This window comes from Acidomonas methanolica (genome assembly GCF_004346035.1).
Taxonomy (GTDB): Bacteria; Pseudomonadota; Alphaproteobacteria; order Acetobacterales; family Acetobacteraceae; genus Acidomonas; species Acidomonas methanolica.
Map to the genome: position 1 here is coordinate 1 of NZ_SLZN01000005.1, position 115343 is coordinate 115343.

At 65.7% G+C, this 115343-nt stretch carries 92 protein-coding genes, 1 pseudogene and 1 riboswitch (1 of these 94 running past the window's edge); of the genes and pseudogenes, 43 read left to right on the top strand and 50 right to left on the bottom strand.

All coding sequences use genetic code 11. The features are described 5' to 3' along the window. The first annotated feature begins 337 nt into the window (after nucleotides 1-337). Nucleotides 338-2818: a glycoside hydrolase family 31 protein gene (locus EDC31_RS05480; RefSeq protein ID WP_052512059.1), complete on the top strand. Its 2481-nt coding sequence runs from the start codon at nucleotides 338-340 to the stop codon at nucleotides 2816-2818. A 145-nt stretch (nucleotides 2819-2963) separates the two neighbouring features. Here EDC31_RS05480 and EDC31_RS05485 read toward each other — a convergent pair whose 3' ends face one another. Genes EDC31_RS05485 through EDC31_RS05495 form a run of 3 tightly spaced genes read right to left on the bottom strand, consistent with a single transcriptional unit; the run spans nucleotide 2964 to nucleotide 8803 of the window. After that, entirely contained in the window at nucleotides 2964-4433 is a 1470-nt protein-coding gene (locus EDC31_RS05485; RefSeq protein ID WP_042056864.1) for an efflux transporter outer membrane subunit, read from the bottom strand. Between the two features lie 13 nt (nucleotides 4434-4446). Continuing rightward, nucleotides 4447-5625 carry an efflux RND transporter periplasmic adaptor subunit gene (locus EDC31_RS05490; protein ID WP_042056863.1) on the bottom strand — a complete coding sequence of 393 codons (1179 nt, stop codon included), beginning with the start codon at nucleotides 5623-5625 and terminating at the stop codon, nucleotides 4447-4449. Then, nucleotides 5618-8803 carry an efflux RND transporter permease subunit gene (locus EDC31_RS05495; RefSeq protein ID WP_042056860.1) on the bottom strand — a complete coding sequence of 1062 codons (3186 nt, stop codon included), beginning with the start codon at nucleotides 8801-8803 and terminating at the stop codon, nucleotides 5618-5620. Before EDC31_RS05495 ends, EDC31_RS05490 begins: the two co-directional genes overlap by 8 nt. Before the next feature lie 579 nt (nucleotides 8804-9382). On the opposite strand from EDC31_RS05495, the gene EDC31_RS05500 reads away from it, so the two are divergent. Then, on the top strand, nucleotides 9383-10273 hold the full coding sequence (locus EDC31_RS05500; protein ID WP_042056857.1) for an AraC family transcriptional regulator: 891 nt from the start codon (nucleotides 9383-9385) through the stop codon (nucleotides 10271-10273). 172 nt (nucleotides 10274-10445) lie between these two features. On the opposite strand, the gene EDC31_RS05505 is transcribed toward EDC31_RS05500, so the two are convergent. From EDC31_RS05505 to EDC31_RS05530, 6 genes are all read right to left on the bottom strand, one after another. After that, on the bottom strand, nucleotides 10446-11387 hold the full coding sequence (locus EDC31_RS05505) for a LysR family transcriptional regulator (protein ID WP_042056854.1): 942 nt from the start codon (nucleotides 11385-11387) through the stop codon (nucleotides 10446-10448). A 120-nt stretch (nucleotides 11388-11507) separates the two neighbouring features. Further along, nucleotides 11508-13811, bottom strand: coding sequence for an FdhF/YdeP family oxidoreductase (locus EDC31_RS05510; RefSeq protein WP_042056853.1), 2304 nt, complete (start codon nucleotides 13809-13811; stop codon nucleotides 11508-11510). Between the two features lie 4 nt (nucleotides 13812-13815). After that, nucleotides 13816-14277 carry a nitrate reductase associated protein gene (locus EDC31_RS05515; RefSeq protein WP_186819992.1) on the bottom strand — a complete coding sequence of 154 codons (462 nt, stop codon included), beginning with the start codon at nucleotides 14275-14277 and terminating at the stop codon, nucleotides 13816-13818. A 53-nt stretch (nucleotides 14278-14330) separates the two neighbouring features. Continuing rightward, a complete protein-coding gene (locus EDC31_RS05520) occupies nucleotides 14331-14480 on the bottom strand; it encodes a DUF2474 domain-containing protein (RefSeq protein ID WP_081797453.1) in 150 nt (49 codons plus the stop codon). Next, on the bottom strand, nucleotides 14467-15486 hold the full coding sequence (cydB, locus tag EDC31_RS05525; RefSeq protein ID WP_042056847.1) for a cytochrome d ubiquinol oxidase subunit II: 1020 nt from the start codon (nucleotides 15484-15486) through the stop codon (nucleotides 14467-14469). The genes EDC31_RS05520 and cydB overlap by 14 nt, the downstream gene beginning before the upstream one ends. A 3-nt stretch (nucleotides 15487-15489) precedes the next feature. Further along, nucleotides 15490-16923 (bottom strand): cytochrome ubiquinol oxidase subunit I, encoded by a 1434-nt coding sequence (locus tag EDC31_RS05530; protein ID WP_042056845.1) that lies wholly within the window; start codon nucleotides 16921-16923, stop codon nucleotides 15490-15492. Nucleotides 16924-17202: 279 nt separating this feature from the next. On the opposite strand from EDC31_RS05530, the gene EDC31_RS05535 reads away from it, so the two are divergent. After that, a complete protein-coding gene (locus EDC31_RS05535; RefSeq protein WP_042056842.1) occupies nucleotides 17203-18240 on the top strand; it encodes a Dyp-type peroxidase in 1038 nt (345 codons plus the stop codon). Between the two features lies 1 nt (nucleotide 18241). Continuing rightward, a complete protein-coding gene (locus EDC31_RS05540) occupies nucleotides 18242-19066 on the top strand; it encodes a family 1 encapsulin nanocompartment shell protein (RefSeq protein WP_042056839.1) in 825 nt (274 codons plus the stop codon). A gap of 226 nt (nucleotides 19067-19292) precedes the next feature. Here the strand turns inward: EDC31_RS05540 and EDC31_RS05545 are convergent, their stop codons facing one another. After that, complete coding sequence (locus EDC31_RS05545) at nucleotides 19293-19952, bottom strand: DNA-3-methyladenine glycosylase family protein (protein WP_042056836.1); 660 nt, start codon at nucleotides 19950-19952, stop codon at nucleotides 19293-19295. Between the two features lie 236 nt (nucleotides 19953-20188). On the opposite strand from EDC31_RS05545, the gene EDC31_RS05550 reads away from it, so the two are divergent. Then, a complete protein-coding gene (locus tag EDC31_RS05550) occupies nucleotides 20189-21322 on the top strand; it encodes an energy transducer TonB (RefSeq protein WP_042056835.1) in 1134 nt (377 codons plus the stop codon). Between the two features lie 48 nt (nucleotides 21323-21370). Here the strand turns inward: EDC31_RS05550 and gcvP are convergent, their stop codons facing one another. The 3 genes from gcvP to gcvT all read right to left on the bottom strand — a co-directional run bounded on the left by gcvP (nucleotide 21371) and on the right by gcvT (nucleotide 25929). Then, entirely contained in the window at nucleotides 21371-24229 is a 2859-nt protein-coding gene (gene gcvP, locus EDC31_RS05555; protein ID WP_042056832.1) for an aminomethyl-transferring glycine dehydrogenase, read from the bottom strand. A gap of 158 nt (nucleotides 24230-24387) precedes the next feature. After that, the gene (gene gcvH / locus EDC31_RS05560) at nucleotides 24388-24750 is read right to left on the bottom strand and encodes a glycine cleavage system protein GcvH (protein ID WP_042056903.1); all 363 of its coding nucleotides are present in this window, start codon (nucleotides 24748-24750) and stop codon (nucleotides 24388-24390) included. A 39-nt stretch (nucleotides 24751-24789) separates the two neighbouring features. Beyond that, the gene (gene gcvT, locus EDC31_RS05565) at nucleotides 24790-25929 is read right to left on the bottom strand and encodes a glycine cleavage system aminomethyltransferase GcvT (protein ID WP_081797452.1); all 1140 of its coding nucleotides are present in this window, start codon (nucleotides 25927-25929) and stop codon (nucleotides 24790-24792) included. Between the two features lie 110 nt (nucleotides 25930-26039). Continuing rightward, a riboswitch (glycine riboswitch) is annotated at nucleotides 26040-26131 on the bottom strand. 119 nt (nucleotides 26132-26250) lie between these two features. On the opposite strand from gcvT, the gene EDC31_RS05570 reads away from it, so the two are divergent. Further along, nucleotides 26251-26784 carry a GNAT family N-acetyltransferase gene (locus tag EDC31_RS05570; RefSeq protein ID WP_042056830.1) on the top strand — a complete coding sequence of 178 codons (534 nt, stop codon included), beginning with the start codon at nucleotides 26251-26253 and terminating at the stop codon, nucleotides 26782-26784. A gap of 12 nt (nucleotides 26785-26796) precedes the next feature. Here the strand turns inward: EDC31_RS05570 and EDC31_RS05575 are convergent, their stop codons facing one another. Continuing rightward, the gene (locus EDC31_RS05575; protein ID WP_042056828.1) at nucleotides 26797-27393 is read right to left on the bottom strand and encodes a YceI family protein; all 597 of its coding nucleotides are present in this window, start codon (nucleotides 27391-27393) and stop codon (nucleotides 26797-26799) included. Between the two features lie 222 nt (nucleotides 27394-27615). Here EDC31_RS05575 and radA point away from each other — a divergent pair, with 222 nt between their 5' ends. The 4 genes from radA (at nucleotide 27616) to hpnE (ending at nucleotide 33488) form a co-directional block, all read left to right on the top strand. Continuing rightward, the gene (radA, locus tag EDC31_RS05580; RefSeq protein ID WP_042056827.1) at nucleotides 27616-29022 is read left to right on the top strand and encodes a DNA repair protein RadA; all 1407 of its coding nucleotides are present in this window, start codon (nucleotides 27616-27618) and stop codon (nucleotides 29020-29022) included. 95 nt (nucleotides 29023-29117) lie between these two features. Beyond that, nucleotides 29118-31103 (top strand): M1 family metallopeptidase, encoded by a 1986-nt coding sequence (locus EDC31_RS05585; RefSeq protein WP_042056898.1) that lies wholly within the window; start codon nucleotides 29118-29120, stop codon nucleotides 31101-31103. 222 nt (nucleotides 31104-31325) lie between these two features. Continuing rightward, complete coding sequence (hpnD, locus tag EDC31_RS05590) at nucleotides 31326-32198, top strand: presqualene diphosphate synthase HpnD (protein WP_052511721.1); 873 nt, start codon at nucleotides 31326-31328, stop codon at nucleotides 32196-32198. Nucleotides 32199-32204: 6 nt separating this feature from the next. Further along, nucleotides 32205-33488, top strand: coding sequence for a hydroxysqualene dehydroxylase HpnE (hpnE, locus tag EDC31_RS05595; protein ID WP_042056826.1), 1284 nt, complete (start codon nucleotides 32205-32207; stop codon nucleotides 33486-33488). 39 nt (nucleotides 33489-33527) lie between these two features. On the opposite strand, the gene EDC31_RS05600 is transcribed toward hpnE, so the two are convergent. From EDC31_RS05600 to EDC31_RS05610, 3 genes are all read right to left on the bottom strand, one after another. Then, complete coding sequence (locus EDC31_RS05600) at nucleotides 33528-35033, bottom strand: oligosaccharide flippase family protein (RefSeq protein ID WP_042056825.1); 1506 nt, start codon at nucleotides 35031-35033, stop codon at nucleotides 33528-33530. Between the two features lie 67 nt (nucleotides 35034-35100). Continuing rightward, a complete protein-coding gene (locus EDC31_RS05605; protein ID WP_042056823.1) occupies nucleotides 35101-36096 on the bottom strand; it encodes a glycoside hydrolase family 5 protein in 996 nt (331 codons plus the stop codon). After that, complete coding sequence (locus EDC31_RS05610) at nucleotides 36093-37388, bottom strand: polysaccharide polymerase (protein WP_132126944.1); 1296 nt, start codon at nucleotides 37386-37388, stop codon at nucleotides 36093-36095. Before EDC31_RS05610 ends, EDC31_RS05605 begins: the two co-directional genes overlap by 4 nt. A 361-nt stretch (nucleotides 37389-37749) precedes the next feature. Between EDC31_RS05610 and EDC31_RS05615 the strand changes: the two genes are divergently transcribed. From EDC31_RS05615 to EDC31_RS05630, 4 genes are all read left to right on the top strand, one after another. Further along, complete coding sequence (locus EDC31_RS05615) at nucleotides 37750-38874, top strand: GumK N-terminal domain-containing glycosyltransferase (protein WP_042056821.1); 1125 nt, start codon at nucleotides 37750-37752, stop codon at nucleotides 38872-38874. Nucleotides 38875-38879: 5 nt separating this feature from the next. Continuing rightward, on the top strand, nucleotides 38880-40031 hold the full coding sequence (locus EDC31_RS05620) for a glycosyltransferase (protein ID WP_239641573.1): 1152 nt from the start codon (nucleotides 38880-38882) through the stop codon (nucleotides 40029-40031). Then, nucleotides 40028-40987 carry a glycosyltransferase family 2 protein gene (locus EDC31_RS05625; RefSeq protein ID WP_042056818.1) on the top strand — a complete coding sequence of 320 codons (960 nt, stop codon included), beginning with the start codon at nucleotides 40028-40030 and terminating at the stop codon, nucleotides 40985-40987. Before EDC31_RS05620 ends, EDC31_RS05625 begins: the two co-directional genes overlap by 4 nt. A gap of 357 nt (nucleotides 40988-41344) precedes the next feature. Continuing rightward, nucleotides 41345-42670: a UDP-glucose dehydrogenase family protein gene (locus EDC31_RS05630; RefSeq protein ID WP_186819989.1), complete on the top strand. Its 1326-nt coding sequence runs from the start codon at nucleotides 41345-41347 to the stop codon at nucleotides 42668-42670. A gap of 22 nt (nucleotides 42671-42692) precedes the next feature. Here EDC31_RS05630 and EDC31_RS05635 read toward each other — a convergent pair whose 3' ends face one another. Next, nucleotides 42693-42932: a hypothetical protein gene (locus tag EDC31_RS05635; RefSeq protein WP_132126945.1), complete on the bottom strand. Its 240-nt coding sequence runs from the start codon at nucleotides 42930-42932 to the stop codon at nucleotides 42693-42695. Between EDC31_RS05635 and EDC31_RS05640 the strand changes: the two genes are divergently transcribed. The 7 genes from EDC31_RS05640 to EDC31_RS05670 all read left to right on the top strand — a co-directional run bounded on the left by EDC31_RS05640 (nucleotide 42931) and on the right by EDC31_RS05670 (nucleotide 51226). Further along, entirely contained in the window at nucleotides 42931-44457 is a 1527-nt protein-coding gene (locus tag EDC31_RS05640) for an exopolysaccharide biosynthesis polyprenyl glycosylphosphotransferase (RefSeq protein ID WP_158310308.1), read from the top strand. The two genes, EDC31_RS05635 and EDC31_RS05640, sit on opposite strands and share 2 nt — an antisense overlap. Continuing rightward, a complete protein-coding gene (locus tag EDC31_RS05645) occupies nucleotides 44447-45262 on the top strand; it encodes a WecB/TagA/CpsF family glycosyltransferase (protein ID WP_042056814.1) in 816 nt (271 codons plus the stop codon). Before EDC31_RS05640 ends, EDC31_RS05645 begins: the two co-directional genes overlap by 11 nt. A gap of 9 nt (nucleotides 45263-45271) precedes the next feature. Beyond that, the gene (locus tag EDC31_RS05650) at nucleotides 45272-47440 is read left to right on the top strand and encodes a GumC family protein (protein WP_052511711.1); all 2169 of its coding nucleotides are present in this window, start codon (nucleotides 45272-45274) and stop codon (nucleotides 47438-47440) included. Nucleotides 47441-47464: 24 nt separating this feature from the next. Beyond that, a complete protein-coding gene (locus tag EDC31_RS05655) occupies nucleotides 47465-48583 on the top strand; it encodes a glycosyltransferase family 4 protein (RefSeq protein ID WP_042056813.1) in 1119 nt (372 codons plus the stop codon). A 12-nt stretch (nucleotides 48584-48595) separates the two neighbouring features. Next, a complete protein-coding gene (locus tag EDC31_RS05660) occupies nucleotides 48596-49936 on the top strand; it encodes an outer membrane beta-barrel protein (protein ID WP_052511709.1) in 1341 nt (446 codons plus the stop codon). Nucleotides 49937-50020: 84 nt separating this feature from the next. Beyond that, on the top strand, nucleotides 50021-50593 hold the full coding sequence (locus tag EDC31_RS05665) for a polysaccharide biosynthesis/export family protein (RefSeq protein WP_042056812.1): 573 nt from the start codon (nucleotides 50021-50023) through the stop codon (nucleotides 50591-50593). Between the two features lie 48 nt (nucleotides 50594-50641). Beyond that, a complete protein-coding gene (locus EDC31_RS05670; protein WP_042056810.1) occupies nucleotides 50642-51226 on the top strand; it encodes an acyltransferase in 585 nt (194 codons plus the stop codon). A 26-nt stretch (nucleotides 51227-51252) separates the two neighbouring features. On the opposite strand, the gene EDC31_RS05675 is transcribed toward EDC31_RS05670, so the two are convergent. Next, a complete protein-coding gene (locus tag EDC31_RS05675; protein WP_042056808.1) occupies nucleotides 51253-52389 on the bottom strand; it encodes a glycosyltransferase family 2 protein in 1137 nt (378 codons plus the stop codon). 374 nt (nucleotides 52390-52763) lie between these two features. On the opposite strand from EDC31_RS05675, the gene EDC31_RS05680 reads away from it, so the two are divergent. Together EDC31_RS05680 and EDC31_RS05685 are read left to right on the top strand one after the other, a co-directional pair. Further along, nucleotides 52764-53099, top strand: a complete 336-nt coding sequence (locus EDC31_RS05680) for an HU family DNA-binding protein (RefSeq protein WP_081797450.1) — start codon at nucleotides 52764-52766, stop codon at nucleotides 53097-53099. Nucleotides 53100-53116: 17 nt separating this feature from the next. Beyond that, the gene (locus EDC31_RS05685) at nucleotides 53117-54256 is read left to right on the top strand and encodes an MFS transporter (protein ID WP_239641572.1); all 1140 of its coding nucleotides are present in this window, start codon (nucleotides 53117-53119) and stop codon (nucleotides 54254-54256) included. A 168-nt stretch (nucleotides 54257-54424) separates the two neighbouring features. Here EDC31_RS05685 and EDC31_RS05690 read toward each other — a convergent pair whose 3' ends face one another. After that, nucleotides 54425-55162, bottom strand: coding sequence for a tetratricopeptide repeat protein (locus EDC31_RS05690; protein WP_243697791.1), 738 nt, complete (start codon nucleotides 55160-55162; stop codon nucleotides 54425-54427). Nucleotides 55163-55229: 67 nt separating this feature from the next. Between EDC31_RS05690 and EDC31_RS05695 the strand changes: the two genes are divergently transcribed. Further along, nucleotides 55230-57581, top strand: a complete 2352-nt coding sequence (locus tag EDC31_RS05695) for a TonB-dependent receptor (protein WP_081797449.1) — start codon at nucleotides 55230-55232, stop codon at nucleotides 57579-57581. Nucleotides 57582-57583: 2 nt separating this feature from the next. Beyond that, nucleotides 57584-58273, top strand: a complete 690-nt coding sequence (locus EDC31_RS05700) for a Fe2+-dependent dioxygenase (protein WP_042056807.1) — start codon at nucleotides 57584-57586, stop codon at nucleotides 58271-58273. 97 nt (nucleotides 58274-58370) lie between these two features. Here the strand turns inward: EDC31_RS05700 and EDC31_RS05705 are convergent, their stop codons facing one another. Next, nucleotides 58371-58715, bottom strand: coding sequence for a RidA family protein (locus EDC31_RS05705; RefSeq protein ID WP_052511705.1), 345 nt, complete (start codon nucleotides 58713-58715; stop codon nucleotides 58371-58373). 52 nt (nucleotides 58716-58767) lie between these two features. Between EDC31_RS05705 and EDC31_RS05710 the strand changes: the two genes are divergently transcribed. The 5 genes from EDC31_RS05710 (at nucleotide 58768) to ptsP (ending at nucleotide 63129) form a co-directional block, all read left to right on the top strand. Further along, nucleotides 58768-59244, top strand: a complete 477-nt coding sequence (locus EDC31_RS05710) for an HPr kinase/phosphorylase (RefSeq protein WP_042056805.1) — start codon at nucleotides 58768-58770, stop codon at nucleotides 59242-59244. Nucleotides 59245-59366: 122 nt separating this feature from the next. Further along, on the top strand, nucleotides 59367-60377 hold the full coding sequence (gene rapZ, locus EDC31_RS05715) for an RNase adapter RapZ (protein ID WP_042056803.1): 1011 nt from the start codon (nucleotides 59367-59369) through the stop codon (nucleotides 60375-60377). A gap of 100 nt (nucleotides 60378-60477) precedes the next feature. Further along, a complete protein-coding gene (locus EDC31_RS05720; protein ID WP_081797448.1) occupies nucleotides 60478-60990 on the top strand; it encodes a PTS sugar transporter subunit IIA in 513 nt (170 codons plus the stop codon). Between the two features lie 26 nt (nucleotides 60991-61016). Continuing rightward, nucleotides 61017-61295 carry an HPr family phosphocarrier protein gene (locus tag EDC31_RS05725; protein ID WP_042056801.1) on the top strand — a complete coding sequence of 93 codons (279 nt, stop codon included), beginning with the start codon at nucleotides 61017-61019 and terminating at the stop codon, nucleotides 61293-61295. After that, nucleotides 61273-63129 carry a phosphoenolpyruvate--protein phosphotransferase gene (ptsP, locus tag EDC31_RS05730; RefSeq protein ID WP_042056799.1) on the top strand — a complete coding sequence of 619 codons (1857 nt, stop codon included), beginning with the start codon at nucleotides 61273-61275 and terminating at the stop codon, nucleotides 63127-63129. Before EDC31_RS05725 ends, ptsP begins: the two co-directional genes overlap by 23 nt. Here the strand turns inward: ptsP and EDC31_RS05735 are convergent. From EDC31_RS05735 to EDC31_RS05755, 5 genes are all read right to left on the bottom strand, one after another. Then, a complete protein-coding gene (locus EDC31_RS05735) occupies nucleotides 63039-63980 on the bottom strand; it encodes a diacylglycerol/lipid kinase family protein (protein ID WP_042056869.1) in 942 nt (313 codons plus the stop codon). The two genes, ptsP and EDC31_RS05735, sit on opposite strands and share 91 nt — an antisense overlap. 142 nt (nucleotides 63981-64122) lie before the next feature. Further along, entirely contained in the window at nucleotides 64123-64545 is a 423-nt protein-coding gene (locus EDC31_RS05740) for a DUF2501 domain-containing protein (protein ID WP_239641569.1), read from the bottom strand. 56 nt (nucleotides 64546-64601) lie between these two features. Continuing rightward, complete coding sequence (locus EDC31_RS05745; protein WP_204366642.1) at nucleotides 64602-65204, bottom strand: glutathione binding-like protein; 603 nt, start codon at nucleotides 65202-65204, stop codon at nucleotides 64602-64604. A 251-nt stretch (nucleotides 65205-65455) separates the two neighbouring features. Continuing rightward, nucleotides 65456-66397 (bottom strand): NAD(P)H-dependent flavin oxidoreductase, encoded by a 942-nt coding sequence (locus EDC31_RS05750; RefSeq protein ID WP_042055178.1) that lies wholly within the window; start codon nucleotides 66395-66397, stop codon nucleotides 65456-65458. Between the two features lie 20 nt (nucleotides 66398-66417). Beyond that, nucleotides 66418-67632, bottom strand: coding sequence for a thiolase family protein (locus EDC31_RS05755; RefSeq protein ID WP_042055176.1), 1215 nt, complete (start codon nucleotides 67630-67632; stop codon nucleotides 66418-66420). Between the two features lie 264 nt (nucleotides 67633-67896). On the opposite strand from EDC31_RS05755, the gene EDC31_RS05760 reads away from it, so the two are divergent. Continuing rightward, entirely contained in the window at nucleotides 67897-68667 is a 771-nt protein-coding gene (locus EDC31_RS05760; RefSeq protein WP_239641508.1) for a TetR/AcrR family transcriptional regulator, read from the top strand. Nucleotides 68668-68762: 95 nt separating this feature from the next. On the opposite strand, the pseudogene EDC31_RS05765 reads toward EDC31_RS05760, so the two are convergent. From EDC31_RS05765 to EDC31_RS05830, 14 genes and pseudogenes are all read right to left on the bottom strand, one after another. Beyond that, nucleotides 68763-69038 (bottom strand): annotated as a pseudogene (locus EDC31_RS05765) (transposase); the annotation flags it as partial. A 99-nt stretch (nucleotides 69039-69137) separates the two neighbouring features. After that, nucleotides 69138-70064: a 2-hydroxyacid dehydrogenase gene (locus EDC31_RS05770; RefSeq protein ID WP_042055173.1), complete on the bottom strand. Its 927-nt coding sequence runs from the start codon at nucleotides 70062-70064 to the stop codon at nucleotides 69138-69140. A gap of 8 nt (nucleotides 70065-70072) precedes the next feature. Further along, nucleotides 70073-70999, bottom strand: a complete 927-nt coding sequence (locus EDC31_RS05775) for a GNAT family N-acetyltransferase (RefSeq protein WP_239641507.1) — start codon at nucleotides 70997-70999, stop codon at nucleotides 70073-70075. Between the two features lie 6 nt (nucleotides 71000-71005). Then, nucleotides 71006-72472, bottom strand: coding sequence for an NAD-dependent succinate-semialdehyde dehydrogenase (locus EDC31_RS05780; RefSeq protein WP_042055171.1), 1467 nt, complete (start codon nucleotides 72470-72472; stop codon nucleotides 71006-71008). A 68-nt stretch (nucleotides 72473-72540) separates the two neighbouring features. Next, complete coding sequence (locus tag EDC31_RS05785; RefSeq protein WP_042055169.1) at nucleotides 72541-74391, bottom strand: ABC transporter ATP-binding protein; 1851 nt, start codon at nucleotides 74389-74391, stop codon at nucleotides 72541-72543. After that, complete coding sequence (locus EDC31_RS05790; protein ID WP_239641511.1) at nucleotides 74388-75221, bottom strand: ABC transporter permease; 834 nt, start codon at nucleotides 75219-75221, stop codon at nucleotides 74388-74390. Before EDC31_RS05790 ends, EDC31_RS05785 begins: the two co-directional genes overlap by 4 nt. Before the next feature lie 5 nt (nucleotides 75222-75226). Continuing rightward, nucleotides 75227-76183 carry an ABC transporter permease gene (locus tag EDC31_RS05795; RefSeq protein WP_042055167.1) on the bottom strand — a complete coding sequence of 319 codons (957 nt, stop codon included), beginning with the start codon at nucleotides 76181-76183 and terminating at the stop codon, nucleotides 75227-75229. After that, nucleotides 76180-77748 carry an ABC transporter substrate-binding protein gene (locus tag EDC31_RS05800; RefSeq protein ID WP_239641506.1) on the bottom strand — a complete coding sequence of 523 codons (1569 nt, stop codon included), beginning with the start codon at nucleotides 77746-77748 and terminating at the stop codon, nucleotides 76180-76182. The genes EDC31_RS05795 and EDC31_RS05800 overlap by 4 nt, the downstream gene beginning before the upstream one ends. 16 nt (nucleotides 77749-77764) lie before the next feature. Further along, a complete protein-coding gene (locus tag EDC31_RS05805) occupies nucleotides 77765-79057 on the bottom strand; it encodes an NAD(P)/FAD-dependent oxidoreductase (protein WP_042055162.1) in 1293 nt (430 codons plus the stop codon). 72 nt (nucleotides 79058-79129) lie between these two features. Continuing rightward, complete coding sequence (locus tag EDC31_RS05810) at nucleotides 79130-79798, bottom strand: haloacid dehalogenase type II (protein ID WP_042055161.1); 669 nt, start codon at nucleotides 79796-79798, stop codon at nucleotides 79130-79132. Between the two features lie 154 nt (nucleotides 79799-79952). After that, complete coding sequence (locus tag EDC31_RS05815) at nucleotides 79953-82370, bottom strand: TonB-dependent receptor plug domain-containing protein (RefSeq protein ID WP_042055159.1); 2418 nt, start codon at nucleotides 82368-82370, stop codon at nucleotides 79953-79955. Between the two features lie 228 nt (nucleotides 82371-82598). After that, nucleotides 82599-83675, bottom strand: a complete 1077-nt coding sequence (locus tag EDC31_RS05820) for a tartrate dehydrogenase (RefSeq protein ID WP_042055156.1) — start codon at nucleotides 83673-83675, stop codon at nucleotides 82599-82601. Continuing rightward, entirely contained in the window at nucleotides 83672-84850 is a 1179-nt protein-coding gene (locus tag EDC31_RS05825; protein WP_042055153.1) for an amidohydrolase, read from the bottom strand. Before EDC31_RS05825 ends, EDC31_RS05820 begins: the two co-directional genes overlap by 4 nt. Further along, nucleotides 84850-86334, bottom strand: a complete 1485-nt coding sequence (locus tag EDC31_RS05830; RefSeq protein WP_042055151.1) for an aldehyde dehydrogenase family protein — start codon at nucleotides 86332-86334, stop codon at nucleotides 84850-84852. The genes EDC31_RS05825 and EDC31_RS05830 overlap by 1 nt, the downstream gene beginning before the upstream one ends. A gap of 297 nt (nucleotides 86335-86631) precedes the next feature. Between EDC31_RS05830 and EDC31_RS05835 the strand changes: the two genes are divergently transcribed. The 5 genes from EDC31_RS05835 (at nucleotide 86632) to EDC31_RS05855 (ending at nucleotide 91504) form a co-directional block, all read left to right on the top strand. Further along, nucleotides 86632-86931, top strand: coding sequence for a (2Fe-2S)-binding protein (locus EDC31_RS05835; RefSeq protein WP_042055149.1), 300 nt, complete (start codon nucleotides 86632-86634; stop codon nucleotides 86929-86931). Continuing rightward, nucleotides 86916-88283 (top strand): FAD/NAD(P)-dependent oxidoreductase, encoded by a 1368-nt coding sequence (locus EDC31_RS05840; protein WP_042055146.1) that lies wholly within the window; start codon nucleotides 86916-86918, stop codon nucleotides 88281-88283. The genes EDC31_RS05835 and EDC31_RS05840 overlap by 16 nt, the downstream gene beginning before the upstream one ends. Continuing rightward, nucleotides 88280-89458, top strand: a complete 1179-nt coding sequence (locus EDC31_RS05845; RefSeq protein ID WP_042055144.1) for an NAD(P)/FAD-dependent oxidoreductase — start codon at nucleotides 88280-88282, stop codon at nucleotides 89456-89458. The genes EDC31_RS05840 and EDC31_RS05845 overlap by 4 nt, the downstream gene beginning before the upstream one ends. Before the next feature lie 50 nt (nucleotides 89459-89508). Next, nucleotides 89509-90006 (top strand): Lrp/AsnC family transcriptional regulator, encoded by a 498-nt coding sequence (locus EDC31_RS05850; protein WP_042055141.1) that lies wholly within the window; start codon nucleotides 89509-89511, stop codon nucleotides 90004-90006. 139 nt (nucleotides 90007-90145) lie between these two features. After that, the gene (locus EDC31_RS05855; RefSeq protein ID WP_042055183.1) at nucleotides 90146-91504 is read left to right on the top strand and encodes an aminotransferase class III-fold pyridoxal phosphate-dependent enzyme; all 1359 of its coding nucleotides are present in this window, start codon (nucleotides 90146-90148) and stop codon (nucleotides 91502-91504) included. 234 nt (nucleotides 91505-91738) lie between these two features. Here EDC31_RS05855 and EDC31_RS05860 read toward each other — a convergent pair whose 3' ends face one another. The 4 genes from EDC31_RS05860 to EDC31_RS05875 form a co-directional block, all read right to left on the bottom strand. Further along, nucleotides 91739-94165 carry a glucose/quinate/shikimate family membrane-bound PQQ-dependent dehydrogenase gene (locus tag EDC31_RS05860; protein ID WP_042055139.1) on the bottom strand — a complete coding sequence of 809 codons (2427 nt, stop codon included), beginning with the start codon at nucleotides 94163-94165 and terminating at the stop codon, nucleotides 91739-91741. Between the two features lie 87 nt (nucleotides 94166-94252). Continuing rightward, nucleotides 94253-95374 (bottom strand): aldose epimerase family protein, encoded by a 1122-nt coding sequence (locus EDC31_RS05865; RefSeq protein WP_239641510.1) that lies wholly within the window; start codon nucleotides 95372-95374, stop codon nucleotides 94253-94255. A 95-nt stretch (nucleotides 95375-95469) separates the two neighbouring features. Further along, nucleotides 95470-97005 carry a carbohydrate porin gene (locus EDC31_RS05870; protein ID WP_243697792.1) on the bottom strand — a complete coding sequence of 512 codons (1536 nt, stop codon included), beginning with the start codon at nucleotides 97003-97005 and terminating at the stop codon, nucleotides 95470-95472. Nucleotides 97006-97249: 244 nt separating this feature from the next. After that, nucleotides 97250-98536 (bottom strand): MFS transporter, encoded by a 1287-nt coding sequence (locus EDC31_RS05875; RefSeq protein ID WP_042055131.1) that lies wholly within the window; start codon nucleotides 98534-98536, stop codon nucleotides 97250-97252. 164 nt (nucleotides 98537-98700) lie between these two features. On the opposite strand from EDC31_RS05875, the gene gntR reads away from it, so the two are divergent. Continuing rightward, nucleotides 98701-99702, top strand: a complete 1002-nt coding sequence (gene gntR, locus EDC31_RS05880; protein WP_239641505.1) for an HTH-type transcriptional regulator GntR — start codon at nucleotides 98701-98703, stop codon at nucleotides 99700-99702. Here the strand turns inward: gntR and EDC31_RS05885 are convergent. Further along, on the bottom strand, nucleotides 99699-100673 hold the full coding sequence (locus tag EDC31_RS05885; RefSeq protein WP_132126947.1) for an IS630 family transposase: 975 nt from the start codon (nucleotides 100671-100673) through the stop codon (nucleotides 99699-99701). The two genes, gntR and EDC31_RS05885, sit on opposite strands and share 4 nt — an antisense overlap. Nucleotides 100674-100718: 45 nt before the next feature. Continuing rightward, the gene (locus EDC31_RS05890) at nucleotides 100719-101327 is read right to left on the bottom strand and encodes a chalcone isomerase family protein (RefSeq protein ID WP_052511673.1); all 609 of its coding nucleotides are present in this window, start codon (nucleotides 101325-101327) and stop codon (nucleotides 100719-100721) included. 289 nt (nucleotides 101328-101616) lie between these two features. Between EDC31_RS05890 and EDC31_RS05895 the strand changes: the two genes are divergently transcribed. Then, entirely contained in the window at nucleotides 101617-102036 is a 420-nt protein-coding gene (locus EDC31_RS05895; protein ID WP_042056593.1) for an acyl-CoA thioesterase, read from the top strand. 26 nt (nucleotides 102037-102062) lie between these two features. Here the strand turns inward: EDC31_RS05895 and EDC31_RS05900 are convergent, their stop codons facing one another. The 4 genes from EDC31_RS05900 to EDC31_RS05915 form a co-directional block, all read right to left on the bottom strand. Continuing rightward, nucleotides 102063-102578: a PaaI family thioesterase gene (locus EDC31_RS05900; protein ID WP_042056591.1), complete on the bottom strand. Its 516-nt coding sequence runs from the start codon at nucleotides 102576-102578 to the stop codon at nucleotides 102063-102065. A 96-nt stretch (nucleotides 102579-102674) separates the two neighbouring features. Continuing rightward, on the bottom strand, nucleotides 102675-104465 hold the full coding sequence (locus EDC31_RS05905; protein WP_042056589.1) for an acyl-CoA dehydrogenase C-terminal domain-containing protein: 1791 nt from the start codon (nucleotides 104463-104465) through the stop codon (nucleotides 102675-102677). Nucleotides 104466-104483: 18 nt separating this feature from the next. Next, nucleotides 104484-106835 carry a 3-hydroxyacyl-CoA dehydrogenase/enoyl-CoA hydratase family protein gene (locus EDC31_RS05910; protein ID WP_081797427.1) on the bottom strand — a complete coding sequence of 784 codons (2352 nt, stop codon included), beginning with the start codon at nucleotides 106833-106835 and terminating at the stop codon, nucleotides 104484-104486. Beyond that, a complete protein-coding gene (locus tag EDC31_RS05915; protein ID WP_042056588.1) occupies nucleotides 106835-107974 on the bottom strand; it encodes a thiolase family protein in 1140 nt (379 codons plus the stop codon). Before EDC31_RS05915 ends, EDC31_RS05910 begins: the two co-directional genes overlap by 1 nt. Before the next feature lie 605 nt (nucleotides 107975-108579). On the opposite strand from EDC31_RS05915, the gene EDC31_RS05920 reads away from it, so the two are divergent. The 5 genes from EDC31_RS05920 to EDC31_RS05940 form a co-directional block, all read left to right on the top strand. Next, complete coding sequence (locus tag EDC31_RS05920) at nucleotides 108580-110226, top strand: electron transfer flavoprotein-ubiquinone oxidoreductase (protein ID WP_261753828.1); 1647 nt, start codon at nucleotides 108580-108582, stop codon at nucleotides 110224-110226. A gap of 211 nt (nucleotides 110227-110437) precedes the next feature. Then, nucleotides 110438-111187, top strand: coding sequence for an electron transfer flavoprotein subunit beta/FixA family protein (locus tag EDC31_RS05925; protein ID WP_042056585.1), 750 nt, complete (start codon nucleotides 110438-110440; stop codon nucleotides 111185-111187). Between the two features lie 3 nt (nucleotides 111188-111190). Further along, nucleotides 111191-112126: an FAD-binding protein gene (locus EDC31_RS05930; RefSeq protein WP_042056582.1), complete on the top strand. Its 936-nt coding sequence runs from the start codon at nucleotides 111191-111193 to the stop codon at nucleotides 112124-112126. Nucleotides 112127-112437: 311 nt separating this feature from the next. After that, complete coding sequence (locus tag EDC31_RS05935) at nucleotides 112438-113745, top strand: OmpP1/FadL family transporter (RefSeq protein WP_042056580.1); 1308 nt, start codon at nucleotides 112438-112440, stop codon at nucleotides 113743-113745. A 78-nt stretch (nucleotides 113746-113823) separates the two neighbouring features. Then, nucleotides 113824-115343, top strand: the 5' portion of a protein-coding gene (locus EDC31_RS05940; protein WP_042056578.1) for a long-chain-fatty-acid--CoA ligase. Its footprint extends 142 nt past the window's final position; only the first 1520 of its 1662 coding nucleotides appear in the window; the start codon lies at nucleotides 113824-113826; the stop codon falls past the right edge of the window.

Genomic DNA, 115343 nt, shown 5'->3' on the forward strand with positions numbered 1-115343 from the left:
CCTTCCATTCTCTCTCAATCTTCAATTGTCAAAGAACAAAACCAACTTAAAGCCCCTGATTTCACTCAGAAAACCCAGAGAAACCTCAGCCCCCCCTCGTCGGTAGCGGGCTTTTAGCCCCCCCCGGCCCGATCCGTCAACATGAATTTTTCGGGTCCGCCATTCTGTCCGAAACCGAGGCGCCGCAAGGGATTTCAGACCATTTCACCCCGATTCCCGGCAGCCGGACCCAACATAAATCTTTTGAAATCTTTCTCTTTCCTTCCGCGAAAATAGGTCGCGCGCCTGCAGAACCGCCGATAGTCTCGACGGGTTGAGCCGTTGAAGGACGCCGCCAATGACCCGTTTCGCCCTCTCGCAGCGCTTCGCCAACGGCGTGCAGTGCGTTTCCGACACCATCATGATCGAGGCGCGCGCGCTGACGCCCTCTCTCTGGCGCATCCGTATCGGTGAGGACGCCACCCTCCCGGCGGACGAATCCTGGGCTGTTCCGGCCGAGCGCCGTCACGCCGGCACGACCGTCACGATCGGCGAATCGCCGCAGGGCCTGATCCTGCGGACCGCCGCCTCCCACCTGCATATCGCGACCGCCACCGGCGCGATCACGATCGAGGACACAGAGGGGCGACTGATCCTCGCCGACGCGCAGGATGCGCCGGTCCTCCCCGGCCGGACGGGCTTCGTGCTCGCCAAGCGGTTGAGCCCCGACACGCGACTCTTCGGCCTGGGCGACAAGCCCGGTCGCCTCGATCTGCGCCAGCGCTCCTTCGCCCAATGGACGACGGACAGCTACGCCTTCGAAGCGGGGCAAGACCCGCTCTACAAGGATATCCCTTTCTTCATCGGCTACGAGCGCGGACGCAGCTTCGGCGTCCTGCTCGACAATAGCTGGCGGAAATTCTTCGATTTCGGCGTGTCGGACCCGGAACTGATCCGATTCGGGGCGTTGGGCGGCCCGATCGACTATTACGTGATGACCGGACCGACCCCCGCCGAGGTGGTCAGCGCCTATGGGTGGCTGACCGGCCTGCCGCCCCTGCCGCCGAAATGGGCGCTGGGCTATCATCACTCCCGCTACTCCTATCAGACGCGCAAGGACGTGCGGAAACTCGCACGGCGCGCGCGTGAGAAGCGCGTTCCGTCGGATGTGATCTGGCTCGATCTGCATGTCCTGAACGAACGGCGCGCCTTCACCATCGACGAGACGGCCTTCCCGAAATTCCGCGCCCTTGTCGAGGAGCTGCATGCCGAGAAATTCCGCATCGTCATGATCGCCGACCTCCATATCGCCCATGTGCCGGACGGCACCTACCAGCCTTACGCCACGGGGCTGGCGCGGGACGCCTTCGTGCATACCGAACAGGGCGCGCTCTACATCGACGAGGTTTGGCCCGGCCCCTGCGTGTTTCCGGACTTCACCATGACGACAGCCCGCGTGTGGTGGGGCGATCAGGTGATCGGAAGCGTCACGGAAACGGGCGTGGACGGCATCTGGAACGACATGAACGAGCCTGCCGTATTCAACACGCTCGGCACCTTCCGCCCCGAAGTCCGGCATCGCATCGCGACGGAAGGATTCGCCCCGCGCGTCGCGCCTCATGCGGAGATCCACAATATTTACGGCATGTTGAATGCGAAGGCGACGCGCGAGGGGCTGCTCAGGATGGCTCCCGACCGACGCCCCTTCGTCATGATGCGCGCAAGCTACGCGGGCGGCCAGCGCTACGGTGTGACCTGGACGGGCGACAACGTCGCGACATGGGAGCATCTGCGGCTGAGCACGGCCATGCTCCTCAATCTCGGACTGAGCGGCTTCGCCTTCGCGGGGGTGAATCTCGGCGGATTCGTCGGCAACAGCAATCCAGATCTGCTGACGCGATGGTTGCAGGTGGGCATGTTCAACCCGATCGCCGACAACCATTCCGATCTCGGCACCGCCGCGCAGGAACCCTGGGTGGATGGAAAGGCCCATCTGCACATCCGCCGCGCCGCGATCGAGACGCGCTACCGGTTGCTCCCCTATCTCTACACGCTGGCGGAAGACGCCAGCCGCACCGGGCTGCCCTTCATGCGGCCGCTCTTTCTCGAATTTCCCGAGGCCGCCGGCGGCTTCGCGCTCGACCGGCAGGCGCCGACGCAGTTCATGGTCGGCGCCGCGCTGATGGTGGCCCCTCCGCCCTATGGCGAGATGCCGGGTGCGTTCGACGTGCTGCTCCCCCCCGGCGGATGGTATGATTTCTGGACCGGCGCGCGCATCGGGACGGACAGGATCGCCCGCATCACCGGCAATAGCGGCACCACGAAGGAACTCGACGCCGATCCGCGCCAGCAATGCCATGTGATCCGCCGCGAGCCGGAGGCCGGACGAATCGCCGTCTTCGCCCGCGCGGGCGCGATTCTCCCCTCCCATGACGTGATCCAGTCCACGGCGGAAACGCCCTCAGGCCCGCTGCGCCTCGCCATCTATGCCGACACGCACTGCTCGGGCACGCTGTACGACGATGACGGCGAGACCCACGCCTTCCGCGACGGGCAGTTCCTGCGCCTCCTCTTCAGCGCGCATTTCGCCGAGGACGACAGCTTCACCGTCACGATCTCGCGGCAGGAAGGGCAGTATGCGCCCTGGTGGTCGGAGATCGAAGTGACGATCCACGGGCTGGAAACATTCGGCACCCTCGCCGTCAAACCCGGCGGCAAGATCAAAGCCGGCTTCGACGCCGACGCGCGGAGCCTGCGCTTCACCCTCCCCGCGACTCCGGAAGGCGTGACGATCAGCGGCACGGGACGGCGGCAGAAAAGCGCTCCGCCGGAAGATTGAGGCCGGAAAGGCGGTCTTGTTCTTTTTTGGAAAAAAGAACCAAAAAACATCTTCGACCTGGCTGCGGAATTTCCCCGGGAAACGCCGCAGCCAAAGGATCAAAAGTCTTTTTGCTTCTTTTTCTTCAGAAAAAGATGGCCCCTCGTCACAGGATTCTCTCACCGATCGACGGCGCGGGCCGCGGCGCCGGCATGGCATCCCACCCCCCACCCAGCGCCTTGTAGAGCGTGACCATGTTGGTCATTTGCTGGAGATGGGTGGTAATGGCGCCGAGCTGCGCGGAATAGAACGTCCTCTGGGCGATGAGCGTCGAGAGATACGGATCGTATCCGGCCTTGAACCGGGTCAGCGCCAGCAGATATTCGCGCCCGCTGGAGGCGGCGAGCGCATCCTGCGCCTGGCGCTGGCCGACATAGGTTCCCCGCCCGGCCAGCGCGTCCGCTACCTCGCGGAAGGCGGTCTGGATCGTCTTTTCATATTGGGCGATTTCCTGCCTCTTCCGCGCCTTCGCCTGTTTCAGTTGCGCGGCGAGACGCCCCGCGTCGAAGAGCGGCAGGGTGATCTGCGGCGCGATGTTCCACGCGCCCATGCCGCTCTGGAACAGACGGGTGATGTTGTTGCTCGCCGTGCCGTTCGCCGCCGTGATCTGGATCTTCGGGAAGAATTCCGCCCGCGCCGCGCCGATATCGTCATTGGCCGCGCGCAGAGCGCCCTCGGCCGCCAGGATGTCCGGACGGCGGCCGATCATGTCGGACGGAAGACCGGCAGGCACGGCCGGAAAGGCGACGACATCGGCGAGACCGGCCTTCCCGTCCAGCGCCGTCCTCACCTCCGCCGGCAGCGGCGCGCCGACGAGGAGTTCGAGCTGGTTCACGGCCTGCGCGCGCTGGCGGGTATAGATCTCCAGATTCGTCTCGGCGTCATGCAGGGCGGTTTCCGCCTCCGCGACGTCGAGTTCCGTCCCCGTCCCGACGGTGCGCGTGCGCCGGACGAGATCATAGGTGCGCCGCCTGTTCTCCAGAATGCGCCGCGTCACCGCGAGCGCCTCGTTATTGGCCACACAGTCCAGCATCGCCGCCGAGACGCTCGCGATCACGCTCAGCCTCATGCTCTCGCGGTTCAGTTCGTCCGACATGTATCGGTCGAAGGCCGCCCGTGAGGCGCTGCGGATTCGCCCCCAGAGATCGACCTCATAGGCCGAGACTCCGAAGCCGACCGCGTATTCCCGCAGAAAAAACGCCCCGCCCCGGTTGCCCGAGAGGCTGTAGGTGCCGGCATAGAGCTTCTCGACATTCGCCAGCGCTCCGCCGTTCAGAGTGGGAAACAGCGCGGCGTTCTCGATATCGAACTGCGCGCTGGACGCCGCGACCTGATGCTGCGCGATCCGCAGATCCCGGTTGTTCTCCAGCGCCAGCGCGATGAGACGCTGCATGACGGGATCGCGATAGAATCGTTTCCAGTCGTCGAGCCCCTCCGACGCCGCATCGGCAGAGTCCGCGCCATAGGCCTGCCCCTGCGGCCAGGCGGCGGAGACCGGCGCGACCGGCCGCCGATAGGTCGGGATCATCGTGCAGCCGCCCAGAAACAGCGCGGCGGCAAGGAGGGAGCGGAACATGATCCGTCTCACGTCACGCCCCCTCGCCCGGTCCGCCGGCGAGCGGCGCGACGACGCTGCCCTCCCGCAGGGAGGACGGCGGATGGATGATCAGGCGGCTGCCGTCGGGCAGGCCGTCCTTCACCTCCAGCCGGTCGCCGAAATCGCGGCCGACCGCGACCTTGCGCAGCCGCACATGGTTTGCGGGGTCGACGGTGGCGACGGACAATCCGTCCGCCTCGTAGATCAGCGCCTCCGACGGGATCAGGATGGTCGGCGACGGACGCGGCATGGCGAAATGAATGGTCGCATAAAGCCCCGCCTTCAGCCGCCCGTCACGATTGTCGAGGTCGATCTCGACGGGCAGCATGCGGCTGCCTTCCTCCAGCGCGAAGCCGGTCCGCGCGACGACGCCGGAGAAACGCTCCCGCGGCCGGTCGGGCACGGAGATCTCGACCGGCATCCCGTCGGAGACGCCCGGAACCTCCCCCTGAGGCACATGGACGCGCACGCGCAGCGTGTCGGTGCGGGCGACGACGAAGAGGGGGGCGGCCTGCGGGTTGTCGGCGCTCACGAGATCGCCCGCCTCGACACGCCGCGCCGTCACCACGCCGTCGAAGGGCGCGGTGACGGTCGTATAGTCGCGGCGTTGCGCGATCTCCGCAAGGGCGGCGTCGGCCGCCGCCTGCTCCGCCGCGCGCTCCTGCTGCGTGAGGCGATCCACGTCGAAATTCTGCTCGCTGACCGCCCCGCCGCCGACGAGACCGCGCGAGCGCCGGGCCGTGATGCGCGCGAGTTGCAGATTGGCGCGGGCCTGCGCCAGAGCCGCCTCGGCGCGCGCGACCTGCCGGTCCAGCTCCGGCGCGCGGATGACCGCCAGAACCTGGCCGGCCTTGACCGGCGTCCCGATATCGACGAAGCGCCGCGCGACATAGCCCGAGGCCCGCGCGCCGATGGCGGCCGTCTCGAACGGCGCGGTCTCGCCCGGCAGGTCGAGGGAGACGGGCTCCGCATCGGCGCGCACGATCATCACCCGGACCTCGGGCACCTGCGCGAGCCTCTGCGCGGCGAGAGCGCGGACGGCGGCTCCCCGTTCGACATGGAGATAGGCGCCATATCCGAGCAGGAGGACCATGCCGATCCCGATGAACGGGGCCAAGGGACGGCCACCCCGCACTGCGGCATCAGGGGCGGGAGGAACGGTGTCAGACATTGGCATAATCCTCCAGGATACGACTCTCCTTCCGGCGGAGACGGCTGTAGAGCCAGGGCACGACGAACAGGGTGGCGCAGGTTCCGGCGAGCAGCCCGCCGATCACGGCGCGGCCCAGCGGCGCGTTCTGCTCGCCTCCCTCGCCGAGGCCGAGCGACATCGGCAACATGCCGATCACCATGGCGAGCGAGGTCATCAGGATCGGCCTCAGCCGCGCGCGTCCCGCCGCGACCGCGGCCTCGGCGGCGGTCATCCCGAGCGCCCGGCTTTCCTTGGCGAAGGTGACGAGCAGGATGGAGTTCGCGCTCGCCACGCCCACGCTCATGATCGCGCCCATGAGCGAGGGGACGGAAAACGTCGTCCCGGTGACGAAGAGCATGAAGACGATGCCGCACATCGCGCCCGGCAGGCCGAGAACCACGACGAACGGATCGGTGAAGGACTGGAAGTTGATGACCATGAGCAGGTAGACGGCGATCGCCGCCACCCCCAGCCCGATTTCCAGCCGCCCGAAAGCCGAGCGCATGCTCTCGATCTGCCCCTGGATGACGACCGTGTTGCCGGGCGACAGCTCGGCGCGGTGACGGTCCACCACCTTGTCGATGGCGCGGGCGATCGAACCCAGATCGCGCCCCTCCACGCTCGCGTCGAGATCGAGCGTCGGCTGGATGTTGCTGTGGGAGATGACGTTCTGGCCGACGCCGCGCCGGATCGCCGCGACATTGCCGAGCAGCGCCGGAGCGGCCGCCACGCCGGACGCATCCTTGATGACGGTGTCGCGCAGGTCGCCGAGGCCGTTGATCCGGTATTGCGGCGTCTGCACCGCCAGCGGATACTGGATGCCGGTATCGGGCGCGACCCAGAAATTCGGCGTCACCGTGTTCGACGACGCGAGCGAGACCATGACGTTCTGCGCGACGTCGTTCATCGTCAGGCCGAGATCGAGCGCGCGCTGGCGGTCGATGGCGAGCCGAAGCTCGGGCGCGGCGAGCTGCTGATGGAGATGCACGTCCACGAGGCCGGGAATGCGCGCGATCCCGTCGCGTATCTCCGCCATCACCTTGCGGTTCGTCATGACGTCATAGCCCGCGATACGGATATCGACCTGAGCCGGGATGCCGAAATTCAGAATCTGGGTCACGATGTCGGCGGGCTGGAAGTAGAACACGCTCTCCGGGAAGCGGCGCGCCAGCTCCGTGCGCAGCTTCCGGACATAGTCCGCCGTCGGCCGGTGGTTTTCCCTGAGCGCGACCATGATCTGCCCGTCATTGGGCCCGATCGTCGTGCCGTCGTCGAACGGCATCGAGTAGCGGAACGGAATGCCGATATTGTCGAGGATCAGCCTGCGCTCGCTGTCCGGGACCGTCCCGCGGATCACGTCCTCGACCTGGTCGAAGAGCCGCTCCGTCGTTTCGATGCGCGTCCCCGCCGGAGCGCGGACATGCAGCTTGAACTCCCCCGCATCGATGGAGGGGAAGAAATCCTGCCCCACCTGCGTCGCCAGACCGAGCGCGACGAGACCGACCGCCAGACCCAGCGCCGGAATCTTCCACGGGCTGGCGACGAGCGCACCCAGCCGACGGACATAGCCGTCCCTGAAACGCTCGAAGCGTGCGTCGAACCACTGCCCGAAACGCGCGAGGCGATCGGGGCCGAGCCCGGCGTCCCGCCGCCGCGCCACCTGACGTTCCTCCGCCTTCAGCAGCATGGCCGCGAAGATCGGCACCAGCGTGCGGCTGATCGCGTAGGAGGCGAGCATCGCATAGACCACCGCCAGCGCCATCGGCGTGAACAGGAACCGCGCCGGCCCGACGAGAAACTCGACCGAGACGAAGACGCAGGAGATCGCCAGCGTCGAGACCAGCGTCGGCAGCGCGATGCCCGCCGCCCCGTCGAGCACCGCGAGGCGCAGATCCGCGCCGTCATGGCGGAGGCGATGGATGTTCTCGATCGTCACCGTCGCATCGTCCACCAGAATGCCGACGGATAGCGCGAGCCCGCCGAGCGTCATGAGGTTCAGGGTCTGTCCCGTGGCGGCGAGGATGGCGATGGAAGACAGGATGGCGAGCGGGATGGAGACGGCGACGATCAGCGTCGAGCGCCAGCTCGCCAGGAAGGCGAGAATCATCGCCGCCGTGAGCAGCCCCGCGATCACGGCCTCGGACGCGACGCCCGAGATCGCGGCCTTGACGAAGACGGACTGGTCGAACAGCTCCTCGATCTTCATGCCCGGCGGGGCGGCCGCCCGCGTGACGGGCAGCACGGTGTTGCGAATGGCGTTCACCACGTCGAGCGTGGAGGCGTTGCCCGCCTTCATGATCGACAGCAGGACCGAGCGCCGCCCCTCGCGCCGCACGACGTTCTGCTGCACCGCCGTGCCGTCCCGGACGGTCGCGACATCGGCCACGCGGATGATCGCGCCGGTCTTCGGGTCGCGCTTGAGCGGCACCTCGTTGAGCTGCCGGGCGATGTCCGGCATGCCGTTCATGCGCACATCATATTGCGTGGGGCCGAACTTCACCGTTCCGGCGGGCAGCGTGAGGTTCTGGACGTTCATGGCGTTGGAGACGTCCAGCGGCGTCAGCCCGACGCCCGCGAGCTTGCGCGCGTCGATATCGACCATGACCTGACGGATCTTCCCGCCATAGGGCGGCGGGAGCATCGTGCCCGGAATGGGCGCGAGTTGCTGGCGGACGCGATAGACGCCGTAGTCGTACAACTCGCTTTCCGTCAGCTTCTCCGAGGACAGGGAAAGCTGGAGCACGGGCACGCTGGAGGCGCTGTACTGCATGATGATCGGCGGCTGAACGCCGGGCGGCAGGAAGGCGCGGATCGAGTTGGTCGCCGAGACCGTCTGGGCCACGGCGAGATCGACGTTCACGCCGGGCTGGAAATAGAGTTTTTGCAGCACCAGCCCGGGCGTGGTCTGGCTCTCGATGTCGCGCAGATTATTGACGAAGAAACTCTCGGAGAACTCCGTGTAGGTGCTGATGCGCTTCTCGGTCTCCGCGGCGTCGAGCCCGTCATAATACCAGACGACGGTCACGACCGGGATGTCGATCGTGGGGAAGATGTCCGTCGGCGTGCGGAGGACCGCCGTGACGCCGAGGAGCAGGATCAGGACGCCCGCGACCAGAAAAGTATACGGCCGCCGAAGCGCGAATGCGACGATACCCATTGGAAGTCTCTATCCGGAGGATGTTACGAATGGCACAGGCGACCGGAAGCGGCCGCCGAGGCGGTCTTCCTTCCTTTTCCGAAGAAAAGGCGCGAAAAGACGCCGATCGGTCAGCTGCGGCGTTTCACCGGGACGCCCCAAGGTGAAGCCGGACAGACTTTCCGGTTCTTTTTTTCAAAACGAAGAGCAGGACCGGATGCCGGCAAGGGCTCGATACCTGCTTCATGGTCATGACAGCCTCCGGCAGCTCGACAGCGCCGGCGACGCTTCGGGTCGGATCATGCAAGACGCACCCCGAAACGCGGTAGAGCGATCCACCCATATCCTTGCATGATCCGACCTGAACGTCACCCCGGCATGACGTCCGGGGCGAGACGAACGACGCCGATACCGCCTGAATACGCTGCATTTCCTCATCGCGTTGCTCATGCGGAGCGATCCCCCCGCCGCGCCGGATAGAACGATCCCGCCATATTATTGCACGATCCGACTTCCACCCGAGATTTCACCTGCTGGCTGGATCAGGCATGCCCTATGATGCGCGGAACGAACCCGCCATCATGAACTCCGGAGAACATCATGCAGGAGATGATCATCCGCCTGCGCGACATGGTCGCGCGCCATTGCGCCGGATCGGCCGTCCGCACCGTCGTGCCGGGCCTGATGTTCTTCCGCGAGGAGGCACCGACCATGCCGGCGGAGGTCCTCTACGATCCGCGCTTCTGCATCATCGTCCAGGGCGCCAAGCAGGTCGTCCTGTGCGACCGCGTCTTCAACTATGACGCCCGGAATTACCTGGTCACCGCCGTCGATCTTCCCGTCACCGGCCAGGTCACGCTCGCGACCCGCGACGAACCCTATCTGGCGCTGTGCCTCACGCTCGATCCCGGCCAGATCGCCGAGCTTCTCCTCGACGTGCAGGACGACGAACTGAAACACGGCCCGCTCTGCCCGTCCTGCATGAGCGTCAGCCCGCTGACGGCGGAGATTCTCGATCCCGTCACCAGACTCGTGACACTGGTCGAACGTCCGCAGGATATTCCGGTGCTGCTGCCCCTGTTCCAGCGCGAGCTGCTCTACCGACTCCTTCAGGGCCCCCAGGGCTACGTGCTGCGGCAGATCGCGACGAGCGGCAGCAACCTCTCGCAGATCAACCGCGCCATGCACTGGATTCGCGATCATTATCGCGAACCGTTCGACATCGGCTCGGTGGCGCGGATCGCCGGGATGAGTCCGTCCTCGTTCCACCGCCATTTCCGCTCGGCGACGATGATGAGCCCCCTGCAATACCGCACCCGCCTGCGCCTTCAGGACGCGCGGAGACGCCTCATGCAGGGACGCGCCGACGCAGCGGAGGTCGCGTTCGCCGTCGGCTACGAAAGCCCCTCCCAGTTCAGCCGCGACTACCGCCGCATGTTCGGCCATCCCCCCGTGCGGGACGTCTCCCGCATCCGCGCCCTGTCCGCCTGATCCCGGCCGTTCGCGGCTGACCCGTCATGATATCCTGGAGCATTGCATCGGAGCATTGCATCGTTTCGACGGGCGGACCGGCACGACGACTGAAACCGGGCCGCATTCGGTCATCCGGGCGGGCGGGGCGCGATCGGGCCATGGGCCGGGGCGTTCTGACGGAGGCGAAATGTCATCGCTTCCGCCTCGGCGCGGTCACGGGCTTGCACAGCAGGTCGAGGTCATCCTGAAGGCTCGTTTTCATCACGCTGTCCCACACGTCCGACGCAAATTCCGGAGCCGCATGTTCGCTGAGACGCACCACCCCGACGGCGCCGGGTGAAAAGCCCGGCAATCGCCGCAGCCGGAGCCGACCGGGCGGGGGCACCCGCAGCGGAAAGGACGAAATCGGCAGGATGGTGGCGACCTTCCCGGTCATGACCTGCGCGTGAATCAATTCCAGTGAATTCGTCTCCAGGCGGATCATCGGCTCGACGCCGGCGGTCTGGAATCCCACATCGACCAGTTGCCGGCAGCGCATTTCCCTGGTCAACAATGCAAGCGGCAACCGGGATGCGGCCTCCCAGCCGATATCGTCTCCTTCAGGAAGCTCGAAGGCGCCGGATGCGGCCAGAACCTGCTGCTCGGCATACAGGGTGCGAACCTGGAACGCCTTCGCCTGCGGGCACTGGTCATAATACATGATCCCGATATCGAGTTCCTTGCTGACCAGTTTCTCGATGATCGACCCGTTGGGCAGCGCATGCACCTCGCTGGCGAAATCGCCGCATCGCTCCTGCGCGGCGTCCAGCAGGAGAGGGACGATATGCACGGCGGTGGGGATGACGCCGATCCTGACGATCCCCGCGATCGCCCGCTTCGTTACCGAGACCTCGTTCCGCAGTTCGCTGACCCCTCTGAGGATGTCATGCGCCCATTTGAGAACGCGCGCCCCATCATCCGTGATCCCGAAGACTTTTTTCTTGCGGTCGATGATGACGATGCCCAGCTCGTCCTCCAGCTGGCGGACGGCGCGGGACAGGGCAGGCTGCGACACGCCGCAGGCCGCGGCCGCCTTGGAAAAACTTCTGTGGCGTTCGATTTCGCGCAGATACTGCAACTGCTTCAAAAACATCTCAAGCTCCGTGCGGTCGCCGCGGGTCCGGTCGGCGCGACGCCCCGCGCGACACAACGACCCGCAGACCAATGATCATGGCCCGCGAACGGCGTCCCGGAAATACGGCACGGAACCCGCTCAGCCCGCGATGCGGATCGGCGCCGCCGAAGCGACGCTCGGCACGATCTTGACCGGAATGGCCTTGGCCGCGGGCGTGCCGCTGATTTCGTCGTAAAAATCGAGCGGCAGCAGAGGGTTGAGTTCCGGATAATATCCGGCGATCGCGCCACGCGGCATCGGGTAATCAAGGATCGTCAGCCCGTCGACATAACGCCGGTATCCGTCGTCGCTGTACGTCTCCAGCCCGACGACCGCCCCATTCTCCAGTCCCCGGTCCTCACGATCCTCCTTGTTCATGAATATGACGAGACGGTTGTTGTAGACCCCGCGATACCGATCGCTGTTGCTGTAGATCGTCGTGTTGTACTGGTCATGCGAACGGATCGTCGCCAGCCGCAGCATCGCCGGGTCCTCGATCACGTCGTTCACCTCCAGACCCGGCATGACGAGGAAATTCGCCTTGCCGTTCGGTGTCTTCCAGACTCGCCGCCGGGGCGGAATATCCAGATGGAAACCGTGCGGGTTCTTCATCTTCTCCGAAAAATCAGCGTAGATCTCGGGATAGACGTCAGCGATCCTGTCCCGGATCAGCGTGTAATCCTCGATATAATCCGCCCAGGGCGTTTTCGAGTTCGGGAGCGTCGCCATCGCCACGCGGCAGATGATTTCCGTCTCCGGACGCACATCCTCGCTCACCGGCTCGAACACGCCGCGCGACGGCGTGACGTTCGCCATCGCGTCCTCGATGGTGACGAACTGCTCGCCCTTTGTCGTGCGAATGATTTCCGAACGCGCCACGACCGGCAGCATCAGCGCATCCCGGCCATGGACCAGATGCGCGCGATTGAGCTTGGTCGTGACGTTCACCGTCAGGTTCAGGCGCGCCATGGCCGCATAGGCGCGATCGGTATCGGGGATCGCCCGGGCGAAATTGCCGCCCATGCCGAAAAACACCTTCGCCGTACCCGCCTCCATCGCCGCCACGGCCTCGACGACATGATGGCCGTGCTCGCGCGGCGGCTCGAACCCGAAGACGTCGCGCACACGGTCGAGATAGGCCTGCGTCGGTTTCTCGTCGATGCCGACGGTGCGGTCGCCCTGCACGTTGGAGTGGCCGCGGATCGGCGCGATACCCGCGCCCGGCTTGCCGAAATTCCCCTTCAGCAGCAGGAGGTTTGCCAGTTGCTGGAGGAGATGCGAGCCTTCCTGATGCTGCGTCAGGCCCATGCCGTAGCAGATGATCGTCGCGTTCGATTTCGCGTAAATCCCGGCGATATGACGGATCTGCTCTTCCGGGATGCCGGAGACGCGCGTGATGTCGGCCCAGGACGTGCTCATCACATCCGCGCGCACCGCCTCCATGCCGACGGTGTGCTCGGCGATGAACGCCTTGTCCAGCACGTCCTCGCCGGCCTCGTCCGCCTCGAACAGCGCGCGCATCATCCCCTTGAAGATGGCCAGATCGCCGCCGATCCGGACATGCACGAAATCCGTGGAAATCGCCGTCGAGCCGAACGTCCCCATCTGAAGGATGTCCTGCGGCTCGGTGAAGCGGATCAGCGCACGCTCGGGCATCGGATTGATCAGCACGACCGGAACGCCGCGTTTGCGCGCCTCGACCAGATTGGTCATCATGCGCGGCGAGTTGGTGCCCGTATTCTGGCCGATGACGAAAATCGCCTCCGCCTGGTCGAAATCGGCCATGACGATGGTGCCCTTGCCGATTCCGATCGCGGGCGGCAGGCCCCGCGACGTCGGCTCGTGGCACATGTTCGAGCAGTCGGGGAAATTATTGGTCCCGAATTCGCGCACGAAGATGGAATACAGGAACGCCGTTTCGTTCGCCGTCCGGCCGGATGTGTAGAATTCCGCCTCATGCGGACTGTCGAGCGCCTGGAGATGCTGGCCGATCAACGCATAGGCGTCGTCCCACGCGATGGGCACATATCTGTCGGTCGCGGAATCGTAGCACATCGGCTCGGTCAGGCGGCCCTGCATCTCCAGCCAGTGATCGCTCCGCTCCATCAGCGACGTGACGGTGTGCTGCGCGAAGAACTCCCGCGTCACACGGGCCTTGGTGGCCTCGAACGCCAGCGCCTTCGCGCCGTTTTCGCAGAACTCCAGCGTCTTGCGATGATCCGGATCGGGAAAGGCGCAGCTCGGGCACTTGAATCCCCCGGGCTGGTTCATGGAGAGCAGCCCGCGCGATCCCTTGACCAGCACGCTCTGCTCCATGAGCACCCTGGCCGTCGCGTTCGCGGCGCCCCAGCCACCGGCCGGGTGGTGATAGGGCTTGAACTCGGATTTCTTCTCTTTGCTCATGGTCTCAACCCTCTTCCCGGAGGATGCCGAACTCTTTCAACGCCGGGACGAAATTCTCGTTCTCATGTTTCGACTGTGCGAGCTTGATCAATGCGAAACGCCTGAGCGGCGTCAGCCCGGCCCACTGCTCCGGCGTCGGGACCGGAACGCCATCCGCCTGCGCCTGGATCGACACGGCCTCCGGCATCCGGTTCCCTTCGCGCCAGTCCTCCAGCGCCTGGGGCGGCAGAAAGCGAACGGGCTCATCCGCCCGCGCCGCGATCAGATCCTGAACGAGCATGCGGTAAGCCGCCTGCTCCCGATCCGTCCCGCACGGCCCGTCCACCAGCACGCCACGTTCCTCGCGCGTCAGGCGGCTCCACTGCCGCAGCGTCATCTTGATTCCGACGATATCGAGCTTCTGCCGCGCGATCATGGGAATGCAGCGCAAAGACCCGGCGAAATCGCGTTCGAACTCGAAAATCACAGGGTTTTCGGACATGAGACCTGCCCTTTCGGCCGTCATGGGAGACGTTGTTCTCATCTGGGCACCAGAAGACGGAGCAGCGACGCCCCGACGAAGAAGGCGGCCGTGCTGGCCGCCCAGAGTCCCACAAGCCAGCCGAACCGGGCGCTCCAGCGGCGGGGCGCCTCCGATCCGTCGCCGCGTACGATTTCAATGATAGCCATCGGCGTCCGACACCTTCCCGCGAAAAACGTGATAGGAATAGACCGTGTAGGTCAGAATGATCGGCAGCAGGATGGCGGTGCCGACGAGTTGGAAGAACTGGCTCGACGGCGGGGACGACACGTCCCACAGGCTCAGCGTCGGCGGCACGGCATAGGGCCAGACGGTGATGCCCAGACCGGAGAGGCACAGGAAGAACCACCCCAACGCGCAGAGGAAGGGCACACGCGAATGTCCCTTCCGCAGGCTCGCCGCCAGCAGCAGGCCCAACACGACCACCAGAACCGGCACAGGAGCCACGAATGCGATGTTCGGCCACTCCGTCCAGCGGCGCAGATAAGGCGCATGCAACAGCGGCGTCCAGAAACTGACGGCGACGATGCCGACAAAGAGTCCAACGGCCAACCGACCGGCCGCGTGACGGCACGACGCCTCCAGCCCGCCCGTCGTGCGCCACACCAGCCATGTCGCGCCGAGCAGGGCGTACCCGCACATCACGGACAATCCGCACAGGATGGTGAACGGCGTCAGCCAGTCCAGTGAACCCCCCGAAAACGCGCCGTTGGTGACCTTGACCCCCTGGATCACGCCGCCGAGGATCGCGCCCTGACAGAATGCGGCGACCGCCGAGCCCGTCATGAAGCCGAAATCCCAGTGCCGCGCCCTTGGCGTGCCCTTGGTCATCACACGGAATTCAAACGCGACGCCGCGAAAGATCAGCGCGACCAGCATCAGCACGATCGGCAGATAGAAGGCGGGCAGCAGCGTGGCATAGGCGCCCGGAAAGACCCCGTAAAGGACGGCGCCCCCAAGCACCATCCACGTCTCGTTGCCATCCCAGACCGGCGCGATCGTGCTGATCATGACGTTGCGCCGCGTTTCGTCGCGTTCCGTCATGAACAGCATGCCGATGCCGAGATCGAACCCGTCGAGAACGACATAGATCGAGATCGCGGCAATCAGGATGACGGCCCAGACGATCGGCAGCCAATGTGCGAAATCCATCATCGCTCAGACGCCTTTCGCGGTGGATGCATCGACGACCGCGGGATGCATATGCGTCGCCAGGAGATCGGAGGCATGCGACGGATCGGCATTCCGTTCTCCCTCTTCGGGCGCGCGGCCGAGCATCCTGACGAGAATGCCGAGCCCGGACCCGAAGACGATGACGTAAACGACGACGAAAACCGTCATCGACACGACCATGCTCGACAGCACGATCGGCGATACGCTGTCGGCGGTCCGCAGCAGGCCGTAGACGGTCCAGGGCTGTCGCCCGACTTCGGTCGTCACCCAGCCGCAAAGCAGGGCGAGAAAACCGGCCGGCGCCATGCACAGGGCAACACGGTGAAAGCCCGGGCTGATGAAGAGCGTGCTGTTCCGCCGATGCCATAGCGACCAGAGGCCGACCAGCATCATCAGAACGCCCAGCCCCACCATGATGCGGAACGAGAAGAAGATGATCGGCGAGGGCGGCCTTTCGTCACGGGGGAAATCCTTCATCCCCGGCACCTTGCCATCGAGACTGTGCGTCAGGATCAGCGAGCCCAGAAGCGGAATGCCGATCGCATAATCCGTATGCTCGGTTTTCATGTTGGGGATGCCGAACAGCAGTTCCGGCGCGCGTGTCTCGCTGTCCCAGTCGCCTTCCATGGCCGCCAGCTTGGCGGGCTGGTATTTCAGCGTGTTCAGCCCATGAGCGTCGCCCGCGAGAATCTGCATGGGCGCCACGATCGTCGCCATCCACATCGCCATAGAGAACATGACGCGCACGGGTTCGGTGGACATCTTGCCCTGTCGTCGCGCCTTCAGCAGATGCCATGCGCCGGTCGCGCCGACCGCGAAGGCCACGGAGAGAAAGGCCGCGAGCCCCATATGCACGAGACGGAAGGGAAAGGACGGATTGAAGATGATGGCCAGCCAGTCATCGGGCAGGAACTGACCGCTGGACGGGTCGATCCGATAGCCGCGCGGCGTCTGCATCCAGGAATTGGAGGCCAGAATCCAGGTCATCGAAATCAGCGTGCCGACGGACACGCAGCAGGTCGCGGCAAAATGCAGCCCACGCCCCACCTTGTTCATGCCGAACAGCATGACGCCCAGGAATCCGGCTTCGAGAAAGAAGGCGGTCATGACCTCATAGGACAGCAGGACGCCGGTAATCGGACCGGCCTTCTTCGAAAAGACCGACCAGTTGGTGCCGAACTCATAGGCCATCACCAGGCCGGACACGACGCCCATGCCGAAAACGACGGAGAACGCCTTGATCCAGTATCGGTAGAGGTCGAGGAAGACCTGCCGCCCCGTCGCCAGCCAAAGTCCCTCCAGCACAGCCAGATACGCCGCCAGACCGATCGAAAAGGCCGGAAAGATGATGTGAACGCCCACGGTGAAGGCGAACTGAAACCGCGCCAGAAGGAACGCCATGTCATGAGCATTCTGCATCCATATCTTCCAAAATCTTTTTCGACATCGACACGGGATGCCCGTTACTTTGCAGATCGGGAACCCGCATCGAAGACCGGAGCCGGACCCCGATCAGCAACGAGCGGATATCGCGCGATTGTCCAGCCTTTATGGTAGGATCATTCCATCACGCCCGTCCAAGACATTCTGCTTATAACGATATGCGTACAGGTTATATCAATGTGGGATTTCCACCCGGTCTGATTATGGACTATATATGACGCCGTCACCCGATGATCGGCAAGGAGTTTTCGAGTATTGACCACGCTTCAGCCCGTCGACGCGAAATTGACCCGAGCCGCGATGTTCCTGATCCTGACGTTGAATGACGGCGCGGATGCCGCGATCGGCGCGCAGGTCCGGGACCTGCTGGGCGATATGTCCTCGCTGCTCCGGGGCATCGGTTTCCGCATTCCCGACGGCAAGCTGAGCTGTGTGACCGGACTCGGCTCGGAGGCATGGGACGTGCTCATCGGCGGGCCCCGCCCGAAGGATCTGCATCCGTTCGTGGAAATTCACGGCGTGCATCACGCGCCGTCCACGCCGGGGGATCTCCTGTTTCATATCCGCGCCACGCGGATGGATCTGTGTTTCGAGCTGGCCGCCACGATCGTCTCGCGCCTCGAAGGCGCCGCGACCGTGATCGACGAGGTGCACGGCTTCAAATATTTCGACGAGCGCGATCTGCTCGGCTTCGTGGACGGCACCGAGAACCCGTCCGGTCAGGCGGCCCTCGACGCAACCATTATCGGAGACGAGGACCCGGACTTTGCCGGCGGCAGCTATGTCATCGTCCAGAAATACCTGCATGACCTGAAAAAATGGAACGCGATGCCGGTCGAAACGCAGGAAGACGTCATCGGCCGGCACAAACTCTCCGATATCGAGCAGCGCGATTCCAACAAGAAGAGCTACGCGCACAACGTTCTGACGAACATCGAGGAAAACGGCGAGCAGCTTCAGATCCTCCGCGACAACATGCCGTTCGGCGAGGTCGGCAAGGGCGAGTTCGGTACGTATTTCATCGGTTACGCCCGCTCGCCCGCCCGCACGGAACGGATGCTGCAAAACATGTTCGTGGGCAAGCCGCCCGGCAATTACGACCGGATCCTGGATGTCAGCACCGCCGTCACCGGGGTGCTGTTCTTCATCCCGACCGCCGATTTCCTGGACGACGCGCCCGACCTGCCGTCCCCTCGACCGGCAAACCACGACATGCCCGGGACTCCGGCGTCCGAAAGCCACGAGTCCGGCCGCACGTCTCTGGGTATCGGCTCACTGAAAGACGAAGCGTAACATGAACAACCTCCATCGCCATCTCGCCCCCGTTTCCCGCGCCGCATGGGAGCAGATCGAAGACGAAGCGTCCCGCACGATCCGTCGACATCTGGCGGGTCGACGCATGGTCGACACCTCGGAACCGCACGGGCTTGCACTGGCTGGAATCGGCACGGGACGCGGCAGCAGGATCGACGCACCCGCCGGCGGCGTCCGCGCCGTCAAGCGGGAAATCCTCCCCCTCGTCGAACTGCGGGTCCCGTTCACCCTGTCCCGCGAAGAGATCGACGCCGTCGATCGCGGCTCCCAGGATTCGGACTGGCAGCCGGTCAAGGATGCCGCGAAGACCATCGCCTTCGCCGAGGATCGCGCCATATTCGACGGGTACGCCGCCGCGGGCATCCGGGGCATCCGGGAAGCGACCTCCAATCCCCGCCTCAAGCTCCCGGCCTCGGTCCAGGACTATCCGCGGGTCATTGCCGAAGCCCTCAACACCCTCCGACTGGCGGGGGTGAACGGTCCCTATTCGGTCGTGTTCGGCGCGCAGGCCTTTCTCGCCGTCAGCGCCGGAGACGATGACGGCTATCCCGTGCGCAAGCACATCGAAAGCATGATCGACGGCAAACTCATCTGGGCGCCCGCGATCGAAGGCGCCTTCGTCGTCACCATGCGCGGCGGCGATCTGGCGCTCGATATCGGGCAGGACATCTCGATCGGCTATCTCAGCCACACGGCCGATACGGTCGAATTGTATCTCCAGGAAAGCTTCGTCTTCCGCGTCCTGACCAGCGAGGCCACCGTGGCGATCAGTGCCGCGGACACAAAGGAAACATCAACGCCCTGAGCCGCGACATCCGCCGCCGGTTCCCTGCGGGACCTTGGACGCAAGGCAATGCATTCGCCGATGCGTCTGACCGGAGACGATGGGGCCGCAGTTCAGGGTTCCAGAATGCCGGAGCCGTCTGCGGTGATCCCGATGAACGCCGATCACGAGAAAGTGAGAGCCTGCCGGTTCGCCCGGCTCCAGCCGCGTGTTCAAAGGCGTTGGCGAAACGCGAGCGCCCACGCCGTCAGGACGCGCTCCCGGTCAGCGCCGTCGCAGCCGTGCGCCCTTCCTCCGCCGCGCGCCAGAGATACCATGCCAGCGCCGAGCGATGCGGTGCGAATCCCGTCGTCGCCTGCGCCAGCCTCTTCGGCGAGGGCGGCGCGTCCAGCCCCTTGAGCCGCCGCCATCCCGCACGCACGCCAAAATCATCCACCGGCATGACATCGCGCCGCGCCAGCGTGAAGATCAGCAGCATCTGCACCGTCCAGCGGCCGATTCCGCGCAGAGTCGTCAGCCGCACGATCAGGTCCTCGTCCGAAAGCGCCGCCGCCTCCGCCGGGTCCGGCACCACCCCGTCCAGCGCCGCCCGCGCGACACCGCGCATCGCCAGCAGCTTCGCCGCCGACACCCCGCAGCCGCGCAACGCTTCGTCCGGCAGGTCCAGCATCCTCTGGGGCGCGGGGACAGCCCCTCCGGCCAGGGCCTGCACCCGCGCGAGAATCGCCGCCGCCGCCTTGCCGTGAAGCTGCTGTCCGATGATCGCCCGCACCAGCGCCTGATAGGGCGTCATCCCGTTGCCGCCGCCCAGCCCGCACGGGCCGACGCGCGCCATCAGCGCATCCAGATCGGGGTCCAGCCCGGCCAGCCCCGTGCCGTCCGTCCGCTCCGCCACGCCGCTTCCCATGATTTTCCCCTCCCGGGCATGCCGCATGCCCCCCATGACGCATGCCCCGATGATACGATAGTATGATACATGATGTTGCGCGCGCCTTGCTTGGCAAGCGAAGCCATGCGATGCCATCATGATATACGCCACGTACCACGCCCTGTCCCGGACACCTGATATGCGCCCTACCGCGCCATTTTTCGCTTCCTGATCGCGCGGGTGCCCCCCTGAGACGCGCCGCGCGGGCCAGTGCCATGGCCCTTCCCTCCGCAGACCTTGTTTCCGCCGCCCGCCGCGAGCCCCGGCTCTTCGCCCCGAGAGCGCGCGACGAGACGCCCCGCCCCGCCCCCGGCGGACGGGAGCGGCTGACCGGCGTTCCCGTCCAGCGTTTCGACGGCTACCGCCGCCTCCGCCCCGTCACCTCCGGCCTGACGAAGCCGCTGGTGATCGAGGATTCCGGCATCACCGCCGTCCTGATCGCCTCCGTCGCCCTCCATGCGCTGTTGATCGCCGCCTTCGTCATCGAGGGCGCGCGCCACGCCCATGGCAGCCCGCAAGGGATGGAAGCCCCCCAGGTCCAGATGATGTTCGAGGCCCCGACGGCGCGCAGCGGCATGGAAGGACCGCAGACCCAGAATCCGGGCGGCGCGACCACGCCCGTCACGCCCCCCAAGCCCTCTTCCGAGGAACAGGCCAGCCAAAGCGAGGAAAAGCAGCAGCAGGACTCGCAAGAGTCCCGCCCCACCCCCGCCGTCCCGACGCCCGAAAACCCGGCCGCCCCGACAGCGCCCCAGAGCCCCTCCGCCGAACTCCCCCTCCCGGCCCCCGCGCCCGTGAACCCCGCCACCGCGCCTTCCGGCCGCACCAGTGTCGCCCATACCCATACGCGCCGCCCCTCGACCCATCGCGCGCCGACGCACAGCGTGAACCCCTTCGCCAATCCGATGGACCTGTCCTTCGGCGAGGCCCCGCCGATGCCCCGCGCGCGCCACGGCCGCCACGGCGGCTCCGGCGCGCCGATCGACATGTCGCTCGGCCCCCTCGTCACCAACGGGCAGATCAACGCCCCCTACATGACGCGCAACTCCATCCGCGGCGTCAGCGACGATTACGGCAACGAGGTGGACCGCTGGATTCGCTCGCACATGTATTACCCGGAAGACGCGATCCGGAACGGCGAGGAAGGCCCTTCGTCGGTCCATGTCGTGCTGGACCGCCAGGGACGGGTGAAGAGCGTGCGCCTCACCGGCCAGTCGGGCTCCTACGCCCTCGACGCCGCCACGACCGGCATGTTCCAGGGCGCCAAGCTTCCCCCCGTGCCTCCCGACATGAAGGGCGACCATTTCGACATCGACCTGACGATCAACTACATCCTGATCCGCCGCTGACGGTCCATGCCCATGCCGGGCGGAGCCCGGCGGAGCCGCGCCCGAGACCTACTCCGCCGCCTCGGCGTAGCTCGAAACCTCCGGGCAGGCGCAGACGAGGTTCCTGTCGCCCCAGGCATTGTCGATGCGGTTGACCGGCGGCCAGTATTTCGCCGCCGTCTCCCCGGCGGGGAAGCACCCCGCCGCGCGGCCATAGGCGCGATCCCACTCCCCGGCCAGATCCGCCGCCGTGTGCGGCGCATGACGAAGCGGGCTCGCCTCGATGCCGATCTCCCCCACCTCCACGGCGGCGACCTCGTGGCGGATGGCGATCATCGCATCGCAGAACCGATCCAGCTCCGCCTTGTTCTCGGATTCCGTCGGCTCGATCATGAACGTCCCCGCGACGGGAAAGCTCACCGTCGGCGCATGGAACCCATGGTCGATCAGCCGCTTGGCGACATCGTCCACCGTCACCCCCGCCGACTCCTTCAGCGGACGCAGATCGACGATGCATTCATGCGCCGTGCGCCCCTTCGCGCCGCGATACAGCACCGGATAATGCCCGCCCAGACGATGTGCGACGTAATTGGCGTTCAGGATCGCCACCTCCGTCGCCCGCCGCAGACCGGCATCGCCCATCATCATGATATAGGCGACGGAAATCGGCAGGATCGACGCGGAGCCGAACGGCGCGGCGGACACCGCATGCGCGTCCCCCCGCTCGGGCCGCCCCGGCAGATAGGGCGCGAGATGCGCCTTCACGCCGATCGGCCCCATGCCCGGCCCGCCGCCACCATGCGGAATGCAGAAGGTCTTGTGCAGGTTGAAATGCGAGACATCGGCGCCGTAATGACCCGGCCGCGCCAGCCCGACCTGCGCGTTCATGTTCGCGCCGTCGAGATAGACCTGCCCGCCCGCGTCATGCACCTTGCGGCAGAGTTCGGCGATCCCCTCCTCGAACACGCCGTGCGTCGAGGGATACGTCACCATGATCGCCGCCACCCGGCCCTCATGCTGCGCGAGCTTCGCGTCCAGATCGCCGAGATCGACATTGCCCTCCGCGTCACAGCCGACGACGACGACCCGCATCCCCGCCATCTGGGCCGAGGCGGGGTTCGTCCCGTGCGCGGAGGCCGGAATCAGACACACATCCCGCTCCACATCGCCCCGCGCGCGATGCCAGGCGCGGATCGCCAGCAGCCCCGCATACTCGCCCTGCGCCCCGGAATTGGGCTGAAGCGACACCGCGTCATAGCCCGAAACCGCACACAGCGCCCGCTCCAGCCAGGCGAACAACTCCGCATAGCCGCGCGTCTGATCCGCCGGAGCGAAAGGATGGATCGCCGCGAATTCCGGCCAGGTGATGGGGATCATCTCGGCGGTGGCGTTGAGCTTCATGGTGCAGGAGCCGAGCGGGATCATCGTCCGGTCCAGCGCCAGATCGCAATCCGACAGGCGGCGCATGTAGCGCAGCAGATCCGTCTCCGAGCGATGGGCATGGAACACCGGATACATTTCCAGCAGCGCGTCCCGCCGCAGCAGCCCCTCCGGTAGCGCCTCCCGCGCCGCCAGCCTGTCCTCCAGCGCCGCCAGCCGCGCCTCGTCCGGGCAGAAGCAGCGCCAGAGCGCACGGATCTCCGCCTGCGTGGTCGTCTCGTCACAGGCGATGCCGATGCGCCCGCCCCCCGCGTCGCGCAGGTTGATCCCCGCCGCCCGCGCGCGCTCCAGCACGATCGGCGCGGACTCCGCGGCCGCCACCGTGATCGTATCGAAGAACGCCGCCGTCTCGACCTTCACCCCCAGCGCGCGCAGCCCGTCTGCGAGGATCGTCGCGTAGCGATGCGCCCGCCGCGCGATGGCGCGCAGTCCCTCCGGCCCGTGCCACACCGCGTACATCGACGCGATCACCGCCAGCAGAACCTGCGCCGTGCAGATATTGGAGGTCGCCTTCTCGCGCCTTATATGCTGCTCGCGCGTCTGAAGCGCGAGGCGATACGCCGCCCGCCCCCGGCTGTCGCGCGAGACGCCGACGATGCGCCCCGGCATGTGCCGCTTATGCGCGTCCTTCGTCGCCATATACCCCGCATGCGGGCCGCCGAACCCCATCGGCACGCCGAAACGCTGCATCGAGCCGACCGCGATATCCGCTCCCAGCGCGCCCGGCGCTTCCAGCAGCACCAGCGCCAGCGGATCGCAGGTCATCGCCGCGATCGCCCCCGCCGCGTGCAGTTTCCCGATCTCCGCGCGGAAATCCCGCACCGCGCCCGAACTGCCCGGATAGGAGAACAGCGCGCCGAACACCGCCGAGGCGTCCAGATCGCGCGCCGGATCGCCCGTCACGATCTCCCAGCCCAGCGGCTCGGCCCGCGTGCGCAACACCGCCAGCGTCTGCGGATGCGTGTCCTCATCCACGAAGAACGCCGTCGCCTTCGACTTCGCCACGCGCTGCGCCAGCGCCATCGCCTCCGCGCAGGCCGTCGCCTCGTCGAGCAGCGAGGCGTTGGCGATGTCCATCCCCGTCAGATCGCGCACCAGCGTCTGGAAATTCAGCAGCGCCTCGAGACGCCCCTGGCTGATCTCCGGCTGATACGGCGTATAGGCCGTGTACCAGGCCGGATTTTCCAGAATATTGCGCTGGATCACCGGCGGCAGGATCGTATCGTGATAGCCCTGCCCGATCATCGAGCGCATCACGACATTCCCGCGTGCCATCTCCCGCAGCCGCGCCAGCGCCTCCGTCTCCGACAGGCCCGGCCCGATCCCGCTGTCCTTACGGTCGAGAATCGCCGCCGGAACCGTCTCGGCGATCAGCTCCTCGAGACTCCCCACCCCCAACGCCTCCAGCATGGCGGCGATTTCCCCCTCGCGCGGGCCGTTATGACGGCTGGCGAAAGACTCGGTGTCAGGGCTGGGCCAGAGAGTCACGGAGACGGTTCCTTATCAAGAAGGGATGTTCGCTTCCGAAAAAGAACAAAAAACCTCTTCGACCTGACCCGGACGTCTCCCGACGGGACTCCCGGGCCAAAGTATCGAACGTCCTTTTGCTTCTTTTTCTTCAGAAAAAAGAAGAAAGAAGCCCCGGCTTAAAGCCGGGCCTTGTACGCCGCCTCGTCCAGCAGGGATTCGAGCTGCGCGGTGTCGCCGATTTTCATGGTGAAGATCCAGCCTTCGCCTTCCGGATCGTCGCCCACCAGCGTCGGCCCGTCGGCGAGCTTCGTGTTGAATGCGGCGATGGTGCCCGCGATCGGCGCATAGATATCCGACGCCGCCTTCACGGATTCGACCACCGCCGCCGCATCGCCCTGACCGAGTTCGGTCCCGACATCCTTCGCCTCGACGAAGACGAGTTCGCCCAGTTCCCCGGCCGCATGGGCCGTGATCCCGACCGTGGCGACATCGCCGTCAAGGCGAATCCACTCATGCGACGTGGTGTAATAAGTCGTCATATCCGTCATCCGTCCTGAAAAATGATCTGAAAAGAACGCTCAGCGCTTGAAGCCCGGCGCCACGAACGGCATCGGAGCCACCTTCACCGGCACGAATTTCCCGCGCAGCTCCGCGAAGAGAACCGTGCCGTTGGCGGAATATTCCGCAGCGACATAGCCCATGGCAACCGGCGCGTTCACGCTCGGCCCGAACGCGCCCGACGTCACCTCGCCCACCGGCACGGTCCCGCCCTGGTCGGCGAAGAGCTTCGCATGGGCGCGCACCGGCGCCCGCCCTTCCGCCGCCAGCCCGACGCGCAGACGGGACACGCCCTCCGCCGCCTGCCGCAGCACGATCCCGGCGCCCGGATAGCCGCCTTCGCGCGCGCCCCCAGCCCGACGCGCCTTCTGGATCGCCCAGGCCAGATTCGCCTCGATCGGCGTCGTCGTCTCGTCGAGATCACTGCCGTAGAGACACAGCCCGGCTTCCAGACGCAGCGAATCGCGCGCCCCCAGCCCGACCGGCAGCACGCGTTCATCCGCCAGCAGCGCGCGGGCGAGCCGCTCCGCGTCCTCCGCCGCAACCCCGATCTCGAACCCGTCCTCGCCGGTATAGCCCGAGCGCGTCAGCGTGCAGGCGATCCCGGCGACCGTGGTCTCGATCGCATCCATGAAGCGCATCCCCGGCGCATCCGGACAAAGCGGCGCGATCACCTCCACGGCCAGCGGCCCCTGAAGCGCCAGCAGCGCCCGCCCTTCCAGCCGCTCGACCACGATCCTGCCCGCCAGAGCGCTCTCGATATGCGCCGTGTCCGCCTGCTTGCACGCCGCGTTGACGACCACGAACAGCCAGCCGCCCATATTGGCGGTCATGAGATCGTCCATGATCCCGCCGCGCGCATTGGTCAGCACGCCGTAGCGTTGCCGGTTCGCGCCCAGCCCCGCCAGATCGACCGGAATCAGCGTCTCCAGCGCCAGCGCCGCGTCCCGCACATCGCCGGACACGGCGGCAATCCGCAACTGCCCCATATGCGAGACGTCGAAGAGCCCCGCCGCCTTGCGGGTGTGCAGGTGCTCGGCCATCAGGCCGGCGGGATACTGGAGCGGCATCTCATACCCCGCGAACGGCACCATTCTGGCGCCCAGTTCGAGGTGGAGATCATGCAGCGGGGTGCGGAGAAGAGGCGCGGTCTCGGACAAGGACGAACTCCATCGCGGGAGAATGACGTACCATGCCCCTCCTGTCGGTTTGCCTGAGATCGTTATCCCGTCGGCGGACGTGCTCGCGGGCGCGCCTCTTTCCAGAAGTTCAGCCGATGTCGGTCCTTTGGCCTGAGAGATTCCAGGGGCGGTTGCTCCTTCGGCGCCAGCCTCGAAGGCCAGTCTCTCCCGTCATCGTGGGCCGACTTCTCGCAGGTTTCCGCCCCCGCCGTCAATTGCAAAAAACATCGGCGAAAACAGGCGCGTCCGCCGGGTGAATGGCGGCTTTGCTCACGCCCCGCCATCCGGTATGCTGAGTTGATGAACCCTGTGATCCGGACCGCGACGCCGGAGGATGTTCCTGTCCTGCGGGCAGTGATGGAGGCGGCGATCGCCGAATTGCAGCGCGGTTTTCTCGATGCCGGGACGATCGAGGCCTCACGCGCCGTCATGGGGCTGGACACGACGCTGATCGCGGACGGCACCTATTATATCGTCGAATGCGGCGGTGCGGTCGCGGGGTGCGGCGGCTGGAGCCGTCGGGCGACGCTGTTCGGCGGCAATCACACGACGGGACGAAGCGATGCGCTGCTTGACCCGCAGGTCGATCCCGCGCGGTTCCGCGCCATGTACACCCATCCCGATTTCGCGCGCCGGGGTGTCGGGAGCCGGATTCTGGCGCACTCCGAGGCCGCCGCGCGGGCGGAGGGGTTCACCTCCGGCGTGCTGATGGCCACGCTCGCGGGGATTCCTCTCTATGAGCGGTGCGGCTGGCAGAGGGGCGAGCCCTATGCCGCCGAAACGCCGGATGGTCGCCGCGTGCCGATGCTGAAGATGCGCAAGCGGCTGGCCTGACGCGGGGCAGCTTCAGCCCTGCTTTTCGAACGCGCCGGCGATGTGGAGTTCCACCGCGTCGCTGACATAGGGCACGTATTTGCTGACGCCGAAATCGCTCCGCTTGATGGTGCCGGTCGCCTCGAAACCGACGGTGAACTTCTTGTCCATCGGATTCACGCCCGCGCCGATGAAATGCACGGCCAGCGTCTCGGGCTTCGAAATGCCGCGGATCGTCAGCGTGCCGGTCACGATGGCGTCGTGCGGATCGGTCTGCCGGACGGAGGTCGAGACGAAAGTGGCGTCGGGATATTTCGCGGCGTCGAACCAGTCATCGGCCTTGAGTTCACCCGTCAGCACGTCACTGGTGGTTTGCACGGAGGAAACCGGAATGGTGACGTTCAAGCTGGACTCGGCGGGGGTGGCCGCATTCAGATGGAGCGTGCCCGAGACATTGGAAAAGAGACCCGTATAGGTGGTGAAGCCGAAATGCAGGACGGAGAAGACGACCTGCGTGTGGGTGGGCTCGATCGCGTAGACGCCGCTCTGGGGGGCCGGGGCGGCGAAGGCCGGGGCTCCGGCCACGAGGCCAAAGGACAGGGAGGCCGCGGCGAGGAAAAGGCGCTTCATGAAATTCTCCGTGCTGAACAGTCGGACAGGCTGACGGGACAGGCTAGCCGGTCGGCTGTCGCAAACGAATGAAAATGATGGAAAGAGATCGTTTCCGGAGGATGACGCTCCGTCCGGCTCCCGGGTTCCCGATCGAGACGCGACCCAAAATGTTCTTGTTTTGTTTTTGTTCTTTCGGCATGAAAGGAGCCCGACCCATCAGGATTGAGAGACCGCTTCCCCATGGCAAAACGATCTTCCATTCAGTTCGTCTGCGGGCATTGCGGCGCGGTCCACAGCAAATGGGCCGGGCGATGCGACGCGTGTGGCGAATGGAACACTCTGGTCGAAGAGAGCGCGGGCCCGTCATCCCGAGCGGGACAGGCGAAGGCGGTCAAGGGGCGGCTGAACCTCGTGCATCTCGACGGCGCGAGCGCCCCGCCGCCGCGTGTGATGACCGGGATCGCGGAGTTCGACCGTGTGCTGGGGGGCGGGCTGGTGCCGGGCTCGGCGGTGCTGGTGGGCGGCGATCCCGGAATCGGCAAATCCACGCTGATGTTGCAGGCGACCTGTGCCCTGGCGCGAAGCGGGCGGCAGGTGCTGTATGTCTCGGGCGAGGAGGCGGTGGACCAGTTGCGGCTGCGGGCGCGGCGGCTGGACCTGCAGGCGCCGACCCTGGATCTGGCCGCGAGCATCAACGTGTCGGAAATCGCGGGGACCCTGGAGCAGGAGCGTTCGCGCGAGGCGGCGCATGAGGTGGTCGTCATCGATTCGATCCAGACCATGTGGCTCGACAGCGTCGAGAGTGCGCCGGGCTCGGTGGCGCAGGTGCGGGCCTGCGCCTTCGAGCTGATCCGCCTGGCCAAGACGCAGGGTTTCGCCCTGATCCTGATCGGCCATGTCACGAAGGAGGGGGCGCTGGCGGGGCCGCGCGTGCTGGAGCACATGGTGGATGCGGTGATGTATTTCGAAGGGGATCGCGGGCATCAGTTCCGCATCCTGCGCGCCGCGAAGAACCGCTTCGGCGCGACGGACGAGATCGGCGTTTTCGCGATGACCGATACCGGGCTGGCGGAAGTGCCCAATCCGTCGGCGCTGTTTCTGGCGGAGCGACGCGGGAATATCGCCGGCTCGGCGGTGTTCGCGGGGCTGGAGGGGACGCGGCCGGTCCTGCTGGAAATTCAGGCGCTTCTCTCGCCCAAGGCCGGAGACGGCGCGGCGCGCCGGAGCGTGATCGGGTGGGATGCCGGGCGGCTGAACATGCTGCTGGCCGTTCTCGATACGCGATGCGGGCTGAAATTGAGCGGCATGGATGTGTTCCTCAACATCGCGGGCGGCTTGCGGGTGACGGAGCCCGCGGCCGATTTGGCCGTGGCGGCGGCGCTGACCTCGGCGGCGACGGGCGTGCCGACCTCGGGCGGGGCGGCCTATTTCGGGGAAATCGGCCTTTCCGGCGAGGTCCGGCAGGTGCCGCAGGCCGATCTGCGACTGCGCGAGGCGGGAAAGCTGGGCTTCGACAGCGCGGTCCTGCCGCGGCGGATCGCCGCTTCCGGCAAGAAGACGCGGCCGCCGGAAAACCTGGCCCTCAGGGAGATCGGCCATCTGGGCGATCTGGTGAGCGCGTTCGTGCCGCCCGGGGAGAAGGGGTGAGATCTTTCTGGCCGGGAAATGTTGCCTTCCTGAACGCAGGAGGCCGCTTGCCGGAGCTTCTTCGTTCCGATAAGGCAAGGGAAATCGATGTGAAGATGGGGGCTCAGATGCGATCTTACCTGCTCGTGCTGGCGGCGCTGTGGCCGGCGGCCGTTTCGGCGGGGGAGCCTCCGGCGCCGGACCAGACCTCACCCCCGGTCGCGCGGGAGGTGTTCGGCGCGCTCGCTCTGCCGGGACCGGTGAACGCGTACAGATCCGGCTCGGGCAAACCCGGCCCCAATTATTGGCAGAACCGGGCGGATTACGTGATTCATGCGCGGATCGACACCCGGGCGAAAACACTCCAGGGCGAGGAGACCATCACTTATACCAATAACAGCCCGGATACGCTGAACGAACTCTGGGTCCAGCTCGATCAGAACATCTATCGCGCCGATGCGCGGGGGGCGCTCAGCAATCCGGAACGCCATCCGCATTTCACGGACGGGATCGTGCTCGACGGCGTCGGCCTGACGGGCAAGGGGCCGGAAACCGTCGTTTCGCCGCTGGTGTCCGACACGCGCATGCGGATCGTGCTGCCTGCCCCTTTGCCGCATGGCGGCGTCGCCCGGCTGCATGTGCGGTGGCACTACGCCATCCCCGGCGCCTGGGGCGGCCGGACGGCGGTCACTCAAACGCGCGACGGCGAGATTTATGAGATCGCCCAATGGTATCCGCGCATGGCGGTTTATGACGATCTGCGCGGCTGGGACACCTTGCCCTATCTCGGGCAGGAATTTTATCTCGATTACGGCAATTTCGATTACGCGGTGACGGTGCCGTGGAATTTCACCGTCGTCGGGTCCGGCGCGCTGCTCAATCCGCAGGAAGTGCTGACGCCGGTCGAGCGGGAGCGTCTCGCGGCGGCGGCAAAGAGCGAGACGCGGGTGATGATCCGGACGGCGGCGGAGGCGCATGAGCCGTCGAGCCATCTGGCGCGCAGCGGCGAGAAAACATGGCATTTCCACATGACGAACACGCGCGACGTGGCGTTCGCCGCGTCGGATGCGTTCGTCTGGGACGCGGCGCGGCTGGATCTGCCGCCCCTCGCGCCCGCGCCGGGAATGAAGCCGCAGCCGCGTCTGGCGATGTCGGCCTATGCCGCGGAAGGAGCAGGGCCGAAGGGCTGGGATCGCTCCACCGAATATGTGAAGCACGCGATCGAGTATTTCTCGTCGCAATGGTACCCTTACCCGTGGCCGGACGCGGTCAATCTCGGCGGTCACGGCGCGGGGATGGAATATCCTGGCATCGTGTTCGACGGCTGGCAGGATCATGGGGCGGAACTGTTCTGGATCACGACGCATGAGCTGGGTCACGGCTGGTTTCCGATGATCGTCGGCAGCAACGAGCGGCGTCACGCCTTCATGGACGAAGGCTTCAACACCTTCATCGACGCCTACGCCTCGCAGCATTTCAATCATGGCGAATTCGCTCCCAAGCAGGATGCGGAATTCGCGCCCCAGACGGGTGATCCGGCGGCGGATATCCTGCCCGTGCTGACCGATCCGGCGGCGCCGACCTTGATGCTGCCCTCGGAACTCGTTCCGGAGAAATATCGTCACCCCGTGACCTATTTCAAATCCGCCTACGGGTTGATGCTGCTGCGCGAGCAGATTCTGGGGCCGGAACGTTTCGACGCGGCCTTTCGCGCCTATATCCGCGACTGGGCGTTCCACCATCCCGCGCCGTCGGATTTCTTCCGCTTCATGAGCAGCGCGGCGGGCGAGGATCTGACCTGGTTCTGGCGCGGCTGGTATCTCGAGAACTGGTGGCCGTCCTATGCGATCGACGGCGTTTCGGCGGCGGACGGCGCCGTGACGGTGCGCAACCGGGGCAAGCTGCCTCTGCCGGTGCTGCTGCGCGTCCGCTTCGCCGACGGCGCGACGGCCGAGCGGCGCGTGCCGACCGAGGCATGGTATCTGCATGACCGGGTGACGGTCTCCTTTCCCGGCCATGCGCCCCTCTCCGGGGCGGAACTCGACCCCGCCCACGTCCTGCCGATGCCGGATCGGTCCGGGGATGTCTGGTCGGGCAAGTAAGGGGTTCCATAACGCCGATGACGGCAAGGGAACGTCGCTCTTTTCTGAAAGGAAAATCAAACGCCTTGCTCCTTTCCTTCATTCAGAAAAAGGAGAACGGTCCCCGCACCCTCCAGGGCCGGAGCGGCCGATTTTGCCCCGACGCCGATTCCCGCTAGAAGCGGCGTCGGGGACAGCAAGGGAGACAGTGTCTTGAACGCAGCGTATCGCGCCGATGAGAGCGTGGGGCCGGTCGTGACGGCCGGACCGTCGCCGGTTTGCACCCAGGCGGACCACGATCTCGTGGCGGCGATCGTGGAGCGGGCGGGCACGTCCTTTGCAAAGGGGATGCGCGTTCTGCCGCCGGTCCGCCGGTTCGCGATGTATGCGATCTATGCCTTCTGCCGGGAGGTGGATGACATCGCCGACGGCGACGCGCCGGTCCCCGACGCGGCGGCGGCGCTGGAGGCGTGGCACGAGCGGGTGGCGCGGCTCCATGACGGCGAGACGCGCGACGGGCTCGACCGGGCGCTGGTGGCGGCGATCCGGCGTTTCGCGCTGCGTCAGGCGGATTTCGACGCGGTCATCGACGGCATGGCGATGGATGCGGCCGGACCGATCGTGGCGCCGGAGGAGGCGACGCTCGATCTCTATTGCGACCGCGTGGCCTCGGCGGTGGGCCGGCTCTCCGTGCGGGTGTTCGGGGACAGTTCCGACGCGGCGGACCAGGTGGCGCATCATCTCGGCCGCGCGCTGCAACTGACCAACATCCTGCGGGATCTGCAGGAGGACGCCGATCGCGGACGGCTCTACCTGCCGCGCGAGTTGCTGCGACGTTTCGACGTGCCGGACGATCCGCAGGAGGCGCTGTACGCGCTGGGACTGGACCCGCTCTGCCGCATCCTGGCGCGGCGGGCGCGGGATCATTTCCGTCGCGCGCGGGAGGCGATGGGCCAATGCGACCGTGTGGCCATGCGCCCCGCGCGCATGATGGCGGCGTCCTATCTCTGCGTGCTGGATGCGTTGGAGCGCAAGGGCTGGCGACATCCGGAAGTGCCGGTGAAGCTGTGGAAACCGGCGCGTGTGGCCCGGTCGCTGCTGGCCTATTTCGTCTGAGCGCCGATGACGCGGGTTCATGTGATCGGCGGCGGTCTGGCCGGGCTGTCGGCGGCGGTCGAGCTGGCGGGCCGGGCATTCGTCACCGTCCATGAAGCGGGGCCGGCCTGCGGCGGTCGGGCGCGCTCCTATTTCGACAGGGCACTCGGCGCGCGGGTGGATAACGGCAACCACCTGCTGCTTTCGGCCAATGCGGCGGCCTTCCGCTATCTCGGGCTGATCGGCGCGGAAAAGACGCTGAAAGGGCCGGGCGCGCCGGTCTTTCCCTGGTTCGATCTGGAGGCCGGGCTGGGTTGGACGCTGCGGCTCTCCAGAGGGCGCGTGCCGTTCTGGGCCTTGCCGGGCGGGGCGCGTGTGCCGGGCATGCGGGTGGCGGAGCTGGGCGCGCTGCTGACGCTGTTGCGGGCGACGGGAGACAGGACGGTGGCGGAGTGCCTGAAACCCGGGATGCTGGCGCACCGGCTGCTGGAGCCCTTCGCCGTGTCGGCGCTGAACACGAGTTGCGACATCGGCAGCGCGGTCCTGCTGGCGAACATCGTGCGCGAATCGCTGGCGAAAGGCGGCATGGCGTGCCGTCCCTGGTATCCGGCGGAGGGGTTGTCGGAAAGTTTCGTCGATCCGGCGGTGCGACATCTCGAACTTCTGGGCGGCGAGGTGCGGACCGGCGCGCGGCTGTCGTCGATCGAGGCGGCGGACGGTCGCGTGACGGCGCTGTCTTTCGGTGAGGAGAGGGTGGCGTTGGGGCCGGAGGATCACGTGGTCTTCGCCGCGCCCGCGCCCGTGGCGGCGAGCGTGCTCGGGCCGTTCTGGCCGGAGCTGACGGTGCCGGACGCCTTCGAGAGCATCGTCAATCTGCATTTCCGACTCGATGCGAAGCCGGTCCTGCGCGGGATGGTGGCACGGACGGGATTTGTCGGCGTCGTGGGCGGCGTGACGGAATGGGCCTTCGTCAAGGGGGATGTCATTTCCGTCACGGTGAGCGCCGCCAACCGCTACACGGCGCGGGAGAACGAAGAGCTGTGCGCCACGATCTGGGGCGAGGTCAGGCGTGCGCTCGGGCCGGTGGTGGCGGGCGGATTGCCGGAGACACCGCCGCCGTCACGGCTGATCCGGGAGAAGCGGGCGACTTTCACGGCGACCCCCGAACAGGATCGGCGGCGGCCGGGGGGAAGGACGCCGTTCGCGAATCTCGTGCTCGCAGGCGACTGGACGCAGACGGGCCTGCCCTCGACGATTGAAGGCGCGATTCGCTCCGGCGTGACGGCGGCCCGGACGAGCGGCCTCGTGTGAAATGGCGGCCCGGGCAGCCGAGTTGCTCCATCGTCCTGACTAAGCCGAGGCTTCCCGCCGACGGGCGAATCGCCCGAACAGATTGAGCATCCGATCGCGCAATTGCGCATGGATGTCCGGCCGAAACAGAACCAGTAACCCCCAATAGAACGGCAACCCCACGCATCCGATCAACATGACGCGGATCAGGTCGTACTCGCGAAGGTACGGCAGCAGGGAAACCAGATAACCCCCCAGCATCGCCGCTCCCGCCAGAAGGGACGGCATGAGATACATTTCCATGACGGTGGAGAGCCCTACGCCCAGACGACAGAAGACCAGAAGAGAGGTGACGGGGGGATATATGAAATAATAAAGCGCGACAGCCAGTGCCACGCCCAACGCGCCGCCCAGCTTTCCGCCAAGCAGAGCGACCCCGAAGAACAATGGCGTCGCGATGGCCGCGAAATAGAACGCGCGCCAGAACTCGCGGCGCGCGCTGAGGAGCGCCCCGGAGATCCAGCTCATGGCGTCGAAGGGCAACCCTATGCTCAGAATCTGAACATAGGGCACGGCCTTCATCCAGCGCTCGCCGAACAGCAGGTGCAGCCCCGGCGCCGCCATGGCGGCCTGCAGGAAGCAGAACGGCATCACCAGATAGGCGAGCAGGCGGCTGGCTTTCAGCGCGGCCTGCGCCTGCTTCAGCGGCTCGGACCGCAGCGTCGTCAGGGCCGGAAAAAGCACGTTATTGAAATTGCCGGCCAGCATGCGGACCGGCTGGACCGAAAAGCGGAACGCGAAGAAATACAGTCCGACCACATTCTTCGAGGCGATCAAACCAAGTACGATGTAATCGCCCTGGTTAAGGATCTCGACCAGCGTGCGCGACGCGAAAACGATCGAACTGCTGCCGAGAATGTAGTGTACCTGCACGCGGCGGAAACGGCGGAAGATTGTAGGCGGCGAGCGACGCCAGAAATAGATGGCCTTCACAAAACCCAGGAGCGGAAAAGGCAGCGCGAAACTATAGGCGCCGAAATTCATCCACGCGAAGATGATCGTCAGCGTCTGAAGCGCCACGATCTCGAACGTATTGTAGACGGCGAGAAACCGGAAATCCATTTCCGACCGGATGACCACGGACGGCACCGTCGCCAGCGTGCGCAGGGGCGTCGCGACGGCGATCATGCAGATCAACCCCACCAGATCGGCGGAATGATACCAGTGCGCCGCCAGAGGCGCGACCGCGAACATGGCCAGCATGCCGATCATGCCGAGGGAAAAGGAGATCCAGAAGGCCGGCGCCAGCCATGAGCCGATCGTCTTCTGGCGCTGGAGCAGCACGTCGTCCACACCGAAGCTGACCAGCGAATTCGCGATCTGCGTCACGGTCTGGGCCAGCGCGATCGTCCCCCAGTCGGCGGGCAGCAACAGCCGCGCCAGGACAAGCTGGGACAGGAAACCCGCGCCCCGCGCCGCGAAGCTCTGCACGAAAAGCCAGATGAATCCGCTGGTCGCGGCCCGGCTGATGGCGGAGGACCCATGCCTCCCTGGCGTTGCCGTCATGGAAAGAGCCACATCCGGGGGAGAAGAACAATCATCACGTCACCAATACGCCCCTTCGTCATAGGCATTACTTGAGAACGTCGCGCAAGGCGTCCATCTGGGGCCGGTCCTGCCCATCCCTGGTCGGATCGAGCGTGAACATGTAGTCGCCCCAGAGCGGGCCGCCGGCCCAATAGGTCCAGCCCAACCAGACGTCCCTGTTATCCTGCATGTATTTCACGACGAGCGACAGATCCTGCTCGCAGATGTCGGAACGCCCGACGCCGAATTCCCCGAGAAATCCTCGCGCCCGGCGGGCACGCAGCCAAGCCGTCACACCGGTCAGTTGCTGGACGGCCTGTGGCGGGGCAATACAGTCCGGCTTCGTCCCGGAATAATTGCTGTCGAAATATTGATGCACTTCATAAACCAGATTTTGCGCCGGGTCCCGCAGCGCGGCCAAGGCATCGCCATTCAACTGGGGAAAATTATGCGCGCCATCCCACCCGATGCCCGAGACGAGAATGTCATTGCGCGCGCCCGTCCCCCGAATGGCGTCGATCGCCTGCTGTTGCACCTGCGCCCAGGAGTCGGCGGAAGAGAGTTGCGGCTCATTCATCAGTCCGAACATCACGGCCGGCTTCTCCTTGAAAACATCCGCCAGCCGACGCCACAGATCCGCGAAGGACGCGGGAGTCACGTCATCCGAACCGATAACCTTCCCCCTGTACCGCCCGTAATTATGAATATCGACAATAATATGGGCGTGATATTTTTCTCCCATGTCCACGATCTGCTGAAGTCGCCCCAGTTCCGCGGGGTCCAGCGGTCCGTTCAGCGCAGGTTGCAGCCGTTCCCACAGGACGGGGATGCGGAAAACGTTCATGCCTTTACCGGCATAATACGCGAATTCGCTCTCCTTGGGGGAGATGTAATCCCAGCCGTAACGACCTGGAATCTTCCCTGAATTGAACTCCATCCCGGCGAGATTCACGCCGCGATAGGTCTGCGCGGACGTCGCGGCGGAGTGGCTCGCGAGCAAAAAGAGTGCCGCGAGACAGATCGGACGACTGGACAATTTCATGATCCTTCATCTCCGGCGGAGGGATGTCGCAGCCGCGCCCGCGACACATCCAGCGCCCCATAGGCGAGCCACAGAAGAGCGGCCGTCTTGATGCTGAAAGCGGCCGCCCCGATACAGAGCGACGCACTGAAATACGTCGAGATCATCGTCCGCATCAGACGGGCTTCAGGCGTGACGCAGCGATGGAACGCGAAAATCCCGAGCAGGAACAGCGCGAGCGGCAATCCCAGCGCATTGACGACATAGGCGTAGCCGGTATCGGCCGTATAGATTGGAGACGGCGCAAACGCGAACCATTGGCCGATATTCCAATAATCGAGCAACCGCGCCGAGAAGAGAAGACGCCCCTTGAGGTCGTCGGTCACGATGGCGGGCGGGATTCCGGGCCGTTCGTTCAGCGATCCGACCACGAGCAACGCCGTCGCGACGCAGATTGGCATCAGAAACGCGACCCAGGCGCTGCGCCGGAACGGCATGAAGCGCATCGCCGCCATGAGCAGACAACAGCCCGAAGCGAAGCGGGAATCGCCGAGCACCACGCAGAACAGCGCCGCCGCGGCCAGGCAGAGATGCCGCTGCCCCGCCTGGTTCCGCGCGACGCTGAGGACATAGGCGAAAATCACCGACGCATAATTCCCCAGGGAAACGGGCTCCAGAAAGATGGAGGAGACGCGGTGCGGCCCGAGCAGCCCGGGGAAAAAAGTGCGCGTCATCGACCCCCCGCGATCGCCGCTGCGAAAGAACGTCGAATTGCCGTAATTGATCGTGGTGGCGCTGATCACGCCCTTCTGGACATAATACTGCCATATGTTGAACATCTGGCCGAACAGATTCGTGGCCAGAAGTTCGAACATCCCGACCGCAAGCACCGCCCACATTGTCAGCCACATGGCGGAATCGGCCTGACGCAGGCCGCCCTGCCGCCCGAGATGATAGAAAATATAGGCGATCCCCAGATCATGGATGATCTTGAGGCTGGCGGCCGGATTGATCATCTTCACGCCGACCAGATCGGCGCAGACCACCCAGATGATCGCGATGGCCCGCCAGCTCAGACAGGTGCGGACGGCCCAGAATCCGATCGCGAGGATCGTCATTTCGACACCGGCCACGAAGGCGCTGCCGGCATGAATCCATCCGCGCGTGGACGCGAAGCACAACACGAGATTGAATGTCGCGCTCGCCATGACCAGCCATTTTCCGAGGCTTTTCACAGGCAGGGCGACTGAACCGACGGACGCCAGAGGCGGCGACGGGAACAGCTCGCTTTGTCTGATCGTGCTACCGGACACGCCTTCGCTCCCATCTGTCATCTGTCGGCCGGAGCCTTTCCACTGTACTTCAGTTCAGTGACAAGGCTCTCTGTTCAGTATTTTGACGAGCATCTTCACGCGTTCGAATGACCCCGTTCGAACGGGATCTGCTCCAGCCGACGTAACGCACGCAAAATCGGCGCCGTTCGCCGGAACGGCCCCGATTTTTCCGCCCGATCATCGCCGCCGCACAGCCGGGCCAAAAAAAAGACGCTTTCCGGAAATAATCCGGGATAGCAAATGACGAACGGCGCGTTATCATCCAACGCACATACGCTACCGTACTGATCGCCTCCGCGAAAACACCTTTTGTCGAACCATCAGGAACAAAAACGATCTCATGGTCAGGTCATTGGTGATATCGGTGCACGACTTCCGCTCCCGCCGCAAGGCGAGCGTCCATTTTCTCACGGGAGAATTGGCGAAGCGCGGCCCTGTCCGTTTTTTCTCGGTGGGCCTCAGCCGCCTCTCCGAACATCGCGGCGACACGCGTGCGGATCTCAAGGATCGCGCCAATCGCGCGGAGGTCGTGGACGGCGTCCAGTGCTATCTCTATCGCACGCTCTGGCACCCGTTCACGCTCCGCAAGCCCGCGCTCCTGCCGTTGGAACGGCTTCTCTTCCGCGCCTACCGCCTGACGATGCCGGCCGTCTTCCGCCACGGCATCCGCTGGGCGGAGGTGGTGTTCATCGAATCCGGCATGGCCGCGATTTTCATTCCCGATATCCGCCGCCTGAACCCCAAAGCCCGAATCGTTTATCTCGCGTCCGACGACCTGTCCGTCATCGGCGCCGCCGAGACGATCAAGCGCGATTTCGCAACGCATTTCGACGAAATCGACACCGTCCGCCTGCCGTCCCGCTTCCTGCTGGACAGTCTGCCGCACGGGCGCAGCGCCATCTTCGCCCCGCACGGCATCGACCGCACGCTGACGGAACGATCATACGATTCGCCCTACGGCGCCCGCCGGGGCTGCGTCTCGGTCGGCTCGATGCTGTTCGACGCGGATTTCTTCAACATCGCCGCGCGGCTCTTCCCCGAACTCGACTTCCACGTCATCGGCGCCGGAAAGGCTGCGTCGAAGCTCGACGCGCGCGCCAACATCGTCATTCACGAGGAAATGCCCTTCTCCGACACCTTGCCTTACGTCCGGCACGCGGCGCTCGGCGTGGCGCCCTATCTGGACGCGGGCACGCCGCGCTATCTCATCGACACGTCACTGAAGCTCAAGCAGTTCGGCCTGTTCGGGATTCCCGCCATCTGCCCGTATTTCGCGCTGGGTGACGCGCCCGGCCGGTTCGGCTATCGCCCCGGCGACGCCGCGACCATCGAATCGGCCATACGCGCCGCCCTCGCCCACGACACCCCCATCACGATCGACGCTCCGGGCTGGTCCGACATCCTGGACCGGCTGCTGACGCCGGAACGATTCCCGGAACATCGCCTCCATCCTGCCGCCGGATGACCGCCATGCCGACCGTCGCGATCTACCGCACCGAAATCCTCCCCCTCTCCGAGACCTTCGTGCGCGATCAGGCGCTCGCCCTCGAACGCTGGCGGCCCGTCCTGGTGGGTGAGCGCGAGATCGGCAAGCTGCCCCTCGACGGGCTCGAAATCCGCGCCCCTCGCCACGGACCGGCCAGCTTTCTCCAGAAAGCGCGCGGCGCGCTGATCCGACGCGCGAATACCGCCTCCCCCGAGATCATGGGCATCATGCGGCGCCTGAAACCCGCCCTGCTCCACGCCCATTTCGGCTTCGACGGCGTGGAGGCCTGGCCGATCGCACGGCGACTCGGCATTCCGCTCGTCGTCACCCTGCACGGGGCGGATATCACGACTCATATGCGCTGGTTCGCGGAGGGACGGACGGGCCGACGCTGGAAGAATTATCCCGGCAAGCTCGCCCGACTCGCACGTCGGGAGCATGTCTGGTTCGTCGCGGTGTCGGACCATATCCGGGCGGCGGCGATCGCGGCGGGCCTGCCGCCCGAGAGAATCGTGGTGCGCCATATCGGCATCGACCCGCGGCGATTCACGCCCTCCGCCCCGTCGCCCGGACAGCGCGCGCCGATCATCCTCTTTCTCGGCCGTCTGGTGGAAAAGAAGGGCGCATCCTACCTGCTCGACGCCTTCGAACGCATACAAGGCACCGTCGCCGGCGCGCGCCTGGTCATCGCGGGCGACGGCCCCGATGCGGCGGCCCTGAAGAAAAAAGCGGCAGGCAACCCGAATATCTCATTCCTCGGCGCCGTTCCGCGGGAAACCGTGCTCCGCCTGATGGCCGAGGCCCGCGTCTTCTGCCTCCCCAGCGTCACCGCCGAAAGCGGCGACGCGGAGGGCCTGCCGCTCGTCCTGCTGGAGGCGCAGGCCAGCGGCCTCCCGGTCGTCACCTCCGCGCGCGGGGGCGCGACCGAGGGGATCGTCGACGGCGTAACCGGCTTCGCCTTTCCCGAACGCGACGTTGCGGCCCTCGCCCGGCATCTCGAGGCGCTACTGACGGACGATTCGCTCGCGGACCGCATGGGGGAAGCCGGTCCCGGCTTCATCGCCTCGACCCACGACATCGCCGTCTGCACCCGCAAGCTGGAAGAGCTTTACGACCATGCGGTCGCCGCAGCATGACGTTTTCCGTCATCCTGCCCGTCTACAAGGCCGCTTCCTTCGCCGCGCGCGCCATCCGTTCGGTCCAGGAGCAGACCCTGTCCCCGCACGAAATCCTCATCGTGGACGACTGCTCCCCCGACGATACGCTCGCCACGGTCAGACGCCTCACGGAGGACGATCCGCGCGTTCGTGTCTTGCAGACCGTCAGAAACGGCGGCCCCTCCCTGGCGCGCAACACCGGAATCGACCACGCGACCGGGGACTGGATCGCGATCCTGGACGCGGATGACGCCTACGCCCCGACGCGGCTCGAAAATCTGGCGTCGCTGATCCGGAACAATCCGGCATTGGACGTGGTGGCCGACGGCCTCGCCTATTACGACGCCGGCGCGGCCGTCGTCACGGGCGCGGCCCTGGGCTCAGATGGCGTCCCGGCAGGCGACATTGCCCTGGCGGACTACCTCGCCCACACCACGGCGGACGGCAAGTCCCCGGACTGGGGGTTGCTCAAGCCGGTTTTCCGGCGGGATTTCCTGAACACGCGATCCATACGCTATCCGGTCGAGCAACGTCATGGCGAAGATTTCACGCTGATGCTGCGGCTGCTTTCGGCGGGCGCACGGTTTCGCGTCTCGCCGGAACCGCTCTATCTTTATACGCAACGCGAGGGCGCCGTGAGCCGCCGCCCCTCCGAGATCACCCGCACCAGCATCGCCTATGGCGCACTCATCGACGCCGCACGGGACGCGAGCGGCCTTCCCCCCATCGCCGGCGATCCGGCGCTCGAACGTCTGATCGCCAAACGAATCGAGGGTCTGGCCAGGCTGGACGACGCGCATTTTTTCTCCGTCGCGGTCAGAAGGGCAAATATCATGGGCCTGCTGCGCCGCGCCGTCAGACGTCCCGGATTCGTTCTCCTCGCCGGGCGGCAGAGTCTCGCCGCGCTGCGGCGGCGGCTCGCGCGGCGCGGCTGAGCGCGACGCACGGCTGCGCATCGAGGCACGCGCAAACGCCACTTAAACCGCCATGAGACGGCGTTCCGTTAAAAAAACGGGAAAGACGCCACAAAAATGCCTGGTTCTTCTCCCAGAAATTAATCATATTGGTGGGGTTCTCCGCTCCCGCCGATGCCGCAAGCAGAATCCCGTCTACGGACACGTCGCTTCGCCGGGTGCCGATCCATTCGGCAGGACATTGAAACAGAACGCCAAAATCGCCGCCGCGAAATTTGCCGCGGCAGCCGGTTCAGTCACCATCAGGCCCGGAATTTTTCCGGCAAGCCGATCCATTCTTTTCTGAGAAACGCATCTTTCCAGGGAAAGGACGCAGACATGCATATCGCAGTGATCGGCGGCGGTTACGTCGGCCTGGTGTCCGGCGCGTGCTTCGCCGAATTCGGCATCGAGGTCGCGGTCGTCGAAACGCATCCCGGCCGCCTCGCCGCCCTGCGCAGGGGCCATATCCCGATCTACGAGCCGGGACTCGACAAACTCGTGGCGGATAATTTCGCCGCCGGAAGACTGACATTCGGCGACGACATCGCCGCGGCGGTCAAGGGCGCGGAAGCGATCTTCATCGCCGTCGGCACCCCGGCCCGGCGCGGAGACGGTCACGCCGATCTCGAATATGTCTATGCCGCGGCGAAGCAGATCGCCGATGCCATGACGGAGTATGCCGTCGTGGTCACGAAATCCACAGTGCCCGTCGGCACGGGCCGCGAGGTCGCACGCATCATCAGGGCGGCCCGGCCGGACCTCGATTTCGATATCGCCTCCAATCCCGAGTTCCTGCGCGAAGGGAACGCCATCGACGACTTCATGAAGCCGGACCGGGTCATCATCGGCATCGAGTCCGGCGGCGCCGATGGCGGCGCGCGGGCGCGCGAGATCATGAAACGCCTGTATCGCCCGCTCTATCTCATCGAGACGCCCATCGTCTTCGCAAGCCTCGAATCGGCGGAACTCATCAAATACGCGTCCAACGCGTTCCTCGCCATGAAAGTCACCTTCGCCAACGAAATGGCGGATCTGTGCGAGAAAACCGGCGCCGACATCCACGACATCGCGCGCGGCATCGGCCTGGACGGCCGAATCGGCCGCAAGTTCCTGCATCCCGGACCGGGTTTCGGAGGCTCCTGTTTCCCCAAGGATACGCTCGCTCTGGTGGCCATCGCACGGGAGGCCGGCGCGCCGACGCACCTGATCGAAACGACTGTCGCCGTCAACGACGCCCGCAAGGTCAAGCTGGCCGAGCGCGTGATCGCGGCCTGCGACGGCGGCATACTGGGCAAGACGGTCGGCGTCCTCGGCCTGACCTTCAAGCCGGAGACGGATGACATGAGGGAGGCGCCCTCCGTCCCGATCCTGCATACGCTGGACAAGGCCGGCGCCGTCATCCGGGTGTTCGATCCGGCGGGGATGGAAAATGCCCGCTCGCTTCTGCCGGCGGGCGTTTTCTACTGCAAGGATGCGCTCGACGCGGCAAGCGACGCGGACGTGCTGCTCGTTCTCACGGAATGGAACGAGTTCCGCGCGCTCTCTCCCGTCAAACTCAGACAGATCATGCGCGGGGCCGCGATCGTCGACCTGCGAAATATTTACGACCCACCGGCAATGCGCGCTGCCGGATTCCATTATACCTCGATCGGCAGGGCGTAACGCGTTTCCGCAAGCCTGCCCGTCAGGCGCAAATTCGTTTTTCATGCCGAACCGCCGGATGCGGCGCGGTAATTTCCGAAACAGCGATTTTTTCACAAAATTGCCGAAAAGCCAGATTGAACCCTGCCTCGCGCGGAGGGATGCAATTTTCTTGCTTTTTTGGAAAATCCAGTATCAAAATTACGTTAATCTCCTTCGAATGAACGTCCCTGGCCTGCACAAATTCGCGCCTGTCGCGAGCAAGAATGAGGTCGACGCCCATGAATGAGCCACTGTCCTCGTCATTGACAAGTTCGGAGCGCTTTCGCGAGACGCTCTGGACGGGACTGCGCCCGCGCAAGGCAGCGTCCGCGCCGGAAGAGCGGCAGTTCATCGGCGATCCTTATCCGTATTTCAAACCCCTGTTGAGCAAGGTCACGTCTTTCTGCGATTTGCTGGCCGTGACCCTGGCGTCCATTGGATGGTGCCTGATCTGGACGGTCTGGCTTCACGATCTCGACCGCAATCTCGCCATCGTGGGGGGACTCGTCGCCGTCGTAACCTTCGTGCTGTTGCCACGCAAACAGGATCTCATGGCCTATCCGCGCATTCGCCGCATGACCGACCAGATCCGGTATCTGGCGCCCGCGTTATATTTCTCCGCCATTCTGCAATTCCTGATTCTCCGCATCCTCCATGCCCCGACCCCGAGAATGCTGGACGTGACGGCCAGTTGGTTCGGCCTGTGCGCCGGTGTCCTTGTGCTGACGCGCGGGGTGGAAACCGCACTCCTTCACACACGCGCCATCGAGCGCCGCCTCGTCCGGCAGATCGCGGTCATCGGCACCGGAGAAACGGCCGCCCTTCTCTCCGGGCGGATCGAGAATGATGCCGGCCATACCTACGGGCTTCTCGGACAATTCGACGACGCCGAAGGAAAAGGCGACGCCTCCGACCTGACCGGAACGATCGGCGATCTGGTCGAACTCAGCAGCCACCGGGTCATCCATACGATCATCATCGCCCTCGCACCCGACCCCGAACGGGACGAACGGGAAATCAGAAACATCCTGTGGCGGCTGCGACGGGTGGTGTCCGATATCTATATCGTGCCCTATCTGCTTGACGGGATCGACACGAACCTGCCGGTGGAGAAGCTCGGTCCCCATTCCCTGCTTGTGCTTCAGCGCCGCCCGCTCTCCGAACTCCAGACCGCGCAGAAACTCGCCTTCGACCTTCTCTTCGGCATGGTCATCCTCGCTCTTCTCTGGCCGGTCCTGCTCGGCGTCGCCCTGGCGATCAAACTCGATTCGAAAGGCCCGGTTTTCTTTCGCCAACCCAGGATCGGCTTCAATAATCGCTTCTTCACGGTCTACAAATTCCGTTCCATGTACACGTCCATGACGGATCTGGGCGCCGTGAAACAGACGAGCCGGGACGACCCGCGGATCACGCCGGTCGGCAAATGGCTCCGCAAGTTCAGCATCGACGAGCTCCCGCAGATATTCAACGTCCTGTCGGGCGAGATGTCCCTCGTCGGGCCGCGTCCGCACGCCCCGCACACGACGGCGGGCGGCCTGTTGTTGCACGATGCGCTCGCGGAATATGTGATGCGTCACCATGTCAGGCCCGGCATCACCGGCTGGGCGCAGGTCAACGGCTCACGCGGCGAGCTCGTGACCCTCGGTGACCTCAGGCGGCGCGTCGCGCTCGATCTGGAATATATCCAGAAATGGTCGCTGTGGCTGGATATCAAAATCATCATTCTCACCGCCCTGCGAGAGGTTTTCAGCCGCAATGCTTTCTGACGCTCTCACGGGCATCCCGCCATCCGACTCCCGCGGGTGGGACAGTCTGCATGTCATGGGGATGCGTCTGCTCGATATTCCGAGACCGGATCTGGTCGCACGCGTCGTCCGGGACGCGCGACGCGGCGCCAGGACCCTGATCGTCAACGCCAACGCCCATTGCATGGTTCTCGCCCAGAAGAATCCCTGGCTTCCCCAGCTTTTCGAACGCGCGGACATCGCTTTCTGCGACGGCGCGGGCGTCCAGCTCGCATCGCTTTTTCTGTGCGGCCGCATCCCTCACCGGACGACGCCGCCCGAATGGATCGGGGACGTCCTCGCGCAACTGGGCGCCGCCGGCTCCATCTTCTGGCTGGGCGGGACTCAGGAGGCGGTCTCCACCGCCGCCCGGACATACAACCAGAAATACGGTTCGCCCATCGCCGGCATCCAGCACGGTTTTTTCGACGCCACAACGGGCTCCGAAGACTCGGAAGCCGTCATCGAGGCGATTATCGCCGCGAAGCCGACCTTCCTTCTGGTCAATATGGGGATGCCCCGTCAGGAGCGCTGGCTTTGGGACAATTGGGATCGTCTTCCCGATACGATCGCCATCACCGCCGGCGCGCTCGTGGATCATGCCGCGGGCGCCGTGCGGCGTCCCCCGCGCTGGGTCGCCAATCTGGGCCTTGAATGGCTCGTCCGCCTGGTGCGCGAACCCAGACGCTTGTGGAGACGTTACCTTCTTGGCCTGCCCGTCTTCGGACTGCATGTTCTTCGCTGGAAAGGACGCGAATTTTTTTCCGGCCGTGCGAAGAGGGGTTAAGGACTCTCCATGAACTTCACCCAGCCATCCCTGCCGGCCGCCCCCATGCCGGTCGGCGCACATGAGATGCTGCATCGTGCGCTCGGCATCGGCAGACGCCATTACAGGCTGTTCGCCGCCGTCTTTCTTGCGGTCATGTTCGTCGGCACGGGCCTCATCATGCTTCTGCCGCGCTCGTATCAGAGCGTCGCGACGATCGTGGTGTCCCGCGGCATCATGGACCCCCTGAATTCGCAGAGCATGAGCGCCAATGCCCAGGAACTCGGCGATGACGAGATCGCGACCCAGGCCGAACTCATCCAGTCTCGGGACGTCGCGGCCGCCGTTCTGCGCAAGCTCCCCCCCGCGCCAAAGCCCCGCCCGGGCGTGCGGACATGGCTTTGCGGCCATCATGTCGCGTTCTTCTGCCCCAAACCGTCAAAAACCCCTGTCGATCCGGCCGTGGCGTTTGATCAGCAGATCAGTGCGCTCCTGGCGAGCGTCGATGTGGAGCCCAAGCTCCATTCCCGTATCCTGACCATCACCGTGAAGGATCACGACGCACATCGGGCCGCCGCCATCGCCGATCAGTTCGTCATGAACTATCAGAACCTTGCCCTGGCGGAACAACGGTCGGATCTCTCGAAAACTCTTTCATGGCTGGACGAGCGCACCGCCTCCCTGCGGAAACGCTGGGTGGAAGCGGAAACCGCCGCCAGCCTCTTCAACGGCAGTCACAATCTCACCAATACCAGCGCCAACGCCCCCCTGATCAATCAGCAGATCGCGAATGCGGCCGCCGCGCTGGGACAGGCCCAGGGGCGTTACGCGGCGGCGCAGGCCAAGGCCGACGCCCTGAAGGAAGCGCTCGGAACCGGCAACGAGCGCGATTTCGTTTCTCTCGGCGAACAGCCATTGCTGGTGTCGGTGGCCAACGCCCTCATGCAATTGAGCAACCAGAGGACACAACTCGCGGCGACCTATGGCGCCAACCATCCGAGCGTGCAGGCCATTGACAGGCAGATCGCCCAGACGCGCTCCAGTCTGGAAAGGGAGACGCGCGCCGCCCTTGCGCGCATCAATGACGACGTGATCGCCACACGCGCGGAGGTTCTCCAGACGCAGCGGAATCTGGACACGCTGCGCGCGCAGTCCGCGAAACAGAGCGGCCCCCAGGCGGAATACGCGACACTGGCCCAGGAAGCCCAGAGCGCGCAGGGCGTGTACGATTCATTTCTGGAGCGCACCAAGGAACTCGCGGGCCGCGTGCAACTGCTTCAGCCGCCGGTCGCCTTCGTGTCACACGCGGCGGTCGCCAGCGCGCCGACCTTCCCCAATCGCAAGAAGCTGTTGATCGGCGTCTTCGTCATCGCGCTGGTTTGCGGCGTCGCCGCCATCATCCTGCGGGACATGCTTTCGCCCGGATTTGGCGACCTGACCGAAATATCGCACATCGCGGCCCTCCCTGTCCTCGCCCAATTGCCGGACATCTCTCGCGAGCGCTCCCGCTCCGCGTCCCGCTATATCATGGACAATCCGTTCTCCGAGGCCGGCGAAGCGGTGAGGAGCATCTCCGCGCAGATCGCCCTGTCGAATTCCATCGTGATGAACCGCTCGCGCGTCCTGGCCATCACCTCCGCCGCGCCGTCTGAAGGACGAAGCACCCTGGCCGTCTGGCTGGCCTCCATCATGCGCGCCGGCAATCAGCCCGTTCTCATCATCGACACAGACCACAGGGGCAAGCCGGGGGACCATTCGCCGCCCGGTTTCACCGACGTCATGGGAAATCGCATCACCGCGCAGGACGCGATCGTCACGAATCCCCTGACGGGGATCGACGTCATCGGACCGGGCGCCCCGAAGGCCCATCCGTTCGACAGTCGCGAAATCGCCAGGCTGCGCGCCACGCTGGACGAATTATGCGCGCTCTATGACCTGATCATCATCGACACGCCCCCGCTTCTTTCGGCGACGGACGGACTCGTCTTCGCCTCGGTCGCGGATCAGACGATTTTCCTCTGCCGCTGGTCGAGCATTTCCCGCTCGGCCGTTTCCACCTGTCTCGAACGGCTTCGCACCTATCGCGCAAACCTGGCCGGCATCGTCGTCAACCATTTCTCCGGTTCCGCCGCCGCAATCGCGCGTAACGACTATCCGCAGAAAGAGGTCAGGCTTATCGACCATCTGGGCAATATCTGAACGGCATGAGGTCGAGACCTGAGCATGAAGATCCTGCATGTCGTCCGCCAGTTCGCCCCCTCCGTCGGCGGTCTGGAAGATTCCGTTCTCAACCTCGCCTCGATCCAGCGCACGCAACTGGGGATCGACGCCCAGGTCGTAACGCTCGACCGCATATTTTCGCGGGATATGGTTCTGTCCGAGCGCGAAATGATTCGGGGCATCCCGGTGCGCCGCCTGCCCTGGCGCGGCTCCACGCGCTATCCTCTCGCGCCGTCGGTCCTTTCCGCCATCGGCAAGTTCGATCTCCTGCACGTCCACGCCATCGATTTCTTCTTCGATTATCTCGCCTGGACCCGCTTCGTCGGGCGGCATGATCGCCCCATGATCGCCTCCACTCACGGCGGATTCTTCCATAGCGGCGCTTACACCCGCGCGAAAAAAATATGGTTCGAGACCATCACCCGCGCGTCGATTCACGGTTATGAAAAAATTGTCGCCTGTAGCCGGAGCGACGCGGAGCTGTTCAGGAAAATCTCAGGCGATCGCCTCGTCGTGCTGGAAAATGGAATCACCCAGGAAAAATTCCGCGATACCTCGTCTGCTTCGCCGGTACGCCATATCGTGACATTCGGCCGCTTTGCCCGCCACAAACGCATCGACAGGCTCTTCGCGCTGCTGGCGGAACTCCGCAGGCGCCATCCCGCGTGGACCCTCGTCGTCGCGGGGCGTCCGGCGGATCTCTCGACGGACGCCGTTCTCGCCATGGCCGCCGACGCCGGTGTAACCGACGCCACCCGTTTCGTTGTCGATCCCAGCGACGACGATCTGCGCCGCCTTCTCGGTGAAGCGTCCTATTTCGGCAGCCTGTCGGAGCATGAGGGATTCGGACTTGCAGCCGTCGAAGCCATGTCGGCGGGGCTCGTGCCGGTGCTGAGCGGCATCGCGCCGTTTCGCCATCTTCGGGACCGCACGGGCGTCGGATTGCTCGTCGAGCCGGATGCCCTTGCGGACGCCGCGGACAGGCTTGAAAACCTGCATGAAGCCGGTGATTCGTCCCTGCGCCGACGCGCCATGGACGGCGCGGCGCAATATGACTGGGTCGATGTCAGCCGACGCTATGTCGATCTCTACCGCGATGTCCTCTCTCATCGCGCCGCCTGATCCCATCATTCCATGCGCCGTTCCTTTCCCGCGTCCCTTTTCCATCCCGGCTTCCGCTTCGCCGGCCTCCTCCTGCTTGCCTGCACGACATCGCCGGCGCATGCGCAACTTTTCACGCAATATTTTCCGTCGAATCTCCCCGGTTACGCGCCGGATTTGAGTTCCTCCGTCGTGCAGCGGGAACTCCTCCAGACCCGTCATCCCGGCGTCATGATCGGAGATTTCAATGTCCTCCCGTTTCTGTCACAAAGCACCGGCTACACGACCAATCTTCTCGGCCGGCCTCATTCCGGCAGCGCGCAGATCATCACCAGCAGCGGCGTGCGCGCCAACTCCCTCTGGAGACGGAACGCCCTTGGTTTCTCCGCGAATGTCGCCAATACCGTCGCGCCGGAACTGATGGCGACGAACACGACGACCTGGTCCGCCTCGGGCGGCGGTTCCCTGTCCTTGGGCAATGATTCCCTCGCGCTCGGCTACTCACATTCCCGCCGGTATCTGGGTGCGACCGATCTGGGGAATTTCGGAATTTCCTATCCGGTTCCTTACGACACGAACGACATCCGCCTGAACTACCAGCATAATTTCGGACGTTTCAGCATCACGCCCAGCGTGGTCTATGACAGGTTCGATTTCGGCCAGTCGAGCGCCGGGCCCGTCCGAAACTTCAATTCCCTGAGCCATCAGCTTGAGTCCGTTCTTCTGACCACGCGGCTGGAAATCTCAAGGGGGAATGGCGTGATTTCGATCCTGCGCGCCTCGGCCGCCCAGTTCGCGCCCAATGCCGGCGGCACGATTGACGATTACGCGGACGGCGCCGGTTTTCTCGGACTGGATATCGGGGCCGATTCGGTCATTCAATACCGTGCCCTTGTGGGCGCCGAAACCCGCCAGTTCACCAGGATCAGCTCCGCCGGTCTCACGACTCCGACCGCGGAACTCGACGTCATCTGGACGCCGACCCGGATCGACACCGTCACCGTCACCGGCCGACGCGGCATTTTCGACCCGAGTTCGCCTTTCGCGCGCAATCAGATCGTATCGGATCTGAGGCTTCAACTGGATCACGAATTCCGCCCCTATCTCTTCCTGCGCGGCTACGCGGAAGGCGCTCTCACCGATTCCCAATCGTTGCAGGCCGCAACACCGCGCCTGCGCCAGACCCAGTTCCGCTTCGGACTCATCGGAACCTGGACCGTCAATCGCTACCTCACCGCCGTGTTGAGCTATACTCACAACAGCAGCTACACGAAAGGAGCCGTTCCCCAGGTGTTCGATCCCCTTTATGGTCTGACCAGCCGGAGCACCTTCACGACCAATACCGTTTCGCTCGCCCTCAGCCTTGCCCTCTAACGCGCGCCCTGTTCAAGACTGGGCGCAATCGGGCAAGTCGATGTCCTCGATCAACAGCAACCTGAAGCCAACAAGGCCACTTTGATGATGAAATCCGTCTTTACGTGCGCCACCGTCATTGTCACGCTGGCGGCTGCCGGTTGCTCATCTACCGGAGGTCTCCCCGAACTGGCCTCTTCCGAGTCGTCAGCCTATTATCTCGGACCGGGCGATCAGGTTCGCGTTCTGACCTATAACGACCCGCAAATGAGCAATACCTTCACCGTCGCCGATGACGGCACCATCGCGTTTCCGCTCGTCGGCACGGTGGCGGCGGCCGGTTTGACGCCCGGCGGCCTGGCTCAAAGGCTGAGCAGGATTCTGTCCGGGAAAGGCCTCCTCCACAATCCCAGCATTTCCGTCGAAGTCGCGCAGTATCGCCCGATCTTCGTTCTCGGCGAGGTCAATCACCCCGGCCAATATCCCTATATTCCCGGCATGACGATGCAAAGCGCCGTCGCCCTCGCCGGCGGATTTACCTACCGCGCCGTCACCGATACGGCTGTCGACATACGCACTGACGGCATGCCCGGCGGCAAACCCGTGCGCGGGAAAATCAAGCCGGAATCCGTGCTCCGCCCCAGTGACGTCATCACCATTCCCGAGCGCTGGTTTTGAAGGACGGCGCGGCATAGGCGATTGCCGCGCAAATCGGAGGAGAAGAAAATGATAGCGCAAGCCTTTTTCATTCTCGCGCATCGTATCGACCGTCAAAGCTATCTCTCATGGGAATATTTCGACAAGCCGACGCGATTGCAGAAATATCTTCAAAAAGCACTGCATGCCATGCTCGCCAAGAGAGCCGGCGGCATTCTCGACAAAAATTCCTATATTTCTCCAGCCGCCAAAATATTTACGTCCAGCCTCCGGATCGGCAGCAAAAGTTATATCTGTGGCGGGTCGATCATCAGGGGCGAATTCAGTCTCGGCGCCGCGTCCGGCGTTGGAGCCTATTGCCATATAGATGGAAAGGTGACCATCGGAGACGACACAATGATTGCCAACAACGTATCTGTTTTCGGCATCAATCACGGAACGGATATCGCCAGCCCCATGGGGCAACAGGCCTCCACCATGAAAGGCGTCGTGATCGGTAGCGATTGCTGGGTTGGCGCGAATGTTTCGATCGTGGACGGCGCGAATATCGGATCGCATTCCATTGTCGCGGCCGGTGCCGTCGTGACCAGGAGCTTCCCGGAATGGTCCGTCATCGGCGGCGTGCCCGCGCGCATCATCAAATCACGCAAATAGATCTTTCGTCGCCCGACACATCTGGCTCACCGTCGCAGACTGGTCTTGATTCGCGTCTTGACAGATTCGGGCAGAGCCACCCGGAACATGGTCCTGGCGATCAGCACCGGCCAACGTTCCGGCGCGGTCAAAGCAAAAGCATCCCGATAGCGCTTCGCCATCAGCAACCGGATGGACGCCGACAGAATGCCTTCCCGAAAGACATCATATTTTTTCCTGCTTGCGATTTCCCGATCATGCGCGGCGGCTTCCAATATGAATTGGATGTCCTCCGCGTCAGGTTCATATGGCCGATAATAACAGAGTTCGATGAGCTTGGCCGAAACGGCGCTCCTGTACCACACCCCCTCGGCGTGCGAGAGGTGGGGCATCACGGTTTCAACCATTGCCGCCAGGGTTTTCTGACGGGCGACATCATGAGCGATCGCCGGCCCGAACGGAAAATCGGGCTGCCCGCTCGAACGCCTCTGCGCCGACAGGGCCGCCAATTGAGACCATACGGCGAGAAGTCGTCCGTTGCGAATGGACGCACTCGACAGGCTGTTGGAATGAACCCTGTATTCCCCCAGATACTCCGGAAGAACGTGCAGACGCCCCACATGCGACAGGCGCCAGTAAAGATCGGAATCCTCCGCGTTGTAGATCGGCCGGTAACCGCCGACCGATTTGACCGCCTCCAGACGCGCCATCAACATCGGATGCAACAGATACGGCTCATCCGCCGGCAGGGAAAAGGGATCGGCCGTCGCGACGTCCTTGCGCCGGGACGACGTGCCCGTCCTCTTTCCTGTTTCGTCGATATGGTGGGCCACGCAGCTCACGGCGATGCACCCCGGATTGTCCGAGAGATAGGCCAGTTCTCTCTGAAAACGGTCGGGACAGGAAATGTCGTCGCCGTCCATTCTGGCGAGAAAGGGCGCGGTGCACAGATCCAGCCCCGCGTTGAGCGCCGCCACGATGCCCGCATTCTCCTGGTAGAGATAGACGATACGAGGATCGTTCTTCCGAGCCTCAAGAACCAGTTCCTCGGTTCCGTCGGTCGATCCGTCATCCACGACGATGATGCGGATGTCCTGCACCGTTTGCGCCTGAATGCTCCGGAGCGCGTCGGTCAGATAGGCTGCCGCATTATAAACGGGCATCAGAACGTCCACGATCGCCATGGCCGGCACCCTGCTTTCAAAGATTCAAAAAGAAGGCGGAATTTGCAATGGAAGGGTAGATGGCCGGAGCGTCTCCATCAAGTCGCCTTTCGCACACGGACCGCTCCGAAAAGACCGAATCCGGGACGCGCAGACGTCACGACGTCGAAAACCTCCCCCGGCGAACCTCCGGACAAGGGGTGTCCGCACGGGAACAGGCCGCACGGGAATGCCCGGCGGAAGACGATCCGAACGGTTCCGAAGCCACGCACGACAAGTTTTTACTTCTTTACCTCATAATATTCGCATTTTCCCGCCTTTCCAGGATTGCTCGACGGCGCGGCCTGGATCACCATGCCGATGCCGTATTTGCATTTGGAAATCAGGAGCACCCCATGAACACATCTGACCTGATCGCACAGATCGCCGAGACCACCAGCCGCCCGAAGGCCGAGGTGAAGGAGATCCTCGACGCCGCGCTCGACACCATCGTCGCCGCCGCGAAGAAGGACGAGGACGTCACGCTGACGGGCTTCGGCAAGTTCGCCGTTCGCCATCTCGCCGCGCGGACCGGGCGCAACCCCGCCACGGGCGAGAGCATCGAGATCGCCGCCACGCGCAAGCTGGCCTTCACGGCAGGCAAGGGCGTGAAGGACGCGCTCGTCCTGCCGAAGAAACCCGCGAAGAAAGCGCCGGCCACGAAGAAGCCCCCCGCGCGCAAACGCGCCTGATCGTCGGCTCGGGCTTCATGCTGTTTGCGCCGGAAGCGGCGTCCATCTCCCGCGCCCTGTCGTTCTCCCAATTCCGGACCTTCGCGTTGGCCTCGCTGGGCGGGGCGCTGGAGTTCTACGATTTCGTCATCTTCGCCTTCCTCGCCAGACTGATCGCGGCGCATTTCTTCCCGTCCAGCCAGGCCGACTGGCTGCGGCAGGCGGAGGCATTCGGCCTGTTCGGCGCGGGCTACCTCGCGCGCCCCCTGGGCGGGATCGTCATGGCGCATTTCGGGGACATCTCGGGCCGCAAGAAGGTCTTCACCTTCAGCGTCCTGCTCATGGCCGTGCCGACGCTGCTGATGGGTCTCCTGCCGGGCTACGCCACGCTCGGGGCCGGCGCGCCGCTGATCCTGCTGGCGCTGCGGATGATGCAGGGCGCGGCCATCGGCGGCGAGGCGCCGGGCGGCTGGGTCTTCGTCGCCGAGCACGCGCCGCCCGGCCGGGCAGGGCTGGCCACCGGATTGCTGACCGGCGGGCTGACGGGCGGCATCCTGCTCGGCTCGGTCGTGATCCTGACGCTGAACGCCGCCCTGCCGCCCGCCGCCGTGGCGTCATGGGGCTGGCGCGTGCCCTTCATCCTCGGCGGCGTGTTCGGCCTCGGCGCGATGGTGCTCCGGCAATGGCTCGACGAGACGCCGGTTTTCCGCGAGATGCACGCCCGCGCCGCGATCGCGCGGACCCTGCCCGCACGAATCCTGCTGCGGGACCATCGCCCGGCGGTATTATGCTCGATGGCCAGCACCTGGACGCTGACCGCCGCCATCGTCGTGCTCATCCTCATGATGCCGCCGCTGATGCAGACCCTGCATCACGTTCCGGCCTCGGACACCATGCTCGCCAGCCTCGCGGCGACACTCTGCCTCACCGTCGCGGCCGTGGGCACCGGCGCGCTCACGGATGCCCTGCCGCTCCGCCGGCTCTGCGTCTTCTCCGGGCTCGCCCTCGCCGTCGGCGCGTTCGCGCTCTATGGCCTGTCCGCGCGCTTTCCGCATATGCTGATCGTCTGGGCGGCATTCAGCGGGCTGTGGCTGCGGCTTCGTCGGGCTGGTGCCGGTGGGGATGCTCCGCGCCTTTCCCCCGCAGGTCCGCTTCTCCGGGCTTTCCCTGTCCTATAACGTTTCCTACGCCATTTTCGGCGGACTGACGCCCGCCCTCATCTCGGCGCTCACGCCCCGAACGCCGCTGGCGCCTGCGATCTACGTTTCTTTCACAGCCCTGATCGGCACGATCGCGCTCCGGCACTCGCCCGAACACGGCTGACCGGCCAGGCAGCGCGGCTTGCCTTACACCTCCCGCAGGCGGCGCTCCACGTCCTGACGCAAGGCGGCGGCGGATTCGCCCGGAAGCTGGGCGAGCGCCTCTTCCATGGCGCGCAGGATATCCGGCGTCGCCTCGGGCAGGGCGCGCCGCCACCAGACCAGCGCCTCATCGAGGTGCCCGGCCTCGGCCAGCAGGCTCGCGAGATTATGCTGTCCCCGATAATCGCCGCCCTCCGCGCCGCGCCGATACCATGCCGCCGCCGCGGCGATGTCGCGCGGCCGGTCCCACCCTTCCTCCAGAAAGCGGCCGATCAGGGTCATCGACTTGGCGTGCCCTGACGTCGCCGCCGCAAGGAAATACCGCCACGCGGCCGGACGGTCCCGCGCGCAGCCCCGCCCACGCAACAGCATGTTGCCGAGATTGTAGCGCGCCCAGTCGTCCCCCGCTTCCGCCGCCTGCCGGTAAAGCCGGTATGCGGCGGGCAGATCCACCGCGCCGCCCCAGCCACGCTCCAGCGCCCGCGCGTACATGACCTGCCCCAGCGGATAGCCAGCCCCCGCCGCGATCGCGAACCAGGCCCGCGCCCCTGCCGGATCGGCTCCCCCCGTGCGGCCGTCAAGCAGCGCCTGTCCCCAGGCGACCTGCGCGGCGGCGTGACCCTGCTCCGCCTGACGCCGCAACCCGCGCAAGGAGTCCGGGAGGTCGGCACCGTGTTTTCCGTTACGATTCGGAAAAAGACGGCGCGCTATTGTTGCAAGCAATTCTCAATCTCCTTATATATGCCCGTTCGTCGCTATTGAGAGCGATTCTTAAATTCAGAGGACCCTGATGGATAGAAGCCGCCCGGCCCCGAAAGCAAGCTCCCCGACGCCACTGGGCGTTTCCACGATGGGCCTGATGCTCGCCGGGGCGTGGCTCGCGCCCTCCCCGGTCGAGGCCGCGGCCCCTGCTTCGGATACACATCAGCGCCCGCATCATCGGCACGCCCGCCATCATGGCCAGACGCGCGCGGCGCAGCATCCGAACGGCTCAGCCGCCGTCGGCGCGCGCCCGGCAACGGGCGCGGGGAGGGGCGCAGGGACGGGCGCGGTTCCGGCGAACTTCCACCCCGGGACGCCCGACGGCCGCCACGCTCTCGAAGCGACCCAGCACGAGCAGCTCGACGTCTATGGCCAGCCGACCGGCTATCAGGAGACGCGCCCGCATCTCGACCGCATCATGACGCGCCTCGTCGATACGCCGCAAAGCGTCGTGGAGATTCCCCATCAGCTCATGAAGGACCAGAATACGGTCTCCATGCTCGACGTGCTGCGCACCGTCCCCGGCATCTCGATCGCCGCCGGAGAGGGCGCGCAGCAGGGCGACAACCTCTCCATCAGGGGCTTCAACGCGCAGAACGATTTCTACCGCGACGGGATGCTCGATTTCGGCAGCTATTACCGCGATCCGTTCGATCTGGAAACGGTCGAGGTGCTCAAGGGACCGTCCGCCACGCTGTTCGGGCGCGGCTCGACCGGCGGCGTCATCAACGAAACCACCAAGCGCGCCGATCTCCAGACGCGCAACGAAGCCAGCTTCTCCGCCGGGACGGACGCAACGAAGCGCCTGACCGTCGATGTGAGCCGCCATTACGACACGCTGGGCGGAACGGCCTTCCGCATCAACGCGATGGCGCATGACGCAGGCGTCGCGGGCGTGAATTACGCCCATACGTCGCGCTACGGCATCGCGCCCTCGCTCGCCTTCGGCCTGCACACGGACACACGGCTGCGGCTCGATTATTTCCGTCAGCAATCCTACGACAACCAGTCCTACGGCATCCCCTGGATGAACGGCAGTCCGGCGCCGGTCGCGCGCAGCAGCCATTACGGCTACAACAACGACTATCTGCGCTCCGCCGTCAACATCGCCACCGTGCGGGTGGAGCATGATTTCGGCAAGTTCCTGCAGATCCACGACCAGTTCCGCTACTCGTCCTATAATACCGGACAGCGCGCCGTCGAGCCGGAACTGCTGGGCTACAGCCCCCATACCGACATCGTTCCCGCGGGCATACCGCTCTCGCAACTGAACATCTCGCGCAACGTGCTCGCGCTCAGCGGACCGTCCTCCCTGCTCGACAACCAGCTCCAGGGGAACGGCGATTTCACTACGGGCATCTTCCGCAACCGCGTCGTTTTCGGCTTCGAGGTCCAGCGCCAGACCTCGGACATCACGCGCTATAATTTCCTGCCCCGCACCACGAGCCCGCTGCTGAATTCGAACGCCTATGCGATCCTGCCGTATGGCTCGTCGCTGCGCTCCATGTCGGGGGCCGTGTCGCATGATTACGCGCCCTATCTCAACGACACGCTCAATATCGGAAAACACTGGGAACTCGTCGGCGGCTGGCGCTGGGACGACTACACCACCAATTACCACGAGGATGTCGCGCATATCGGCGTCAGCCGCAACGACAAGGTATCGTCCTGGCGCGGGGCGCTGGTCTACAAGCCCAACGATCACAGCTCGGTCTATTTCAACTACGGAACGTCCTTCGACCCGTCGGGCGAGAACATCTCGCTCACCCCCGCCACGGCCGCCGTCGCGCCGGAGAAATCCCACAGCTTCGAGGTCGGCGGCAAATGGGATCTGCGCAGGGGGCTGTCGCTCACGGCGGCGGCCTACCGCATCGAGATGTCCAATGTCCGCGAGACGGTGGGCAACGCCTCGCGGCTGGCGGGCGATCAGCGCTCCCAGGGGTTCGAACTCTCCGCCTCGGGCCGGATCACGCCGCAATGGAGCGTCTTCGGCGGCTATTCCTATGACGACATGACGGTCATCAAATCCTCGAACAAGCTCGAAATCGGCGACCAGCCGCAGAACGCGCCCAAGCATACGATGGCGGTCTGGACCGAATACAAGCTCAAGGCGATCCCGCTGGAATTCGGCGCGGGCGTCAATTACGTCAGTTCGCGGACGGCCAGCGCCGCGCCGGTCTCCGGCACAACAGTCATCGAGCGCGCGCCGGGCTACACCACGGCGCAGATCATGCTCAAATACCGCATCAACCGGCATATCGCGACGCAGGTGAACCTGACGAACATCAGCGACACGTATTATTACGGCGCGCTGCACCCGACCCATATCGTGGTCGGGCCGGCACGCGCGGCGCTCTTCTCGATCAGCGCCGATTACTGACCGTGCTGATCGAAATCCCCGCCGTGCTGGAGCCCGAAACGCTCCGCCATCTCCGCGCGCGGCTGGCGGAGGCCGCATGGGGCGACGGCACGGCGACGGCGGGGCATCAATCCGCCAAAGCGAAGCACAATCTCCAGATCGACGCGCGCGATCCGCTGGCCAAAGAACTGGGCGAAACGGTGCTGGGCATTCTGGGACGCCATCCGCTCTTCCTTTCGGCGGCATTGCCCCAGCGCGTCTTTCCCCCGCTCTTCGCGCGCTACCGCGCCGGAACGGACTGGTTCGGCGATCACGTGGACAATGCGATCCGCTACTGGCAGGGCGGCACGCTGCGGACCGATCTCTCCAGCACGCTGTTCCTTTCCGATCCGGAAAGTTACGATGGTGGCGAACTGACGATCCAGGACAGTTTCGGCCCGCGCAGCGTCAAGCTGCCCGCCGGATCGCTGGTGCTCTATCCGTCCTCCTCGCTGCACGGGGTGACGCCCGTGAGTCGCGGCGAGCGGCTGGCGGCGGTGTTCTGGACGCAAAGCCTCGTGCGCGACGACGGCCAGCGGCGGATTCTCTTCGAGCTGGACCAGGAAATCCAGGCGTTGCAGCGCGATGCCGCGAGTCAGGACGCGCTCGCCCCGCGTGTCCTGGCGCTCACGAACATCTACCACAACCTGGTGCGCCGCTGGGCGACCCCCTGAGACCCCGATTCGCCCCCTTGCCGCGGATATGCGCCGCCGCGTCCCGGTAAAGTAAGGTTCGGGACCCTGCTCGGTTCGGGCGGAGCCCGAAAATCAATCAGCCCCTCGCCACCCGCACGGTGAACGCCAGACGCTGCCCCTCGCGCGGCAGGGACGGAACCACGCGCAAGGTGACGACCGGCCGGGCCGGGCCGAGCGCCTCCGCGATCAGCGCCCCGCACTGACGATACCCGTCCATGTCGCGCACGAGACAGACAAGATGCGTCACGCCATACAGGGACAGGCCCGACCGGGCGAGACGGTCATTCGCCGACTCGAGCGCGAGACGGCATTCCTCCACCATGCGCGACGGGATCTTTCCGTCCGGCATGAGCCCGGCGATGGCGGGAATGACGATCGTCTCCGCCCCCGCCGGCGCATCATCTTGTATCGACTCCGGCATCGCCTGATCCTTTAACCCAGAAGCGCCCCTTCCGGAACCGGGAAGAAACGATTTGACCATCATTCACGCAAGCTGCGCCGCCCTCGGCCCTCAGGCCGTCCTGCTCACCGGCGCGCCGGGAAGCGGAAAATCGGACGTCCTGCTCCGGCTGCTCGATGCCGGATTCGATCTCGTGGCGGATGACCGCGTCATCCTCGACGGCGCCTGCGCCAGCGCCCCGCCGGAGATCGCCGGGATGATCGAGGCGAGAGGGCTGGGCCTGCTCCGCGTCCCGCACCGAACATCCCCCGTGCGCGTGGCGCTCCATGTAGAGCTCCAAGGGGCACTCGCCCCGGAGCACGGCCCCCGCCTGCCTCCCCTGACCCTGCACGAGCCGACCGGCGCGTGGTCGATCCGCATGAATCCCGGCCGCCCCGGCCTTGTCGCGGTGATCCGGGCCGCCCTGAAGTGCCGTCGCGGCGAATGGACGCTGCTCGCCGGTGTCAACGGCGCGGATTGGCCGTTTCCCTCCGGCGACGAATCGGGCTAGTCTCCAGTTTCCGAAATTCGCTTGCGGAGCGGGAAGACAGGACACTAGGTTGAAGCCATGACCTGTACTTCCGGCAGAGTGTCGCGCCGCATGCAGGCCGGCGCGGAGCGATGACAGCGACGATGACAGGCACGGCCGACCACCCGGCGGCCGACATGTCCGGCTGCGCGGCCGCCGCGCGGCATGTGCTGCTCGTGACCGGCCTCTCCGGCGCCGGAAAATCCTCGATCCTCCGCGTGCTGGAGGATCTCGGCCATGAAGTGGTGGATAATCCCCCGCTGGACGTGCTCGACACGCTCGTCTCGCGTGCCGAGCAGCCCCTCGCCATCGGCGTCGACGTCCGGACGCGCGGCTTCAAGGTCAGCGCGGTGCTCGACGCGCTCGACCGCCTCCGCGCCCGCCCCCGCTGCGTGGTGGAACTGCTTTACGCGACGGCGGAGACGGAGGTGCTGCTCCGCCGCTTCACCGCCACCCGCCGCCGCCATCCGCTCGACAACGCCTCCGAATCCGGCCCCGGCCTTCCAGCGGCCATCGCCCGCGAGGCGCGGCTCCTCGCCCCGCTTCGCGCCCATGCGGATCTCATCCTCGACACGTCCGACCTTCCCCCGCCGGACCTGCGACGGCTGATCGAGAGCCGCTTCGGCCATACGGGCGACGGCGAGGCCCTCACCGTCACCCTGATGTCCTTCGCCTATCCGGCCGGCCTGCCCCGCGAGGCGGACATGGTGTTCGACGCCCGCTTCCTGCGGAACCCGCATTACGACCCCGCGCTGAAACCGATGACCGGGCTGGACGCCGCCGTGCAGGATCATGTCCGACACGACCCGGATTACGAGGCCTTCCTCGGCCATATCGTCGCCCTCCTTCATCTCGTCCTGCCGCGCTTCGTGGAAGAGGGAAAGAAACACGCCACCATCGCCGTCGGATGCAGCGGCGGCCAGCACCGCTCGGTCACGCTGGTCGAGGATCTGGCCGACATCCTGAGCGGCGCGCAGGACGAGTCCCTCTTGCAAGACGAGCGAATTGCCGTCATGCATCGGGAACTGGCGCGGCAGGGGCGCAGCGTATGGCGCTGGGCACGTCCCAAACCCGCGCCTCGGCCTGTCGACCCATCCGGGATCACATCCTCTTGAAAAGACCGTCATCCTGCCGATATTCCGATTCGAACGCCACCGAGGCGAAGGCCGGGGAGACACCCCGCGCCCGGCCCGCGGCGAAAACCGGAGTCTCCCGATGATCGGGATCGTTCTCATCACCCACGGCCATCTCGGCGAGTCGCTGCGCGATATCGTCGAGCACGTCGTCGGCCCGCAACACCGCATGGAAACCATCGCCGTCGAACGCGAGGACGAGATCGCGACCCTGCGCCCCGCCCTGCTCGACGCCGTGCATCGCGTCGATGACGGGAGCGGCGTCCTCGTCCTGACGGATATCTTCGGCAGCACCCCCTCGAATCTCGCCCTGACGGTGCGACGCCCTGGCCACGTGGAAATCATCGCCGGGGTGAACATGCCGATGCTGGTCAAGCTGGCCAAGACCCGCGCGGCGAAGGACCTCGCCGGCTGCATCGAGCTCGCCACGGAGGCGGGACGGAAATATATCGCCGCGGCGTCCGAACTGCCCGAATCCTGCCTCCAGGGCGGCAAATGCTGCACCGCGGTGCTCTCCAGCCCCACGCTCTCCAGCCTTCCGCACCCGGTCGCGGCCCCTGCCGCCATCATTCCCCTCCGCCGCGCCATATCGTGACGCCCGCCAGCGTGGGACGACCCTCCATGGACGCCTCCCCGGCCCGCGACGTCGTCATCGTCAACCGGCTGGGCCTGCATGCCCGCGCGGCGGCGAAACTCGTCACCCTCGCGGAAGGTTTCGACGCGGAAATCGAGATCTCGCGCGACGGCCAGAGCGTTTCGGCCCTCTCCATCATGGGATTGATGATGCTCGGGGCCGGGCGCGGCGAAACGGTGCGCGTCACGGCGAGCGGCATACAGGCGGAGGCGGCGCTGAGGGCGATCGCGGCCCTGATCGCGGATGGATTCGGTGAACGCGACTGACACCCCGCCCGCCAGACGATCCAGGACGGGTAAGGCCCCGCAGATGAAGCGGCTGCACGGGCGCGGAATCGTCCCCGGAATCGTGATCGCGCCGGTCGTGCTGGCCGACGAGAAGCCGCTGCCGGAGATCGACCGCACGGCGACCCCCGGCGACATCGCCGAGGAATACAGGCGGCTGGACGAGGCGGCGGAGCAGTCCCGCCGCCAGATCGCCAAGTTGCGGCACAAGCTGGAATCCCTCCCCGAGACGGGACGCGAGGAGATCGACGCGCTCCTGCAGGTCTATGAGCGGATGCTCGGACGCTCCCGCCTGCTGCGCGGCGCGCGCACCCGCATCGCCACGGGCGCGATGACGGCCGAAACCGCCGTGCTGACGGAAAGCGAGGCGCTGGCCGCCCTCGCCGGCCCCCATCCCGCGATGACGGAGGAGGAGCAGGAGACGGCCGCCCGGCGCGTCGGCGAGTTTCATGAGATCGCCCGCCGCCTGCTGCGCAACCTGACCGGCCTCTCCTTCCGCGCCTTCGGCAACCTGCCCGAAGGCGGCATCCTGGCCGTGGAGCAGCTCCGCCCCGCCGATGTGGCGCTGATCGCCCCCACCCGCTTCGCGGCGGTCCTGTCCGAAAGCGGCGGCGCGACCGACCACGCGGCGATCATGCTGCGCGCGCTCAATATCCCCGCCGTGACGGCCGTCACCGGGCTGACGAACGGCGTGCAGGACGGCGACCTGCTCATCGTGGACGGCACGACGGGCATCGTCACCGTGCATCCCGACGAGACCGCCCTGGCCGAGGCGCAGGAGGCGATGGCCGCCGAGGCGCGCGCCCGGCGCGACATCGGACGCCTCCGCCGCCTGCCCGCGAAGCTGGTGGACGGCGAGACGGTGACGCTGCTCGCCAATATGGAACTCCCCGCCGAACTCCCGCAGATCCGGCAGAACGGCGCGCAGGGCATCGGGCTGCTGCGCTCCGAATTCCTCTTCGAGGAGGCAGGCGCGCTGCCGGATGAGGAGGCGCAATACACTGTCTACGCCTCGATCGTCGCCGGGATGGACGATCAGCCCGTCACCATCCGCGTGCTGGACTGGGGCAGCGACAAGGGCGTCGAGCGCCTGCGCGACCTCGGCTACGACCTGCCGGAAGGCGGCGGCGGCGCGCTCGGCCTGCGCGGCCTGAGACTGCTCCTCGCCCATCCGCAGATTCTGGAGACCCAGTTCGCCGCCATCCTGCGCGCCTCGCTCGAAGGCAACGTGTCCGTCATGCTGCCGATGGTCACGTCCGTCACCGAGATCCAGAACTGCCGGGACATCTACGAGCGCGTCGCGCGCAGATTGCGGCGCAGAGGCATCAAGCTGCCCGCCGCCCTGCCGCCGCTGGGCATCATGGTGGAAACCCCCGCCGCCGCCGCGACCGCGGACATGCTGGTGCGGCACGCCGACTTCCTCTCCATCGGCACCAACGATCTGACGATGTACACCCTCGCGGTGGATCGCGGCACGAGCTTCCAGTCGGAACTCTATTCGGCGCTCCATCCCGGCGTGCTGCGCCTGATCGCCACCACAGTGACGGCCGCCCTCCGCGCCCGCCGCCCCATCAGCATCTGCGGGGAATTCGCCGCCGATCCGCGCGCCGCCGCCCTCCTGATCGGCCTCGGCGTGCGGACGCTCTCCATGACGCCCAGCGCGATCCCGGTCGTCAAGCGCGCCATACGCGGCCTCTCTTTCGAAGACTGCGACGCCCTCCAGCATCAGGCCCTGCTGATGTCGGACCCGCTGGCGCTCCGCGCACTGCTGGAGACGGCCGCGCCATCCGGCGGCACCGCGACGCGAAGCGGCTGACGGACCGCCGAGACCGACAGCGGCGTCCGGCCCGACGCCTCGCCGTCATGCTGGACCGGCACCGGCGCCGCCGCGCGTACCTCCACTTCCTGCGCGGCCAGACGCCGCACCACCCCTCCCCGCGCCGGCTCGCCCAGCGCGAGCCCCAGACTGACCGCGGCAACGCCTCCCGGCCCGGCCCGATCGAGCAGGGAAACGGAAAACCCTTTCTGAAACGGCGTCGCCTCCGGCGCCATGACGAAGCGCCCGCCATAATACCGCCCGTTGGAAATCACCACGGCGAAGGCGCGCTCCTCCCGGCCGTCCAGCGTCACCAGAAGCGGCGGAAAATCATATCGCCGCAATTCGGCAATCGTCTGAAGCACATAGGCGCCCTTCCCAAGCCATCGTTTCACCGGCAGGGACAGGCCATGCACCACCTGCGCGTCAAACCCGACGCCCACCATCTGCAAGAAGAGCCGCGTCTCCCCTCCGACCGTCAGCCGGCCCGGCCAGATCGTCGCATGACACCCGGCGGCGAGATCGCGCGCATTCTGCTCCGGCACGAAGGACAGGCCGAGTTCATGCGCCAGCACGTTCGCCGTGCCGAGCGGCAGGATTCCCATCGTGACCGGCAACCCCGCGAGCCCGTCCGCCACCTCGGCGATCGTGCCGTCCCCGCCCGCCGCGACGATATGGGTGAACGTCGCGGCCTCGCCCGCATCCTGCGCCATGAGGCGGCCATGACCCGCATGGGCCGTCGCGGCGACCGAAACCGGGACCGCCTGCTCCTGCAAACCACGCACGAAGCGCCGCAATCTGTGCAGGCGGCGCCGTCCGGCCGTCGGGTTGAAGATGACCAGAACACGCATGGGCCGACGCACCTCACGCTCCGCTTTCCGCATCGCCGCGATATGCGGCAAAACGGAAAGGGATGCGAGGGGAATTATATATCTTTTCGATGAAAGATCATGCAGGGGCCCAGCCGGAAGCGGCGGGGCCCCCCGCCCGCCGTCAGAGCAGGCTCTGGGCGCGGCTCAGCACCATGGAACACAGCTTCTGCTTCAGCGGCGCGGCAAGACTGGAGAGGGAGAAACTGTTGCTTCCCCCGGTCTGGAGCTGCCCCTGCTGCCCCGCCGCATAGTCGCCGGAGGACGTCACCCCCTCCTTCGTGGTCAGGGACTCCAGAACGGAACTCGTATTCCCGCCGTTCAGCACGTTGTTCTGCACGCAATAGCTCAACACCCCGGCGATATTGCCGGTGCTGGAGGAGGCCAGACTCGGCAGCATGGAGCCCGCAATGCCCCCCATGCCGCCGCCTCCGCCCAGCCCCCCCAGACCCGGCACGCTCCCCATACCGGGAATGGACTGCGCGACGGCCGGGACGGCAAGAAGCGCAAATCCGGCCAGCGCGCCGGACATGAAGTGTTTCCGCATGAGTTTTCCTTCCATCTTCCGGACCGTTTCCTGTTCGGCCCATTCAGCCGGAGCCTTCAGATCAGCCCCTCTTCCGCCATCGCCGCCCGGGCGGCGGGACGGGACAGCACGCGATCGCGCAACCCCACGGCCTTCGGCCAGGGCGAAAAATCGAGCCCCAGCGGCTTCTCCCAGCCCAGGACCACCGCGAGCAGCACATCCGCCTGCGAAAAACCGCTCTCAAGCAGGAATTCGCGCCCACCGATCGAGGCCTCGACCTGCCCCATCCGGCGCCCGGCCGCCGATTTGAGCCGCGCCCGGGCGGCATCCGGCAGATCCGGCGCGAAGAGCGGGCCGAGCGCTGCATGCACATCCTCGCAGAACCCCAGCGCCTCCAGCAGCCGCGCACGTCCGATCCCCGGCGCCGGAGTGAAGGCCGCAACGCCCGAATGCTCACCCAGCCACGGCAGGACGGCGACATTCTGCGTCAGCACCCCGCCGCCCGGCAACCCGATCGCCGGCACGGCGCCGCGCGGATTGATCGCGAGATAGTCCCTGCCGTCGCCATACGTCTTTTTCCTGAGATCGACCTTTTCGTACTGGCAGTTCATCTCCGCTTCCCGGATGACGATGTGCGACGCCAGAGAACACGCGCCCGGTGCGTAATAGAGTGTCAACATGCCAGAACCCCGCAGGACTTGCCCTTACACTGCCACGAAACGCCCCGCAGGCCAATGCGGCATTTGCCGCCCTCACGGGTCGTGCGTATCAGTGGCGGGAAGCGCCGTTGTTCTTTTTTGAAAAAAGAACCAAAAAACTTTTTCGACCTTGCCTGGGAGTCCCCAGTGACGCTCCGAAGCCAAAGAATCAAAAGTCTTTTTGCTTCTTTTTCTTCAGAAAAAGAATAAACACCCACAAATAACGAACCGCGTTATTTGACTTGCAGGGCCGCCAGTGCCGCCTCGTATTCCGCCTTCAGGCGCGCGACCAGAGCCGCCGCCGGGACGATATCCTTCACGGCGCCGATTCCCTGCCCTGCGCCCCAGATGTCACGCCAGGCCTTGGTTTTCCCGTCCGCCAGGGTGGCGAAATCCATCTTCGACGGATCGGCATGCGCCAGCGCCGCCGGATCGAGACCGGCGGCGACGATGCTCGGCGCGAGATAGTTGCCGAGCACGCCCGTGAAGAAACTCGAATACACGATGTCGCCCGCACCACTCTCGACGACCATCCGCTTGTAGCGCGGATCGGCATCCGCCTCGTCCGTGGCGATGAACGCCGAGCCGATATAGGCGAGATCCGCCCCGAGCGCGCGGGCCGCCGCGATGGACCGGCCATTGGCGATGGCGCCCGACAAGGCGAGCGGACCGTCGAACCAGTCGCGAATCTCCTGAACCAGCGCGAAGGGCGATTGCGTTCCCGCATGACCGCCCGCGCCGGCGGCAACCGCGATCAGCCCGTCGGCACCGCGCTCCACCGCCTTGCGCGCGAATCTGTCGTCGATGACGTCATGGAACACGATGCCGCCATAGGCGTGAACCGCCTCGTTCACATCGGCCCGCGCGCCGAGCGAGGTGATGACGACCGGCACGCGATACTTCACCACCAGCGCAAGATCCTGTTCGAGCCGCGTGTTGCTCTTGTGGACGATCAGATTGACCGCGAACGGCGCATCCCCGGGCGCAAGGGCGGAGGTGATCCGCTCCAGCCACGTCTCGAGCAGTTCGATCGGCCGCGCGTTGAGGGCCGGAAAGGACCCGACGATCCCGGCCCGGCAACAGGCCAGGACCAGATCCGGATTGGAGATCAGGAACATCGGCGCCGCCATGACGGGCACGGACAATCTTCCCTCGAACAGCTTCGGCAACGCCATGGCCGCTTTTCCTTTATGATTCAGAGTTCGACGGCGACCGCGATGGCCTCGCCACCCCCGATACAGGCCGAGGCGACCCCACGCCTTCCGCCCCGCGACGCCAGGGCATGGATCAGCGTCGTGACGAGACGCGCGCCCGTGGCGCCGATCGGATGGCCGAGGGCGCACGCGCCGCCATTGACGTTCAGGCGATCCGGGGGAATGCCGAGTTCGCGCCGGGCGATCATCGCCGTCACGGCGAACGCCTCGTTGACCTCGAAGAGATCGACATCGCCGACGCTCCAGCCGACCCGGTCGAGCAGTGTCTTCATCGCGGGCACGGGCGCGATGGTGAAATCGCGCGGTTCCATGCCATGCGTCGCCCAGCCGACGAGACGGGCGCGAACCGGCAGGCCGAGTTCCTCCGCCATGCGCCTGCGGGTGAGAACCAGCGCGGACGCGCCATCCGCGATCCCCGAAGAACTCGCGGCCGTGATCGTCCCGTCCTTGCCGAACGCAGGTTTGAGCGTCGGAATTTTCGCGGGATTCGCTTGCGACGGGTTCTCGTCCTGCATGACGACCGTCTCCCCCGCCGCCTTGCCCCGGGCCCGCGAACGCACCGTAACGGGCTCGATCTCCGCCGCGAAAGCGCCGCTCTCCGCCGCATTCCGCGCGCGTTCGAGGCTCAGGGCGGCGAACGCATCCTGCTCTTCGCGCCCGATCCCATACTGCCGGGCCGTCGCCTCGGCGAAATGACCCATGAGCGTCCCCGTCTCATAGGCGTCCTCCAGACCGTCGCGAAACATGTGATCGAGGACCTGCCCATGGCCGAGTCGCTGCCCCGCACGCATCGCGGGCAGCAGATACGGCGCATTGCTCATCGATTCGCAGCCGCCGGCGACCACGATTTTCGCCGATCCGGCGAGGAGGGCGTCGGACGCGAAGGCCATGGCCATCATGCCCGATCCACAAATCTTGTTGATCGTCACCGTCGCGGCCCGAAAGGGAATCCCCGCGCCATGCGCCGCCTGGCGGGCCGGATTCTGGCCCAGATTGGCCCCGAGCACGCATCCCATGAAGACGGATTCCACGGCGGCGGGATCAAGCCCCGCCCGCGCCAGCGCGCCGCGAATGGCCGCCGAGCCGAGTTCCGTCGCGGGCAGATCGGCGAAAACGCCGCGAAACCAGCCGATCGGCGTCCTCGCCGCGCTGGCGATGATGACCGGATCGTCGATGACCGGATTTCTGGGGCTCATGAGATTGTCTTCCAAAACCGCGGGGGCTTGCCGTTCACCGGCGCGGCGCCCAATCTAACATATGTTATGTTGGACGCTAGGCACTCCCTTCCCCTTTGTCGAGATCACATGCCCGCGTCTGGAAATCACGGTTGATTGAAGAATCAGCCCAAAAATCTTGCAAACACTTCAAAAAATGAAAAAATTCTTTTCATTTCCCTCCCCTCATATGGGCTTTGCCGCTTTCCGGCTCTAGACTGGAATCGAACGCTCGTATGAAGCATCGTGTCGACACCTTTCTGCCCGGAACACCCCAACATCATGCCGCGCCCGCCCGCCTCCCGCACCTCGCCCGCACGCTCCGAACCCCGGAGCGCATCGGAGAACACCACCCAGGCGGCCCGCCGTCAGGAAATCCTCGAGGTCGCCGCCCAGCTTTTCGCCACGCGCGGCTACAAGGCGACCTCCATCCGCCAGATCGCCGAGGAACTGGGCATGATGGCGGGCTCGCTTTATTACCATATCCGCTCGAAAGAGACGCTCTTCGTGGAAATCCACAACCGCGCGCTGGACGCGGCGGCGAGCCGGATCTTCTCCGCCCTGGCGCCGCACACCTCGCCCTGGGCGCGCCTCGAGGCAGCCTGCCGGGAGCTGCTGGACATCCAGCTCAGCCCGAGTTCGCTCACGCTGCCGCTGATGAACACCATCCGCTCGGTACCCCCGGAGGTGCGCAACGCCCTCATCAAGAAGCGCGACGAGTTCGAAGCGATCTTCCGCAATATCGTCGAGGATCTGCCGCTGCCGCCGACGATCGACCGGGACGTTTACCGCATCATCCTCCTGCGCGTCCTGAATACGGCCAATGACTGGTACCACCCGGGCCGTCTGTCCCGCGAAGAGATCGCCCGGCAGATCTTCGACATCTTCCGGCATACCCAGTCCGAGACCGACGCGACCAGCCCCCCGGGCAAGTCGTCGGACGACGCCCCCGGTGCCTCCCGCAGCCGCGGCCGGCCAGCCTCCCCCCGCAAAAGCCGCGCCGCGGTCATGAACTGAAGGATCTGGAGTGATTGTCCTTGTGGGACAGTTTGGCTGACTTGTCCTGCCACTCTTTGGGAATACGCCCTGCACGCAAATCCGCTTTCTCACAGCCAGACCGTTTTGGCATCCGGCATGCGGTCCGACAGCCCTAATCCCAGAAAACGCATGAAGGATAGGCGGTCGTTGATCAGATAGTCCCTCCGCTCGTCGGAGAGATTGTTCAGCGTCTGGATCACCAGGACCTTGAACATCAGCACCGGATCAAACGGCGGACGCCCGCCTTTGCTCCCATCCGAATACGCCAGTGCCTTGTCCAGATCAGGGCGGAACACTTCACAATCCACAGTCCGGGAAAAGGCTTAAAGCTGATCACCAAGACCGCTCAATCCAACCTTTAGGCCGCGATCGGGGCCAGATGCCGGCCGGCAAGCCAGCGGCGGCGGCGGACGTGATCGCGGCGTCGCCGATACCTGTGGATGATAAAATCAGTAGCCGATCGTCCGATCGACCAGACCGATCAGCGGTTCTCCCGTGCGATATCGTTTCACGTTTTCCACGATCGACCTGCCGCCGGTATCCGCCTGCGTAATGCTGGCCGTGTGGGGTGTGATCAGGACGTCCGGGCGGCTCCACAGCGCATGACCAGCCGGAAGCGGTTCGGGATCGGTGACGTCCACGATGGCGCCGCCGAGCATACCCTCGTCCAGGGCCGCCATCAGGTCGTCCAGCACCAGTTGCCGGCCGCGTCCGCAGTGAACCAGGGCCGCCCCGCGCGGAAGGCGCGCGAAAAGTGGCCGCGCGAGCAACCCCGCCGTCTCGGCCGTCAGCGGCAGGAGGCAGACCAGAATGTCCGTTCCCGCCAGGAACGCATCGCGTTCGTCGGGCCCCGCGAAGGTCCGGACCCCAGCGATGTCCCGCCGGCTCCGGGCCCAGCCCTGACAACCATAGCCCAGCGCCCGGATGGCCTGAAGCACGGGCAGGCCGAGTTGCCCGAGCCCCATCACGCCCACCGTCAGCGTCGATGCCGGTCGGTAGGCATGCGCCTGCCACACCTGTTCGCGCTGCTGCGCCACGTAGCGCAGCATGCCGCGATGCAGGGCGAGAACCGAGAACCGCACATAATCCACCATGCCGTCGGTCAGGCCGGACTCGATCATGCGCACGACCTGCACATGGTCCGGGACTCCGGACAGGTCGAGCTGATCCACGCCCGCGCCCACCGAGAACAGCACCTTCAGGTTAGGAAAAATCCGTCCGAGATCCGGGGGCGGCACCCAGGCGGCCAGGAATTCGACCGCCTCGGGATCGGCGATGTCGGGCCAGATCTCGATTTTTTCGTCCGGCAGGTGCGCGGCGAACAGCGCGGACCAGATCTCGGCGCGTTCCGCCGTGGATTTGATGACGAAGGACATGGCGGTTCCTATCCCAGAGCCTGGCTGCCGAGGGCGAAGGTCGTCGCCGCCTCCCGTGCTGGCTCGTCAGCGTTCGCGGTGCGCATCGTCGTGACCGTGTCGACTCTTGGCAATCCGACCTCGTCCAGCCATGCGCCCAAGCCGCACGCGGCCGGTATGTCGAGCCGCGTGAACTGCCCGGCGCAACTGCCGATCCAGTGCGCGATCATCGCCGCGGCGAACGGCTCCGCGGTGGCGATCACAGGGCCGACCACCTTGCCCCAGCCAAAAGCGCGGCAGATCGAATACCCCATGATCGCCCCGCCAGCATCCACGACGATGCCCTTGCCGACGCTCAGAAGGGCACGCAGCAGGGCGGCGCGCTCCATGCCGTTCGCCGCACGATCGAGTGCCGCGATCGCCGTCAGATCGTTTCCACCCGCCGGCCGCAGGCGCATGCCGTCGGGCAGCGGGATCAGCGGCTGGGTCACGGCGATGGCCTGACGCTGCTCGACAAGGCCGCACGGGCGGAACCCGAGCTTCTCATAAAGCGGCACACCGCCCGGCGTGGCATTGAGATGCAGCGTGCGCCCGGGCAGCGCCGCGCGCGCCCCTGTCATCAGGCGACGCCCGATCCCGTGACCCTGCCAGGCGCCGGCGACGATCACCATCCCCACCGGCGCATCGCGCGTGCCGAAACTCCACCACAGGGTCGTGCCCACCAGTTCCCCAGCGGGGGTCACGGCGACGAGTCCCTGGCCGGCTCCCAGCAGGAAGTGCCAGTCCTCGCTCCGGTGCGGCCAGCCCAGCGCCTTCGACAGTCCGCTGGCGGCGTCGATGTCGCGGTCCTCCATGGCGCGGAGAATGATCGCGGAAGGGCTGTCTGTGGCGGTCATGTCGGTCCCCTCGGGCATGGCGGCGTTCCGGCGGTTCAGGACGGTATCGGAAACGGTCACGAGGCGTCATCCCTCATCGCTGAGGCCGCCCATATGAAAACTCTTGATTTCGAGGAACTCGTCCAGTCCGGGATGACCGCCTTCCCGACCCAGGCCCGATTGCTTGACCCCGCCGAACGGTGCCGATTCCATCGAGATCGCCCCGGTATTCAGCCCGACCATGCCGAATTCCAGCGCCTCCCCCACCCGCCAGGCGCGGTCGAGGCTGGTGGTGAAGAAATAGCCGGCCAGCCCGAACGGCGTGGCGTTGGCGAGGCGCACGGCCTCGGCCTCCGTCTCGAAGCGGAAGACCGGCAGGACGGGGCCGAAGGTTTCCTCCCGCGCGATCCGCATGTCCGCCGTCACGCCGGTCAGGACCACGGGGCTGACGAAACGCCCCTCGACGCGCAACGGCGCGGAGGCATACTGCGCCCCCTGTGCCAGCGCGTCCTCCACATGCGCGCGCACCTTGGCGACGGCGGCATCGTTGATCAGCGGCCCCAGCGTCGAGGCGGGGTCGAGGCCGGGCCCGACCCGCAGCGCCGCCACGGCCTCGAGCAACTGCGCGACGAACCGGTCATGGATGCCGGACTGGACCAGCACCCGGTTGGCGCAGATGCAGGTCTGCCCGGCATTGCGGAACTTGCTGGCCATCGCGCCCTGCACCGCCAGGTCGCACGCCGCGTCGTCGAACACGAGGAACGGCGCGTTGCCGCCGAGTTCGAGGCTCAGGCGCTTGATGGTATCGGCCGATTGCTTCATCAGGATCGCCCCCACGCGGGTCGAGCCGGTAAAGGACAGCTTGCGCACGATCGGGTTGGCGGTCAGTTCCGCGCCGATGGCGTCCGGCATGCCGGTGACGACGCTGATCAGCCCCGCGGGCACGCCGGCGCGCTCGCCCAGCCGCGCCACGGCAAGGGCGGAAAACGGCGTGAGATCGGAGGGCTTGATGACCATGCTGCATCCCGCCGCCAGGGCCGGGGCGCATTTGCGGGTGATCATGGCCAGGGGGAAATTCCACGGCGTAATCGCCGCACTCACCCCCACGGGCTCCTTCAGCACCAGGATGCGGCGGTCGCGCGTGGGCGCGGGCAGGACGGCCCCATCGACGCGCCGTGCTTCCTCGGCGAACCATTTGAAGAACGACGCGGCATAGCGCACCTCGCCCAGCGCCTCGCTCAGAACCTTGCCCTGCTCGACGGTCATGATCCGCGCCAGGTCGTCGCCATGTTCCAGCATCAGATCGTGCCAAGCCATCAGCACGGCCGCGCGTTCGGCAGGCACGCGACGCTTCCACTCCGCCTGGGCGCGAGCGGCGGCGTCGATCGCGGCGCGGGTCTCGGCGGTGCCGCAGGCCGGCACATGGCCGATGATGTCGCCCGTGGCGGGATCGTCCACCTCGATCGCGCGGCCGTCGGCGGCATCGACCCACGCGCCGGCCACGAAGGCCCGCTGGCGGAACAGGTCCGGGTCATTCAGGTGCAAGGCGGTCATGCGGTTCATCTCCGTGAAAAGGTCGCCTGCCGGCGGATCGTGGGGGCGGCCCGATAGCGATGTGGATATCATGCGTCGATCGTGGAATTGCCCGGCGCCAGCACCGGAAGGTCGCCGGGGGGAAGATGGCACGCGATCCGGCCGCCATCCGCGGTGGCGACGACCGGCGGGCGGACGCGCTCGCACACGCCTGCGATCCGCGTCACGCAGCGCGACACGAACGGGCAGCCCTCCCCGACCGCCGTCGGGACGAACGGCGCTGCCGCCGCGCTTCGCTGCGCCACGACCTCATCAAGCCATCCCGGGCGCATCTCGGGGACGGAGGACACCAGAAGGCGGGTATAAGGATGGTGTGCGCCGCGCATCAGGGCGGCGGCGTCGCACTGTTCCACCACATGGCCGCCCAGCAGGACGGCCACCCGGTCACACACCGCCCGCAGCGCATGGAGATCGTGGGTGATGAAGATGCAGGACAGGCCAAGCGTTTCCTGAAGATCCGACATCAGCGTCAGGATCGCCGCCGCCACCACGGGGTCCAGCGCCGCCGTGATCTCGTCGCACAGCACCAGCTCGGGCCGCGCCGCCAGGGCACGCGCAAAATTGACCCGCTGCTTCTGCCCTCCCGACAGTTCCGGCGGCCGGCGGTCGAACACGGCATGCGGCAATTGCACGATGTCCAGCAGCCGCAACGCTTCCGCCCGGGCGACGGCGCCGCGCAGATTATGGAAAAAGCGCAGCACGCGCTCCAGAATGGCGCCCACGGTCCAGGCGGGATTGAGCACGAGATCGGCATTCTGCGCCACGATCTGCACGCGGCGTCGCTGTTCGGGCGTGCGCCGCGCCACGCGGCCGGCCAGGGTCTCCCCACGAAACCGCACCGTGCCGGCCGCCGGAGGTTGAAGGCCCGCGCTGGCGCGCGCCAGCGTGCTCTTGCCGCATCCCGATTCCCCGATGATGCCCAGGGTGCGTCCGCGCGTGACGGACAGGTCGATTCCGTCCAGAATCCGGTGCGCCGGCAGCCCATTCGCATCCACGCGTCCATAGCCCACGACGATATCGGAAAGGGTGAGCACCGGCTCGGGCGCCGTGCCAGACGCCGCATCGACCGCCGGATCGAGCCCCTTGGGACGCACCGGCAGGTGGCACGCCGCAACCAGTTCACGCGTATAGGGCGTGCGCGGACGGGCCAGCACCTCGGGTGTGTCGCCGCTTTCGCACACCGCCCCGTGGCGCAGCACGACGGCACGATCCGCGACCTGCGCCACGACGGCGAGGTCATGCGTGACGTAAATCCCGGTGATGCCGCGATGAACCAGCACGGTCCGAAAAGCCTCCAGGACCTCGATCTGCGTCGTCACGTCCAGGGCCGTGGTCGGCTCGTCGAACACCACCACTTCGGGTTCCGTGATCAACGCCATCGCCGCCATCAGACGCTGGAGCTGCCCGCCGGACAATTGATGCGGATAGCGCGCGCCGATGGTCTCGGGGTGCGGCAGGGCCATCGCCCGGAACAATTCGATCGCGCGGCGTTCCGCGTCACGGCGCGGCAGCACCCAGTGGGCCAGCGCGGGCTCGATCACCTGCTGATGCAGGGTCAGCGCGGGATTGAAGGCCGAACCCGCGTTCTGCGCCACGTAGCTGATCGTCCGCCCCCTGAAGCTCCTTAGTTCGCCGGCGTCCATCTGGTCCACCCGATGGCCGGCCACCGCGATCGCGCCGCCAGAAATGCGGCATCCGGCGCGGGCATAACCCATCAGCGCGAGGGCGATCGTGGTCTTGCCCGAACCGGATTCCCCCACCAGGGCCAGCACCTCGCCCCGTCTGGCCTCCAGACTGACATCGCGCACGATCGGCACCTCGCCGCCGTCCCCGCGTCGTCCCACCACATGCAGGCCACGGACCGAAATCATGTGCGTCATGGCCGTTGCCGATCCAGCGCGAAATTGAGGCCGACCGTCAGCAGGGCCAGGACGATGGTCGGCACCACGACCGCCGGCGCGCCATAGACCATGCCCAGCACGTTCTCGCGCACCAGCGACCCCAGATCGACCAGCGGCGGCTGCACCCCGAGACCCAGGAAGCTGAGATTGCTGAGCAGCAGCACGGCATAGACGAAGCGCAGGCCGATATCGGACAGCAGCGGCCCGGTCATGTTCGGCAGGATCTCGCGCAGGATGACGAAAATCCGACCCTCACCGCGCGCCAGAGCCGCCATGACATAATCCGCCTGCGCGATCCGCAGCGCCAGGGCGCGGCTGGTCCGGTACGACCCGGGCATGTAGATCACGCCCATCGTCAGGATCAGTGCGGGAACGGACTCGCCGGCCGCCGCGATGACCAGCAGGGCAAAAAGGAGGCTCGGGATCGACAGCAGGCCGTCCATCAGACGCCCCAGCACACGTTCCACCCACACGGACATCGCCGTCGCGGCGATGCCGAGCATGATGCCGAATCCGCAGGACAGCAGCGTCGAAAGGGTGCAGATCAACACGGTATAGCGCACCGCCCAGAGCAGCCGGCTGCCCAGGTCGCGCCCCAGATAATCCGTGCCGAGCCAGTGGCGGGCGGAAAAGCCGGCAAAGACGTCGCGATCGACGATCTCGCCCGGCGCGTGCGGGGCAAGCAGCGGCCCCACGATCGCGATGACGAACCAGAAGGCCAGAAGCGCCAGCGCGCGGCGTGGCCCGGGCGCCAGCCGAGCGGCAAAGGCGGCCCCGCGCCGCGCCGCGCCCGCCAGGGACATGCCCATGGCGGTCAATGCGCGCGTCCCCGCATGGTGGAGGCCGCCGCCACGATGTCGGCCAGCGTCGTCAGCGACAGGTAGGCCACGCAGAAAATCAGCGCGCAGCACTGGACCACCGGCACGTCGCGCGCCGCGACGGAATCCACCATGAGCCCCGCCATGCCGGGATAGTTGAACACCGTTTCCACCACCACGACACCCCCCAGCAGCGACGACAGGCTGAGCGCGATCGCATTCACGACCGATCCTATGGCGTTCGGCAGGGCGTGGAACAGCACGATCCGGACCGGGGCCACGCCTTTCAGGACGGCCATCTCGATCCACGGCGCGGAAAACACGTCGATCAGGCAGGCGCGGATCATGCGGCTCATCTGCGCCGTCGTCGCTCCCGCCAGCGCCACCACGGGCATGAGGAAGACGCGGATGAACTGTAGCGGCGAATGGACCGCATTGATGTCGGCCAGCGCCGGGGCGACGTGGAACTGAACCGCGAACACGAACACCGCGACGGTCGCGATCAGGAATACCGGGACGGACACGGTGCCCAGCATCAGCAGCGTCACCACCCGGTCGAACAGCGTTCCGCGCGCCATGGTGCAGGCAAGGCCCAGAACCAGCGACACGGGGACCGACACCGCCGCCGTCGCCGCGGCCAGCAGCAATGAATTGTATAGCCGGGGCCCCACCAGCTCCGCGACGGGGCGGCCGGTCATCAGCGACCGGCCGGGATCGGCATGCAGCATCCCCCACACCCAGCGTCCGAACCGTACCCATGCCGGCTGGTCCAGGCCCATGGCGTGGCGCAGCGCGGCCGTCGCCTCCCGCGTGGCCGACTGGCCCAGCAGCGTATCCGCCACATCGCCCGGCAGCGCCGCGGTGATCGCGAAGATCGTCACGACGACGAAGGCCAGGGAAAAGGCCGAGGCCGCCAGGCGGTTGAGGATCAGCCGTCCCACATCTCGCCTCATGGAGACACGCCGCCGCCGTCCAGCCACACCCACCGGGTGAAGCCATATCCCATCAATTGCCCCGCCCGGTTCGGCCGGAGCCCCCGCACCTTCGGATCGAACGCGTCCAGACTGGTGGTAAAGGCCGGGATGCAGACGCCGGAACCGTCGCGCACCATGGCCTGCATGTCGTGATAGATGCGCCTGCGCACCGCGTCGTCGCGCTCGCCGCGCGCCTGGAGCAGCAGCGCGTCGAAACGCGGATTCCGCCAGCGCGATTCATTCATCGTGGCGCGGGAGAAGAAACTCAGCGCAAAGGTCATGTCGACGGAGGGACGCGCGTTCGTGTTGCCGAAACTCATCGGCGTTCTCATCCAGTACTGGCTCCAGTAGCCGTCCACCGGCATGCGGCGAATGCCCAGATCGAGCCCCGCGGCACGCTGGGCCGCATATTGCAGCAGCACCGCGATATCCACCGAGGCCAGCGCGGCCGGCGAGCAGAACAGCGCCAGTTCGCCACTGCCGAGCCCGGCGCGTTTCAGGTGGAAACGCGCCCGGTCCGGGTCATAGACCCGTTGCGGCAGGTCGGCGGCGAAATAAGGGTCTTCCGGCGGAATCGGATGGTCGTTGGCGATGCGCGCGAAACCGAGAAACACGGAATCGCGGACCTGTTCGCGATTGAACAGATATTTCATGCCCATGACGAAATCGGCGCTGTGGCCCGGGGACTGGTCCAGCCGGATGGCCAGATCCGTATAGGTCCCGACGGGGCTTTCCATGATCCCGAATCGCCGCGCGCGCAGCAGCCGGACGAGACGGGGATTGGCCGAGGCGATGATGTCCACGTCGCCGGACAGCAGGGCATCATGGCGCGCCATGTCGTCGGAAATCGCGATCAGGTCGATCGTCTCGAGCCACGCGGGCTGCCCCCAATACTCGGGGTTGCGCCGCCCGGTGGTCCGGATGCCGGGCTGGAAGCCGGTGCAGATGAAGGGCCCCGTGCCGTTCGCCGTCGAAAAATCCTTCGTTCCATCACGGATGATCGCGAAATTATCCATTCCGAGAATCGCGGGGAAATCGACATTCGGCCCCACCAGCCCGATTTCGACCGTCAGAGGCCCGGTTGCGCGGATGTCCCGCATCTCCATCGCCACGATCCGCTGGTGGGAGGCGATGGCCGGGTCCTTGTGCCGATTCAGGGAATACACGACGTCCGACGCCGTCAGCGGCGCACCGTCATGAAAGCATACATCCCGGCGCAGCGTGATGTGCCATGTCCGGAAATCGTCGGTGTCCAGACGTTCCGCCAGCCCGGGACGCGGGGCCATCGTGTCATCCAGAGCCACGAGCCCGTCATAGAACGATTTCCCCCGCACGAAATCATTCACCGCCGACATCCGCGCGGGGTCCAGCGTATCGGCGGTCGACCCGGCGAAGCCGGCAAGACGCAAATGACCGCCACGCCGGGGTGTGTCCGGCGTTTGCGCCCCTGCGCGGGGTCCGGCCGCGAGGATACCCGCGCCGCCGAGGCCGAACCCCAGGGCGGCCCGGCGGGACAGGGACATGTCCTGCAAGGAGGCAGGCACGGTCAGCCGCCCCCCGTCACGAGAGCGCGTCCTTGATCCGGTACCAGGCTCCGACCGCGGGCAGGAACCAGGGCTTGCCATAATGCCCCCGTATGGCCGGCCACGTTCCCTGGTCCCAGACGACATCCGAGCGCGTGCCGAGCATGACATCCGCCATGGCCGCGCCCAGATGCACGGACATCTGCGTGCCGTGGCCGCTGAAGCCCGTCGCGAAGAACAGGCCGCCATGCTGTCCGGCATGGGGCAGGCGGTCGGCGGACATGTCCACGACCCCGCCCCAGCAATAGGCAATGGGCGTCTGCGCGAGTTCGGGGAACATCCCCGCCATGGCGCGCCGGAGCACGACGCCGCTCTTCACGTCGTCGCGCGGGCCGGGCAGCGCGAAACGGGCGCGCCCGCCGAAGATCAGCCGTTCGTCCGGTGTGGCGCGGAAGAAATTGCCGATCAGCCGCGTGGTCGTGCAGGTGCGCGCGCCCGGAAGGAGGCGCTGCCGCAGGTCGCCCGGCAGCGGTTCCGTGGCGATGATGAAGCTGCCGATCGGCACGATCCGTCGCCGGAACCAGCCGAAAGGCCCTTTTTCCGAAGCGCCGGTGGCGATCAGCACCCGATCCGCCTCCACCACGCCGCGCGTCGAGGTCACGCGGAAGCGCGAGCCGCCGCGATGTTCGAGCCGGCTGACGAAGGCATGTTCAAAGACCTGCGCGCCCCGCCGTGTCGCGGCATTGGCCAGACCGACGCCGAAGCGCCCGACATGCATCGAGGCGCTGCGCCGGAACAGCAACGCGCCATGAAAAGCCTCCGAAGCAACCTCGCGCCGCGTTTCCGCCGCATCGAGAAACACGACGTCGGCGTCCACCTCCCGGCGCAGCAGTTCGGCGCTGGTTTCCAGCTTGGCCACATGGGCGGGCTTGACCGCCAGCTTCAGCTTGCCACCGCGCCGAAAGTCGCAATCGATGCCCTCGTCGCGGACCAGGGTCTCGACACTGGTCACGGCCGCGTCGAAATCGCGGTAGAAGGCGCGGGCCCGATCCAGCCCGTACGCGCCGGCCATGGACCCGAAATCCTGGGCCAGTCCATTATTGCACTGCCCGCCATTGCGGCCCGACGCCGCCTGGACCGCGCGACCGGCCTCCAGCACCACGACCCGGGCGCCCGCCAGCGCCAGGGCGCGCGCGGCCGCAAGCCCGGTATAGCCGCCTCCGATCACGACCGCGTCCGCCCGGGCCGGAACGGGCCCACGAACGCCGCCGTCAAAGGCGGGCGCGGTGTCGATCCAGTAGCTGTCTGGCCAGTAGCTGTCCGGCTTCATGCGTCTTTTCCCGTCGCCAGAGCTCGCCGCCTTCGGGGCGGACGATGCCCAAAGGCCAAGGCCCCTGCCTTTCTACAGCCCAAGCACGCCCGGCAGGCCGCCGATATCGCGAATCTCGGTATAGCCATATTCCGGCGTGGAGGGTTCGTGGCCACGGGCGACGAACACCTTGTTCTTCACGCCCAGGTCGCGCGCCGGCATCAGGTCGTAGCGCAACGAGGAGGAGACATGCAGGATGTCTTCCGGCCCACACCCAAGCGAGTCGAACATGTATTCGAAGGCTCGCATCCGCGGCTTGTAGGCGCGGGCGTCCTCGGCCGTCAGGACACGGTGGAACGGCACGCCGATATTCGCCACATTGGAATGAATCTGCGAGTTCATGGCGTTCGACAGGATCACCAGCGGAAATTCCTTCGCGACGCGGGCCAGAGGCTCGCGGACGTCCGGCCACGGCCCCCAGCTTGGCACCGCGTCATAGAACTGGTTGGCCAGCGCGACGTCGAACGCGATGTTCCACCGTCGGCAGGTGCGTTCGACGGCATTCAGCACCACGTTGCGATAGGGTTTCCACTCGCCCAGCACTTCGTCGAGCCGATAGCCCGCGAAATCGGCGACGAACTGGTCCATGCCGGCGGCCGGGACGAGATCGGCGAAAAGCCGGCGCGCCGTGGGCCCCATCGCGAAATTGACCAGGGTGCCGTAGCAGTCGAACGTAACGAATTTCGGTTTGAAAAGAGACATGGCTGATCAGAACCTTCTGCGGCGTGGTGGGTAGTAGACCATGGGTTCCGGGCGAGGCTACGTCGGTTTTTGCCAAAGCCGGAACAGAATGTGCCGAATTGGGAAAGACTGGCGGCATTCCGTGCCACAGGGCGCGGCGGACGCCCCCGCGGCCTCAGAGCTTGAGATTGACCTGAAAATAGTAAAACCCGCCATTGTACCCGATCTGTTCGATGTTCACGTCGTAGGCATAGGCGCCAAGATAACGGAATTGCTCAGGGATCTTCCTTTGCTTGGCATTGCCGACATTGTTCGCGCCCAGAGCCACGCGCCACCGTGGCGTGACCTGATAGCCAAGGACAAGATTGGTCTCATAACGCGGGGTGTTGACGAACCGCATGAACTGCGTGTTCGAGTAGGCATAGGGGCCGGTATAGTACGACAGTTCCGACGTCGCGCGTCCATAGCGGATTTCATGGAGGTTGAAATCCAGATTGCCATGGCGCCATACGCCGCCGAAGATGACGCGGTTGCGCGGCGTGTAGCTCGTGATGTAAGCCCGCTGCTGCTGGTTGAGCAGGGAGTTGCCGTTTCCGTCCTCGCCCACATGACGGATATTGGTCTGGTTGAAATTGGCCGCCAGGTCCCAGTTGATGCGTCCGAACCGTCCCAGGCGCGTGAGGTAGTTCGCGGTGATATCGAGGCCGCGCGTGCGCGTGCTGGCGGCATTGGCATAATATTGCGCCGTGACCGCCGTCGGCGAAATCCCGGACGGAATGTCGAAGCCGTTCATCTCCAGCGCCTCGATGGCGCGCGTGCCGTTATAGACGCCGGCCGCCATGATCCTGTCGCGCAGATCGATCTGATAGGCGTCCACGGTGACATGCAGCGCCGTGATCGGATTGACGACGAAACCGGCGCTGAAGCTCGTCGAACGCTCGGGCTTCAGCGGCTTCGCGCCCAGCAGTTGCGCGCCCGCCGAGTTGACGGGGATATAGCCGGCGGCCGCCGTGGGTGACACGGACATGTTCGACCAATGCTCTTCCGCCAGGGTCGGGGCACGGAAGCCGCTGGCGACCGTGCCGCGCAGGCCGAAATAGCGGTTCACGTCGTAGCGCGAGGAGACCTTGCCGGTCTCGGTGTCGCCCGCATCGGTATAATGCTCGAAACGTCCCGCCAGGTCGATCTGCCATTTCGGGAGAAGCCGGGTGGAGACGTCGATATAACCGGCGGTCACGTCGCGATTGCTGTCGCTGGCATTGGCGGGACTCAGGCCGTGGAAGGCCGACGCGCCCGTGCCGTACCACGATCCCATGTCCCCCGCCCCGATATGGTAGCTGTCGTAGCGATATTGCGCGCCGAGCGCGAGATTGAGGGGGGCAGCCAGCAGGGGCACGTTGAAGGCGCGCCGCACGGCGGCGTCGTTCGTCCACTGGGTATTGGCAAAGGAAAACAGGTGAAAGCGCGTGGGGGAATACCCGAAATTCTGGAGCATCGACGTGTTGATGCTGTCGAACAGGCCCATGCGCTCGGAATCGCCGCCATAGGTCGTGCTGATATCCCAGTCCCAGTTGAATTTGCGCCCCTTGAAGCCGATCGTCACGCTGTAATCGTTCTCGTCAATGGTCTCCTGCGGGGAGAAGCCATAGGGATACATCGGCAGGCTCGGCGTCGGGACGCGATAATCCTGATAGCTTTCGCCGTTCCGATGCCCGTAGGTCGCAAAGGAATACAGCTTCACCGCGTCCGTGATCGCATATTCCATGTTGTAGCCGATCGTCTCGCGCTCCTGGCGCGGATCGCCGATATCCATGAAATCGTAACGGCCCGTGCGGCTGTCGGGCGTGGCGCGGAACGTGTGGTCCTGATATTTATACTCGGCGTTCAGGTCGAAAAATCCCCGTCCGTAGAGGGATGTTCCCCAGTTGAGCGATTCGCCCGACGTAAATCCGTCCCCGGCGTAACGCCCGCCATTGATCGCCTGCGCCGCCAGTCCATGCGTGTCGTGCTTGAGAATGATGTTGACCACGCCGGCGATCGCGTCCGAGCCATATTGCGCCGCCGCGCCATCTTGCAGGATTTCGATGTGATCGACGGCGGAAACCGGGATCATGTCGATGTCGACGGGCGTCGTACCCTGCTGGGGACCGGCATTGTTCGACAGGACCGCCGTCGTGTGCCGCCGCTTTCCATTCACCAGGATCAGGGTCTGGTTCGGGGTCAGGCCGCGCAGGCTGATGGCGTCGGTCATGTTCGCGCTGCCATTCACGCGGATGGACCGCGCGACGGACGGAGCCAGCTGGATCAGCGCGTCGCGAATGTCGGCCTGGCCAGTGGCGGCAAGCTGCGCCGATGTTACGACCTGAATAGGGCTGACGCTGCTGCGCGCGGTCTGATGCGGATCGCGGGTGCCGGTGACGATCACCTGTTCGTCGCGGTCCGCATCGACGGCGCGCGGCGTCCGCTGGGGGGTGACCGCGCGGATCGCGGCGGAAGCCGTCGCCGATTGCGCCAGGGAGCGGGCCGGCGCCGCGAAGGCCGCCATCGTTGCCAGCGCCGTCGTGGCGGAAAGAAGGATGGTTGTTCGGCGCAATTTCCCGCTCCTTGCTGCATGATTGAAAAAATCGTGTGCTGCGTACGCCGGCTCCGGGGTCGGCCTTGCAGGTCATCGCACCGCCCATATTCATGGCCGCTGACCGGATTATTATGGACACAGAACGAGCGACACATCGTGTCGATTTCGCATCGAGATGAAGAAGAAGCTGCGGTTGGAAACGGGGATTCGGGAGAAGTCGACCTCCCGAATCGCGCCGGAGCGGCCTCAGGCGATGCGATCGAGCGCCGCTACGATCGCATCGCCGCACGCCGACGTGGAGGCATGGCCGCCGATATCCGCGGTGCGCACGGCCGCGGACGGGTCCGCCGTCACGCATTCGATGGCGCACAGCACCAGGGCCGCGGCCTCGCTCTCGCCCAGATGGTCGAGCATCATCGAGGCCGCCCAGATCTGGCCGATCGGGTTCGCGATGTTGCGGCCCGCGATGTCCGGCGCGGAGCCGTGGACGGGTTCGAACATGGACGGGAAACGTTTTTCGGGATTGATGTTCGCCGACGGCGCGACCGCGATCGTCCCTGTCACGCCCGGTCCCAGATCGGACAGGATATCGCCGAACAGATTGCTTCCCACGACGATATCGAAACGATCCGGATTCATGACGAAACGCGCGGCGAGGATGTCGATATGGTGAACGTCGGTGCGCACCTGCGGGTATTCGGCGGCCATTTTCGCGAACCGCTCGTCCCAGTAGGGCATGGAATGGAACAGGCCATTCGACTTTGTGGCCGACGAGACATGCGGGCGGTCCAGCCGGCTCGCGAGATCGAAGGCATAGCGCATGATGCGATCCGTGCCGCGACGCGTGAAGATCGCGGTCTGCGCGACACCTTCCGCCGCGCTGCCCTCGGCGAAACGGCCGCCGATCTGCGAGTATTCGCCTTCGGTGTTCTCGCGCACGATCCAGAAATCGATATCGCCGGGACCGCGTCCGGCCAGCGGGCATGGAATTCCCGGCAACAGGCGAACGGGGCGCAGATTGACGTATTGGTCGAAGTCCCGGCGGATCGGGATCAGCATGCCCCACAGCGAGATATGATCCGGCACGCTGGGATAGCCCACGGCGCCAAGCAGGATCGCATCGTGCTGCGACAGGCGCTGCATGCCGTCCGGCGGCATCATGCGGCCGGTGGCGAGCCAGGTCTCGCAACTCCAGTCGAACGGCGAGAACTCGAATTTCATGTCGAAGATGTCCCCGATGCGGCCCAGAATCTTCAGGGCCTCGGGCATGACTTCCCGACCGATTCCGTCACCGGGAAGAACGGCGATGCGATGCCTGGTCATTCATGGGTATCCTTCTGTTGCGCCTCGGAGAGGCAATGGCGGGCCAGCGCCGCCCAATAGGCGATGCCGCGGGGAATGATCCGGTCGTTGAAATCGTAATCCGGCGCATGCAGCGGCGCCGACGGACCATTGCCGATCATCGCATAGGCGCCAGGGCGCCGCTCCAGCATGAAACCGAAATCTTCGGACGCCAGGCTTGGCGGAAGATCGAGGTCGGCCGGCGCCTCGTCCGTCGAGGCGTCCAGCCCCGTCATGACCGCACCGGCGAGCGCGGTCTCGGCGGGAGAATTGACCGTGACAGGATAGGGGCTGTGAAACAGGAGTGCGATCCGGACGCCGAACGCGCGCTCCGTGCCCTCGGCCACCTCGCGCAGCCCCTCCTTCAGCGCCTCCAGCGCCCCGGGGGCCAGGGCGCGGAGTGTCCCCGCGATCTCGGCGCGGTCGGGCAGGATGTTGTCGGTGCTGCCGGCGTGAAACATGCAGATCGACACGACGGCGGGCACCAGCGGATCGGTGCGGCGGGCGACCAGATGCTGCGCGGCCTGCACGAAGGCGGCGCCGGCCACCACAGGGTCGATGGCGCGATGAGGCTGGGCCGCATGGGCGCCCCGGCCGCTCACCGTGGCGGAAAAACGCCAGCCGCCCGCCATGATGGGTCCGGCCCGCACCCCGAAGCGGCCGACGGCCAGGCCGGGCCAGTTATGCAGGCCGAAGCAGCGCTGGGACGGAAACAGGTCGAACAGGCCTTCGCGAATCATGACATCCGCGCCCGCCCCGCCTTCCTCGGCGGGCTGAAAGACGAAATGGACCCGGCCGCGCGCGGGGGGCCGTGCGGCCAGTTCGGCGGCTGCCCCCAGCAGCATGACGGTATGGCCGTCATGGCCGCAGGCATGCATCCGTCCCGCATGGCGCGAGACATGGTCGTGCTCCGCGCGCTCGGTGACCGGCAGCGCGTCCATATCGGCGCGCAGAAGGATCGACGGCCCCGGGCGGCCGGTATCCAGGCTGGCCACGACGCCCGTTTTCGCAAGCCCGCGATGCGGCCGGTAGCCCCATTGGGCAAGCTGGTCCGCCACGATGCCGGCGGTCCGCACCTCCTCGAAGCGCAGTTCGGGATGTGCGTGCAGATCGCGGCGGAGCGCGACCAGATGGTCGATCACAGGGGTCACGCGCATCAGCCTCCGAACGCCATGAGCACGCTCTTGTGGCGCAGATTGGCCTCGACCGCCTGCCGCCCCAGATCCTTGCCGATCCCGGAACCGCCGAATCCGCCGGTCGGGATCACGAAATCCGCCGAGCGTCCGTAGCGGTTGACCCACACAGTGCCCGCCTTCAATGCCCGGACCGCCCGCATCGCCCGTCCGAGATCGGCGGTATGAACCCCGGCGGCCAGACCGTAGGCCGGATGAGCGGCCAGAGACAGTGCCTCATCCTCGTCCTCGAAGGTCTGGACGGTCAGGACGGGACCGAAGATTTCCTCCTGTACCGCCGCGGTCTGCGGCGTGACGTTCGTCAGCACGGACGGCGCGAGGAAACATCCGTCGCCCGCGACATCCAGTCGCGTCAACGGGGCGGCGGCGACGGCGCCCGAGGCCAGGCTGCGCGCGACGATCGCCTCGATGCGCGCGGCCTGGGGGGCGGATATGATGGGCGCGTAACGGGCGTCGCCGCTCCAGGTCGGGCCGGGAACGACGGTGCCCGCCAGGACCAGCAGGCGCTCGACGAGGGCGTCGGCGACGCGGCGATGGACGATCAGGCGCGATCCGGCCACGCAGACCTGGCCGGCATTGCCGGTGAAGGCACGGAACACCCGCTCCGCGACCTCGTCCACCGAACGGATATCGTCATGCACGATCTGGGGACTCTTGCCGCCCAGCTCCAGCGTGACCGGCTTGGGTCCGCTCTCCGCCGCCGCCGTCATCACGGCGATCCCGGTCCGTGTCGAACCGGTGAAGGTCAGCTTGCCGCACAGCGGATGCCGCGACAGGGCCTCCCCCGCGACGGCGCCCGTGCCCTGCACGACATTGAACAGCCCGGCCGGAAGCCCGGCCTCGATGCCCAGCCGCGCGAGACAGGCCATCGAGAAGGGTGTCATCTCCGAAGGCTTGAGCACCACCGCGTTGCCCGCGACCAGCGCCGGCGCGACTTTCCAGCTTCCCATGACCAGCGGGAAATTCCACGGCGCGATCGCGCCCACCACGCCGTATGGCTCGCCGATCGTCATGCCCAGCAGGTCACTCTGGGTGGCGGCGACCTCTCCCCCCAGCTTGTCCGCGTATTCCGCGAAGAAGCGAAGCCCCTCGGCCGTGAAGGGCACGTCCCAGCTCATGGTCTCGGCGATCGGCCGCGTGGAGCAGACGGATTCGATGCGCGCCAGTTCCTCGCGATGGGTTTCCACCAGATCCGCCCAGCGGCGGATGACGCGGGCGCGGTCGCGCGGCGGGCAGGTCGCCCACCCGCTCGTCCGCTGCGCATGTGCCGCGTTGCGCACCGCACGGTCCACCAGATCGGCGTCGCCCGCGGGAATGCGCCCGCGCACGGCACCGTCCGATGGCGCATGAACGTCGATCGCCTCCGTTCCGCGCAGCAACTCGCCCCCGATGAAATGCCCGCCGGGCAGCGGAATCGCGGCAGGATCGAACGACGATGAAGCGGACATCACATCCTCCGTGGGGTATGACCCGTGGCGGGCCTCGACCGGGCAAAAGGGTGGGTGCAGTGTAGGAGATCGGGAGGGCGCCCCGAGACCACAATGTTGCGTAGTTGCAACCGAAACGGCACGTTATGCTTTCCTCGCGGGATTTTCGTTCGATACATTCCGCGCCGCGTGACCGAGGATCGAAAGCGCCTCTGCTTCGATCGCCTGTCACCCGTGGCACGGGGTGCGGGCGGATCAGGGGCCGCCGTATGTTTCCTGCCCGGACCCATGAGCCGGGCCGCAACGCAGAGAGGCTCGATGACGGCTTTATTTCGACGCGTGGACGAGACCGGCCGCCGGGGCGTCCGGCTGGTGGTGGACGGATACGAAGTCACGGCGCTGGAAGGCGACACGGTGCTGACCGCGCTGCTGACCAACGGTTCCCGGTTGCGCCGGAACGAGTTCGACGGAAAGCCCCGCGCCGGGTTCTGCCTGATGGGCGCCTGCCAGGAGTGCTGGGTCTGGACCGAGAGCGGCGAGGAACTGCGTGCCTGCTCGACCGACGTGCGCGACGGGATGCGACTCGTGACGAAGGAGGTTCCATGGCTGACCCGGTAATCGTCGTCGGCGCCGGACCCGCGGGCACCCGTGCGGCGCAGCGCCTGGTGCAGGCCGGCCTGCGGCCTGTCGTCGTGGACGAAAACGAACGCCAGGGCGGCCAGATCTACCGTCGGCAGTCGGAAAATTTCTCGCGTCCGGCCGAAAAGCTCTATGGCGCCGAGGCCGCGCGCGCCCGCGCGCTGCACACCGATTTCGAGGCCCTGCGGCCCCATATCGACTATCGCCCCGGCACCATGGTGTGGGGCGTGGCGGAGGAGGGGCTGCTGACCGTCCGTGACCGCGCGGTCGCGACGCTGCCGTTCTCGGCCATCATCATCGCGTCCGGCGCGACCGACCGGATCATGCCCGTTCCGGGATGGACCCTCCCGGGCGTCTACAGCCTGGGCGCGTCGCAGATCGCGCTGAAGGCGCAGGCCTGCGCCGTTGGCGGCGCGCCGGTGTTCATGGGCACCGGCCCCCTGCTCTATCTCGTGGCGTGGCAGTATCTGCGGGCCGGGGTGAAACCGGCGGCCGTGCTTGATACCAACAGCCTCGCGACCCGCCTGCGCGGCCTGCGCGGCATGATGACGCGGGCCCGGGTCTTGGCCCATGGCGTGCGTTACATGGCGGAGCTGATCCGCGCGGGCGTGCCGCTCCATACCGGGATCACCCCTGCCCGCATCGAGGGGCGCGAGGACGGCGTGACCGCAATCGTGTGGCAGGACGCGCGCGGGCGTCTTCGCCGGACCGCCTGCGATGCGGTGGCCACCGGCTTTGGCCTGCGCGCGGAAACCCAGTTGGCGGACCTGCTGAAATGCGATTTCGTATTTGACCGCCGCTTCACCCAGTGGCGCCCGCGGGTCGATCCGGACGGGCGCGCCAGCCGCGCCAATGTCTATCTGGCCGGCGACGGCGTGCTCCTGCGCGGCGCGGACGCCGCCGAGACGGCCGGCCGGCTGGCCGCGTGCGCCCTGCTGCAGGACCGGGCCCTTCCCGTCGGCACGGACGAGATCGCGGATCTGCGCGGGATTCTCGCCACCATGGACCGCTTTGCCGAGGGAATCGCGTCAGCCTTCCCCTGGCCCGCCCATATGGCCGCCGCGCTGCCGGACGATACGGTCGTCTGCCGCTGCGAGAACGTCACGGCCGGTGACATCCGCCATGCCGCGACGGCGCTCGATTCCCCCGAGATCAATCGGGCCAAGGCCCTGACGCGACCGGGCATGGGGCGCTGCCAGGGCCGCATGTGCGGGCTTGCGGCCGCCGAAATCCTCGCCGCCGCCCGCGGAGTCCCGGTCGAGCAGGTCGGGCGCATCCGCACCGCGGCGCCGCTGAAACCCCTTCCACTCGATTGTACGGTCACGCCATGAACGATTTTGCACGAGACCCCGTCCGGGCGGACGTCATCGTCGTGGGTGGCGGCTTCATGGGCGCCGCCACCGCTTTTTTCCTGCGCACGCACGGCCTGTCGGTGATCCTGCTCGAACGCGACCTGATCGGACAGGCGGCAAGCGGGACCAATTTCGGCAATGTGCGCCGGCAGGGGCGCTATTTGCCGCAACTGCCTCTCGCGCACCGTTCCCGCGACATCTGGGGACGCCTGCCCGAGCTGATCGGGGAAGACGTCGAATTCCTCCCCTCCGGCCATCTCCTCGTGACCACCCGTTCGGACGACGGGGCCCGGCTGGAGCAGTATGCCGTCGACTGCAAGGCGTGGGGCCTGGACCTGACGATGATGACCGGGGACCAGGCGCGCGCGATGTTCCCGATGGTGGGCCCGGAGATTCATACGGTGTCCTATTCTCCGCATGACGGGCATGCCAACCCGCGCCTGGCGGCTCCCGCCTTCGGCCGGGCCGCCAGGCGGGCGGGCGCGCATGTCGTCGAACAGGCGCCCGTCCTGTCGATCACGAAAGATTCGACGGATTTCATCGCCGAGACGGCGGATGGCCGCGTTTATCGCGCACCCATGCTTCAGGTTTCAAGCGGAGCGTGGGGGCGCAAGATGGCGGCCCTGTTCGGCGAGGATGTCCCCATGGCCCCGCAGGGGCCGCAAATGGGCGTGACCGAACCCATGCCCTATCGCGTCGCGCCCGTGATCGGGTCGGCCTCGAGCGTCACCGATGAGGGCGTGTATCTGCGGCAGGTCAAGCGCGGCAACATCGTGTTCGGCGGTGGACGACGCAGCACCGCCGACCTGGAGACGAAACGGGCCCGGCTCGATCCGATGAACACGCTGCGCCAGATGCCCCAACTGGCGCGCCTGCTGCCGGCCATCGCGCGCCTGCGGGTCATCCGCACATGGTCGGGGGTCGAGGGGTATGTCCAGGACAGCCTGCCGATCATGGGGCCCAGCGAGCGCGTCTCGGGCCTGTTCTACGCGTTCGGCTTCTGTGGTCACGGCTTTCAGCTTGGCCCCGGCGTCGGGGCCACTATGGCGGAACTGATCGCGACCGGGCATACGGACATTCCACTGGAGCCTTTTCGTGTCGGACGTTTCCAGCGCAACGCGGCAAACGCGGCTGCGTATTCTCCCCACGCGTAGGCATCGTGATCCAGCGCGGAGCCCGCATCGTGAACCGAGGTGACTGATCTATGCCGCCATTGCCGAAGCTCGACCGGATCGACCTGCGCATCCTGGCGCAACTCCAGAGCAATGGCCGCCTGACGAATGTCGAACTGGCGCGCCGCGTCGGGCTTTCGGCCAGCCCCTGCCTCATTCGCGTCAAGCGACTGGAAAAGAGCGGCTATATCGTCAGTTACGGGGCCCAGATCAATCTCCAGAAGATCAGCAGCCTGCTGACGGTGTTCACGGAAGTCACCCTCTCCGATCATCGGCGCGACGATTTTTCACGATTCGAGACCCGCATCCAGAAGATTCCCTCGGTCATGGAGTGCCATCTGGTCAGCGGCGGCTACGATTATCTGCTGAAATTCATGACCCGCAGCGTCGAACATTATCAGGGCGTGATCGAGGCGATGCTCGACGCCAATATCGGCATCGAGAAATATTTCAGCTACATCGTCATCAAGTCTCCGATCATCAAACCGGCAATCGCAATCGACAGCATCATCGACTCTTCCCCGCCCTGACGACTATGGGCGGATCCGACTGATCGCGTCCGCGAAACGGCACGATCTTTTCCCGCGGACGAGATTTCCCGCCACATCGTCTGTGCCGCTGGGGCACAATCCGGTTCTGGACGACGCCACTGCCGGGATCGCGCACGACATGAACACAGAAACGCTTCTCCGGACCGACCGGGATCATCTCATTCATCCCGTCTCCTCCTGGAAGGATCACGAGGCCGCCGGCGCCCGCATCCTGCGCTCCGGCAAGGGCGCCTGGGTCACGGACAGCGAGGGCCGGGACCTTCTTGACGGGTTTTCGGGCCTGTGGTGCGTCAATGTCGGCTATGGTTGCCAGAGCGTGGTCGATGCCGCCACGGAACAGATGAGCCGCCTGCCCTATGCCACGGGCTATTTCGGCTTCGCGAACGAGGCGGCCATCGCGCTTGCCGGTCGTCTGGCAGCCAAGGCGCCGGGGGATCTGAACCGCGTCTTCTTTTCCCAAGGCGGGTCGGATGCGGTGGACAGCGCCCTGCGCTTCATCCGCTTTTACCAGCACGCGCGCGGCACTCCGCAGAAACGGCATGTCATCGGTCTGTCGCGCGGGTATCATGGATCGACCTATACCGGCGCGGGATTGACCGCCCTGTCCGTCTTCCATCGCGATGCGGACGTGCCGCTGGCGTGGCAGCACCATATTCCCAGTCCCTATCCTTACCGCCATGCCGGCGACGGGCAGCCGGAAACGATCATCGCGGAATCGGTGGCGTCCCTGCGCCGAAAGGTCGAGGAACTCGGCGCGGATCAGGTCGCGGCCTTCTTTTGCGAACCGATACAGGGATCGGGCGGCGTGATCGTGCCGCCCGCCGGCTGGCTGGCCGCGATGCGGCATACGTGCACGGAACTCGGCATCCTGTTCGTCGCGGATGAGGTCATCACGGGTTTCGGCAGGACCGGCCCCCTCTTCGCGTGCGAGACCGAGCAGGTCGTCCCCGACATGATGACGGTCGCGAAAGGCCTGACGGCCGGTTACGCCCCGATGGGCGCGGTCTTCATGTCCGACGCCATCTACACGACCATTCGCGACAACACGCCCGCCGGCGTTCCCATCGGGCACGGCATGACCTACAGCGCCCATCCCGTCAGCGCCGCGATCGGCCTCGCGGTTCTCGACCTGTATGAAGGGGGCATGCTGGAGAATGGCCGGCGGGCCGGCGCGCATCTCGCGGAGCGCCTGCGCGCGATGGCCGACCATCCCCTGATCGGCGACGTGCGCGTCAGCGGCCTGCTGGCCGGGATCGAACTGGTCGCCGACAAGGCCACCAAACGCAAGCCCGCCGCTGATCTCCAGCTTGCGTCCACGCTGTCGAGGGCCGGCTACGAGGCCGGAATATTGTTCCGGGCTTTCGGGGACGACATTATCGGCCTCGCTCCGCCCCTGTGCTGCTCGACCGCGGAAATCGACCTGCTGTGCGACCGCCTGTATCGCGTCATCGACGATCTGCGTCCGACGATGCGGTAGCGTTCCTCGCTCCTTCCCGGCTCCCGTTTTCCGTTCAACATCATGAGTTTGTCACACGTGCGGGAAGGAGGGCGATGACGTCGCTCGCCTCCGGCACGCGCGTCATGCCGTGCCTGTCGTCCGTCCGCCGTGCGTCACGGGGTTCGTATCACCGGGTTGTGTACTCGACCCGTCCAAAGGGAGCGGAGCGGCGGAGCAGGATCGCTCCGCCTTGAGCATTTCCTTATCCGCTTGTCATTTCGTGTCGGGAAGAGACCACGCGATCAGGTAATCGCCGAGCTTGGTCGGGAACGAACCATGACCGCCGACATAGGAGACGACATACTGCTTGCCGTTCACGGCATACGTCATGGGTGTGGACTGCCCGCCGGCGGGAAGCGATTGCTGCCATAGCACCCGGCCCGTCGTCACGTCGTAGGCGCGTATGTAGTAGTCCATCGAGCCCGTGAGGAACGCGACGTTACCCGCGGTGACCAGCGGCCCACCAAGCGCCGGCACGCCAATCTTCACCGGCGGGAGGGTGATCGGCAGTGAACTTCCATACAGGCTGTTCTGCATAGTGCCGTTGCGGTGCTTCCAGACCACCTTGTTGGTGGTCAGGTCGATACCGACCATATAGCCCCAGGGCGGATTACGGCAGGGCAGATTCAGCCCGACCTTGGCCAGCACCGGGTCGATGAACGGGGTGAGTTCCACGGCGTACGGGATACCGTAATTATGCTGGATGCCGCTCTCTCCTCCGGTTCCGCCCGCGCTGCCCGGAGACGGCCAGAGCGGATTGTTCGGCCCACGCGGAACGAGACGCGAGACGAACGGCAGCGAAAGGGTATCGGCGACAGCGATCTGGCGCAGCGGGTCGACGGCGAGACCGCCCCACTCAAAGATCCCGAGATTGCCGGGGAAGACGAGCGTGCCCCGGGTCGAGGGAGGCGTAAAGGTGCCCTCGTAGCGCAGCTGATGGAAGGCGATCCGGCAGATCATCTGGTCGAAGATTGTGCCGCCCCACATGTCGGCGCCTGTCAGCAGCGCCTTGGGACGGAGGGAGAGATCGGAGAAAGGCTGCGTCGGCGAGGCGTGATCGCCGGGCGCGGCGCCTTGCGGGACCGGCAGTTCGTGAGCGGGGACGATCAGCTTTCCCGTGCGGCGGTCGAGGACGAAGATATTGCCCGTCTTGCCCGGTGCGTAGATCGCGGGGATGACCGTCCCGTCCTTCTGCCTGATATCGACCAGGCTCGGCTGCGAGGGAACGTCCATGTCCCAAAGGTCGTGATGGACGGCCTGGTAGAACCAGGCGAGTTTGCCGGTATCGGCGTTGAGCGCGAGGATGCCGGAGGCGTAGCGTTCGGAATACTGGTTGCGGTTGCCCCCCCATTCGTCGGGGGTCTGCACGCCGGTCGGGATGTAGATCAGGTTGAGCGCGGCGTCGTAAGACGAGGTGATCCACGAGTTCGGCGAGTTCGCCACGAATTTGTGGTCCGGACCCGGCATCTGGTTCGGATCGGGATTGCCTGTGTCGAAGACCCAGACGAGCTTGCCGGTATAGAGGTCGTACGCGCGGGTGACGCCCGAGGGCTCATGCACCGAGCCGTTATCCGTCACAGCGCCCGACTGGATGACGAGCCTGTCGGTGACAACGGGTGGGGACGTGGCCTCCCATTCTCCGACCTGGGTGAAGGGCATCCCCTCGACGCGCAGGTTGAGCTCGCCGTTATTGCCGAAACTGGAGCAGCGCGATCCGTCATCGGCGTTGATGGCGATCAGGCGGCCGTCATTGGTCGGCAGAAAGAGGCGGCGGGCGCATTCCGTCGGCGCGGGCTGCCCGTCGATCGTCAGCGCGCCCGCAGGCGTGGCATGATAGGTCACGCCGCGGCAGGTCAGATGCTGGAAACCGGGATTGACGTAGAGATGGGGGTCGAACACCCATTTCGTCTTGCCGGTCGTCGCGTCGACCGCGAACAGCTTCTGATGGGTCGAGCAGAGATAGAGGGTCCCGTTCGCCATGACCGGCGTGCCCTCGTTCGTCGTCTCGCCGGGATCGTTCGCCGTCTTGAGATCCCCGGTCCGCATGATCCAGGCGACTTTCAGCCTGCCCACGTTCGAGGCGTCAATCTGCTTCAGCGGCGAGAAGCGGTTTCCATACTGTGTGCGGCCCCAATCGTGCCATTCGGAATCGGGCATCGCGGCGGCGTCGCCCGGCGCGGCGTTGGCGACCTGCGTCGGCAGCGTGCCGTCAAGGGAATAAGGGTCCTGCGTGAGCGAGAACGCGACGACGAGAACCGCCAGCACGAGGCTCGCGCCCAGCGGGACGATCGTCGCGCGGGTGGCCCCCAGCGGACGCCTGATGAACGGCAGGAGCAGCCATATGCCGACGATGACGATCACGTCGCCACGCGGAACGAGAGACCAGAAATCGAAGCCGGCTTCGGCGATGGCCCAGATCAGGCTGCCGAGCGTGATCGCCGCATAGACCCAGAGAGCCGCCGCCTTGCCGCGATAGAGGAGAAAAGCGGTCGCCAGCATCGCGATGCCGCAGACGAGATAATAGGGCGTGTCGCCGTAGGTCGTCAGCCACGCCCCACCAATGGTGAGGGCGAGGCCGATCAACGCGACGAGCAGCGCCGTCAGCATAACCGGCATCGGTAGGCGAGGGAGCGTGTTCATGTCGTCTCCAGGACTGTCGGATGGGAAGAATGGGCGCGTCGCCAATGCGCGATCAATCCGAGCCCGGCACGGCTCGGATTGATCGCATCACTGATTCGAAAACCGATAGATCGTCGTATAGTCGAATTCCTGCCCCGGACGAAGCACAGTCGTCGGGAAGGACGGATGGTTCGGGCTGTCGGGAAAATGCTCGGCCTCGAAGGCGATGGCATCGGTCTGGCGATAGGCCTTGCCGGAGAGACCGGCGTAGCCGCCGTCCAGCGAGTTCGACGTATAGACCTGCAAGCCCGGCTGGTTCGTCAGGACGTCCATCGACCGCCCGGAGCGAGGGTCGTAGAGATGTGCCGCCGGACGGGGGACGGCGCCGGACGGCCCATCGATCACCCAGTTATGGTCGTATCCGCGCGCGTACATCATCTGGACGAATGAATCGCGCAGGCGGTCGCCGATCACGCGGGGCATGGTGAAGTCGAGCGGCGTGCCGGTGACGGGCGCGATCTCGCCCGTCGGAATCGATGTCGGATCGGTGGGCGTATAACGGCCGGCGTCGATCTGTAATATTTCCGGAGCAATCGATCCGGACCCCTCGCCATCGAGGTTCCAGTAGCTATGGTTCGTCAGGTTGAGGACCGTCGGGGCATCGGTCGTCGCCGTGTAGTGGAGCGTCAGGGCGTTGGTATCATCGAGGCTGTAGGTAACCTTCGTCGTCAGCTTTCCGGGAAAGCCCTGATCGCCATCCGGCGAGACGAGCGCCAGCGTGACGGAAGCCGCCCTGCCATCCGCCCTGTGCGCGGCGAGCGTCCAGAGTTTCTTGTCGAAGCCCTGCGTGCCCCCATGCAGTGCATTGGGCGGCGCGGTCACGGCGATATGGTAGCTCTTGCCGTCGAGCGTGAAATTGCCGCCCGCGAGGCGGTTGGCGTAACGGCCGATCATCGCTCCGAAGAACAGCCCCCCTTTCGCGGAATCGACCGTATATCCCTTGAGCGCGCCGAAGCCGAGCACGATGTCGCCGGGATGCCCTTCGTGGTCCGGGGTCACGACGGACTGGATGATGCCGCCATAAGTGATGACCCGCACCGTCACATCCCTGTCGTTCTTCAAGGTAACGATCTGGACCTTGCGCCCATCGGCCAGTTGCCCCCAGGGCGCCACGGATACCGTCGGCGCGGCGGTCGCGACGCCGTATGCGAACGGGACGACGGACCCCATCACGGCGACGCGCCTGATATGGCGACGAAAGGAAAGATGAACCGACATCGTGATGGATCCTTGCGATTTGACTGCAACTGAATGGATGGCGGGGCTCAGAACGTCGTCCCCAGTTCCATGTCGAGCAGCAGGGCGTTGCGGTAGCGGTTCGTGCCGCCCGGATGCCAGATATATTGGACGCCCGGACGCAGGGCGAGCCAGGGTGCCGGGCGATAGCCGTAGTTGATCTCGCCGGCATGCTCCCCGCTGGGCTTGAGGATGTCGGTGTACCCCTCCTGCTGAAGGGCGGTGGCGTAAATCCCGAGTTTGGGGTTTACGAAATTGAATTTGCCACCGAAGCTGACCGTGTCGTTCGGGCGGTTCCAGAACGTGCCCTTCCGGACGATGCCCCAGGTGATGTAATAGGGCGCGATCGCCGTTCTGGGATCGCCCCAGGTGAAGGACAGGAAAGCGATCGTCGAGCGATTCGGATCGGCGCGGTCACGCTGCAGCATCCTGTCACCCTCGAACCATCCGCCGAACCGACCGCGGACCTTCTCGATCGGCAGGTTGCCCACGTCTGCCCCGGCGATCTGGAATCCCCTGAACTGGCCGTAGACGTTATTGACTTCGGACGTATCCCAATAGCCGCCGACCTTGAGATTCGTCGGCAGCGCGCCGTGCGTGTCCGTGCCGCCGAAATGCCAGCCGATCTGGAACGGCAGAAAGGCGCCCGTCGATCCGTGCAGCCACATCTTCCAGGCATAGCCCGTATTCGAGATTGTCGGATCGGCGTTGTAGATACCGGCGGACACAAGCATACGCTCGTCTCCAAAAGGAAAGACCTTGATATAGGCGCCGGGATGGGCGGTCGGGTAATAGCCATAACCGGAATTACTGGCGATCGCCTGCGGCATGCCGCAAATTGCATTGGTCTGGAACTGGCAATACAGATTCATGCCCCAATGGGAGGTGGATTGGGCGAAGTCGTTTTCCGAATTGATCCACCCGATCTCGGCATCGACATATCGTCCGAACTGTCTTTCGAACGAGAGCCGCGTGAAACGGATCGTCTCTCCCGATCCGAAGATCTCCTGCGGACTGTTCAGAGCCGGCAGTTGCTGCCCGATACCTTGCCCGGCGCGCTCCGTCATAAGGACATGGAAAATGCCGATATTATGACCCGTGAGCTGGGCAAAATTCACATCGGCGCCGATCGCCACTTCATGCGCGTACCGCACGGTGCGGCCACGACCACCGATCGGGTTTCCGGCACTGTCCTCGAGATAATGACCGAAGATGTTGATGCCTTCGTTCTGGAGCCGCACGCGCTCGCCGCCCCAGTCGCCCGTCATGGTCTTCTGCGTCAGCCAGCCCGCGAACGACGCCGGAAAGAAAGGCTCGTCCGGGACAGGCGTCACGGCATGGCGCGTCGTGCCCAGGGAGGCCGGCGAACGGTTATAGGGATTACCGAAGAAGATAGGAGGATCATCCGGGGAGACGGCAGGCCCGGACGATGACGGGTCGAGCGTCGCGCCCGCTGTCATGGTCTCATGAGGCCTGCTGTCATCGTGCCGGGTCGGGGACGGTCCCGAGACCTGCGCGTGGGCCGACGCGCTGACTGCCACGCAATATCCGATCAGCGCCGCCATGCTCATTCTCATCGTGTTGCGCCACTGCCTGAATGCCCGGCTCGTCATTCATATCCCTGTTGATAGTCATTATGAGCATCATGTTAACGCTAACATAGCTCGCTGGAAAGGCGGCCGGCCAACCGGGCACGAATAAGTGATTCCGGGATGAAACCGATAACCCCCTGTCCGGGAGCCGCCGACGCAGACGGCGTCGGGCCGTTTCAGGAAGCCCGGCGCGATGTCCGGCGTGAGCGCACGGCGCTCATCGGGGCGACGGAATCGGCTCGATCCGTCCCAGGACGACGACATAGAAGAAGATGCCGACGAGCAGCATCACGCCCGCGACGAGGAAGGCTGTCTCGAAATGATGGGTGGCGCCGACGATGAATCCGGTGACGATCGGCGCGATGACGCCCATCATATTGTTGAGGAAGTTCATGATTCCTCCGATGGTGGCCGTGCCGCCCTTCGGCGCGATGAGCGAGGGGATGGACCAGCCGATGGGGGCCGAGGCCGCGAGACCGGACAAGGCGATGGAGATCCAGAAGATCGCCCAGCGGGGATCGGTGGTTTGTGTGGCGTTGAACACGGAGAGGCCGAACAGCATCCCGACCACCAGCACGGTCTTGCGCACTTTGGTCTCGTCATGCCCGGCCGCGATCAGGCGGTCGACCAGCACGCCGCCGAAGACGATGTCCGACACTGTGGCGCAGGCCCAGGGAATGGCGGCGTAACCGGCGGATTCAAGGATGCTCATGTGCATCGCCTGAACCAGATAGCCAGGCAGCCAGGTAAGGAAGAGGTAGAAGGTGTAGCCATAGGCGGCGAAGCCGAGGCTCAGGCCCCAGACTTTCCGTTGGCCGAACAGGTAAACCAGCATGGAGCCGGCGCCGCTCGCGGCCTCACCCTCCGGGGTGGCGCCCCCTTCGAGGATATAGGCGTGCTCCTCGCGCGAAAGGTTCTTCTCCGCCGAAGGATCTCGATAGATAAAATAATAGGCCACGAAATAGGCGAAGCTCAGCGCGGCGGTGACACCGAAGCCCCAGCGCCAACCGAAATTCACCACCACGACGGCGCCAAGGGGCACGCCGATGACATTGGCGAATTTCGCCGCCGCATCGAAGAGCGAGGTGGCGACAGAACGCTCCTGACGCGGAAACCAGTAGCCGGTGGCCTTGGCGTTGGCGGGGAAGCAGGGCGCCTCGGCCGCGCCCAACAGCAGACGGGCCATGAAGATGCCGCCGAATCCGCTGGCGAACGCCACCGTCGCCGAGGCAATGGACCACAGGAACGCGCCCCAGCGCCCCACGGATGTGACCCCGAACCGGTCGAGAATCATGCCGGCCGGGATCGTCAGCAGCGCGTAGGACCAGAAGAAGGCGCTGAAAAGCAGCCCGATATCGGTCGCTGTGAGGTGGAACTCCGCCATGAGCTGCGGTGCTGCGACCGAGAGATTGATGCGATCGATATAATTGACAAGCACGCCCCCACCGAGCAATCCGCCGATAATCCAGCGGCGCCGTGGGATCTGCGCGGAAAGGCCGGTCATACTTCCCCCGATATGTTGATTATGGAGCTTCGCCTGATTGTCGATTATGAAGCTGCTGTTCGTACCTTGATTGTTGATTTTTGGCACATTGTTAACGCTAACATGTTTTGTCTGCAACGCGGAAACTGAGGGACACCTGATCGATGGCCGGCCGGAAACCACGCATGCCCGTCAAGGGCCGCGTGACGATCGAAGACGTGGCGGCGGCGGCCGGCACCAGCATGATCAGCGTCTCTCGCGCGTTCCGAGACCCCGCCCGACTGAGTCCGGACCTGCGGGCGCGGATCGAGAGAGCCGCGGCGGCGCTGGGCTACGTGCCCGACCGGGCAGCCAGCGCGCTGGCCTCCGCGCGGTCCATGAATGTCGCGGTACTGGTCCCGTCCATCACCAACATGGTATTCGTGGAAATGCTGGCCGGCATCGACGAGGTGCTGTCGCCGGAGCGCTATCAGATCATCATGGCGACCACCAATTATTGCCCGATGGAAGAGGAGCGGCAATTGCGCGGACTGCTGGCCTTCCGGCCGGATGGAGTGCTGCTGACCGGCATCGACCATCTGCCCGGAACGCTGAATCTGCTGAAAACACCCGCTCTGCCGGTCGTGCAGATGATGGAACTGTGCGGCCGGGCGGGCAGCTATTCGGTGGGCTTCTCGCAGGAAGATGGCGGCGCCGCCATCGCGCGGCACTTCGCAGGGCACGGTTATGAGCGGACCGGTTTCGTGGCGGCGCAACTGGATCCTCGGACCCTGGCGCGCGGGGCAGGTTTCCGGCGCGCGCTGAAGGAGGCCGGATTGGACGCCCCCTACGAGCTGATGGTGCCGGATCGGTCTTCCGTAGCCCTTGGCGCCGCGCTGTTGGACCGCGTTCTGGCGGAGTGCCCGGATATTGAAGCCGTGTTCTTTTGCAATGACGATTTGGCGCAAGGCGCGCTGTTCCATTGCCAGAGACGGAGGATCGCCGTGCCGCAACAGCTTGCGATCGCGGGGTTCAACGATCTTCCGGCCTCGGCCTGGACGGTGCCGGCGCTGAGCACCGTCGCCACGCCACGCTACGAGATCGGCAGAAAATCCGCGGCGATGCTGCTGGACCTGATGTGCGGCCGGGCACCCGAGGCCGCCCGGCTCGACCTGGGGTTCACGCTTCACGCACGGGAAAGCAGCTAGTCACCCGAATCTGAAGTTCGCTTCATTGTCTTGAGGCAGAAGCGTTTGACGGAGGCGATGATCTCTTCGGCGGGTTTGACCCACCGATATGGCCTTGGGTTTTCGTTGTGCACCTCGATAAAGGCCGTGATATCGGCTTCGAGATCGGCCGTGGAGCGATGCACGCCGCGTTGAAGTTGCTTGCGCGTCAGTTCGGCGAACCAGCGCTCGACCTGATTGATCCAGGAGGCCGATGTCGGCGTGAAGTGGACATGCCAATGCGGTCGACGCGCAAGCCAGGTCTTGATCATGGGCGTCTTGTGTGTGGCGTAATTGTCCATGACGAGATGGACGTCCTGACCCTCAGGCATCCCGACATCGATGCGCTTCAGGAAATCCAGAAATTCGGTCGCGCGATGGCGCTTGTAGCATTTTCCGATCACAGCCCCTGTCGCGATATCGAGGGCGGCAAACAGCGACGTCGTGCCATTCCGGCTGTGAACCGGCGTGGAAAATTGACCCTGCTGGAGGGGTAATCGGCGCCGAAAACTGACCCCTCTGATGCATGGGCTCACAGTGGTCTTCGTGATCTTGCCCGCGGACCCGGTATATTGCCGTCCTACCCCGCACCATGCAGTCCCCTTCTTGAGAAAACCAGTCTCGTCGACCACCAGCACCGCGTCGGTATCCCCCAGATGCTCGACGACATGATCGCGCACGACGTCCCGCAACGCATCGGCGTCCCAATGCCCGCGTCCAAGCAGGGCCTGCTGTCGCCATGGCCCCGGATCGCCCGCGGCTTCCGCGCGCATCCAGCCGGTCTTGCGCGGTTCGTTGCCCAGCAGTGTTTCCAGAAACCGCCCTGCCGACAACGCCACCCGCTCCTGGCCGAATACAGGGCGCATCCGCGCTTTGGCGTCCCGCAGCGCCTCCAGCGTCAGGGTAAGAACATCCTCAACCGAGCCCGCACCATTCATCTCGTTCAGAATCATGGTTACCCATAGATTCAGAACGCTCAGATAAACGCAACTGTAGTGCTAGTCTTCGACGCCGAGAATGCCGTTGCGATAGCTTTCGGTCGGCGCGGCCGGACCGACGAGGGACGCAACAAGCGCCTTCCCGAAATCCGGATTGTCGATATGGACGATCTCCTTGCCGCCGCGCTGGACGCTCACGCCCTGATCGGTGATCAGGATCGTCTGCGACGTGCCACCCTCGGCGGCCGTCTGATGCGCCATGAACGTGGCGTAGGCCGCCTCATTCTTCTCGCCGCACGCATTCACCTTGCAATATCGCGCGTGGATGGCGTCGTACTCCTCCCTGATGCGGTGTTCGGACGCATCATGCAGGAACTGCGTGTAGATGACCTTGGGATTGGGCTCGTTCATGACGGCCTCGGCGTCGTGAGCCGGAGTGACGACATATAATCCCGTGGCATAGCCGTTCACCAGGTGGAAAAATACGCGAACACCGACACCGTTGAGCTTCAGCACGGTCCCGCCGACCGGGAGGGTTTCGGGGAATACGACGCCGGCGACCTTGCGCCCCTCATCGGCTCTGGCCAATGGCGCGGCCAGCACGCCACAAGACAGACTCACCGTGAGAAAAAGGAAGGCGCGGCGTGCGCCCGAACGACTCAAGACCATGAGGTTTGTCCTCTGAATAGGGGGGTGCGATTCGTGACGTGCACGCTCCGGCTCCGGCGAATCCCGCCAGGATGTATCGAAAACGCCGCGCCATGCCTTTCGCTTCCTGTGTTGAACCCTTCGTGTACGCCGCCGTGCCCGGATTGATTCCCGGCGCGGCGGCTCATAGAATTCAAACAAACGTTCGTCATATTAACAACCCGTATAACAGGCGCGCGGGATCACGATTCCGCCGCTGCCAACCCACTTTCTGCTTCTGCCGACCCACCCCGCAAGGATGCGAAGAACGATGTCCGACGATCAGACCATAGCGACACCCCCGCCCTACGAGCCGATGATCCGCGTGATCGCCATGCCGGCGGACACGAACCCGGCGGGAGATATTTTCGGCGGCTGGCTCGTGTCGCAGATGGACCTCGCGGCCGGCACCCTCGCCGCCAAGCACGCGCGAGGCCGCTGCGTGACCATCGCGATCGACCGTCTGATCTTCCACCTGCCCGTCGCCGTCGGCGACGAAATCAGCATCTATACGAAAATCGTGAAGACGGGACGCAGCTCGATGGTCATCCACGTCCAGACCTGGCGCCGCCCCCGCCATGACGACCAGGCGTTCCTGGTCACGGAAGGCACCTTCACCTTCGTCGCCATCGACGAGAACCGTCGCCCCCGCACGCTGCCGGAGACGACGCCCGCCGGTCCGCCCGCCTGAGCGGGGCTTTCATGCGGGCGGACCTCTCAATCGTCCGCCTGAAGAAACTCCCTGAGCAACTGCCCCGTATCGGGGCCGTCGGGATCGGCGGCCAGACGGCGATAGAGCCCGCTCGCCCGCGCGATCGGCTCCCCGTCGACCATGGCGAGCCCCTGGACGAACGCCACGGTCCGGGTCACGCGCAGAACATCGGCCGAGAAGCCGATCCATTTTCCCAGAAGCCCCGGCGCGAGGAAATCGACCGTCAGGGACATGGTCGGCATGATCGGAACCTGCAAATGATTGGCGAACATCGCCGCCATGGCGAGATACCCGTCGAAGACGGTCGCGATCATGCCGCCGTGACAGACGCCGACATGATTGCAGTGCCTCGGCTCGACGACGAAACCGGCCAGCAGCTTCCCGTCCCGCGCCGCGACGTCGAACCCGCCGGACGCTTCATGAAAGCCGGGCTCCCCGACACCGAGCCCCTTTGGAAGAGGCAACGCGCGGAACCCCGGCGGCCGCGCGCAAGAACCGTTCCCGGCCTCTGTGGAGGTCATCGCATTGCTCCATATGAAAGATCCGCCCTTCCTTCGGCGCCGCCTGTGCGACGCCGCCTGTGCACCGCCGAAGGAAAAAAGCGGAACGACGCGGGATCAGAACGCCTCGTCCGGCAGCGCCATCATCGACGCCTTGCCGGACTTGATCTTCAGATAAAGCGCCGCCGATTCCGGCAGGACGCGCTCGTAGAAGAACCGGGCGGACGAGATCTTCGCCGCATAGAAGGCCTGATCCGGCCCGGGGGCGAAGGATTTCGGCACCGCGATCACGACAGCCTTCGCCCAGAGATAGGCCAGCCCGACGAGACCCATGAGGCGCAGATAGTCGGTCGCGGCAGCGCCCGCCTCCTCCGGATCACGCATCCCCCGTTCGGCGATCTGCGCGGTCGAAAGCTGCAACGCACCCAGCGCGCGTTCGAGCCCGGTGATCATCTCGCCGAGCATCGGATTTTCCTTGTTCTCGGCGATGAACGCCGCGATCGGATGGAAGAACCCACGCAGATTGCGGCCCATATGAGCAGGAAGCTTGCGACCGACGAGATCGAGCGCCTGCACGCCGTTCGTGCCTTCATAGATCATCGCGATCCGCGCATCGCGCACGTATTGCTCGACGCCATGATCGACGATGTACCCATGCCCGCCATAGGTCTGCACGGCCAGATTGGCGGATTCGAAGCCGAGATCGGTGAACATCGCCTTCACGACCGGCGTCATGAGCGCCACGAAATCCTCGGCGTCGCGACGCTGGCGCTCATCGGCCGCATGTTCGGAAATGTCGAGCTGCATGGCCACCCACGCGCCGAGCGCGCGGCAGCCTTCGGCATTCACGCGCATGGTCATCAGCATGCGGCGCACGTCCGGATGCACGATGATCGGATCGGCCGGCAGTTCCGGATGTTTCGCACCCGCGAGCGAACGGCCCTGGAGACGTTCCTTCGCATAGGCGACGGCGCTCTGATAGGCGGTCTCCGCGATGCCGAGGCCCTGAATGCCCACGCCGAGGCGCTCGGTGTTCATCATGGCGAACATGGCCTGCATGCCCTTGTGCGGCGCGCCGATCAGCCACCCCTTCGCGTCGTCGAAGGCAAGCTGACACGTGGCCGAGGCCTTGATGCCCATCTTGTGCTCGATGCCGGTGCACAGCACGCCGTTGCGCTCGCCCGGCGCGCCGTTCTCGTCGGGGAGGAATTTCGGCACCAGAAAGAGGCTGATCCCCTTGATGCCGGGCGGGGCGTCGGGCAGGCGCGCGAGCACCAGATGGACGATATTGTCGGACAGGTCGTGTTCGCCGGCCGAGATGAAGATCTTCGAACCGCTGACGCGATAGCTCCCATCCTCCTGCGGGACGGCGCGCGTCCGCAGAAGGCCGAGATCGGTACCGCAATGCGCCTCGGTCAGACACATGCTGCCGGACCATTCGCCGCTGATCATCTTCGGCAGGTAGAAGGATTTCAGCTCGTCCGAACCGTATTTGCGCAGCGCCACCGTGGCGCCGCCGGTCAGGCCGGGATACAGGCCGAAGGACAGGTTGGTGGCGCAGATCATCTCCGAGATCATCAGTCCGATGGTCTCGGGCAGGCCCTGGCCGCCGAATTCCGGCGGCGCCGAGACGGCGGACCACCCGCCCTCGCAGAACTGCCTGTAGGCCTCCTTGAACCCGCGAGGCGTCCTGACGACGCCGTTCTCGATCGTACAGCCCTCCTTGTCGCCGGTCGCGTTCAGCGGCAGCAGCACCTCGGAGGTGAACTTGCCCCCCTCCTCCAGCACCGTCGCCGCCAGATCGGCATCGACCTCGGAAAACGCTTCAAGCGCGGTCAACTGCGAGAAATCATGCAACTCCGTCAGCACGAACGCCATGTCGCGCAGGGGCGGCGTATAGGTTTGCATCGTTCGGTTCCCCTTGCGTCAGTTTCTGAGCGGCTTGCCGGTTTCGAGCATGTGCTCGATCCGGTCCAGCGTCGGCACGGTCTGGACCAGGGCGTAGAACGCCTCCTGTTCGAGCCCGAGCACCTGCTCCTCGGTCAGCGTTTCCGTCATGTCGTGATCGCCCCCCGTCAGGATGGTCGCCAGCCACCCGGCGACCGTGACGTCATGCGGGGTCGCGATGCCCTGCCGGAGCATGCCGTCCACCGCCATGTTCAGCGCCAGCTTCCCGCCGGCCCCGGCCGGATGGAACTCCGGCTTCGCCGGCGGCGTGTAGCCGTCGACGAGCGCCAGCGCGCGCGCCTTGGCGTCCGCCAGAAGACGGTCGCGGTTCATGGTGATGCCGTCGCCGTCGCGGAGGATATGCATCCGCCGCGCCTCGGCCGCGGATTTCGACACGCGCGCGGTGGCGATCATCTCGAACACCTCGCGCACCGGCGGCATCGGCCCTTTCGGCGTCCGCTTGTCCGCCGCCAGACGCAGCAGCATCTCGCCGCAGCCGCCCCAGCCCGGAATCAGACCCACGCCGCATTCCACCAGACCGATATAGCTTTCCGCATGGGCCTGGATGGCGTCCGCGTGCAGCGTGATCTCGCATCCGCCGCCGAGCGCCAGCCCCGCGGGCGCCGCGACGACCGGGAAAGGAGCATATTTGAGCGATTTGAACACCGTCTGGCCGCGCGCGATCAGCTTCTTGATCTCGCCGAACGCCGCCATGTTGGCCGCGAACTGCGCCAGACCCAGATTGGCCCCGGCCGAGAACTGCGTCGCGTCGGTGTAGATCACCAGCGCCTTGAAATTCTCCTTCACGTGCTCGATGGACTTCTCGAGGATCGCCAGCACGCGCTCCTCGAAAGTGTTCATCTTCGTCGTGATCTCGAAACAGGCCACGCCGTCGCCGATATCCCAGAGCGCGCCGGCCTTGCTCGACAGGACGGGCTTGCCCTTCCGGCGTACGTCGCTCAGCAGCAGCACGCCCTCCGGACGCGGCACCGGACGATACTCGCCGTCAGCCCCCAGCTCGTTCGGAACGCCGTCGATATCCTTGTAGAACTTTCGGTCGCCGGCCGTCTCGATCAACGCGGGCACGGCGATGCCTTCCTGCTTCAGCAGGGCGGCGAATTTCGCCGCGCCGATCTGGTCGATCAGGGCGAACGGCCCCATCTTCCAGTTGAAGCCAAGCTCCATCGCCCTGTCGATCCCGGAGATATCGTCGGAAATCTCCGGCACCAGCGACGCCGCATAGGCGAGCGTCTCGCCCATCACCTTGCGCGCATAGGCGCCGAGCCTGTCCTGCGCGCCCAGCAGACCCGCCGCGTCCCGGCCTTCCGGCGGCAGCGAAGCCCGCCGCGACGGCGCGTATGCGCCGGTCTTGAGATCGATGGATTCCTTGACCTTGCCGCCGCCTTCCCGGTTGATCCGGTAGAACCCGCCCTTGCCCTTGCGGCCGGTATAGCCGTCCGCGATCATCTTCGGGACGAGCGGCAGTTCCCCGGCGAACGCATGGTAGCGATCCCCCTCGGCCAGCAGCGAGGTCATCGAAGCCGCGATATGCGGCATCAGGTCGATGCCCACGAGATCGAGCAGCCCGAACACGCCCGTCTTGGGAATGCCGAACGGACGGCCGATGACGGCGTCGACTTCCTCGACGGTCAGCCCCTGCTCGACCGCGACGCCGGCCGCGACCTGCATCCAGAACGTGCCGATGCGGTTGGCGATGAAGCCCGGCGTGTCCTTGGCCTTCACCACCGTCTTGCCGAGCGAGCGGTCGCAGAACGCCGTGAGCCGGGCGACATGCGCCGGATCGGTGAGCGGGCCGCCGACGATTTCGAGCAGCCGCATGTAGCGCGGCGGATTGAAGAAATGGGTGATGAGGAAATCACGCGCGAACCGCTCCGGCATCCCCTCGACCAGTCTGGCCAGCGGAATGGTGGAGGTGTTCGACGAGACGGGCGTGCCGGGACGGCGCACCTCGTCGAGCCGGCGATACAGCCCCTGCTTGAGGTCGAGGCGCTCGATGATGACCTCGACCACCCAGTCGCAGTCCGCGACCTTGCCGAGATCGTCCTCGATCGTGCCCGTCGTGATGAGCTTCGCCGCCGCCGGGTCCATGAAGGCCGCCGGATCGGCCTTGAGCGCCTTGGCGATCGCCCCGTCGGCAAGCGCGTTGGGATTGGACCCCTCCGCCTTGCGATCGAGCAGCAGGACGGGAACGCCGGCATTGGCGATCTGGGCGGCGATCCCCGCGCCCATCACCCCCGATCCGATCACGCAGACGCGGGAGAATGGCGACGCAACGCCGCCTTCCCCGCCGGATTTCATAGCCTCGGTCATCAGATGCGCTCCAGAACCGTGGCGATGCCCTGACCGCCGCCGATGCACTGGGTGGCCAGCGCGTGGCTCACCCCCTCGCGACACAGGAGCTGCGCGGCCTTGCCGACGATGCGCGCGCCCGTGGCGCCCAGCGGATGGCCGAGCGCGATCGCGCCGCCGTCGATGTTCAGCGTCTCGTCGCGCACGCCGAGATCCTTCACGCAGGCGATGGCCTGCGCGGCGAACGCTTCGTTCAGCTCGACGACGCCGATATCGCCGATCGTGAGTCCCGCACGCTCCAGCGCCTTGCGGGACGCCGCGATCGGGCCGAGCCCCATCGTCTCCGGATCACAGCCGGAGACGGCGATCGAGCGCACGCGCGCCATCTTCTGCAGGCCCTTGCGGTCGGCATACGCCTCCGAGCAGACCAGAACGGCGGCGGCGCCATCCGTCAGCGGGGAGGACGTGCCCGCCGTGACGGTGCCTTCCGTCGCGTCGAAAGCAGGCTTCAGACCCGCCAGCCCTTCGATCGTCGTCTCGGGACGCGGGCACCCGTCGGCGGACACCACGCCGTCCGTCGTCCGGATCGGCACGATCTCTTCCTCCAGATGACCGGCCGCGACGGCGTCCCGCGTGCGGATCTGGCTGCGCAGGGCGAACGCGTCCTGCTCCGCGCGGCTGATCTCGTAGCGACGCGCCACGTTTTCCGCGGTGATGCCCATATCCATGTAGGCGCCCGGACGCGCCTTGTAGAGCGCCGGATTCGGCAGCGGATTGAAGCCGCCCATCGGGATGCGCGTCATGCTCTCGACCCCGGCGCAGATGAACGCCTCGCCCGCGCCCATGCGGATCGCGCCCGCCGCCATGTGGACGGACTGCATGGAGGAGCCGCAGAAGCGGTTGACGGTCACACCGGCGACGGAAATCGGCAGCCCGGCGAGCAGACCGACGATCCGGCCGAGATTGAATCCCTGCTCGGCTTCCGGAAAGGCGCAGCCGAGGATCAGATCCTCGATCTCTTCAGGCGTGATCCCCGTGCGTTCGACCAGTCCGCGCACGACCTGCGCCGCGATGTCGTCGGGACGGGTCTTCACGAAGCGGCCCTTTCGCGCGAGCTGGAAAGGGGATCTCGCATAACCTGCGATAACGACGGAATTCATTGGATATGCTCCTGAAGCTGGGCCTGAAAACTGGGCCTGAAGCTGGCGCCGGATTATGTCTAACGTTTGTAAGTCCAGCCCTCATGTTCCCACTTCCCTATCGAATAATGAGTCGAACGCCCGAAGCAAAGACGCTTTATGTCGATTACACGATTCGTTGATCACCTTCCGCGGCTTGAGCCACCCACGCCATATGCGGCAAAAGTCAGTAAAAATCATGCATTATCAATATATTGGCTTAAATCCGCGCCATCTTCCGCCGCCGAGCCGGCGCAAAAAAAGAATTGAACGTTCGTTAGATTCGCGCACCGCCACCGCCAAAAAACAACCTCCCCGGCGAGACGGACAGAGTCTCTTCCTTGCCCCCACAAGACGGATCGGGGAGGAGTAAAGAACGATCTCAAACATGTGAGGACAAGACCTTCTCAAAAAATAATCCTTTCCTATCAAATATCTATCCGAAAATCCCGCGTCCATCCCTCTCCGAGCCTCCGCCCGCACCCCGCGCAAATGTACCTATCGACTGTTCGAAAGCACGCGACGGCGATATACAGACCCCCGCCGAGGCCCTTAACCGCGCCCCGCACCCTGTCGAGACTCGTACCATCCGGAGAAGCTGCATGACCGAACGGGAGACCATGACGTTCGATGTCCTCATCGTCGGTGGAGGGCCGTCCGGCCTCGCGGCGGCGATCCGGCTCAAGCAGCTCCTGCCCGACCTCGCCGTCTGCCTGGTCGAGAAAGGCAGCGAGATCGGCGCCCATATCGTGTCGGGCGCCGTCATCGACCCCCACGCCCTGGGGGAACTCCTCCCGGACTGGCGCGATCGCGACTCCCCGCTCACGACGCCGGTCACGGATGAGGACATGTACTACCTCACGCAGAACCGGGCCTTTCGCGTGCCGGCCCTCGGCCTGCTGATGCCGCATCTCGCCAATCACGGAAATTTCGTCATCAGCCTCGGCGATTTCTGCCGCTGGCTCGCCGCACAGGCGGAGCAGCTCGGCGTCGAGATCTATCCCGGATTCGCCGCGGCGGACGTGCTGATCGAGGAGGGCCGCGTCGCCGGCGTGCTCACGGGCGACATGGGCATCACCCGCGCGGGCGAAGAGGGGCCGAACTACGCGCCGGGGATGGAACTCCGCGCGACCTATACGCTCTTCGCCGAAGGATGCCGCGGCTCGCTCACCAAGACGCTCATGGCCCGCTACGCCCTGCGCGAGGGCGCCGATCCCCAGACCTACGGGCTCGGCATCAAGGAGGTCTGGGAAATCCCGGCGGACCGGCACCGGCCGGGCCACGTCGTGCACAGCTTCGGCTGGCCGCTGGACGATCACACCTATGGCGGCGCATGGCTCTACCATTTCGGCAGGAATCTCGTCTCCTACGGCTTCGTGACGGGGCTCGCCTACAGCAACCCGTGGCTGTCGCCCTATGACGAAATGCAACGCACCAAGCTGCACCCGCTCTTCCGCCCCATTTTCGAGGGCGGACGCCGCCTGATCTACGGCGCGCGCGCCCTGTCCGAAGGCGGCCTGCAATCCATTCCGCGCCTCACCTTCCCCGGCGGCGCGCTGGTCGGCGACGCGGCGGGATTCCTCAACACGCCGAAAATCAAGGGCACGCATACCGCGATGAAATCGGGCATGCTCGCCGCCGAGGCGATTGCCGACGCCCTTGCGGGGAAGGAAGCGGAACCCGTGTCCTACACGGCGCGTTTCCGTTCCTCCTGGCTGCACGAGGAGTTGCATGGCGCGCGCAACATCCGCCCGGCCTTCGCGAAATGGGGGACGCGGCGCGGCGCGCTCTATGCGGGATTCGACGCGGCCCTCCTGCGTGGACGCGCCCCATGGACCCTGCATTTCACCCATGGCGACAACGAGGCGCTCGCCCCGGCCGCATCTTCTCCGAAGCCCGCCTATCCGAAGCCGGACGGCAAGATCACGTTCGACAAGCTGTCCTCGGTCTTCCTGTCGAACACCAATCACGAGGAAGACCAGCCGGTCCATCTCAGGCTGCGCGACCCGGATCTGTGGCGGCCCGTCAACTGGGACCGGTTCCGCGCGCCCGAGAGCCGCTATTGCCCGGCCGGCGTGTACGAGGTAGCCGATGCGGAGACGGAACCAAGGCTCGTGATCAACGCGCAGAATTGCGTTCACTGCAAGACCTGCGACATCAAGGACCCGGACCAGAACATCGACTGGCGCACGCCGGAAGGCGGCGGCGGTCCGAACTACCCCGGCGGCATGTAGAGGCGCCGGGACTTTCGAGGCTCCGGAGCGACATCCGACCGGATGGAATCGCTCCGGACTCAATGATCTGGAGCCCCTCTCCCGCTCCATCGCGGATCGGGAGAGGGGCTCAGGGGTCGTCCCGGCGGGAGGACCCCGGCTTGTCGTTTACGAGGCTGAATCACGCGTCTGGCCGCTTCAGCCCGAACCCATCGGACTCCAGGGAGGTGTCATGAAAATTCTCGTCCCCATCAAACGCGTCGTGGACTACAACGTGAAGGTCCGCGTCAAGATGGACGGCTCCGGCGTCGATCTGACCGGCGTGAAGATGTCGATGAACCCCTTCGACGAGATCGCCGTCGAGGAGGCCATCCGCCTCCGCGAGAAAGGCGCCGCCACGGAGGTCGTCGTCGTGTCCGTCGGCGTCGCGCAGGCCGCCGACACGCTGCGGACGGCAATGGCCATGGGCGCGGACCGCGCGATTCTCGTCCAGTCCGAGGAAAGCCCGGAGCCGCTCGCCGTCGCCAAGATCCTCAAGGCGCTCGTCACGCGCGAATCGCCCGATCTCGTCATCCTCGGCAAACAGGCCATCGACGACGACATGAACGCGACGGGCCAGATGCTCGCCGGCCTGCTCGACTGGCCGCAGGCGACCTTCGCCAGCAAGATCGAGAAAACCGGCGACGGCATCGAGGTCACGCGCGAGGTCGATGGCGGCTCCGAGACGCTCGCCCTCGCCCTGCCGGCCGTCGTGACGGCCGATCTGCGCCTCAACGAGCCGCGCTACGCGTCGCTGCCCAACATCATGAAGGCGAAGAAAAAGCCGCTCGAAACCCTTCAGGCCGCCGATCTCGGCGTCGATATGGGCCGCCGCCTGACCGTCGTGTCCGTCGCGGAACCCCCGGGCCGCAAGGCAGGCGTCAAGGTCGGCAGCGCCGCCGAACTCGTCGAGAAACTGCGCAACGAAGCCAAGGTGATCTGACTCATGACCGCACTCGTCCTTCTGGATGCCGAAGGCGGCTCCATCCTCCAGACCTCCCGCTCCGCCATCGCGGCGGCGGCCAGGCTCGGCGAGATCGACGCCCTCGTGATCGGCAGCCCCGACACGATCGAGGCCGCCGCCGCGGACGCCGCGCGGATTCCCGGCCTCCGCAAGGTGCTGACGGCCGCCTCCGACGCCTTCGCGCACAGCCTCGCCGAACCGCTGGCCGCCCTGATCGTCTCGCTCGCGCCGTCCTACGACCATATTGTCGCGGCCTCGACCGCCATCGGCAAGAACGCGCTTCCCCGCGCGGCCGCCCTGCTCGACGTGCAGATCATTCCCGACGTGATGGAAATCGTGGACGCGGAGACATTCGTGCGTCCGATCTTCGCCGGCAATGCGATCGTCACGCTGCGCTCGTCGGACGCAAAGAAAGTCCTGACCATCCGCACCACGAATTTCGACCCCGCTCCCGCCGAGGGCGGCAGCGCGCCGATCGAATCCGTCGCCGCGCCCGCCCATGCGGACACGTCGCGCTTCGTTTCGGAGGCGCATTCCGAGAGCGGCCGCCCGCAGCTCGAAACCGCGCGCATCATCGTCTCCGGCGGCCGCGGCATGCAAAGCGCCGAGGGCTTCAAGATCCTCGATCCCCTCGCCGACAAGCTGGGCGCCGCCATCGGCGCGTCGCGAGTCGCCGTCGATTCGGGCTTCGTGCCCAACGATTATCAGGTGGGCCAGACCGGCAAGATCGTGGCGCCGGATCTCTACATCGCCTGCGGCATTTCGGGCGCGATCCAGCATCTCGCCGGCATGAAGGACAGCAAGGTCATCGTCGCGATCAACAAGGACGAGGACGCGCCGATCTTCCAGGTCGCCGATTACGGCATCGTCGGCGATCTCTTCACCGTGGTGCCCGAGCTGGAAAAAGCGCTCGGCTGAGCAACGTCTCCCAACATATGGGCCGGTTGCCCGCGCGCGACGCGGCGTCCGGCCCATCCTCGCCCGAAAGGGCCGGGACAGGCGCGCCGCCGCGTTCATGATTCTAACAACCGCTCGCTTCATATAAGGGCGTCAATCAAGAGAGTGTGAAGCCGAGGAAGGCAGTTTCGGCCCGCCGGTTTCTTGCACAATGTTCATCTGCGGCTCATAATTCGCACATCGCTTGACTCCAGTCAGAGGATCAATGCCCTCCAATAGACTACCAAACGTTTGGTTTGATCCAACGCGGTCATCTCCAGGAGGCGATTACGATGATGATGAAAACAACCTCCCGTTCCGCGACCTGCGGCGCCCTGACCGCCCTCTCCCTGCTCGTGCCGCTCCGCTCGGCCCTGGCCTCCGGCTTCGCCCTGCGCGAGACCGACGCCATGTCCGTCGGCAGCGCCTATATCGGCGGCGTCAGCCGCGCGAATGACGCCGCCACCGTCGTCCTCAATCCGGCCGGCATGTCTTTCCTCGACCACAGCGAGATCGAGAACAATCTGTTCTACGCCGATCCCAACGCCCGCTTCCGCGGCCAGAACTTCATGGGCCCCGGAGTCACGACCTCTGGCGTGCAAGGCAATCGCGGCATCACCGACGCCGCCACGGGCGCGGCCTACGGCGTCTGGAAGATCAATTCCCGCTGGGCCGTCGGTTACGGATTCTACACCCCGTACGGCCAGCGCGCGAACTATCCCCAGAACTGGGTCGGCCGCTACCAGAGCCTCGTGACCTCCATCACCGATTACGAACTGTCGGTCATGGCGTCCTATCGCGTCACCAAACGGCTCTCCATCGGCGCGGGTCCCCGGCTCGGCTATCTCGCCGGACGTTTCACGCAAGCGGTCAATCTCGGCCCGATCAACACCATCTTCGGCGACACGACCGCGGACCTGACCGCCAACGCCTTCGCGTTCGGCTATGACGTCGGGGCGATCTACAAGGTGGACGACGCGACCCAGATCGGCGTCAACTACCAGTCGCGCATGAGTTACAACATGTCGTCGCGCACGAAATTCTCGCCCCCGCCGGCCCTCGCCGCCATTTCCTCGATCAACAACCTGCTCATCGCCGAAAGCGGCCACGGCTCGCTTCAGGTCACGCTGCCCGACAGTGTCTCGTTCGGTATTACCCGCGTCCTCTCGCCCCGCTGGACCCTGATGCTCGAAGGCCAGTGGACGCACTGGTCCCTCATCCAGTCGCTGAACAACATCTCCGATCACGGGGGCGCGAACACCACGGTGCCGGTCGGCTGGCGCAACACGTGGTTCGGCGGCATATCGGCGACCTACAAGGTTTCGAACGCCATTCTGCTCCGCGGCGGCGTGAGCTACGACGAAAGCCCGGCGACCCTCGCCAACCGCAACACCCGCACGCCTGACACCAATCGTTTCGATCTCGGCTTCGGCGTCGATTACCGTCCGTTCGATCGCGTCACCGTGACGCTCGGATACGCGCATATCTTCGGCACGAACCCCCATATCGACAACAGCGCCTCGAACATGTCGGGCCGAATCGTCGGCGTCTACAACGACTACGCCAACGTCGTCGTGATCGGCACGCATCTGCGTTTCTGACCTTCATCTTCCTCGCGATGTCGGCCGGGCCGCCCGCAAGAGGTCCAGCCGACCCTCTCGCCACCGAAAGACTTCCCGATGAACACCATGACCAGCACGACGATCCCGCGAGAGTCCTCTCCCGACGCCCTGCCCCGAGACCTCTTCGCCCTGCTCGACGGCACCGCCGCCCAGCGCCCCGACGCACGCGCGCTCGATTTCATGGGCAGGACGATGACCTATCGCGAGTTGCACCGCACGGTGGAACGCGTGGCCGCCGGTCTCCAGGATCTGGGCGTGAAAAAGGGGGACCGTGTCGGCCTGTCATTGCCGAACACCCCCTATTCCGTGATCTTCTTTTTCGCCGTGCAGCGGCTGGGCGCGATCGTCGTCAATCTCAACCCGCTCTATGTTCAGCACGAGGTGAAGCAGATTCTCATCGCCTCCGGCGTCTCGGTCCTCGTGCTTTCGGATCTCAAGGCGATCGCCCAGGGCACGTTCCTCGCGACGGAAAAGACGCAGGTCCGCCATATCGTCGTCTGCCCGTTCGCCGCCGCGCTCCCGCCGGTGAAATCCATCCTCTTCCGGATCGCCAAGGCCAAGGACATCTGGCGCGTCCCCGAGGACGAGCGGATCGTCCCCTATTCCGTCCTGGCCCGCAGCGATTCGACATTGCGGCCGGTCGCGATCGACCCGTCGCGCGATGTCGCGGTCCTTCAGTTCACCGGCGGCACGACCGGCACGCCCAAGGCCGCCATGCTGACGCACGGCAATCTCCTGTCCAACATCCAGCAGGTGCAGGGCATGGTCCGGGAGGCGCTGGCCCAGCCCCCGGTCACGCTCGGCATCCTGCCGCTCTTCCATGTGTTCGCGCTGATGGCGGTCATGCTGCTGACGGTCGTGGCAGGCGGCGAAATCGTCCTCCTCCCCCGCTTCGACGCGAAGACGACCCTCGGCACGCTGCGCCGCACCCGGGTCTCCATCCTTCCCGCGGTGCCGACGATCCTCACGGCGCTCCTGCGGGAAAAGGCACTCACCCCCGATCTCTTCACGCATATGCGCGCCGTGATCTCGGGCGGCGCGCCCTTGCCGGTCGCGCTGAGAAAGCGCTTCGAGGAAACCGCCCGATGCCCCGTCGTGGAAGGGTACGGCCTCAGCGAGACCTCGCCGGTGCTGACCCTCAACCCGCTGGGCGCCGTGCGCGACGGCTCCTGCGGCAAGATCGTGATGAACACCGATCTGCAGATCCGCAGCCTCGATAACGTGGCCGAGCAGGTGCCCCAGGGCCAGAAGGGCGAGGTCTGCGTCCGCGGCCCGCAGGTGATGCCCGGCTACTGGCGCGGCGACGAGATCGCATCCCCCTTCACCGAAGACGGCTATTTCCGCACCGGCGACGTCGGCTATGTCGATGCGGACGGGTATCTCTTCCTCGTCGACCGGCTGAAGGACATCATCATCTGCGGCGGCTACAACGTCTACCCGCACGCGATCGAGGAAGCGCTGCACAAGCACCCCGCCGTGCTGGAGACCATCGTCCTGGGCGTGCCCGACTCCTATCGCGGCCAGGCGCCGAAAGCCTTCGTCGTTCTGCGGCCCGGCGCCCGGGCGACGGCCGAGGA

Coding starts and splice junctions, on each gene's coding strand:
- EDC31_RS05480 (WP_052512059.1), top strand. CDS start 338: ATGACCCGTTTCGCCCTCTCGCAGCGCTTCGCCAACGGCGTGCAGTGC.
- EDC31_RS05485 (WP_042056864.1), bottom strand. CDS start 4,433: ATGTTCCGCTCCCTCCTTGCCGCCGCGCTGTTTCTGGGCGGCTGCACG.
- EDC31_RS05490 (WP_042056863.1), bottom strand. CDS start 5,625: ATGTCTGACACCGTTCCTCCCGCCCCTGATGCCGCAGTGCGGGGTGGC.
- EDC31_RS05495 (WP_042056860.1), bottom strand. CDS start 8,803: ATGGGTATCGTCGCATTCGCGCTTCGGCGGCCGTATACTTTTCTGGTC.
- EDC31_RS05500 (WP_042056857.1), top strand. CDS start 9,383: ATGCAGGAGATGATCATCCGCCTGCGCGACATGGTCGCGCGCCATTGC.
- EDC31_RS05505 (WP_042056854.1), bottom strand. CDS start 11,387: ATGTTTTTGAAGCAGTTGCAGTATCTGCGCGAAATCGAACGCCACAGA.
- EDC31_RS05510 (WP_042056853.1), bottom strand. CDS start 13,811: ATGAGCAAAGAGAAGAAATCCGAGTTCAAGCCCTATCACCACCCGGCC.
- EDC31_RS05520 (WP_081797453.1), bottom strand. CDS start 14,480: ATGGCTATCATTGAAATCGTACGCGGCGACGGATCGGAGGCGCCCCGC.
- cydB (WP_042056847.1), bottom strand. CDS start 15,486: ATGATGGATTTCGCACATTGGCTGCCGATCGTCTGGGCCGTCATCCTG.
- EDC31_RS05530 (WP_042056845.1), bottom strand. CDS start 16,923: ATGCAGAATGCTCATGACATGGCGTTCCTTCTGGCGCGGTTTCAGTTC.
- EDC31_RS05540 (WP_042056839.1), top strand. CDS start 18,242: ATGAACAACCTCCATCGCCATCTCGCCCCCGTTTCCCGCGCCGCATGG.
- EDC31_RS05545 (WP_042056836.1), bottom strand. CDS start 19,952: ATGGGAAGCGGCGTGGCGGAGCGGACGGACGGCACGGGGCTGGCCGGG.
- EDC31_RS05550 (WP_042056835.1), top strand. CDS start 20,189: ATGGCCCTTCCCTCCGCAGACCTTGTTTCCGCCGCCCGCCGCGAGCCC.
- gcvH (WP_042056903.1), bottom strand. CDS start 24,750: ATGACGACTTATTACACCACGTCGCATGAGTGGATTCGCCTTGACGGC.
- EDC31_RS05570 (WP_042056830.1), top strand. CDS start 26,251: ATGAACCCTGTGATCCGGACCGCGACGCCGGAGGATGTTCCTGTCCTG.
- EDC31_RS05575 (WP_042056828.1), bottom strand. CDS start 27,393: ATGAAGCGCCTTTTCCTCGCCGCGGCCTCCCTGTCCTTTGGCCTCGTG.
- radA (WP_042056827.1), top strand. CDS start 27,616: ATGGCAAAACGATCTTCCATTCAGTTCGTCTGCGGGCATTGCGGCGCG.
- EDC31_RS05585 (WP_042056898.1), top strand. CDS start 29,118: ATGGGGGCTCAGATGCGATCTTACCTGCTCGTGCTGGCGGCGCTGTGG.
- hpnE (WP_042056826.1), top strand. CDS start 32,205: ATGACGCGGGTTCATGTGATCGGCGGCGGTCTGGCCGGGCTGTCGGCG.
- EDC31_RS05600 (WP_042056825.1), bottom strand. CDS start 35,033: ATGACGGCAACGCCAGGGAGGCATGGGTCCTCCGCCATCAGCCGGGCC.
- EDC31_RS05605 (WP_042056823.1), bottom strand. CDS start 36,096: ATGAAATTGTCCAGTCGTCCGATCTGTCTCGCGGCACTCTTTTTGCTC.
- EDC31_RS05615 (WP_042056821.1), top strand. CDS start 37,750: ATGGTCAGGTCATTGGTGATATCGGTGCACGACTTCCGCTCCCGCCGC.
- EDC31_RS05620 (WP_239641573.1), top strand. CDS start 38,880: ATGCCGACCGTCGCGATCTACCGCACCGAAATCCTCCCCCTCTCCGAG.
- EDC31_RS05625 (WP_042056818.1), top strand. CDS start 40,028: ATGACGTTTTCCGTCATCCTGCCCGTCTACAAGGCCGCTTCCTTCGCC.
- EDC31_RS05630 (WP_186819989.1), top strand. CDS start 41,345: ATGCATATCGCAGTGATCGGCGGCGGTTACGTCGGCCTGGTGTCCGGC.
- EDC31_RS05640 (WP_158310308.1), top strand. CDS start 42,931: ATGAATGAGCCACTGTCCTCGTCATTGACAAGTTCGGAGCGCTTTCGC.
- EDC31_RS05635 (WP_132126945.1), bottom strand. CDS start 42,932: ATGGGCGTCGACCTCATTCTTGCTCGCGACAGGCGCGAATTTGTGCAG.
- EDC31_RS05645 (WP_042056814.1), top strand. CDS start 44,447: ATGCTTTCTGACGCTCTCACGGGCATCCCGCCATCCGACTCCCGCGGG.
- EDC31_RS05650 (WP_052511711.1), top strand. CDS start 45,272: ATGAACTTCACCCAGCCATCCCTGCCGGCCGCCCCCATGCCGGTCGGC.
- EDC31_RS05655 (WP_042056813.1), top strand. CDS start 47,465: ATGAAGATCCTGCATGTCGTCCGCCAGTTCGCCCCCTCCGTCGGCGGT.
- EDC31_RS05660 (WP_052511709.1), top strand. CDS start 48,596: ATGCGCCGTTCCTTTCCCGCGTCCCTTTTCCATCCCGGCTTCCGCTTC.
- EDC31_RS05665 (WP_042056812.1), top strand. CDS start 50,021: ATGATGAAATCCGTCTTTACGTGCGCCACCGTCATTGTCACGCTGGCG.
- EDC31_RS05670 (WP_042056810.1), top strand. CDS start 50,642: ATGATAGCGCAAGCCTTTTTCATTCTCGCGCATCGTATCGACCGTCAA.
- EDC31_RS05675 (WP_042056808.1), bottom strand. CDS start 52,389: ATGGCGATCGTGGACGTTCTGATGCCCGTTTATAATGCGGCAGCCTAT.
- EDC31_RS05680 (WP_081797450.1), top strand. CDS start 52,764: ATGAACACATCTGACCTGATCGCACAGATCGCCGAGACCACCAGCCGC.
- EDC31_RS05685 (WP_239641572.1), top strand. CDS start 53,117: ATGCTGTTTGCGCCGGAAGCGGCGTCCATCTCCCGCGCCCTGTCGTTC.
- EDC31_RS05695 (WP_081797449.1), top strand. CDS start 55,230: ATGGATAGAAGCCGCCCGGCCCCGAAAGCAAGCTCCCCGACGCCACTG.
- EDC31_RS05705 (WP_052511705.1), bottom strand. CDS start 58,715: ATGCCGGAGTCGATACAAGATGATGCGCCGGCGGGGGCGGAGACGATC.
- rapZ (WP_042056803.1), top strand. CDS start 59,367: ATGACAGGCACGGCCGACCACCCGGCGGCCGACATGTCCGGCTGCGCG.
- EDC31_RS05720 (WP_081797448.1), top strand. CDS start 60,478: ATGATCGGGATCGTTCTCATCACCCACGGCCATCTCGGCGAGTCGCTG.
- EDC31_RS05725 (WP_042056801.1), top strand. CDS start 61,017: ATGGACGCCTCCCCGGCCCGCGACGTCGTCATCGTCAACCGGCTGGGC.
- ptsP (WP_042056799.1), top strand. CDS start 61,273: ATGGATTCGGTGAACGCGACTGACACCCCGCCCGCCAGACGATCCAGG.
- EDC31_RS05735 (WP_042056869.1), bottom strand. CDS start 63,980: ATGCGTGTTCTGGTCATCTTCAACCCGACGGCCGGACGGCGCCGCCTG.
- EDC31_RS05740 (WP_239641569.1), bottom strand. CDS start 64,545: ATGCGGAAACACTTCATGTCCGGCGCGCTGGCCGGATTTGCGCTTCTT.
- EDC31_RS05745 (WP_204366642.1), bottom strand. CDS start 65,204: ATGTTGACACTCTATTACGCACCGGGCGCGTGTTCTCTGGCGTCGCAC.
- EDC31_RS05750 (WP_042055178.1), bottom strand. CDS start 66,397: ATGGCGTTGCCGAAGCTGTTCGAGGGAAGATTGTCCGTGCCCGTCATG.
- EDC31_RS05755 (WP_042055176.1), bottom strand. CDS start 67,632: ATGAGCCCCAGAAATCCGGTCATCGACGATCCGGTCATCATCGCCAGC.
- EDC31_RS05770 (WP_042055173.1), bottom strand. CDS start 70,064: ATGTCCTTCGTCATCAAATCCACGGCGGAACGCGCCGAGATCTGGTCC.
- EDC31_RS05780 (WP_042055171.1), bottom strand. CDS start 72,472: ATGACCGCCTTGCACCTGAATGACCCGGACCTGTTCCGCCAGCGGGCC.
- EDC31_RS05785 (WP_042055169.1), bottom strand. CDS start 74,391: ATGACGCACATGATTTCGGTCCGTGGCCTGCATGTGGTGGGACGACGC.
- EDC31_RS05790 (WP_239641511.1), bottom strand. CDS start 75,221: ATGGGCATGTCCCTGGCGGGCGCGGCGCGGCGCGGGGCCGCCTTTGCC.
- EDC31_RS05795 (WP_042055167.1), bottom strand. CDS start 76,183: ATGAGGCGAGATGTGGGACGGCTGATCCTCAACCGCCTGGCGGCCTCG.
- EDC31_RS05805 (WP_042055162.1), bottom strand. CDS start 79,057: ATGAAGCCGGACAGCTACTGGCCAGACAGCTACTGGATCGACACCGCG.
- EDC31_RS05810 (WP_042055161.1), bottom strand. CDS start 79,798: ATGTCTCTTTTCAAACCGAAATTCGTTACGTTCGACTGCTACGGCACC.
- EDC31_RS05820 (WP_042055156.1), bottom strand. CDS start 83,675: ATGACCAGGCATCGCATCGCCGTTCTTCCCGGTGACGGAATCGGTCGG.
- EDC31_RS05825 (WP_042055153.1), bottom strand. CDS start 84,850: ATGCGCGTGACCCCTGTGATCGACCATCTGGTCGCGCTCCGCCGCGAT.
- EDC31_RS05830 (WP_042055151.1), bottom strand. CDS start 86,334: ATGTCCGCTTCATCGTCGTTCGATCCTGCCGCGATTCCGCTGCCCGGC.
- EDC31_RS05835 (WP_042055149.1), top strand. CDS start 86,632: ATGACGGCTTTATTTCGACGCGTGGACGAGACCGGCCGCCGGGGCGTC.
- EDC31_RS05840 (WP_042055146.1), top strand. CDS start 86,916: ATGGCTGACCCGGTAATCGTCGTCGGCGCCGGACCCGCGGGCACCCGT.
- EDC31_RS05845 (WP_042055144.1), top strand. CDS start 88,280: ATGAACGATTTTGCACGAGACCCCGTCCGGGCGGACGTCATCGTCGTG.
- EDC31_RS05850 (WP_042055141.1), top strand. CDS start 89,509: ATGCCGCCATTGCCGAAGCTCGACCGGATCGACCTGCGCATCCTGGCG.
- EDC31_RS05855 (WP_042055183.1), top strand. CDS start 90,146: ATGAACACAGAAACGCTTCTCCGGACCGACCGGGATCATCTCATTCAT.
- EDC31_RS05860 (WP_042055139.1), bottom strand. CDS start 94,165: ATGAACACGCTCCCTCGCCTACCGATGCCGGTTATGCTGACGGCGCTG.
- EDC31_RS05865 (WP_239641510.1), bottom strand. CDS start 95,374: ATGGGGTCCGTCGTCCCGTTCGCATACGGCGTCGCGACCGCCGCGCCG.
- EDC31_RS05870 (WP_243697792.1), bottom strand. CDS start 97,005: ATGGCGGCGCTGATCGGATATTGCGTGGCAGTCAGCGCGTCGGCCCAC.
- EDC31_RS05875 (WP_042055131.1), bottom strand. CDS start 98,536: ATGACCGGCCTTTCCGCGCAGATCCCACGGCGCCGCTGGATTATCGGC.
- gntR (WP_239641505.1), top strand. CDS start 98,701: ATGCCCGTCAAGGGCCGCGTGACGATCGAAGACGTGGCGGCGGCGGCC.
- EDC31_RS05885 (WP_132126947.1), bottom strand. CDS start 100,673: ATGATTCTGAACGAGATGAATGGTGCGGGCTCGGTTGAGGATGTTCTT.
- EDC31_RS05890 (WP_052511673.1), bottom strand. CDS start 101,327: ATGGTCTTGAGTCGTTCGGGCGCACGCCGCGCCTTCCTTTTTCTCACG.
- EDC31_RS05895 (WP_042056593.1), top strand. CDS start 101,617: ATGTCCGACGATCAGACCATAGCGACACCCCCGCCCTACGAGCCGATG.
- EDC31_RS05900 (WP_042056591.1), bottom strand. CDS start 102,578: ATGACCTCCACAGAGGCCGGGAACGGTTCTTGCGCGCGGCCGCCGGGG.
- EDC31_RS05905 (WP_042056589.1), bottom strand. CDS start 104,465: ATGCAAACCTATACGCCGCCCCTGCGCGACATGGCGTTCGTGCTGACG.
- EDC31_RS05910 (WP_081797427.1), bottom strand. CDS start 106,835: ATGACCGAGGCTATGAAATCCGGCGGGGAAGGCGGCGTTGCGTCGCCA.
- EDC31_RS05915 (WP_042056588.1), bottom strand. CDS start 107,974: ATGAATTCCGTCGTTATCGCAGGTTATGCGAGATCCCCTTTCCAGCTC.
- EDC31_RS05925 (WP_042056585.1), top strand. CDS start 110,438: ATGAAAATTCTCGTCCCCATCAAACGCGTCGTGGACTACAACGTGAAG.
- EDC31_RS05930 (WP_042056582.1), top strand. CDS start 111,191: ATGACCGCACTCGTCCTTCTGGATGCCGAAGGCGGCTCCATCCTCCAG.
- EDC31_RS05935 (WP_042056580.1), top strand. CDS start 112,438: ATGATGATGAAAACAACCTCCCGTTCCGCGACCTGCGGCGCCCTGACC.